At 37.3% G+C, this 115,343-nt stretch carries 75 protein-coding genes (2 of these 75 running past the window's edge); 40 read left to right on the top strand and 35 right to left on the bottom strand.

Annotation, left to right across the window (positions count from 1 at the left end):
* The 7 genes from Q0093_RS01050 to Q0093_RS01020 all read left to right on the top strand — a co-directional run.
* On the top strand, nucleotides 1-1,469 hold the 3' portion of the coding sequence (locus Q0093_RS01050) for a family 20 glycosylhydrolase (protein WP_297928138.1). It extends 787 nt beyond the left edge of the window; 1,469 of the gene's 2,256 nt are visible here — the last part of the coding sequence; the start codon falls outside the window, past its left edge; the stop codon is at nucleotides 1,467-1,469.
* A 349-nt stretch (nucleotides 1,470-1,818) separates the two neighbouring features.
* The gene (locus Q0093_RS01045; protein WP_297928137.1) at nucleotides 1,819-2,061 is read left to right on the top strand and encodes a hypothetical protein; all 243 of its coding nucleotides are present in this window, start codon (nucleotides 1,819-1,821) and stop codon (nucleotides 2,059-2,061) included.
* An 88-nt stretch (nucleotides 2,062-2,149) separates the two neighbouring features.
* Nucleotides 2,150-6,073 carry a LamG-like jellyroll fold domain-containing protein gene (locus tag Q0093_RS01040; RefSeq protein WP_297928136.1) on the top strand — a complete coding sequence of 1,308 codons (3,924 nt, stop codon included), beginning with the start codon at nucleotides 2,150-2,152 and terminating at the stop codon, nucleotides 6,071-6,073.
* A gap of 386 nt (nucleotides 6,074-6,459) precedes the next feature.
* A complete protein-coding gene (locus tag Q0093_RS01035; protein ID WP_297928135.1) occupies nucleotides 6,460-11,070 on the top strand; it encodes a beta-N-acetylglucosaminidase domain-containing protein in 4,611 nt (1,536 codons plus the stop codon).
* Between the two features lie 178 nt (nucleotides 11,071-11,248).
* Nucleotides 11,249-13,078: a T9SS type A sorting domain-containing protein gene (locus Q0093_RS01030; RefSeq protein WP_297928134.1), complete on the top strand. Its 1,830-nt coding sequence runs from the start codon at nucleotides 11,249-11,251 to the stop codon at nucleotides 13,076-13,078.
* 93 nt (nucleotides 13,079-13,171) lie between these two features.
* A complete protein-coding gene (locus tag Q0093_RS01025) occupies nucleotides 13,172-14,719 on the top strand; it encodes a GEVED domain-containing protein (protein WP_297928133.1) in 1,548 nt (515 codons plus the stop codon).
* Nucleotides 14,720-14,751: 32 nt separating this feature from the next.
* Nucleotides 14,752-16,155 carry an arylsulfatase gene (locus Q0093_RS01020; RefSeq protein ID WP_297928132.1) on the top strand — a complete coding sequence of 468 codons (1,404 nt, stop codon included), beginning with the start codon at nucleotides 14,752-14,754 and terminating at the stop codon, nucleotides 16,153-16,155.
* Between the two features lie 359 nt (nucleotides 16,156-16,514).
* Here the strand turns inward: Q0093_RS01020 and Q0093_RS01015 are convergent, their stop codons facing one another.
* Nucleotides 16,515-17,330 carry an alpha/beta hydrolase family protein gene (locus tag Q0093_RS01015; protein WP_297928131.1) on the bottom strand — a complete coding sequence of 272 codons (816 nt, stop codon included), beginning with the start codon at nucleotides 17,328-17,330 and terminating at the stop codon, nucleotides 16,515-16,517.
* Between the two features lie 32 nt (nucleotides 17,331-17,362).
* Nucleotides 17,363-18,700: a DUF3843 family protein gene (locus Q0093_RS01010; protein ID WP_297928130.1), complete on the bottom strand. Its 1,338-nt coding sequence runs from the start codon at nucleotides 18,698-18,700 to the stop codon at nucleotides 17,363-17,365.
* 136 nt (nucleotides 18,701-18,836) lie between these two features.
* On the opposite strand from Q0093_RS01010, the gene mutY reads away from it, so the two are divergent.
* Nucleotides 18,837-19,895 (top strand): A/G-specific adenine glycosylase, encoded by a 1,059-nt coding sequence (mutY, locus tag Q0093_RS01005; protein WP_297928129.1) that lies wholly within the window; start codon nucleotides 18,837-18,839, stop codon nucleotides 19,893-19,895.
* Nucleotides 19,896-19,905: 10 nt separating this feature from the next.
* On the opposite strand, the gene Q0093_RS01000 is transcribed toward mutY, so the two are convergent.
* Both Q0093_RS01000 and Q0093_RS00995 read right to left on the bottom strand, forming a co-directional pair.
* Nucleotides 19,906-20,457, bottom strand: coding sequence for an RsmD family RNA methyltransferase (locus Q0093_RS01000; protein ID WP_294176803.1), 552 nt, complete (start codon nucleotides 20,455-20,457; stop codon nucleotides 19,906-19,908).
* On the bottom strand, nucleotides 20,445-21,278 hold the full coding sequence (locus Q0093_RS00995) for a DUF3822 family protein (RefSeq protein ID WP_297928128.1): 834 nt from the start codon (nucleotides 21,276-21,278) through the stop codon (nucleotides 20,445-20,447). Before Q0093_RS00995 ends, Q0093_RS01000 begins: the two co-directional genes overlap by 13 nt.
* Nucleotides 21,279-21,571: 293 nt before the next feature.
* Here Q0093_RS00995 and Q0093_RS00990 point away from each other — a divergent pair, with 293 nt between their 5' ends.
* The gene (locus Q0093_RS00990) at nucleotides 21,572-22,999 is read left to right on the top strand and encodes an AAA family ATPase (protein ID WP_297928127.1); all 1,428 of its coding nucleotides are present in this window, start codon (nucleotides 21,572-21,574) and stop codon (nucleotides 22,997-22,999) included.
* Here the strand turns inward: Q0093_RS00990 and cls are convergent.
* Nucleotides 22,994-24,439 (bottom strand): cardiolipin synthase, encoded by a 1,446-nt coding sequence (gene cls, locus Q0093_RS00985; RefSeq protein WP_294176806.1) that lies wholly within the window; start codon nucleotides 24,437-24,439, stop codon nucleotides 22,994-22,996. The two genes, Q0093_RS00990 and cls, sit on opposite strands and share 6 nt — an antisense overlap.
* Before the next feature lie 368 nt (nucleotides 24,440-24,807).
* On the opposite strand from cls, the gene Q0093_RS00980 reads away from it, so the two are divergent.
* From Q0093_RS00980 to Q0093_RS00955, 6 genes are all read left to right on the top strand, one after another.
* Nucleotides 24,808-26,181, top strand: coding sequence for a hypothetical protein (locus Q0093_RS00980; RefSeq protein ID WP_297928126.1), 1,374 nt, complete (start codon nucleotides 24,808-24,810; stop codon nucleotides 26,179-26,181).
* Nucleotides 26,178-27,443 carry a GDSL-type esterase/lipase family protein gene (locus Q0093_RS00975; protein ID WP_297928125.1) on the top strand — a complete coding sequence of 422 codons (1,266 nt, stop codon included), beginning with the start codon at nucleotides 26,178-26,180 and terminating at the stop codon, nucleotides 27,441-27,443. Before Q0093_RS00980 ends, Q0093_RS00975 begins: the two co-directional genes overlap by 4 nt.
* Nucleotides 27,430-28,953, top strand: coding sequence for an MBOAT family protein (locus Q0093_RS00970; RefSeq protein WP_297928124.1), 1,524 nt, complete (start codon nucleotides 27,430-27,432; stop codon nucleotides 28,951-28,953). The genes Q0093_RS00975 and Q0093_RS00970 overlap by 14 nt, the downstream gene beginning before the upstream one ends.
* 1,544 nt (nucleotides 28,954-30,497) lie before the next feature.
* Nucleotides 30,498-30,902: a thioredoxin gene (gene trxA, locus Q0093_RS00965; protein WP_294176810.1), complete on the top strand. Its 405-nt coding sequence runs from the start codon at nucleotides 30,498-30,500 to the stop codon at nucleotides 30,900-30,902.
* A 93-nt stretch (nucleotides 30,903-30,995) separates the two neighbouring features.
* A complete protein-coding gene (locus Q0093_RS00960) occupies nucleotides 30,996-32,159 on the top strand; it encodes a DUF6359 domain-containing protein (protein ID WP_297928123.1) in 1,164 nt (387 codons plus the stop codon).
* 18 nt (nucleotides 32,160-32,177) lie between these two features.
* Nucleotides 32,178-33,050 carry an urea transporter gene (locus Q0093_RS00955; RefSeq protein ID WP_297928121.1) on the top strand — a complete coding sequence of 291 codons (873 nt, stop codon included), beginning with the start codon at nucleotides 32,178-32,180 and terminating at the stop codon, nucleotides 33,048-33,050.
* 44 nt (nucleotides 33,051-33,094) lie between these two features.
* Here the strand turns inward: Q0093_RS00955 and Q0093_RS00950 are convergent, their stop codons facing one another.
* A complete protein-coding gene (locus Q0093_RS00950; RefSeq protein ID WP_294176813.1) occupies nucleotides 33,095-34,033 on the bottom strand; it encodes a DMT family transporter in 939 nt (312 codons plus the stop codon).
* Between the two features lie 179 nt (nucleotides 34,034-34,212).
* Between Q0093_RS00950 and Q0093_RS00945 the strand changes: the two genes are divergently transcribed.
* The 4 genes from Q0093_RS00945 (at nucleotide 34,213) to Q0093_RS00930 (ending at nucleotide 37,433) form a co-directional block, all read left to right on the top strand.
* Entirely contained in the window at nucleotides 34,213-34,953 is a 741-nt protein-coding gene (locus Q0093_RS00945) for a (Fe-S)-binding protein (RefSeq protein ID WP_294176900.1), read from the top strand.
* Nucleotides 34,950-36,317, top strand: coding sequence for a lactate utilization protein B (locus Q0093_RS00940; protein WP_297928119.1), 1,368 nt, complete (start codon nucleotides 34,950-34,952; stop codon nucleotides 36,315-36,317). Before Q0093_RS00945 ends, Q0093_RS00940 begins: the two co-directional genes overlap by 4 nt.
* A 2-nt stretch (nucleotides 36,318-36,319) precedes the next feature.
* Nucleotides 36,320-36,907, top strand: coding sequence for an LUD domain-containing protein (locus tag Q0093_RS00935; protein ID WP_297928229.1), 588 nt, complete (start codon nucleotides 36,320-36,322; stop codon nucleotides 36,905-36,907).
* Between the two features lie 298 nt (nucleotides 36,908-37,205).
* A complete protein-coding gene (locus Q0093_RS00930; RefSeq protein WP_297302802.1) occupies nucleotides 37,206-37,433 on the top strand; it encodes a winged helix-turn-helix domain-containing protein in 228 nt (75 codons plus the stop codon).
* A 260-nt stretch (nucleotides 37,434-37,693) separates the two neighbouring features.
* Here Q0093_RS00930 and Q0093_RS00925 read toward each other — a convergent pair whose 3' ends face one another.
* Together Q0093_RS00925 and Q0093_RS00920 are read right to left on the bottom strand one after the other, a co-directional pair.
* Nucleotides 37,694-39,934, bottom strand: a complete 2,241-nt coding sequence (locus Q0093_RS00925) for an inorganic phosphate transporter (RefSeq protein WP_294176816.1) — start codon at nucleotides 39,932-39,934, stop codon at nucleotides 37,694-37,696.
* Between the two features lie 305 nt (nucleotides 39,935-40,239).
* Complete coding sequence (locus Q0093_RS00920) at nucleotides 40,240-40,611, bottom strand: arsenate reductase family protein (RefSeq protein ID WP_297928117.1); 372 nt, start codon at nucleotides 40,609-40,611, stop codon at nucleotides 40,240-40,242.
* Between the two features lie 250 nt (nucleotides 40,612-40,861).
* Here Q0093_RS00920 and Q0093_RS00915 point away from each other — a divergent pair, with 250 nt between their 5' ends.
* The gene (locus Q0093_RS00915; RefSeq protein WP_297928115.1) at nucleotides 40,862-44,080 is read left to right on the top strand and encodes an ATP-binding protein; all 3,219 of its coding nucleotides are present in this window, start codon (nucleotides 40,862-40,864) and stop codon (nucleotides 44,078-44,080) included.
* 222 nt (nucleotides 44,081-44,302) lie between these two features.
* Here Q0093_RS00915 and Q0093_RS00910 read toward each other — a convergent pair whose 3' ends face one another.
* Nucleotides 44,303-44,545 (bottom strand): DUF6582 domain-containing protein, encoded by a 243-nt coding sequence (locus Q0093_RS00910; protein ID WP_294176819.1) that lies wholly within the window; start codon nucleotides 44,543-44,545, stop codon nucleotides 44,303-44,305.
* A complete protein-coding gene (locus Q0093_RS00905; RefSeq protein ID WP_294176820.1) occupies nucleotides 44,532-44,915 on the bottom strand; it encodes a hypothetical protein in 384 nt (127 codons plus the stop codon). Before Q0093_RS00905 ends, Q0093_RS00910 begins: the two co-directional genes overlap by 14 nt.
* A gap of 148 nt (nucleotides 44,916-45,063) precedes the next feature.
* On the opposite strand from Q0093_RS00905, the gene Q0093_RS00900 reads away from it, so the two are divergent.
* From Q0093_RS00900 to Q0093_RS00880, 5 genes are all read left to right on the top strand, one after another.
* Nucleotides 45,064-46,269: a glycosyltransferase family 87 protein gene (locus tag Q0093_RS00900; RefSeq protein ID WP_297928112.1), complete on the top strand. Its 1,206-nt coding sequence runs from the start codon at nucleotides 45,064-45,066 to the stop codon at nucleotides 46,267-46,269.
* A gap of 58 nt (nucleotides 46,270-46,327) precedes the next feature.
* Nucleotides 46,328-47,512 carry a DUF418 domain-containing protein gene (locus tag Q0093_RS00895; protein ID WP_297928110.1) on the top strand — a complete coding sequence of 395 codons (1,185 nt, stop codon included), beginning with the start codon at nucleotides 46,328-46,330 and terminating at the stop codon, nucleotides 47,510-47,512.
* 476 nt (nucleotides 47,513-47,988) lie between these two features.
* Nucleotides 47,989-49,068, top strand: a complete 1,080-nt coding sequence (locus Q0093_RS00890) for a nitronate monooxygenase (RefSeq protein WP_294176823.1) — start codon at nucleotides 47,989-47,991, stop codon at nucleotides 49,066-49,068.
* A gap of 345 nt (nucleotides 49,069-49,413) precedes the next feature.
* Nucleotides 49,414-50,862, top strand: a complete 1,449-nt coding sequence (locus tag Q0093_RS00885) for a glycosyl hydrolase family 28 protein (protein WP_297928108.1) — start codon at nucleotides 49,414-49,416, stop codon at nucleotides 50,860-50,862.
* A gap of 205 nt (nucleotides 50,863-51,067) precedes the next feature.
* The gene (locus tag Q0093_RS00880; RefSeq protein ID WP_297928107.1) at nucleotides 51,068-51,205 is read left to right on the top strand and encodes a hypothetical protein; all 138 of its coding nucleotides are present in this window, start codon (nucleotides 51,068-51,070) and stop codon (nucleotides 51,203-51,205) included.
* Nucleotides 51,206-51,248: 43 nt separating this feature from the next.
* Here Q0093_RS00880 and Q0093_RS00875 read toward each other — a convergent pair whose 3' ends face one another.
* On the bottom strand, nucleotides 51,249-53,777 hold the full coding sequence (locus Q0093_RS00875; RefSeq protein WP_297928105.1) for a hypothetical protein: 2,529 nt from the start codon (nucleotides 53,775-53,777) through the stop codon (nucleotides 51,249-51,251).
* A gap of 806 nt (nucleotides 53,778-54,583) precedes the next feature.
* On the opposite strand from Q0093_RS00875, the gene Q0093_RS00870 reads away from it, so the two are divergent.
* Entirely contained in the window at nucleotides 54,584-56,842 is a 2,259-nt protein-coding gene (locus tag Q0093_RS00870) for a GH92 family glycosyl hydrolase (protein WP_297928103.1), read from the top strand.
* Nucleotides 56,843-57,055: 213 nt separating this feature from the next.
* Here the strand turns inward: Q0093_RS00870 and Q0093_RS00865 are convergent, their stop codons facing one another.
* Nucleotides 57,056-59,032, bottom strand: a complete 1,977-nt coding sequence (locus Q0093_RS00865) for a sialate O-acetylesterase (RefSeq protein WP_297928101.1) — start codon at nucleotides 59,030-59,032, stop codon at nucleotides 57,056-57,058.
* Nucleotides 59,033-59,403: 371 nt separating this feature from the next.
* Here Q0093_RS00865 and Q0093_RS00860 point away from each other — a divergent pair, with 371 nt between their 5' ends.
* The 7 genes from Q0093_RS00860 (at nucleotide 59,404) to Q0093_RS00830 (ending at nucleotide 76,600) form a co-directional block, all read left to right on the top strand.
* A complete protein-coding gene (locus Q0093_RS00860; protein WP_294176829.1) occupies nucleotides 59,404-60,390 on the top strand; it encodes an alpha/beta hydrolase in 987 nt (328 codons plus the stop codon).
* A 57-nt stretch (nucleotides 60,391-60,447) separates the two neighbouring features.
* A complete protein-coding gene (locus tag Q0093_RS00855; RefSeq protein WP_297928099.1) occupies nucleotides 60,448-63,348 on the top strand; it encodes a DUF5010 domain-containing protein in 2,901 nt (966 codons plus the stop codon).
* Between the two features lie 185 nt (nucleotides 63,349-63,533).
* Nucleotides 63,534-67,067, top strand: coding sequence for a PA14 domain-containing protein (locus tag Q0093_RS00850; protein ID WP_297928097.1), 3,534 nt, complete (start codon nucleotides 63,534-63,536; stop codon nucleotides 67,065-67,067).
* 109 nt (nucleotides 67,068-67,176) lie between these two features.
* Complete coding sequence (locus tag Q0093_RS00845) at nucleotides 67,177-68,907, top strand: family 43 glycosylhydrolase (protein ID WP_297928095.1); 1,731 nt, start codon at nucleotides 67,177-67,179, stop codon at nucleotides 68,905-68,907.
* A 211-nt stretch (nucleotides 68,908-69,118) separates the two neighbouring features.
* A complete protein-coding gene (locus Q0093_RS00840; RefSeq protein ID WP_297928093.1) occupies nucleotides 69,119-70,153 on the top strand; it encodes a polysaccharide deacetylase family protein in 1,035 nt (344 codons plus the stop codon).
* A 31-nt stretch (nucleotides 70,154-70,184) separates the two neighbouring features.
* On the top strand, nucleotides 70,185-73,088 hold the full coding sequence (locus Q0093_RS00835) for a glycoside hydrolase family 31 protein (RefSeq protein ID WP_297928091.1): 2,904 nt from the start codon (nucleotides 70,185-70,187) through the stop codon (nucleotides 73,086-73,088).
* 23 nt (nucleotides 73,089-73,111) lie between these two features.
* Nucleotides 73,112-76,600 carry a discoidin domain-containing protein gene (locus Q0093_RS00830; protein WP_297928089.1) on the top strand — a complete coding sequence of 1,163 codons (3,489 nt, stop codon included), beginning with the start codon at nucleotides 73,112-73,114 and terminating at the stop codon, nucleotides 76,598-76,600.
* A gap of 39 nt (nucleotides 76,601-76,639) precedes the next feature.
* Here the strand turns inward: Q0093_RS00830 and Q0093_RS00825 are convergent, their stop codons facing one another.
* The 6 genes from Q0093_RS00825 to pyrB all read right to left on the bottom strand — a co-directional run bounded on the left by Q0093_RS00825 (nucleotide 76,640) and on the right by pyrB (nucleotide 83,147).
* Nucleotides 76,640-78,760: a KamA family protein gene (locus Q0093_RS00825; protein ID WP_297928087.1), complete on the bottom strand. Its 2,121-nt coding sequence runs from the start codon at nucleotides 78,758-78,760 to the stop codon at nucleotides 76,640-76,642.
* Nucleotides 78,761-79,091: 331 nt separating this feature from the next.
* On the bottom strand, nucleotides 79,092-80,372 hold the full coding sequence (gene glyA / locus Q0093_RS00820) for a serine hydroxymethyltransferase (RefSeq protein ID WP_294176837.1): 1,281 nt from the start codon (nucleotides 80,370-80,372) through the stop codon (nucleotides 79,092-79,094).
* A 65-nt stretch (nucleotides 80,373-80,437) separates the two neighbouring features.
* A complete protein-coding gene (locus Q0093_RS00815) occupies nucleotides 80,438-81,163 on the bottom strand; it encodes a porin family protein (protein WP_297928085.1) in 726 nt (241 codons plus the stop codon).
* Complete coding sequence (locus Q0093_RS00810) at nucleotides 81,160-81,747, bottom strand: flavin reductase family protein (protein WP_294176840.1); 588 nt, start codon at nucleotides 81,745-81,747, stop codon at nucleotides 81,160-81,162. Before Q0093_RS00810 ends, Q0093_RS00815 begins: the two co-directional genes overlap by 4 nt.
* Nucleotides 81,747-82,211, bottom strand: coding sequence for an aspartate carbamoyltransferase regulatory subunit (gene pyrI, locus Q0093_RS00805; protein WP_294176903.1), 465 nt, complete (start codon nucleotides 82,209-82,211; stop codon nucleotides 81,747-81,749). The genes Q0093_RS00810 and pyrI overlap by 1 nt, the downstream gene beginning before the upstream one ends.
* A gap of 21 nt (nucleotides 82,212-82,232) precedes the next feature.
* Complete coding sequence (pyrB, locus tag Q0093_RS00800) at nucleotides 82,233-83,147, bottom strand: aspartate carbamoyltransferase (protein WP_294176842.1); 915 nt, start codon at nucleotides 83,145-83,147, stop codon at nucleotides 82,233-82,235.
* 368 nt (nucleotides 83,148-83,515) lie between these two features.
* On the opposite strand from pyrB, the gene Q0093_RS00795 reads away from it, so the two are divergent.
* Nucleotides 83,516-85,885 (top strand): transglycosylase domain-containing protein, encoded by a 2,370-nt coding sequence (locus Q0093_RS00795; RefSeq protein WP_294176844.1) that lies wholly within the window; start codon nucleotides 83,516-83,518, stop codon nucleotides 85,883-85,885.
* 552 nt (nucleotides 85,886-86,437) lie between these two features.
* Here the strand turns inward: Q0093_RS00795 and Q0093_RS00790 are convergent.
* The 5 genes from Q0093_RS00790 to Q0093_RS00770 all read right to left on the bottom strand — a co-directional run bounded on the left by Q0093_RS00790 (nucleotide 86,438) and on the right by Q0093_RS00770 (nucleotide 90,740).
* A complete protein-coding gene (locus Q0093_RS00790; protein WP_297928083.1) occupies nucleotides 86,438-87,334 on the bottom strand; it encodes a hypothetical protein in 897 nt (298 codons plus the stop codon).
* A 223-nt stretch (nucleotides 87,335-87,557) separates the two neighbouring features.
* Nucleotides 87,558-88,733 carry an OmpA family protein gene (locus Q0093_RS00785; protein ID WP_297928081.1) on the bottom strand — a complete coding sequence of 392 codons (1,176 nt, stop codon included), beginning with the start codon at nucleotides 88,731-88,733 and terminating at the stop codon, nucleotides 87,558-87,560.
* A gap of 377 nt (nucleotides 88,734-89,110) precedes the next feature.
* Nucleotides 89,111-89,713 carry a lysine exporter LysO family protein gene (locus tag Q0093_RS00780; protein ID WP_297928079.1) on the bottom strand — a complete coding sequence of 201 codons (603 nt, stop codon included), beginning with the start codon at nucleotides 89,711-89,713 and terminating at the stop codon, nucleotides 89,111-89,113.
* Nucleotides 89,710-89,991: a LysO family transporter gene (locus Q0093_RS00775; protein WP_294176850.1), complete on the bottom strand. Its 282-nt coding sequence runs from the start codon at nucleotides 89,989-89,991 to the stop codon at nucleotides 89,710-89,712. The genes Q0093_RS00780 and Q0093_RS00775 overlap by 4 nt, the downstream gene beginning before the upstream one ends.
* Nucleotides 89,992-90,005: 14 nt before the next feature.
* Complete coding sequence (locus Q0093_RS00770) at nucleotides 90,006-90,740, bottom strand: CpsB/CapC family capsule biosynthesis tyrosine phosphatase (protein WP_297928075.1); 735 nt, start codon at nucleotides 90,738-90,740, stop codon at nucleotides 90,006-90,008.
* A gap of 307 nt (nucleotides 90,741-91,047) precedes the next feature.
* Between Q0093_RS00770 and Q0093_RS00765 the strand changes: the two genes are divergently transcribed.
* Nucleotides 91,048-91,311, top strand: coding sequence for a type B 50S ribosomal protein L31 (locus tag Q0093_RS00765; RefSeq protein ID WP_294176852.1), 264 nt, complete (start codon nucleotides 91,048-91,050; stop codon nucleotides 91,309-91,311).
* Between the two features lie 58 nt (nucleotides 91,312-91,369).
* Here Q0093_RS00765 and Q0093_RS00760 read toward each other — a convergent pair whose 3' ends face one another.
* Nucleotides 91,370-92,059, bottom strand: a complete 690-nt coding sequence (locus tag Q0093_RS00760) for a superoxide dismutase (protein ID WP_297928073.1) — start codon at nucleotides 92,057-92,059, stop codon at nucleotides 91,370-91,372.
* Nucleotides 92,060-92,361: 302 nt separating this feature from the next.
* Here Q0093_RS00760 and Q0093_RS00755 point away from each other — a divergent pair, with 302 nt between their 5' ends.
* A complete protein-coding gene (locus Q0093_RS00755; RefSeq protein ID WP_367175049.1) occupies nucleotides 92,362-93,069 on the top strand; it encodes an OmpA family protein in 708 nt (235 codons plus the stop codon).
* 295 nt (nucleotides 93,070-93,364) lie between these two features.
* Nucleotides 93,365-94,210, top strand: a complete 846-nt coding sequence (locus Q0093_RS00750) for a hypothetical protein (RefSeq protein WP_297928071.1) — start codon at nucleotides 93,365-93,367, stop codon at nucleotides 94,208-94,210.
* 226 nt (nucleotides 94,211-94,436) lie between these two features.
* On the opposite strand, the gene Q0093_RS00745 is transcribed toward Q0093_RS00750, so the two are convergent.
* From Q0093_RS00745 to Q0093_RS00720, 6 genes are all read right to left on the bottom strand, one after another.
* Nucleotides 94,437-95,906: a capsule assembly Wzi family protein gene (locus Q0093_RS00745; protein WP_297928069.1), complete on the bottom strand. Its 1,470-nt coding sequence runs from the start codon at nucleotides 95,904-95,906 to the stop codon at nucleotides 94,437-94,439.
* A 5-nt stretch (nucleotides 95,907-95,911) separates the two neighbouring features.
* Entirely contained in the window at nucleotides 95,912-96,325 is a 414-nt protein-coding gene (locus tag Q0093_RS00740; protein ID WP_294176857.1) for a lipocalin-like domain-containing protein, read from the bottom strand.
* A gap of 11 nt (nucleotides 96,326-96,336) precedes the next feature.
* Entirely contained in the window at nucleotides 96,337-97,452 is a 1,116-nt protein-coding gene (locus tag Q0093_RS00735) for a glycosyltransferase family 4 protein (RefSeq protein WP_297928067.1), read from the bottom strand.
* 85 nt (nucleotides 97,453-97,537) lie between these two features.
* Complete coding sequence (locus Q0093_RS00730) at nucleotides 97,538-98,602, bottom strand: radical SAM protein (protein ID WP_294176859.1); 1,065 nt, start codon at nucleotides 98,600-98,602, stop codon at nucleotides 97,538-97,540.
* A gap of 78 nt (nucleotides 98,603-98,680) precedes the next feature.
* A complete protein-coding gene (locus Q0093_RS00725; protein ID WP_297928065.1) occupies nucleotides 98,681-99,379 on the bottom strand; it encodes a DapH/DapD/GlmU-related protein in 699 nt (232 codons plus the stop codon).
* 200 nt (nucleotides 99,380-99,579) lie between these two features.
* The gene (locus Q0093_RS00720) at nucleotides 99,580-100,791 is read right to left on the bottom strand and encodes a glycosyltransferase (protein WP_297928063.1); all 1,212 of its coding nucleotides are present in this window, start codon (nucleotides 100,789-100,791) and stop codon (nucleotides 99,580-99,582) included.
* 505 nt (nucleotides 100,792-101,296) lie between these two features.
* On the opposite strand from Q0093_RS00720, the gene Q0093_RS00715 reads away from it, so the two are divergent.
* The gene (locus Q0093_RS00715; RefSeq protein WP_297928061.1) at nucleotides 101,297-102,412 is read left to right on the top strand and encodes a glycosyltransferase; all 1,116 of its coding nucleotides are present in this window, start codon (nucleotides 101,297-101,299) and stop codon (nucleotides 102,410-102,412) included.
* 277 nt (nucleotides 102,413-102,689) lie between these two features.
* Here the strand turns inward: Q0093_RS00715 and Q0093_RS00710 are convergent, their stop codons facing one another.
* The 4 genes from Q0093_RS00710 to Q0093_RS00695 are packed head-to-tail and all read right to left on the bottom strand — an operon-like array spanning nucleotide 102,690 to nucleotide 108,376.
* Nucleotides 102,690-104,003: a lipopolysaccharide biosynthesis protein gene (locus Q0093_RS00710; protein ID WP_297928059.1), complete on the bottom strand. Its 1,314-nt coding sequence runs from the start codon at nucleotides 104,001-104,003 to the stop codon at nucleotides 102,690-102,692.
* Nucleotides 104,000-105,214 (bottom strand): O-antigen ligase family protein, encoded by a 1,215-nt coding sequence (locus Q0093_RS00705; RefSeq protein WP_297928057.1) that lies wholly within the window; start codon nucleotides 105,212-105,214, stop codon nucleotides 104,000-104,002. The genes Q0093_RS00710 and Q0093_RS00705 overlap by 4 nt, the downstream gene beginning before the upstream one ends.
* Nucleotides 105,211-107,541 (bottom strand): tyrosine-protein kinase family protein, encoded by a 2,331-nt coding sequence (locus Q0093_RS00700; RefSeq protein WP_297928055.1) that lies wholly within the window; start codon nucleotides 107,539-107,541, stop codon nucleotides 105,211-105,213. The genes Q0093_RS00705 and Q0093_RS00700 overlap by 4 nt, the downstream gene beginning before the upstream one ends.
* Nucleotides 107,542-107,572: 31 nt before the next feature.
* Nucleotides 107,573-108,376 carry a polysaccharide biosynthesis/export family protein gene (locus Q0093_RS00695; protein WP_294176865.1) on the bottom strand — a complete coding sequence of 268 codons (804 nt, stop codon included), beginning with the start codon at nucleotides 108,374-108,376 and terminating at the stop codon, nucleotides 107,573-107,575.
* A 303-nt stretch (nucleotides 108,377-108,679) separates the two neighbouring features.
* Between Q0093_RS00695 and Q0093_RS00690 the strand changes: the two genes are divergently transcribed.
* A complete protein-coding gene (locus Q0093_RS00690) occupies nucleotides 108,680-109,855 on the top strand; it encodes a glycosyltransferase (protein ID WP_294176867.1) in 1,176 nt (391 codons plus the stop codon).
* A 127-nt stretch (nucleotides 109,856-109,982) separates the two neighbouring features.
* Here Q0093_RS00690 and Q0093_RS00685 read toward each other — a convergent pair whose 3' ends face one another.
* Entirely contained in the window at nucleotides 109,983-114,503 is a 4,521-nt protein-coding gene (locus Q0093_RS00685) for a translocation/assembly module TamB (protein WP_297928053.1), read from the bottom strand.
* Nucleotides 114,504-114,723: 220 nt separating this feature from the next.
* On the opposite strand from Q0093_RS00685, the gene Q0093_RS00680 reads away from it, so the two are divergent.
* Nucleotides 114,724-115,343 carry the 5' portion of a T9SS type A sorting domain-containing protein gene (locus Q0093_RS00680; protein ID WP_297928051.1) on the top strand. Its footprint extends 331 nt past the window's final position, so the window shows 620 of its 951 coding nt (coding positions 1-620); it begins with the start codon at nucleotides 114,724-114,726; the stop codon falls past the right edge of the window.

Here is a 115,343-nt window from a genome sequence, read left to right as displayed (position 1 = left end):
CCGAGATAGAAATGCCGGGACATAGTGAAGAGGTTTTGGCTGTTTATCCCGATTTATCTTGTTCGGGAGAACCATATAAAAACGGAGAGTTTTGTATCGGCAATGAAAATACGTTTAAATTTCTTGAAACCGTATTGAATGAAGTTATCGCGCTTTTCCCTTCGAAGTATATTCATATAGGAGGTGATGAGGCCAATAAGGAAGCATGGAAAAAATGTCCTAAATGTCAGCAAAGAATGAAAGATGAGGGGTTGAAGTCTGTGGACGAATTGCAGAGTTATCTGGTGCATCGTATAGAAAAGTATCTTAATAGCAAAGGACGGGAACTGTTGGGATGGGATGAGATTTTGGACGGCGGACTTTCGCCGAATGCTACGGTTATGTCGTGGCGGGGTGAAAAAGGCGGAATACAGGCCGTAAGAATGGGACATGATGCGATCATGACTCCTGGAGAATATTGTTATTTCGATACATATCAGGATAATCCGTCGGGAGAACCGGAAGCTATCGGCGGATATTTGCCGTTGAAGAAAGTATATTCTTATAACCCTGTACCTGATTCTTTGACTTTAGAGGAGAGTAAACGCATATTGGGTGCGCAAGCCAATCTTTGGGTAGAATATATCCCGACGCAAAAGCATGTCGAATATATGATTTATCCTCGTTTGCTTGCACTTTCTGAGGTAGTATGGAGTAATCTCGAAAATAAATCGTGGCCGCGTTTCCGTTTGGCGGTTAATAAACATGTTTCATGGTTATGGGATAAAGGGATAAATGCGCATCCTGTTGCCAATGGAGTAGTCATGTCTCAGGTTGTAGATACTTTGAAGCGTGAAATTCGGGTTTCTTTCGAATGCGATCGTATCCCGTCCGAAATTCGTTATACGCTCGACGGATCGGAGCCGACATTACAATCGGCGTTATATGCTGTTCCTGTTTCTGTTAAAGACTCGGCAGAGATAACCGTCGCACTTTTTGGGGAGGGGAAACAGTTGACCCGTTCACAAAAATATAAAGTTTATTATCATAAAGGAATCGGAGCGAAAGTCGTTTATAAATTGCCTTATAGCGATCATTATAAAGCCGCTTGCGAATCGTCTTTGACCGATGGTTATACGGGAGGAAACAGTTATGGAGATGGCAGATGGCAAGGCTTCTCCGGAGATATGGATTGCATTATAGATATGGGTAAAGTTACCGATATACATACTGTAGAGGCTAATTTCATGCAGCAGCCCGGTCCTTGGATTTGGTTTCCCGAATGGACGGAAATCTGGATATCCGATGATGGAAAAGAGTATTCGCGTCTGAATCGTATCGATAATCCGGTAGGTCGTGATACGGAGGGGATGATGATCCGGAACTTCGGGTATAATGGATATGTGAAGACTCGTTATATCCGTTATAAAGCTCATCAAGTGCCTAAAGAGGGTGCTTATATGTTTATCGATGAAATAAATATACGTTGATCATTAAGGATACTACGATCAATCTTTTCTATGAAAAAACATTTTATGATGTAGTATGTGTAGTGTTGGAACTCCCGGGGCTTGTGAGAATAATTCCCGGGAGTAATTTTTATTCCTGTTTTCGAAAATGTATTTACGATTTCCGCAAAAATTTTGAGAAACTGTTTCCGAGAAAGAGACACAAAAAGTCGGATATATGTTTTTTTGTTGGAAAATTAAGATAGACTCTATATAAAAATTTCAGGTTTTGGTAAAAAAAATAAAAAAAGGTGACGTTTTTATGTCTGTTTGTTTGTCTATATATACAAAATAGAAAAATATTTTTCCATTAACCTTGAAGATTTTGACCATGATAGAAGATTTTTTGGAATATTGTATTTTTTCGTTCCTTATATCGTCTGCCTATGCCTTGGCAGTATGTTTTCGGGTATCGATAAACTTTACCAATCTCTATTTTGCTAAATCTTTTGATATTGATGAACTATACGATTCTATTGCTTATAGGGTAATAGAAGTAAAAGAATATTCTTTTTCTTATAATATGTTCTTTTTAAGTAGGGGCATTGAAATGAGAGAGAATAAAGACGTTTGAAAATATTGTAAAGTCGAAGTTTACTTAAAATTTAGGACTATTTGATTAATAAATCAATATATCAATGTCTAACTTAAATTTGTTTGAAATGAAAAAACTAAACTTTTTTTTCTTTCTTAGCCTTTTTGCGTTGACGGGGTATTTTGTTCCGGGAATTGCCCAGAATAAGGCTATCGATATTCCGTCTTTTACACGCTTGGAGATTCTGGATGAGGAGCTTTTGGGGACTCATTCGGAACAGGAGAACTATGATAACAGGAGGGGAAAGTCTTTTACCTATTCGGCGTGGATAAAGATATCTTCGGTGACGAATGCTCCGGCTATCATGGGACAAGCTGCCCAAGCCCATTATTTGCATAACGGCAGTTTGGTGCTTTCTGTGACAACCTCCAATACTTTGTCGTTAAAGGTTCAATCTTATGTAGACACCGACTTATGGACACATTCAGCTACAGACGTGGCGATCGAAACGAACGTATCGTTGAATGAGTGGACATTTTTTACTATCGCGTATAATGCAGATGAAAAACTTATATCCGTTTACGTGAATGGTGAGAATGTGAAAGACGTAACGGTTGCTGGTAGCGGGCTTTCGTTTTTCCAAGACGATCCCGGTATCTTTTTTGTAGGGAATGCTACTTTTGCAGGGGCTTGCGATGAAGTGCAGTTCTATAATAAGGCATTGACCGCAAGCGAAGTGAAAGCTTCCATGAACTTGACTTCTGCTACTGACGCTCTTATCGCGTGGTATGATTTTAATACGGAACCCGCTACGACAGGAACGTTTGCCAATAAAGTGACAGATGGCGAATATGCAGCGGTAAACGCTGTCTTTAAACAGATTTCCGGAGGAAGTGATTGGGGAGGCGGAGATCACGCTTCTGTAAACGCTACAGTTTCTTCTCCTACGTTGGTGGATGGACGGGAAATCGTTCAGCAGTTTACTTATACTTACACGACAGTCGATGGAGGGTCTGTTACGGCGAAGATAGGAGATAACACTATCGATACCGGAGAAAAATTCGAAACGGGATCGGATATTGTTTTGACAGTATCTGCTAATGCAGACTATGAATTATCTTCTTTGTTGGTAAATGATGTAGAAAAGAAAAATGAAGTACTTGATGGGACATTGACAATTGCTGACGTAACATCTGATTTGGTTGTAAAAGCATTGTTCGTTAAAAAAGCAGCATCTTATTGTACTCCTGTTGGAACCACTAATACGGATGTCTATTTAGCTGCTATTACTTCATCGGGAGCAAAAGACGGTATTGAAATTAATTATACAGCAAATTCGGATTTGCCGTCCGGTCAGCCGTATGTAAAATTAGATCAGGTTTTAACGGTGCAGAGAGGTTCTACATTTACCATAAACTATGTGGGAGCTAATAGTGAAGAGGAAAAACCGCAGATTACTTGTTGCCATGCAGAGATTTTCGTCGATTGGAACGGCGACGGAGTTTTTGAAGGTGAAGACGAGGTATTACCGATGATTGGAGCAGATGCAGGAATGGCAACAGGAATTCCTACAGAATCGGGGCGTAATTTGGATGTAAAAAATATATCGCAATCATTTACCGTTCCGGAAGATGCTGTTATCGGTCAGGCTTGTATAAGAATCAGATATGTGGATGCTTGGCATATACGAGGGAATGAAGGTGCTGATACCGAGCATGGAGCTTGTGCGGGCATCAATAAGGGGTGTGCGTATGATATTATACTGAATATTACAGAAGGAGAAGCTCCGGAAGGAAATCTTTATACATATAATACCGTCGCAGGCGGAAGTGTGACAGCTGCTATAGAAAATTCTCCGCTTCTTCCGAATACTCGTTTTGATGACGGATCGGTAATCGTATTGACCGTAGTTCCTGAAGAAAATTATGAACTGACTTCTTTATTGGTAAATAATGAAGAAAAAGTAAGTGAGGTTGTTGGTAATACTTTGACATTGCCTGCTTTGTCTGAAGACTTGACAGTAGTTGCTACATTCACTAAACAAAGCACTCCGGTAGCGGTCAGCTCTGCAATTCATATTCCTGAGAAATCTGGCAGTAACCATTATATGTTCCGCTTTGATGATCAGTTATTAGGAAACCATACAAACGGCAGCACAGATAACGATCAGCGTATTCGCACTTTCACTATGTCTGCATGGGTGAAAACTGCAGGTACAACCGGAGACATTTTAGGGTTGGTACAGTCTAAATTTTATGTAGAAAGCGGATCTTTCGGCGTACGTTTGAGAAATGGAAATCTTGAATTGTTCTCTCGTTGTGTAACATTACCCAGTAATTTTGGCGATGATATAAATGTGAATACAGGAGTTGCATTGCCAGTAGGAGAATGGGCGTTTATTACTGCGGTTATTGATGATGACAACAAGACAATCGCGTTATATAAAGATGGTGAGTTGGTTACTCAACAAAATTTTAATCGGGACGGTTTCGGAATGTTACCGGATAAATCTTGCTTCTTTGTCGGAAATATGGATTTTACAGGTGATATCGAAGACATTCAATTATGGAAAGGTGCTTTAACACCTGAACAGATTAAGGCTTCTCAGGCAGGATATACTCAAGCACCGGAAGATTTATTATATTATTATAAATTTAATGCAGCAGATGTTGATATGACCCAATTCCCGAATAAGGGTACTGGTGGTGAATGCGTTGCTGAATTGGCTTATGGTAAGGTTGAATCGGCCTTAGATCCAGATTTGGGGTATTATGTAGAAATGTATGTTTATACACCTCAAGTACCGGAATATGTTCAGGGTCATGTCAAAGCACAACATGTAGTTACTTATACCGGTGTTTCGAACGGTGGGACATTCACGGTTAAGAACGGAGATACCATAGTAAAAAGCGGTAGCAGTGTAGATGAAGGAACTTGGTTGACGGTAGAAGCCGTGCCGGAAGAGGACTATTTGGTTAAGTCGATCAAAGTGAACGGCGTAGCGATAGAAGGCTCGGGATTCAACCTGTCTGAAGCGAGCGAAATCACGGTCGAATTTACCAATAAGCTGGTTTACAGGTATTCGTCGGTTGAAGGCGGAACTGTGTCGGCAAGTATAGGGGAGGTACCGTTGGACAATGAAGGTGAATTCGATAGAGGTAGCGATGTCGTACTGACGGTATTACCGGAAGATCATTACGAGTTATCATCTCTGTTGGTCAACGGAGACGAAAAGAAAGAGTCTTTAGAATCCGGAAAGCTGACGCTAAGCAATGTTCAGGAAAATATAACGGTATCAGCAGTCTTTGCGAAGAAAAAATATACCGTTACGTTCACGAGCACGGGAGACGGACAATTGGAGTTGAAGAACGGCAGCAGCAGTCTCTCGAGCGGAGCCTTGGTTGAATACGGAACAGAGTTGACTGGTAGTTTGGTTTACAGTGACCCGACTCGATTATCAGCGCTGACCAATAACGGAGAAAGCATATTGGAGAGTGTAGTCAACAAGACGTTTACGATTACGGTATCAGGTCCGGTAGAACTTGTAGCGGAATTCAAGGGAGCTACTTATACGGTAACGTATCCGACCGAATTGACTGGCGGGAAGCTGATCGTGACGAAAGATTCCGACGGAAGTGACATTCCTTCAGGAACAGAATTACAGAAAAACACTGCTATTACGATAATTCCGGAAGCCGAATCGGGTTATGAAGTAGGGAGCTTTACGGTCAACGGCATAGACCGATTGTCGGAGTTGCAAGAGAATGGCGGAGAATACTGGATCACGATAGCAGAGGATGTTGAACTGACTGTGACTTTTACACCGTTGACAGGTATCTCCGGAACAGAATTGACGGGAGTTTACTTCGACCGCACGACATCTGTATTGCATGCACCGGAAGGGTCAATGTTGCGAGTATATAATATAACAGGGTCTGCAGTATTCGAAGGTCAAGGAACACAGAACTTGCAGAAACTGTCTGTCGGGACTTACATAGCTAAAGTGAAAACGGATAATGGTGTCCGTACGATCAAGTTTATCAAAAAATAAGTTTTAGAGTTTTTGTTTTATCAGGGGGAGTGATATCGGATTTCCCGGTTGTCTTCCCCCCTTTTTTTATTTTTACTCTTAGAGCCTGCTTGAATTTTGATCGGCTCGGATTGGGAGTTTCTTTTGGGGATGTTTTTCTGTTTTTTGCAAGGATGATCGCAGACTATCCGGTGAGTGAAAACAGAAAAAAACGGAAGAAAACGTAAATGATTTGGTAATATTTTCTTATTGGAAGGTTTAGCATAGTTCTTAAATATTTCTTTAGACCTGTTTGATTTTTATGAAAAGAATTTTTTGCCATTCTTTTTTATTTCATCTCGGATAAAATTTAAAACAGGTTTTTAATCTGTCGATATTTTGTTGTTTTATTGAATAACCTCTTTATTATGAAAAAAACAAAACATCTTATTTTATTTATTTTCTTGTTGTTTGTTCCTCGGTCGTATAGCCAGTCTTATACTGTTTATCCCGTACCGCAGAAGATGACTATGGGAAATCAAACCGTAGAATTATCTTCCGTTTTTAATGTAATTATTGAAGACGGTATACATACGACGACGATAGACCGGTTGAGAGAAGTCGTTGAGAATGCCGGTTTTACCATGTCGGTCAATGAAGCGGAGACAGCTTCTACTGTCCAAACCAATATTTGGCTTGGAGTAAATGGTTCGGGAAAGGCTGCGGATCGGGCTTCATCTGTTTCTCGTTCGGTATTTGCCGACGGAAGTAATAAATTCGATCCTTATATATTGGAGGTCAATAAAAACCATCCTTTTGGAGATATCGTTATTTTGGGCAACGATAAAGAATCTGCCTATTACGGTATGGCGACATTGGAGCAGATGTTTGAACAGATGGAGGAAAATAAATTGACTACCGTTGTTTTCGAAGATTATGCTTATATGGAGTACAGAGGCATTGTAGAGGGTTTTTACGGTTATCCGTACTCTGTGGAAAATCGTTTGAGTTTGTTGGAATATTGTAAACGCTATAAAATGAACCTTTTCGTTTACGGACCTAAGGCCGATCCTTATCATTTGGGATATTGGCGTAGAGATTATCCTACATCGCTTACTCAGGCCGAACAAGAACAAGGAATGATTACTCAAGACGATTTGAGAACGATAGCTGCTAAAGCACGGTCATGTAACGTTAATTTTGTTTGGGCAGCTCATCCGGCGATGCAAGACGGAATAAGTTTTTCCAGTGAATCGGCAATGGATCCCGGAATAGAGGCGATCATGAATAAATTCGATCATCTCTACGGGTTGGGAGTTCGAGGTTTCGGTGTTTTTATCGACGATATTACTTATACGCCGAGCGGGAGCATGCAGGCATATTTGGCAGATCAGGTACAAAAGAAATTGAAAGAAAAATATAATACCGTTTCGGCGACAAAAGATGAGACGGTTTGTCCTTTGTTTTTCGTCCCGACAGCTTATGCGCTCAACTATGGCGGCTCTTATTCGTTGAATTCTTTGAAAAGCGTCGATTCGGATGCGGTAATTGCCTTTACAGGATATGATTGTTTTTCGAATATTCGAGGCAGTTCGTGTGCCGATATGGCGGGACGTGTTGGCAGAAACCCGGTAATGTGGTGGAATAATCCGGTGAATGACGATCATGATGAACGAATTTATATGCGTGGAGTGACAGCCCATTGGACTATTGAAGATTCTGAGCCGATACCCTCTTTAAGAGGTTTGATGCTTAATCCGATGGGACAAGCTCAAGCTTCGAAAGTCGCTCTTTTCGGAGGCGCTGATTATGCATGGAATCCGGCTCGTTTTGAAAAAGTTTCTAATTGGGAAGCTTCTATAGGGAGTTTGGTCAGAGATGATGAAGCTCTGAAAGAAGCTATGCGGACTTTTGCCATTCATTCTGAATCGGGCATAGAATTGAAAGAAACGGATGAGCTTAAGCCATTATTCGATACGTTTAAATCATCTTATTCTGCAAGCGGGGAATTACCTTCTGTTACAGGTCAATTGGTTGCTGAAATGCAAAAAATTTATGATGCGTGCGTTCTTTTGCGAACAATGGAGCATAGTAGTGATTCTGATCATGTGTTGTTTTATAAAGAAACGAAATATTGGATAGCTAAATTACAGTCGATGAGTAATATAATATTAAAATCACTCACGTTGCTTCAATCGGGGGAGAATAGTCAGTGGACTGATTTTTTAGTGGCAAAAGAAGAATATGCCAAGATACATACCGATCCGGATTTTTTTGTTCCTGCGTTGGAAGGTTCGGGCACATCGACAGAAAAAAAATCGTATGAGGTAACTCCATCCGATGTCAATATGATGCCTTTTGCAGACTGGATTATCGGTAAAATTGCAGATAAAGCTCCGGTTTTGCCTGAACGGTCGCGAGATATAGTTATCATTACTAATGTGAAGGATCTTAGCGGGCCGCAGATAAGCTTAGGAGAATCAAGTGTCGTTTTAGGAAATTTATCCGGAGTTTCTTTAAAGGATGGGGAATATGTAGGAATTTATTTCAATGCGATAAAAAGCGTATCGGTGAACACGCTTCCTGTTTCTATGGCGGAGAAGTTTGCAGTCGAATATTCTATTAACGGTAAGGAATGGACTGTGTTTACACCGGACGGTTCTGTTATGGATATGGCATATATTCGGATTCATAATAATAGCGGGAAAGTGCAGGAAATTCCGGAGAATGAATTTACGATGTCCGTGTCCGGGACAACTCCGGGAACTGTAACAGCGACGACCAACATGAGTGTCTATAGCACATATTCTGTAACGAACGTGATCGACGGTGATGTCGATACTTATTTTTGGAAAGACGGTGCTCAAGCTGTCGGTGATTATATTACACTCGATTACGGAGGAACAGTTCCGTTTTTCGATATAACATTGACATTTACTTCGAATGATCGTCCGACAGGCAGCGGTGTGGTAGAAATATCCGGTGATGGGCAGAACTGGACGGAGGTGTCGACTTTTACTGCATCGGAAATAGAAGCTAATAATTCGGTGTTCTCTTGTAATGCCGGTGGAAAGTACGGACGTTATGTCAGGATGCGGTTGACTTCTGTTTCTTTGAATAATTGGTTGCAGGTTGCTGAGTTTTCTGCTTCTGTTTCAGGAACTACGCCGGTTGCAAGTGATCAAGATGGGAATCCGATATCCGTATTGGATGATCGTTCGCTGATGAACGGATATAAATCGGATAAAGCAGGACACTTGATTTATCGTTTTACTGAGAATATATTGATTCAAAAGGTAAAAATTTACCATTATACTCAATTTACAACCGCAGCGGATAAGCCGTCGATTCAAGTCCTGGCAGATGGTGAATGGGTGGATAAAGGATTTTTGGATGATTATTGTACGGAGGTAGATGTAAGCGATTTGGATAATATATCTCAGCTTAAAATTAGTTGGAACGAATCGAATATACCGACTTTATATGAAGTATTGCCGGAAGGACTTCCTTATGATGAAGGAGGTGAAGTTGTTACCCATTTTGTCGTTTCTTTTGAACAACCTGCACATGGAAAAATTTCGGTAATGGCAGGTGATATGCCAATAGATTCGGGAAGCAGTGTAGAACACGGCACGGAAATAACTATTTCGGTAAGTGCTGATGAAAACTATGAATTAACTGTATTTACGGTTAATGGAGAAAATCGGATGGGAAGTCTTCACGAAGAAGTTTATACGATGACAGTGACGGAAGCTGTAACGATTGCGGCTGAGTGTAGCGAAAGAATGCCGGTTATTGCCGGTTGCGCGATTCGTATTCCTCAGACAGACGGAAATAATCATTATCGCTTCCAGTTTGACGATAAACTATGTGGAAACCATACGGTAGATTCTCAAGTCGGAGATGAGCGCATACGCACTTTTACGATGTCCGTATGGGTAAATCCGTCGGTAAACAGCGGAGATATAATGGGAGCTGTACAGTCGGCATATTATGTCAACTCAGGCTCTTTTGCCGTGCGTTTGACTAATGGTAAATTGGGCTTTTTTACACGTTGTTACGGTAATGGCGGTTACGGCGATGATGTAACGGTTACGACAGATGTAGCACTGCCGGTCGGAGAATGGGCATTTGTAAGTTTAGTAATAGACAGCGAGAATAAGACCATAACCTTGTATAAAAATGGAGAAGAAGTCGCGTCCGAGATATTGAATCGAGAAGGATTCCGTCTGTTACCCGATGAGACTGTATTCTTTGTCGGATGCATGGATTTTGCCGGAGATATCGAGGATGTTCAACTATGGAATGTTGCTTTAACACCTGAGCAGATCAAGTCTTCTCAAGCAGGATATGCCCGAATTCCCGAAAACTTGTTGTATTATTATAAATTCAGTTCTTCGGATGTCGGTTTAACGGAATTTCAAAACAAAGGTGCGGGAGGCGATTGTGCTGCTTATTTGATGAAAGGGACGATTCAGGAATTGAGTTGGGTAACTTATTATCAGAATACGACTTCTCAAGTGCCGGAATATGTTCAGGGTCATAATCAAAATTTGTATAAAGTAACTTATCCGGAAAGTTTAACCGGAGGGTATCTTGATGTCAGAAACGAAGGAGATGATTGTAGTGTCATTTCCGGAACGGAATTATCGGAGAATACGGTTATAACAATCGAACCGATAGCTGACCCGGGATATGAAGTAGGCTCATTTACCGTTAATGATGAAGATTGCCTTTCTGATCTATTAAATAACGGGGGCAAATATCAGATTACAGTTACTGAAGATGTAAACATAGCGATAACCTTTACATATTTAGACGGAGTTCGGGATGAAAAGACCCCGATATCTTACTTTAACCGTTCTACTTCGGTTTTGCATGTTCCGTTGGAGGCAAAAGTAAAAGTTTATGATATTACCGGCTCGTTGGTGTTTGAAGGAATGGGAACACAAAATCTGGTAGAGCTTTTAGCCGGTAGTTATATCGCAAAAATAGAAACTGATAAAGGTTTTTGTACGATCAAATTTATTAAAAAGTAAAATTTTATTTGAACAGTCAGAGTATTAGTGATTTGTAATAATAAGTATAAAATAAGAGATTTATTATATAGTTGTCGTTTTTAAATTTGATAAATTGTCTATACTATAGTTTCATTAATTGTATTTATCGAATTGATGTACGAGTTAATCTATTGTTTAATTAAATAAATCTAAGCTTATGAATAGACGATTATTACTTGGCTTATTGGTATTGTTCGGTTTCTTTATGGGATCTTTCTCTGTTAAAGCCGCAGTGGTTCCGGTAGCGGGATGTGTAGACCCTCAAATAAGTACGGCAGAAGCACCCGTATGGTACACGATAATGTCGTCCCATATAACCGATGCAGATCGTCAGAACCGTTTTTTGGTTTGGGATGGTACAAGATTAAGGACAGAAAAATTTGATCAGGGTATTCCTACTTCTCAACTTGAGAATAAATATTTGTGGCGTCTCGAGAAAGGAAGTGCCGATAATAAGGTTTATATTGTTAATCGTTCGGGAATGCGAGTGTTTGCTGAGGAGGGTATAAGCCCGAATACGGGAGCTAATACTCCTCTTACCGTTACAGAAGCGGGCGTGGAGTGGGTAATGGCATTAAGCAGCTCTACCGGACAGTCTGATTGTGCAGATAAGCAATACTGTTTTAACTACTTGGGGGCAAGTGCTCAGCCGGCATATATGAATGCGATGCAAAGTAGCGATTTAGCGACTTCTTATGGTATAACCGTATATGAGATGGGAGTGCATCAAGCTTCGGGCTGGTTTTTTTATCAGGCTAATTTACCGACTTATTCCGTAACTTATGACGGCACTTCGGTAACTGGTGGGACGTTTACGGTCAAGAACGGAGAAGCGACGGTAGAAAGCGGTAGCAGTATAGAAGGCGGGACTTGGTTGACGGTAGAAGCCGATCCTAATGATGGTTACCAAGTTAAAGCGATCAAAGTGAACGGCGTGGCGATAGAAGGTTCGGGCTTCAACCTGTCTGAAGCGAGCGAAATCACGGTAGAATTTACGGATAAGCTGGTTTATCGCTATTCATCGGTCGAAGGCGGTACGGTATCGGCAAGCATAGAGGAGACCGAGCTGAACGATGAAGGCGAGTTCGATCGAGGCAGCGATGTCGTACTGACGGTATTACCGGAAGAACATTACGAGTTATCATCTCTGTTGGTCAACGGAGACGAAAAGAAAGAGTCTTTAGAATCCGGAAAGCTGACGCTAAGCAATGTTCAGGAAAATATAACGGTATCAGCAGTCTTTGCGAAGAAAAAATATACCGTTACGTTCACGAGCACGGGAGACGGACAATTGGAGTTGAAGAACGGCAGCAGCAGTCTCTCGAGCGGAGCCTTGGTTGAATACGGAACAGAGTTGACTGGTAGTTTGGTTTACAGTGACCCGACTCGATTATCAGCGCTGACCAATAACGGAGAAAGCATATTGGAGAGTGTAGTCAACAAGACGTTTACGATTACGGTATCAGGTCCGGTAGAACTTGTAGCGGAATTCAAGGGAGCTACTTATACGGTAACGTATCCGACCGAATTGACTGGCGGGAAGCTGATCGTGACGAAAGATTCCGACGGAAGTGACATTCCTTCAGGAACAGAATTACAGAAAAACACTGCTATTACGATAATTCCGGAAGCCGAATCGGGTTATGAAGTAGGGAGCTTTACGGTCAACGGCATAGACCGATTGTCGGAGTTGCAAGAGAATGGCGGAGAATACTGGATCACGATAGCAGAGGATGTTGAACTGACTGTGACTTTTACACCGTTGACAGGTATCTCCGGAACAGAATTGACGGGAGTTTACTTCGACCGCACGACATCTGTATTGCATGCACCGGAAGGGTCAATGTTGCGAGTATATAATATAACAGGGTCTGCAGTATTCGAAGGTCAAGGAACACAGAACTTGCAGAAACTGTCTGTCGGGACTTACATAGCTAAAGTGAAAACGGATAATGGTGTCCGCACGATCAAGTTTATCAAAAAGTAAAGAGGTTTGAGGTTTGGTTTTTTCATTTAGAAAGATACCCCTTATAGAGAAAAGAGTTTTTATAAGGGGTATTTTTCAATAAAAAGTAAGAAAATGAGAAAAAGCTTATTGAATATTTTTTTGTTATTTTTGAGTGTCCTGTTTACAGGGCTGAAAGCCCAAGAGTATATAGCCGATGATCCTTTTGAAACAATGATTAGGCTTGGTTCTATGAATGTTAAGAACCCGATTTATCAAATGCCGTCCGGTCAGGCAGGAAATGCATATATCATTTCTGCTATTACGTCCGGAGATGCAGTTCGTTATCCTTTAGGTTATACCGTAGCTTCTGTACCTGATAGACATTTTATAATTGTTTCTAAAGCTACGACTTTGATAGAAAGGGGACGTTGGTTCGATTTAATTATCGAGGAGAATGTGTCTGTTTCCGGGCAGTTCGTTACAATTTTTACGGATTGGGATCGTAACGGTGTCTTTGATAAAGAGGATCAGGCCTCTGTAAGTATGAGAGATAAGGGGTTTACTACTTCTTTTCAAGTTCCTGCCGATGCAGAATTGGGGAAAACCCGGATACGAGTCAGATTGGAGTCGTCTCAGCCTTCAGGATCGGATGTTGCAGTTTCAGGAGGACGTGTGTATGATTTTGTCGTTTATGTTATGGATAAGACCGACCGAGAAGATTGTTATATAAGTGTTTCTTCTAATAATGAAAAATTAGGTACGGCGGTTATTGAGACAGTTGCCAATGTAGATGGCAGGTATGATAAAGGCTCTTCAGTCACGGTGAAAGCCGAACTCTCTTCTTCTTCTGCGAATTTTGACGGTTGGAAAGTTGGACAAGATATTGTAAGTAGAGATCAGTCATACACATTTACGGTAAATGAGAGTATGCATATTATTGCCGTTTTTTCTACCGTAGAGCCCGAATTATCAGCTCCTCAAACGAGTACCGAAGCAAATCCGATATGGTATCAGATTAAAAATGCTCATACGGCTACGGAGCGGGCAAACCGTTATATAGCTTATGATGAAAATCCTACGGGTGAATATACCTCTAATTTACGTGCCGAACGTCCGGCTGATATGAGCGATAAATTTTTATGGAGATTAGAAACTGTTTCAGGAAATAAGGTTAAGATTATCAATAAAACCAGTATGAAGCAGATTTACGGTTCTGGAGTTTTGGAAACACAGGAGTTGACTGCTGAGGTAAACGGAAGCGAGTTCGTCGTAGAACCCAGTGGCAATGATAACGGAAGTTATTCTATAAAATATAATGGTAATGACGGTTTATTGTTGAATGCACAGGACGGTTCTTGGAAAATTGTTTTATATAATGCAGGGATAGGTACAGGATCAGGTTGGTATTTCTATCGTGTTCCTTTTACACCTACTGGGGTAGAGAATATTCAGGATATTCGAGTAAAGGCTTTTTTGTCAAATGGTATAGTTGCTCTAAGTGGTCTTCCGGAAAAGTGCTCTGTGAAGGTGATTAATCTCTCCGGGCAGATTATCGGTGAGTTTATACCGTCTGACGTAAATTGCGAGTATAGACTCAAATATCCTGAGGAGTTTGTTATCCTTATGGTCGAGCCGGATAGGCAGAGACCTTTTTCATTGAAGCTTTATAATAAATCTTGATTTTTTTAATTTCATAAAACGAAATAGTACCGATGAATTCAAAATATTTTTTATACCTGTCCGGCAGTTTATTATTTCCGTCTTCTTTATGCAAAGCACAGGTAAAAGATGCTGTTGCAACTGTCGATCGTCCTAATGTAATTTATTTATTATGTGACGATATGGGTTATAGCGATATAGAAGCTTACGGGCAACAAATGATCTCGACTCCGAATCTGACAAAACTCGTGCAACAAGGAATGAGTTTCACTCAATTCTATGCAAGTACGGCAGTGAGTGCTCCTTCTCGGGCTTCTTTGATGACAGGACAGCATACGGGACATACCAAAATACGTGGAAATATGGAGATACAGCCTGAAGGTCAAGAGCCTTTAGATCCGAATGTGAAAACATTGGGAAATCTTTTTCAAGAAAACGGATATGTCACAGGCTGTTTCGGTAAGTGGGGAATGGGATATCCCGGATCGGGAGGAGAAGCGAATGATATGGGATTTGATGTTTTTTACGGATATAACTGTCAGCGCAAAGCCCATAAATATTATCCTGATTATTTGTGGAATAATAAAACGAAGGAGTATCAAAACGGACGTTATTCGCAGGATGCGATTCACGAACATGCGCTTAAGTTTATCAGAGATAATAAGGACAAGGCGTTTTTCGGATATTTTACTTATACGATACCTCATGCTGAATTAACACAACCTCAAGATAGTATTGTGGAAATGTATAAAGATAAATTTTATGAGCCCAATCCTTTTTATACGAACGGTGATTACGGTACGGCTTTGAATCCTCGTACGCAATTTGCTGCGATGATTACCCGTTTGGATACTTATGTAGGGCAGATAATCGAAGAACTTGAACGGCAAGGTATTGCCGATAAAACTTTATTTATTTTCACCAGTGATAACGGTCCTCATCAGGAGGGTGGCGCTGATCCTTATTTCTTCAATACGGAAGCACGTTTGAAAGGTCTTAAAAGAGCTCTTTACGAGGGAGGTATGCGAGTACCTTATATTGCTTATTGGCCTGGAAAAATTCAACCCGGTAGTATAAGCCATATTCAGGCTGCCGGATGGGATATGATGCCTACTTTTACAGATTTATTAGGTGTCGATTCGAATTGGAGAGAAGAAGCGATGGATGGAATTTCTATCTTGCCTACTTTATTAAATAAAGGGGAGCAGCCGTTACACGAATTTCTGTATTGGGAATTCCACGAGGAAGGCGGGCGTCAAGCCGTACGTGCCGGAGATTGGAAACTTATTCGTCAACAGATCAGTTCGGGAAATCCGACACATGAGTTATATAATATAGCTGAAGATCCTCATGAAGATAATAATATCGCTGCTCAATATCCTGAAAAAGTGGAAGAGTTGAAAGTAATTATGGATAGGGAACATGAACCTTCCTCATTATTTAATTTCGGTAAATAGATGCGGATATATAATTTTTTATCGGAAAATTTAGACAGACTTTGAGTCGATGACATGATTCGCAAAGTTTTGGTAGTGACAGCCAATAGAGGGTAAAATGTATCGACAGTATAGATATTAAAGAAAACTCCTGATAAGTAAACTTATCAGGAGTTTTTGATTTACGATTAAAATAAAAAAATGGTTGTCTCACGACAACCAATCTTTGTAAACCTTAAATCTAATACTATGAAAAAACATATTGCAAATATAGTTATAGAAAATGTATCTTACAAATGTTGTTATAATAAAAAATTGTATATTAACAAAATTTATACATGTATCCTTGCTATTGGTGAGTACAAGAGTCGTTTTTGAATTTATTTTGGTAATCTTTTTTGAAAATACTTTTTAAAAAATAATATTTGATAGTCAATGGAATTCCCCCAGTATTGAGAATTATGTTCACCGGGACGGACAATATAGTCATGTGCGATACCCTGTTTTAATAGAGTGTTATGAAGATTATTATTTACGTCGAAAAAAAAATCTTTGAATCCGCAATCAAAAATGATGGCAAGTTTTCCGTTCTGTAATTTATTTATTTGATTGATGACCGTGTGATTATCCCATATCTCTTTATTGTTCTTATATTCGCCCAACTGTTTTTTCATATCCCAATTGTCGGGAAAAGGACGAATATCTACGCCTCCGCTGGTGCTTCCGGCAGCTCCGAATATATCTTGATGACGAATAGCCAACCATAAAGCTCCGTGTCCTCCCATACTTAAGCCGGTGATCGCCCTGCCTGTTCTATCGTCGCGAGTAGAAAAATTTTTATCGACATAAGAGACTAATTCTTTTGATATGAATGTTTCGAATTGCGACTCTTTATTAAACGGGCTATCCCAGTACCAACTGTTTTCTCCGTTAGGACAGACAAAAATTATGCTGTCTTGCGTAGCTGTTTGCGAAAGATCTTTCTTTATATCCGGCCATGTGTTTTGATTTCCTCCATATCCGTGCAATAGGTAAATAACAGGATAGGTTGCAGAAGGAGTATAGTCTTCGGGAGTGATAATCACGCAAGGGATGTCTTTGTTCATGGCATCGCTTTTTACCTTTGTTTTGATTATTTCTGCCTGTAATGAGAATACGCAAAAAATAAAAAGCAAGAAACTTAAAGTCTTTTTCATAATCATATCGGAAAAATAAATTAGAAACGTTATTAACGTTTAATATAACGAAGTATAAAATCTAAGTTATCATGTAATAGTTCGTAGCCTTTTTCTCCGTTGAATCTTAATTCGGGGACTTTACCTTTTTGCACGGCATTTTCCATAAAGGAGACCCCTAATTCATCGCTCAATACGGCTATCCATGCGGTTTCCTCAGGAGTTAACGGCATTTCACCCTCTCCGAGATCGGTATCTTCCAGTATATCTTTTAAAATAATTTCTTGTTCATTCTCGGGCAAGTCGGTTTTTTCTTCGAAAATGTGAGATTCTTCTTCCGTCCGTTTATCGATTTCTTCCGTGAGATCTTCCGATTTGGGATAAGTATTTACCAATCCTATGATCCACCATTCATTTTGCCAACGTACAAATCCTGCATACAGACTTGTTTTGTCGCTTTTCATGTCTTCGGGAAATCCTTTTAAAGATTTTTGTGTGACTTCGATAATTTCGCCGGTAATGATATGCCGGAAACGGGCATTATATTTGTCTTCATCGACAAAATCGAAATAACCTGAATATTTACGGGATAAATTTTTTAAAGCTTCATGTGCCGGGTGTTCTTCTCCTAAAAGTATGGCAAGCCATTGTGCAGGCGTGTGTTGCATGAATTCGGTAGTCAAATTGTATGCAAAGTCGTTACATAGTACGTTTACCATATCCGGAAGATATTCTTCTGTCCCGTTTTCTTTTGCTGTTGTTACCATGTCGTCTATTTCTTCCTGCATCTGTCTGCCGTTGAATTGGAAAAGATAGGATTCGGTCGCTAACCATGCGAAACGTGCTTGTAAAGAATATAAATTGGTACACTCTTTGGGAGATAGGTCAAAAAATCCTTTTAATTTTTCATTTGCTGGAGCTGACTCGTATTCTTCATCCAGAATCTCCATGACTTTTTCTGCTATCCGGGAAAAAAGAGGAGTTTCGGGAGAGTAGGGGATTTCACCTCTGTTTAATTGCATGAAATAATGCCATGTCAGAAATTGTATATCCTCTGTGTTGATCTCTTCATTTGCATAATCGTTGCATGGAAAAAACGGGAGGGGAGAATTGTATTTCCGGTAATGTTCTTTAGTAAATGCCCTGAAAATACCGGCTTCTGAAATAATATCTTCGAAATATGAGGTAAGGGTACAAGCCAGTTGCTTTTTTTCTTCTTCTTCCAGATAAAAAAGATTTTCATCTGATATTTCGTTTTCCAGTAGATTATCGAGTACGGTATAGATTCTATTTGCAATTGTCGTATAATAAAAATCTGTACGGGCTGATCCTTGATAAGGATGTAAGGATGCCCAGTCTTTACTGTATATTGTTTGTTTTTTCTTTGCCATGAAGTTTGTTTTTGGTTTACAAACTTACGGATTAATAGTTAATTCGGCAATGATTCGGGGTATGTTCTATCTGTTTTCATCGCATTTTCTTTACTTTTGTCGTCGGTTTTAAAAGTTTTTGAAAAATATGTCCGGTATGGAAAATATGGAATTTACCGTTCCGTTAGAAAAATGGTATTTAGAGAATAAAAGAGATTTGCCTTGGCGGGATACTACCGATCCGTATGTTATTTGGATATCGGAGGTAATTCTTCAGCAAACCCGAGTTATACAAGGTCTTGACTATTTTAACCGCTTTATGACTCGTTTCCCGGATGTAGCCTCTTTGGCGGAAGCTGAAGAGGATGAGGTTTTGAAATATTGGCAGGGACTCGGGTATTATAGTCGTGCTCGTAATTTACATACTGCCGCTCGGCAAATTATGAACGATTTTGGAGGCCGTTTCCCGAAAAGTTATAAAGATGTACTTTCTTTAAAAGGAATCGGAGAATATACGGCAGCGGCAATCTGTTCGTTTGCATATCGTCAACCTTATGCCGTTGTCGATGGAAATGTATATCGAGTTCTGGCTCGTCTTTTCGATATAGATGTCCCTATCGATTCGACTCAGGGGAAAAAACTTTTTGCAAAACTGGCTTCAGAACTTTTGGATAAGAAACATCCCGATGTATATAATCAGGCGATTATGGAGTTGGGGGCATTGCAATGTGTACCTCGTTCACCTCGTTGTGAGTTGTGTCCTTTATCGGACAAATGTCTTTCTCTTATTTCGGGACGTATAGAAAAACTTCCGGTAAAACAAGGTAAAACGGTTGTGAAGCCGCGTTTTTTTAATTATCTCTGTATTTCCTATCAGGGGGATACATGGATACGGCAACGCAAAGGAAAAGATATATGGGAGAATTTGTATGAATTTGTGTTGATCGAAACAGATAAAGAGTGTTCATTTGAAGAGTTGCAACATACCGAAGAGTACCGTCGGATATTCAACGGCTTAGGAAAAGTAAAAGTGACGGCTTTACCTTTGCAGAAACGTCATATTTTGTCGCATCGTATCATAAATACCTATTTCTATTCTATTGAAATAGAGTCTGTTCCGGAAGGTCTTTCTGAATATATCCGCATTCCTTATGCTGAATTGGAGAATTATGCCGTTTCCCGGTTGACGCATATTTATTTGGAACAGCGCAAGTAAATAAGTTGAGCTATTTTACCGTTTTATGAATGTTTCTGAAGAAGCTGAAATTTACACTTCCGTATGTCCGTTTTTGATCAAATCCGGGTAGTGTCGAAAAGTCGTATGATTTCGAATGCTCTATTATGAAAATTCCTTCAGGTTTTAACAATTTCGAATTGAGTACGAGCTCCGGAATTGTGCCGAATTCGGGTAAATCATAGGGTGGATCGGCAAATATAAGATCGAAGTTTTCTTTACACGCTGAAATAAATTTAAACACGTCTCCTTTTATCGGGACTAAATTATCTGCGTGTAGTTGTTGCATGACTTTGCGGATAAAATTATATTGTACCGGATAATTTTCTACACATACGACTTTTGCACATTCTCGTGATAGTAATTCAAAGCTGATAGCCCCGGTGCCTGCAAAAAGATCAAGAGCAGTAAGACCGCTGAAATCGATCAGATTGTTTAATACGTTGAACAGGTTCTCCCGGGCAAAATCTGTTGTAGGACGGGCTTTTATATTAGACGGCACGTCAAATCTTCTTTTTCCGTATTTTCCGCTTATAATTCGCATAGAGGTATAACACTTAAATCGAAAGGAGCTTCGAGGGTCTCTTTTCCTAATTTAAAAAGTTGGGGAGGAAAAATCGACGGCATTACCTGACGGATGTATTCCTGAGTTATGCGGGTTATGATTTGTCGAGGCTCTTTGTCTCCGGTAAGCTGAAGTTCGTCTTTTTCCTGATCAAATCCCTGTTGCTCCCAAACATTGAGTATATAATAAGCCGCATCATGAATGTCTCCATATTCAAAAGAATTGGCGAATAGTAGTCCTTTTTTGTTAAAACACGCTATATCTATCCATTTTTTTTGCAGATGAACGTACATTTTAGAATTATTCCCGATTTTACTTCGCCTGTAAAAGTACTCGCATAAAGGAGTCAGTTGATGCAAAAACAGAGGGTTATCGAAAGTCCTTTTTAAAAAAGCGTAAATATCGTTGTTTACGCCGAACAGATTATATAATTGATTTTTGAGACATTCATTGCAGAGAATCTTGTCTGTATGATCTGGAAAACAAAAATCGTAATATATATTCAGTTTTTCGGCTTTCGGTTCAATAGATTTAGGGATAAGCGTAAATCGTGGGGATTGTATTATTATATAAGTTCTACGAAAAGTTCTCAGTAAAACGGGTTGATTATATACAGCGTCTTCGATAGATTGAAGAAGAGTATTTCCGGTCGGCGGAAATACGATATTTTGTCCTTTATAGGAATTGTTGGTTGTCGGATCGAAAATGGCAAAATAACATCCGTCGTTTCTCAAACGAATCGATAAAATATAATTCTCCGTTTTTTCAGGAGGTGTTATTTTGTATATTTGCTCTCCCATAATTCTTTTTCTGGATATTGCCGGTTTAGACAGGCTCTTAAAGCCTGTACAAATTTTCCGACAAAAAATATTATCAGGTCATTTTTGTGTTTTCTTCCGGTCTTTTTTCCCGTTTTCCCTCGTCAGATAGCCCGCTATCATCCTCGTAAAAACGACAAAACATCCTCGAAAGAAAATCTCAAACCTGACCCGAGTAAAATTTAGACAGGCTCTTAGAGCCAGATTCTTATTGCAAAAATAGCAAAAGAAAACCGTATGACCTATTTTTGTATTCTACTTTATTTTTTAATAAGATGATAAACGAATTTTTTATTCGAAAATTTGCAGAGAATTTGCCATATAAACCTACGGAGGAGCAGGCCGAACTGATTGCGCGACTCGCTATGTTTCTTTTCGATCGGGATTCCCGGTCTTTGTTTTTAATTAACGGGTATGCAGGTACGGGTAAAACTTCTTTGATCGGAGCATTGGTACGGACTTTGTCCGGATTTCAACGGAAGACTGTTCTATTAGCGCCTACGGGCAGAGCTGCAAAAGTTTTTTCAGGGTATGCTACTCATCCGGCTTATACGATTCATAAAAAGATATATCGGCAAAAAGTTTTTTCGGCAGATTATGAGGGTTTTCAGATAACCGATAATCTGCATAAAGATACCCTGTTTATTGTCGATGAGGCATCCATGATTGCCAATGGCGGCGGTGAGCAGATGATATATGGCTCAGGCCGATTATTGGATGACTTGGTAGAATATGTTTATGCGGGAGAGGGCTGTCGTTTGATTTTATTAGGCGATTCGGCTCAGTTGCCTCCGGTAGGACAGACCCGAAGTCCGGCACTTGAGAAAAGTAATTTAATGAAATACGGGTTGTCTGTTATTGACTTTGAATTGCGTCAAGTTGCTCGTCAGTCAGATGATTCAGGAATTCTTTTTAATGCTACCCGCCTACGTATGTTGATGGGAGAGAATCCGTTACCGCTTCCGAAAATACGTTTGCAAGGTTACGCTGATGTGCAGCGAGTCGGTGGGGAGGATCTGATCGAAACCTTATCTTCAGCATATAGTCGAGACGGAATGGATGACACAATTGTAATAACACGCTCCAATAAACGTGCAGGGGTTTTTAATCAAGGAATTCGAAATCAGATACTTTATCGGGAAGAAGAGCTTACTTCGGGCGATTTACTTTTGGTTGCAAAGAATAACTATTTCTGGAGTCGGGAGTATAAAGAACTCGATTTTATAGCTAATGGAGATGTTGCCCGTGTCGTGAAGGTGAGAAATACTCGTGAAATGTATGGGTTTCGTTTTGCCGATGTTGCTCTGTATTTTCCTGATTATGATGTGGAAATAGAATCTAAAATTATTTTGGATACATTGATGTCCGACGCACCTTCCTTAACTATGGAAATGAATAATCGTCTTTTTATGAATGTTCTTGAGGATTATTATGATATTCCTAACAAACGAGAGAAGATGAAAAAAATTAAAGTTGATCCTTGGTTTAATGCCTTACAGGTAAAATATGCATATGCGGTTACTTGTCATAAAGCTCAGGGGGGACAATGGAAGAATGTATTTGTAGATATGGGATATATACGAGCCGAAGGGCTTGAACTGGATTTTTTTCGGTGGCTTTATACTGCATTTACTCGGGCTACGGAGCATCTTTATTTAATCAATTTGGAACAAAACCTTGCAGAAAATAAATTAGAGTTATAATACAGGACTTAATAGTCGTACTACCGATTCGCATATCTTGTTCCAAAGAGGTCTTTTCTTCCATAAATTCAGAGTGATGCGCCTGCATTTTTTTTGATCGTCCAAAAAGATATTTTTCATTTGTGCGGTGAGCTCCTTACTATACATGAATGCATTTATTTCAAAATTGTGGTCGAAACTTCTGAAATCCAGATTTGTTGATCCTATTGTTGAAAACTCATTGTCGATCGTGATGCTTTTGGCATGGAGAAAACCGTTCTGATAAAAATATATTTTAATGCCGGCTTTTAGCATAGAGGTCAGATACGAGTGTGAAGCTAATTGCAAGATAGGAGAATCTGACTTTTCGGGTAACATTAATCTTACATCGACTTTAGAAAGCGCAGCGACCTGTAAAGCTTTCATCAGACTTTCGGTAGGCAGAAAATACGGAGTCTGTATGTATATATGCTGTTTGGCGTTTGAAATGGCTTTCAGAAATGAAAGCGAAATACCTTTCCATTCACCTATCGGGCCGCTGGTGAGAATTTGGATGTTTATGTTTCCGGTACGTGGTACGGGCGGAAAATAGAGGTTGTCGGACAGCAACTCTCTTGTCGTAAAACTCCAGTCGATAGAAAATGCAGTTTGTAATCCGTACACGGCAGAACCGGTAATACGTATGTGCGTATCTCTCCATATTCCCCATGCCACACCATCTTGATATCTGTCGGCAATATTCATTCCTCCGACATACCCTATTTTCCCGTCTATAATGACTATTTTCCGGTGGTTTCGGTAATTCAGTTTATTGGCTAATTGAGGAAAAGTGACTTTTAGAAATGGGCGCACATCGACACCCGCTGCCTCCATTTCGTCAAAAAAATGCTGTTTCACTTTCCAGCAACCCACATCATCGTAAATAACTCGTACAATTACTCCTTCTTTGACTTTATCGATTAAGAGTTGTTTAATCGTATTTCCGAGTCGGTCGTTGGCAAAAATATAATATTGCAGGTGAATGAATGTTTGGGCATTTTTAATATCTTCTATCAAAGAGGCGAATTTATCTTTTCCGTTGGTAAAAACCGTTACTTCATTACCGGGATGCAGTCCGGATTTTCCGAGTGTGTATGCCAGTCGTATCTGTTGTTTACTCTCTTCAGATAAAGGCATTTCTTGAAGATCTACATCGGGGTCTTCTGTAAGTTGTTGAAGTTTTCTTTTCCCTTTTCGTGAAATCATGTGTTGCCTTCTATATTCCTGACCGAAAAAGAAGTAAAAGACGATACCGACAATAGGCAGGAAGAGAAGAACGACTATCCATGCAATACTTTTTACCGGATTACGATTTTCCGATATAATAACCAAGATCGTACCTATAATAGTAATCAAATATATTACGTACAGGCTGTTATATACCCATTGGTCGATGTTTTGAATTATATTCAGATAAAGCATGGAATCGGTTATTTAGGATATTTTTGGAAAGCTAAATTAAGGATAAAAAATGAATTTATCAATATTTATGTCGATAAGAACCTGCCTAAATTTTGCATGGGTCGGTTTTGAGAATTTCTTTAGAGGCAGTTTTTGGTTTTTTATAAGGATGATGGTAAGCTATCCGGCGAATGAAAACAGGGAAACGGACTGACAGAAAACATAAAGATAACCGGATGTAATTTCCTTATCGGAAAATTTAAACAGGTTCTGAAGAAAATATATGTGATAATGAATTAAAAAATAATACTTTTGCACTCGTTTTAATATAATAGGCAATATTCTATTGTTATCTTGATAAATTTCAGGTAGAGATATTTTTGAGGAGAATGAAGAAAGATTATTTGAATGATGTGTTTAAAACACTCTTGTGGACATTGTTGTTCCTCGTGTTGTTTTCATTCGTTCCCGAGATAAAAGTAGGTTCGTTTACTTCCCGTAAAGTAGATATGCTTTCCGATATTCGTCTGGTGAAGCCGCAATTGCATGCTGAAAAGCCGGATCGGCCTGTTGTTGCCGATTCCGATACGCTTGTTGTAAAGAGGGATACGGTCGTTCGGCAAAAAAAGCCTGTACACAAGCCTAATGGAGTCGTTTTATTTGAAGATTATTCTGAAGACGGATCGGGATTGAATCGCTTTTGTCATGCGCTGGATGAAGTGAAAGAACGTCCGGTGAGAATAGCTTTTCTGGGAGATTCTTTTATAGAAGCCGATATTTTGACTCAGAATATTCGAGAAGAATTGCAAGAACGTTTTGGCGGGAGAGGAGTCGGGTATGTTCCTATGGCTTCGATGACGGCGGGTTTTCGACGGACGGTCAGACATCAATTCGATCATTGGTCGACCGTTTCGGTCGTGAATCATACGAAGTCGGATAAAAATGATATTTTTATAGCCGGCCAATATTTTATACCAGAAGACGGAGCTTCTGCGACATTTAAAGGTATTTCGTCATTGAAAGGGCTGAGTGCTTTTGGTTCAGCGAAATTTTTGTTTGTAAATCGGGAGAGTACGGAGGTCCGTTTAGCGATCAATAAGGAGGAAGCACGTGTGTATAACCCGCTTTCGGCGGATAGTTTGCAATGTATCGAAATAGACGGTGAAATTTCTTCGTTGGATATTAAGTTATCCCATCCGTCGGGATTTACGGCTTTTGGAGTGTATTTGAATGACAAAACCGGGATATGTGTCGATAACTACTCTTTGAGAGGTACTTCCGGAACGAACTTGTCTCAGGTAAGTTTTTCGCTTAGCCGTGAAATGTCCCGATATGTAGATTATGATTTGATCGTATTGGAATACGGGCAAAATGTCGTTTCTAAAGATGTTTATGATTATCGTGCATATACCGACCGAATGACAAAAGTCGTTCGGCATTTAAAGGAGTGTTATCCCGATTCGGATATTCTTATTATGGGAGTCGGTGACCGGAGCAGACGGGGAACAAACGGGTTTGAAACGATGCCCGAAATATATGAAATGATTGCAGCTCAGCGAAAAATCGCACGGGATACGAAATCGGTTTTCTGGGATACTTTTATGGCGATGGGAGGAGAGAACAGTATGATTTCTTATGTGGAACATAAACCGGTTTGGGCAAATAAAGATTATACGCATATTACACATGCCGGAGGGCGTCCGATAGCAAAAAAATTTGTTGAAGCATTGATGTATCGTTATAATCAGGAGTCGGGATTATGAGATATTTTGTCGTTATTTCCATACTTGTATTTTCTTTGTGCTTTTTTCGTGTAACGAATGCGCAAGAGAATGTATCCGTTACTGTCAAAGATAGTTTGACGGAGTATCCTTTTATTCATGTGAAAGAAAATATTTTGTCCGATTCTTTAAATACGATGGTCTCTCTTTATGAAAAATTGAAGATTTTAAAGTCAGATACAGATACGGTTCGGAAAGTAGTTAATGTTCTTCATCTTGGGGATTCTCATATTCAGGGAGGTTTTTTTAGCGGACAAGTGATGCGTCGTTTTCAGTCCGATTTTGGAAATGCGGGTAGGGGACTAATCGTCCCTTTGAAATTGATCAAGAGTAATGAGCCTCGTGACTATGCAATCCGTTCGACAGCATCGTGGTTCGGGAGTCGGTGTGTCGATCGCAAGAATTACCCGTGTCCGGGACTCGGGGGGATGGCTGTCGCAACTCGGGATACATCTTTCTTTTTTGATATTGCAACTTTGAGTAAGACCGATTCTTGCAATGCTTTTTGTTCGGTAACGGTTTTTCATCATCCGAGGACATCGCCTTTATCTGTCGTTTCGCAAAAAAAAGGAGTGAATTATTATCCTACTCGGTGGCCGTTTGCTTCTCGTATCGAATTAGATACATTAGTATGTAACCTGCATTTGAAGGGGCAATCTATGCTCGGCGATACGAGTATTTATTACTCTATGAGTCTTGAAAACCGAAATTCGGGTATATTATATCATTCATCGGGCATTAACGGGAGTTGCTATTCTCATTATGCCGAGGCCGGACAAGTTTTGAATCAGACTGCGGCGTTGACTCCGGATCTTATCATTTTATCATTAGGAACGAATGAAGCTTTCGGGAAATGTGACCAAAAAGATATTTATGACCAGATAGATCGGGTAGTGTCTATGTTGCGGGATATTCATCCCGGAGCAGTATTTTTGTTGACTACACCTCCGGAATGTCATCGGCGTATCCGGAGAAAAGGGAAAAAGAAATATTATTATACCTATGTTCCTAATACAAAAGTCGAGAAGGTTGCTGAAACAATTCGTAGGTATGCCGTTGATAAAGGCCTTGCCTGTTGGGATCTTTTCTCGATATCCGGAGGTCGGGGATCAGCTAAATCATGGATGAAATATCAGCTTTCGGCGCGAGATAGGATACATTTTAATGTAAAGGGATATGAATTGCAGGGAAACCTGCTGTATGATGCGATTATAAAAGGTTATAACGATTATGTTGGAAAATAGCAGATGGTTGGGTGAGTTATTTGAAAAGCTTGGATTGGACATTCATAAATTGGGTGCTCAGTTCCTATATGATCCGAATAACCCGATGTTGTTCAATAGCGGTTTTTTCTTTTTCTTATTTCTGGCATTTTTGTTTTTATACCGCTATTGCCGCAAAAATGAACTGTTGCGGAATCTATATGTAATGTTGTTTTCATTCTATTTCTATTATAAATCGAGCGGTATTTATTTATTGGTGCTTATATTTGTCTGTACATTCGATTTTTTTATAGGCCGACTTTTGTATCGTACAGAACGAAAAGTATCACGCAAATGGTTAGTTACATTAAGCCTTATCGTTAATATTTGTATGTTAGGGTATTTTAAATATACCAATTTTATTTTCGATCTGTTTTATAGTGCTGTCAACAGACAATTCGAGCCATTCGATATCGTTTTACCCGTAGGAATTTCATTTTTTACCTTTCAGTCGATGAGTTATATCATCGATATTTACCGCAAACAGATAGAACCTTTGCAAAGATGGCGGGATTATGCTTTTTATGTTTCCTTTTTCCCCCAATTAGTTGCCGGGCCTATTGTCAGAGCACGAGATTTTATTCCACAGATGAAACAGCCGATTTTTGTTTCCGGAGAAATGTTCGGTCGGGGTATGTTTCTTATCATGGCAGGTCTGTTTAAGAAAGTCGTTATATCCGATTATATCAGTCTTAATTTCGTAGATCGCATTTTTGATAATCCGACATTATATACCGGTTTTGAAAATTTGATGGGAGTATATGCCTACGCTTTACAAATATACTGTGATTTTTCAGGTTATTCCGATATGGCGATAGGGATAGCGTTGTTGTTAGGCTTTCGTTTTAACATCAATTTTGATTCTCCATATAAATCGACATCGATCACCGAGTTTTGGAGACGGTGGCATATTTCTTTGTCTTCATGGTTAAGAGATTATCTGTATATATCTATGGGGGGTAATCGTAAAGGTAAAGTTCGCACCTATATCAATCTGATGCTGACCATGTTGATCGGCGGATTTTGGCATGGAGCTTCTTTGCTGTTCGTTTTGTGGGGTGCTTGGCATGGACTATTATTGGTACTACATAAATGGTTCAGGAGCATGTTCCCTGCATCTAAGGAGATTCGCAGTCGTTGGTATTGGACTAATGTTTTAAGCATAATCCTCACATTTAATTTGGTCTGTATCGGTTGGGTATTTTTCAGGTCTCCTTCTATGGAAGTGGCAAAGTCTGTATTTTCCCGTATTTTTACCGAGTTTCATCCGGAGATTGTTTGGGATTTTATATCGGGATATGCCAATGTTTTGTTTTTTATCTGTTTAGGATTTTTGTTGCATTTTCTTCCTCATCGTTATTCTGAGGGAGTGGCAAGGAAAATAGAAATGTCTCCGGTTACCGTTAAGGCATTTGCGTTTGCATTGTTGATTGTGTTGGTAATACAGATAAAATCGAGCGAGTTGCAGCCGTTCATTTATTTTCAGTTTTAGAGCTTACTGCCTAAATTTTGCTTGAAATTTGATTGAGAGTTGTTTTTATTATGTCGGATGGTGTGAGACTATTGCTATTCTGCATGGTTTGTCGAAGCCTTGAAAAAGGTAATGATAAATAGATTTTTACGCCTATTTTGTATTTGGGGAAATGAAAAAAAGAATAAATATTTATGATAAATTGTTATAGAAAGTGATAGAATAATGTAAAAAAACGTATATTTGCAAAAAGAGGTTCTTTTTCGGAAGAAAAAAGAATTTGGTTGTAATAACAAAATGCGTTTGTCCAAGTGAGATGTAGGAAATTTTACAAAAGTAAACAAACGCGGAGTAGGCGCAGCAATTCCCTTTGGTGTAATTATACGGAACTTTTAAACGTATTCTTTACAGTATTGGGGGTATGCCTGCTGACTTTACTGCCTTTTGGGCTTCCTACAGCCTCACTTGGGTAAAGTTCAGTGGTGTATATCCCCCTTTTTTATATTTTATAATATAAAAAATGACAAAGTACCCTCTGAAAACAATTAACATCCGACCTCTTTCCTTGTAGATTTTATTTAGTAAAATTAGTCATTCACACGAAAATATAGAATATGGATAGTGATCGGCCAACTTAAAAACGTATATTTGCAGTAAACAGATTTCTTTTCGGATGAAAAGAGATTGCGATTGCGACGATAAAATGCACTTGTTCAAGTGAAATGTAGGAAATTTTGCAGGGCGACGAGTGCAGAGTAGGCGAAGCAATCCCCCACGATGTAATTATACGTTGTCATGCTTTCTTAGAAGTATGGTATTTGTTCGTATATAAAAATCGGGGGGATATGCCCGCTGACTTTACCGCTTTAAGGCCTCCTACAGCCTCACTTGAGTAATGTTCAGCGTGGTGTATCCCCTTTTCTTTGTGTCCCCGCTAACACAAAAAAACAGGAAAAACACATATACCTGACCACTTATCGTACCTCAATCGCACACATTCGTAAATTCAGATTATTTGCGTCTAAGACCCGACAATAGAAAAATCTGTCGACATTGCGATGATGAGTAATAATGACCCTTTTATCCGTACAAAAGTTATTATTACCTGTAAAAATTTTCAACGAAAATAAAATTGAAAAGGCACACAAATACAACTCCATGAGTGCTTGGAATGGAAATCCAGTCCAATGTCCCTCTTCCTCCGGGAAGAGGGATTTCAAACAAGAACTATGTAAAAACCAATTTCCCCTATGTATGAAAGATTCTGTATCTTATAATTTGATAATGGTATAGACCAACGAAGCTATGCAGACTATATTCTCGTCGTATATTCGGACAGCGATAAAATACATACTGGAGTTATACGGGGAGGAAACTGATAGATATTTATAATGAAGTGTATGCCAATAATAACAGTACACCTTAGAGATTGTTTGAATTTTATACAGATCTTTTTGATAGATTTTTAAATCGTTTTTTATAGCAGCTTTGTTAATAATTCATTTTAAAAAGGATTTATTTAAGAAAAGGATTATCTTTGTATAATAACTTGAAAGATGATTATTATGAAAAAGTATTTAAGTCAGATTATATTATTGATGATGTTCGTACCTGTTTTTGCTCAGGAAAAAAGTAATTCAGGCAGTGGCGAAGTAAAAGTGTTGAACGCTTCGAATTTTACTGCCGAAACGGCAAAAGGTGTTGTTTTGGTAGATTTTTGGGCAACATGGTGTCCTCCATGTCGGCAGATGTCTCCGATTGTCGATGAAATAGCCGGAGAGCTGAAAGGAAAAGCTAAATTCGGAAAGGTCGATGTTGATTCGAATAAAGATTTGGCTACAAGATATCAAATAAGATCGATTCCGACATTTATTCTTTTTAAAAACGGGAAAAAGGTAGATCAGATTGTCGGAGCTGTGGAGAAAAAAGATCTGAAAGATTTTGTATTGAAGCATGTCGATAAGAAGTAAAAAGGTCGAATAATATTTAGCCGGAATCTGTCCGAATTGATAAGTTCGGACAGATTTTGTTTTATGGAGTAGTTTTATTTTATATTATTTGTAATGCGAGGTTTATTTATTGCGTTTGTAGCTTTTTTGCATTCGGTTTCATTGTATGCCGGTGACGGTTCTGTTTCTTCCCCTTTTACGGTAGAAGAAGCATTGTCGAAGAAAAACAACAATATGTTGTGTTATGTAAGTGGTTATATTGTAGGAGAGTATGTTAATTATAGCAATAATAAGCATTTTTATAATATGGCTCCTCCGTTTGAAGGAACATCTACTTATCTGATTGCGGATATGCCTTTTGAATATAGGCTCGAAAAATGTGTGACTGTGCAGTTGGGGGCAACTAATACGGATATTTGTAATTTGGATGAGTATCCTATGTATTGGAACAAAAAATTGCTTTTGCAAGGTAATTTGTCATTATTTCAGACATTATCGGGAATTAAGAATCTCAAAGATTTTGTTTTGCCCGAACAGCCATTGGAGGACGAAACTGTATATTGGAATATTTTTGAAGATTTTGAAGCGAAGGATGGTTATAAGCCTATTTCCGGAAATATGTATGGAGGAGGGGTTTTTTATGGAGAGGATAATGCGATTCCTTGGGTGTTTGAAGGTGCTGCCTTAGGTGAAACGGGAAAAGATGCCAAATGGGGTGGAGCTTCAGCTCATTTGCGATTGACGGAGAGTACGTCAGGTAGTCCCGGATCTATTTGTATGAAGGAGGATAAGTCGAATGGGATCGGTTACATTCGTTTTTGGGCGGCGTTTTATGATACCGATAAAAAAGGACGGATTGCGGTTTATATTTCAGGCGATCAGGGTAAATCTTGGGAGTGTGTGGCTTCCGGACTTACTCCTGAAAAGACACTGAAAGAGTTTCAGGTATTGGTGAATCGTCCCGGAAACTATCGGGTGAAAATTGCTAAATCCGAAAATTCTTCTGATGGTGTTAATATTGATAATATTCGTATTAGCGATTATTTGCGACCGGCCTCTATTATACGCTCTGAGAAAGATGATACTTTTTGCGTGTCGGTAAATGACGGAATATTGTCTTTGAGTTTTACAGATAAAGCCGAAGCTCTCGATATATATACGATAAACGGTTCTTTAGTCTTTTCGATAAAAGACTGTGTAAAAAATATTTCTATACCTCTGCTACCGGGAGCGTATATTATACGAAGCGGGTCATGTATTCGGAAAATTATATTATGATTTTGTAAACCGAATCTTATGAATAGCGTATTGTTTACATTGGGTAGAGGAATCGGGCAAGTAATGTTCCAAAACAATGCTTTGTCCGGAATAATAATGCTATTGGGAATATTTCTCAATTCATGGCAGATGGGATTATTGGCTTTAGCCGGTAATGGCATAGGTACATTGACGGCATATTTATCGGGATATAAACAGGAAGATATAAGAGCTGGATTGTATGGCTTTAACGGTACGTTAGTGGGAATAGCAATAGGAGTATTTATGCAAATTTCGTTGTCATCTGTATTATTGATGGTTATCGCATCTGCTTTTTCTACATGGGTTACCCGGTTGTTCGGTAAACAGAGGTGGTTGCCGGGATTTACAGCTCCGTTTATTATAACAGTGTGGTTGTTATTGGGGATATGTTCACTCTTTCTCCCTTCATTATTGTTGTCGTCGTCTTCTTTTGTTATGGAATATAATCCGGACTTATTCCGTGCGTTCAGCTTGAATATCGGTCAGGTCATGTTTCAGGGAGAGACAATCGTCTCCGGATTGTTTTTTTTAGCAGCGATTTTTATAAATTCTCGTTTAAATGCTTTTTATGTGGTACTGGCGTCTTTATTATCTGTTGTTGTCTCTTTGTTTGCGGGAGTCGAATACTCGGTATTGAATATGGGACTGATGGGATATAACGGTGTGTTGTGCGCAATTGCTCTGGGTGATAAAACATGGAAAGGAGCATTTTATGCAGTATTATCTGTCTTGATATCGATGTTATTACAATTTGTTGGGATGAAATTAGGAATTGTTACGCTAACTGCACCGTTTGTCTTGTCTGTATGGTGTACAATGGGAATCAACAAATTGGCATCCGGAAAAAAGAAGATGAACGTTCTTATTTGATGATGTAAGATTTTTAACTGACGGAAAATTTATGCAGGCTCTTTTTAATGAATAGTCTTCTTTTTAATCGGGAGTTTGGGAAACATTTTTCTGAAACGAACCATATAAGTAGTTATATTTCCTCCTGCGATAATAAGGGTTACCGCCAAAATGATCATTAGTATTCCGCAGCACAATCTTGGAGTCAGAACTTCTCCGAAAACAGTTACTCCGAAAAAAACGGCAGTCAAAGGTTCTAATGCTCCGAGAATAGCAGTCGGAGTAGATCCTATATATTGAACAGCTTGAGTAGTACAGAGGAAGGATATGGCTGTCGGGAAAATAGCCAAAGCTATTAAATTCCCCCAAAGATACCATGTATCGACGGTGAGTAAGCTTTTCCCGAAATCGACACGTACCAGGAACAGAGTCATTCCGAATAATAAAATGTAAAAAGTAAGTTTGAGTGTTGCGACATCTTTTAATACCGACCTGTTGACACCGACGATGTAAGTTGCATAAGAGAGTGCGGAAACCATTACCAAAATTATTCCGGTCGTACTAAGCGTCGATCCGTCACCGGTTTTATAGAGTAATCCGATACCTACTAATGCCAACAAAATGCAAGAAACAGTTAGTAGAGTCAACTTTTCCTTAAATGCGAAAGCCATGATCAGAGCTACCATAATCGGGTAAACAAACAATAATGTCGATGCAATACCGGCTTCCATATAATTGTAGCTTAAAAATAGAGCCAACGAGGAAAGGGCTACTAATAGTCCCATGATGACTAATGGCAATACTTCTTTACGTTTTAGTTTAAAATTGCGTCCTCTTGCCTTGATCATAATCCCTAATACCGGGATGGCGAACAGATATCTGAAAAAAAGAACAGAATCCGGGTTCATCCCTGCTTTGTATAAAGGGAGAGCAAACAAAGGATTCATTCCGTAAGCTGCAGCTGCGATAATACCTAAGATATAACCTTTAGTCTTTGTGTTCATATTTTTATAATTGACTGATCGATCAATCGTTTGCTTTCTTTTTTTTCGTTAATTGTAAATCGTCGGAAAAACGTCTGCAAAGATACGTTATTGTTTTTGGAAAATATTCTTGTTCGCTATACATCTTTCTTTTAATTTTGTATTTAACATAGTAGAATTGAATTATTCGTTGGAAGATGATGAAAGTAGCTCTATTTATCCCTTGCTATATCAATGCAGTATATCCTCAGGTAGGCGTTGCTTCATATAAGTTGCTGAAAAGTTTGGGTATAGATGTAGATTATCCGATAGACCAGACTTGTTGCGGTCAACCGATGGCGAATGCCGGGTTTGAAAATGAAGCAGTCGATTTAGCCCGTCGTTTTGATGAATGTTTTAAAGATTACGATTATATAGTAGGACCTTCGGCAAGTTGTGTCGTATTTGTCCGGGATAATTATGGGCGGCTGTTGCAAAAAGATAAGCATCGTTGCGCCAGTGAAGGTAAGATATATGATATCTGTGAATTTATTCATGATGTGATTAAGCCGACATCTCTGAAAGCGAGGTTTCCTCATAAGGTAAGTATCCAGAACAGCTGTCATGGGGTTCGTTTGATGAATTTGTCGTCTCCGAGTGAATTGAATATCCCATATTTCAGTAAATTGCGGGATTTGTTGTCTTTGGTGGAAGGAGTAGAAATCGTAGAACCGGAACGAAAAGACGAATGTTGTGGTTTTGGCGGGATGTTTGCCATAGAAGAAGATGCCGTATCTGTGCAAATGGGACATGATAAAATAATGCGACATATAGCTACCGGGGCAGAATATATTGTCGGAGCAGACAGTTCGTGTTTAATGCATCAGAACGGTATTATTCTCCGGGAGAAACTACCGATAAAGACATTGCATATCGTTGAAGTTTTAGCAGCAGGATTATGAGTACGAAACATTCTAAGGCGGCAGCAGAGTTTTTGAAAAATAAAAAACAAGCTGCATGGCATGATGAAACTCTTTGGTTGGTAAGAGAAAAACGGGATAAATTGAGTAAGGAAATCCCTGAATGGGAAGAACTGCGTGATATGGCTTGTGCTACCAAGTTGTATAGTAACAGCCATTTGGATGAGCTTTTAGTGGAGTTTGAGGCAAATGCGCAGGCAAATGGCGCTCATGTACATTGGGCGAAGGATGGTGAGGAGTATTGTAACATCGTTTATCGCATCTTGGAACAGCATGGTGTCAGGCATTTTATTAAGAGCAAGTCGATGTTGGCGGAGGAGTGTGAATTGAATCCTTTTCTTGAAAGTAAAGGGATTGAGGTAGTGGAGAGTGACTTGGGTGAGCGTATTTTGCAATTGATGCATCTTAAACCCAGCCATATTGTTCTTCCTGCTATTCATATAAAGAGAGAACAGGTCGGGAAATTATTCGAAAAAGAAATGGGTACGGAAAAAGGAAATTTTGACCCTACTTATTTAACTCATGCTGCCCGGAAGAATCTTCGCCAAAAATTTATTCACGCTGAAGCCGCAATGACCGGATGCAACTTTGCTGTGGCATCTACGGGCGAAGTTGTCGTGTGTACCAATGAGGGAAACGCCGATATGGGAGTTTCTCAGCCTAAATTGCAGATTGCGGCTTTCGGAATAGAGAAAATTGTTCCGGATCGTAAATCTTTAAGTATATTTACCCGGTTATTGGCGCGTTCGGCAACAGGACAACCTATAACGACATATACCTCTCATTATCGTAAGCCGAGAGCAGGAGGGGAGTTTCATATTATATTGGTCGATAATGGCCGTAGTAAGATTCTTGCCGATCAAAATCATATAAAAGCGTTGAATTGTATACGTTGTGGAGCTTGTATGAATACGTGTCCCGTATATCGTAGAAGCGGAGGTTATTCATATACCTATTTTATTCCCGGACCTATCGGCATCAATTTGGGGATGTTGAAAGCCCCATTACGTTATTCAGATAACGTTTCTGCTTGTTCGTTGTGCTATTCGTGTTCGAATGTTTGTCCGGCTAAGGTGGATTTGGCAGAACAAATTTATTTGTGGAGACAAGGTTTGGATAAACTTAATAAGGCTGATCGAATGAAAAAAATAATGTCAGGAGGTATGAAGTTTATAATGAAACGTCCTCTGGTTTTTAATACAGCATTGAGATTGGCCCCGTTATCTAATCGCATGCCCCGTTTTCTTATTTATAATAAATTGAATGCTTGGGGAAATGGTCGTGAGATGCCGGAATTCTCAGAAAAGAGTTTTAATGAAATGTGGAAAAATGGAGATGTGAAGTGATTATGAGCAGTAGAGAAAATGTATTGCAGAATATCCGGAATGCTGTGCATAAAAAATATGAAAAACCGGAATTAGGAGCTTTGAAAAAGCATGCTTTAGTTTATCCGGACGTGATAATGCAATTTCAAAGTATAATAAAACAAGTCGGTGGAGAATCGCACCTGCTGAATAAGGGTGAGGATATTAATGATATAATCATAAAAGCATATCCCGAAGCAAAGCGTATAGCTTCTAATATCAGTGGAATTTCTTGTGCGACATTTAATCCGGATGATGTCGCTGATCCGGCGGATTTGGATGGGACGGATCTTGCAATTGTTTCAGGTAAGATCGGTGTGGCCGAAAATGGAGCTGTCTGGATAGAACAGGATGTAAAGTTGCGAGCTATTTATTTTATTGCGGAAAAGCTCGTTATTTTATTAGATAAGGAGAATATCGTAAATAATATGCACGAGGCATACGAGGAAATCGATACGGGAGAATACGGTTTTGGCGTGTTTATTTCCGGACCGTCTAAAACTGCTGATATAGAGCAAGCATTGGTTATGGGGGCTCATGGTGCACGGGATGTGATGATAATATTGAAATGATACCGTTAATTTAATTTTTTGTAAGTAAAAAATCTTTGATCCTTATTGTTATATGAGTTAGAGCTTGTCGTATATTTATACGTTAGTTAATAGCTATTATAATACATACCTTTGAATAGACGTGGAGCAAGACCGAATGGCTTGTGGTTCAAGAAGCTGTTTCAGACGTTCCGTCTCCTTGCCTTTACATCTGAAATCCAGATAGTTCGTTGGGAGTATACTCATTTTTTATGTAAAAATTTGTTTTTCTGAATAAATTGAGTTATCTTGAGACATGAACTTTAAAAATAAAATTACTATGGAAATGATACCTATCGGAAAAAATGCAGGAATGCTATGGAATCTTTTGGAGAGCGGTTCTGAGTTTTCTGTCAGCCAGCTTATTTCTAAATTAGATATGACACGAGACGATCTTTTTTCTGCTATCGGCTGGTTAGCTCGTGAAGGGAAAATATATTGTCGGAAACAGGATAATGAACTTTTTTTCAGTAACAAATGCATTCAAGGTTATTTTCATTTTGGATAGTCTTAGAGTCTGTCTAAATTTTCCGACAAGAGACATTATCAGGTTATCTTTGTGTTTTTTCTCGATCTGTTTTTAGTTTTTATTTGTGGTAGTCTGCTTCCTTTTTATAGAAACGACAAAACATCCTTGAAAGAATTTTTCAAAACTGACCCAAATGAAATTGAACAGGCTTTCTATATTTAGTATAGTATTTTGTTATCTTAAAATAAAAAGAGTCCAGTCATTAAATGAGTGGACTCTTTTTATAAATCATTTAAAAATTATTCTTCTACTTGAAATTTTCGGCTGACTTTCAGTAAATTGCTGGTGTAAGCTACTACATTTTGAGCTTCTTGTATCATTGTAAGGTATACCATGCTTACTTTCAGACTTCCGGTTTGTCCTTGTATCCGTTTCAGCTCGGCACGTTTTAATTGAGCAAGACTGTTGATCAGATGATTTGCAGTAGATATGGCCTCTTCAAAATTTGTGTAATCATTTTGCAGAATAATATTTCGTGCTTGTTCCAGAAAATCGGTAATACCTTCGGAAATATGTTTAAATTCTTCTTTTTGAGCTTCTTGTAAAGGATTGAAATTGTTGTCGGTATGTTCCAAACAAGGTTCGCATATACGTCCTATGCTATATATGACTTCACTGATGAAATCATTTCCTTGATAATAATACAACCCTTTTTCGATCGCGGTATTATTGTCGAGATGAGCGACTCCTAATGTACCTATTCGCTTTACTTTTTTGATATGGTCTTTTTCATCGTCGATAAGATTCATTGCCTTGCGTAGTCCTCTGTAACTTTCGGACATAAATGAGTTGACTGTTTTGTCAAAAGTTTGTGAGGCAACTTCCAGTATAGCTCCAAGCTCATCTCTGGTATGTTTCCGGAGTAAAGATAAAGCCTCTTGTGTATCATGGCTACTCATCAATTTTTGTACGGTCGGATCTCCTTTTTGTTTTGTAAGCGCTTTTTTATAGACTAATTGGCTGCGAATAAGACTGAATATGGCTAAACCGATAAAAGCTATGATAGCGATTGTTCCGCCAAAGTGTATAATAGTAGTAACAAAGAAGCAGATAAAAAATGCTGCTCCGGCAGTGATAAACCAACCGCCTATTACAGATAGTACTCCGGTAATACGATATACGGCACTTTCACGACTCCAAGCTCTGTCTGCGAGAGAACTACCCATAGCTACCATAAATGCCACATAGGTAGTGGAGAGTGGTAATTTGAGAGCTGTTCCCATTGCTATCAAGAACCCGGCCAATACTAAGTTTACAGAGGCTCTTATTAAGTCGAATGCTGCCCCTTCTGCTAAAATCGCATCGTCTGTATTGAATCGTGCATCTATCCATCGTTTTGTTTTATCTGGAATAATATTGGATAGACTTGAACTGATAGAACTTGACAACCGCACGATAACTCGAGCGACGGGTGAAGTTCCGAAAGCTTCTTCTCCTTCTTCCTGACGTGAGAGATCTACTGATGTTTTTACTACATTGTGAGCTTTTTTTGAAGTAAATAATGCTATAACCATTACAAGTCCGGCAGATACGAGAAAGTACCATGGCGTGTGTGCCGATCCCATAAGAGAAGTCATTAAATATGTGTCGGGATCAGCCCCTGATTGAGAACTGAGATCGATAAATGATGAATATCCGGCGAGGGGAACTCCGATAAAGTTTACCAAATCGTTTCCGGCAAATGCTAAGGCTAATGCAAATGTTCCCACCAGAACAATGACTTTAAATACATTGATATGTATCCATTGGAATATTTGCATGAGTACGGTAGATCCGATAAAACAATAGAGAATTAGAGAGCCGGTATTTTCTTTTATCCATAGTTTGTTTTCGGGAGTCATGAATGATGATTCTTTTAATCCGCTGATCAGTACGAAATAGATGATTGTCGTTATTGCTATTCCACCGAAGATCGCAGCGAAATATTTCATCTGTTTTTTATAATTGAATGTGAATATGAGTCGAGCGATATATTGTACCACAGTCCCGAAAAAGAAAGCAATAGCTACGGAAACGAAAATTGCCAGAATCACGGATAAAGCCTTATCGGTATTCAGCAATTGTCCGAATTCTAAAGAGTGATCACCGGCGATTTTTATGATAGATAATGCAAAAGTTCCACCTAAAAGTTCAAATACCAAAGAAACTGTAGTCGATGTCGGCATTCCCAATGAATTGAACATATCGAGAAGCACGACATCCGTAAGCATGACGGCAATGAGAATACACATGATTTCGGTAAAATAGAAATGTTCCGGTTGGTAGATTCCGTGACGTGCTATATCCATCATTCCGTTGGAGAGGGATGCTCCGACAAAAATCCCGATTGCGGCGATACACATGATTGCTTTGAACGGTGCGGCTTTTGCCCCGATTGCCGAATTTAGGAAATTGACGGCGTCGTTACTTACTCCGACTACTAAGTCGAATATGGCTAATATAAAAAGAAAAATAACGATTCCTAAGTAGAATGTTTCCATATAAGTTCCTTTTTGTACTTTTAACGGACGCAAAGGAATGAAAAAGATGTTACAATAAAGTTACAAAATGAGAAATGTTGACTTTTTGAGGAATTATCTTTGTTTAGGACCTATCTGAATTTTCCAATTTAAGAGCCTGTCGTAAATTTTCCGACAAAAAAATATTATCAGGTTATTTTTGTGTTTTCTTCCGTTCTTTTTTCCCGTTTTCATTCGTCAGATAGTTCGCTATCCTCCTCGTAAAATCAGAAAAACATTCTCGAAAGAAACTCTCAAAACTGACCCGAGTAAGATTTAAACAGGCTCTAAGCTTTTTCTGGTTTTAGAAGTGCTTTAGACCATTCTTCTTCATTAAAACCGGTAAGAACTGTATTTCCGGATATTAGTACCGGACGTTTGACTAACATCCCTTCAGAGGCAAGTATTCGCAAAAGTTCTTCTTGTTGTGTATTTTTAATTTTTTCTTTAAGATTCAGTTCTTTATAGCGTAGGCCGCTTGTATTGAAAAATTTTTGTATTGGTTTTCCGCTTTTTTCTATCCATATCGATAATTCTTGTTGTGTCGGATTATCCGAAACAATATCACGAGTTATTACATCTATATTGTTGCTTTTCAGCCATTGAGCAGCTTTCCTGCATGTCCCGCATTTAGGATATTGTATAAAAAGGGGTTTCATAATTCTTTATAATTAAAAATTGGTATGCTCTTAGAGTCTGTTGAAAATTTTGAATGAGATTCAACCAGTCTTTTCTGGAGCAAATTTACAGAAATATTTTAGGTGAATATGGCAATAAGAAATGTTTTTTCTATTTAGAGAAGTCTGTAAATAAAGTTTTGGTCAGATTTGTTTTTATCATGAAAGCTTGTGTTTTTCGACAATTAATATTTACATTCGCAAGAATGAGCAATTGTAAAAAGTTAATTCCGTGAATACACATATAGAAAGAGAGAATAACCGATATAGAAAGTTGCTGTCTTTGGCACGTATGGGATGGTGGGAAGCTGATTTTAAGAATAGGTCGTATCGTTGTTCTGATTTTTTGATAGATTTATTGGATCTTCAATCTGATATAATCGGTTTTGAAGATTTCGAACTTTTAATAAGAGAAGATTTTCGGGAACGTATTAAAAATGAGTTTTCTTCTATTTTGTTACAAGATGTATATGAGCAGTCCTTCCCGGTTTATTCTAAGTATGGAGTTGTTTGGGTACATTCAAAATTAGGAGAAAAGAGTCTGAATGAGGACGGACATTTATGTGCTTTTGGCTTTTTACAATGTATTGATAATCCTGAGGATATAAAAGAGCGAGGATTATCATTGGAACACGTGAATAATTTGCTATACCAACAAAACTCGATTTCTCGTTTGTTGTTGCAATTTTTTAAATCTGACGATGTAACGGGTGCTATTGATAAAATTTTGGAAGATATTTTGTATCAATTTAAGGGAGGACATGCGTATATAGCCTCATATGATTGGGAAAATAGGGAGTTAAATATTCTTTCGGAATCGGTGAGGGGAAGTTTGGAGGAGAAAAATCGAAATATACGCAAACTTTCTGTCGATAGTATGCCTTGGTGGACACGACAAATTATGAATATGAAGCCCATCGTTTTGTTTAATTTAGATGAACTTCCCGAAGAGGCTGTTTTGGAAAAAAAGAGACTTGGGGCTCGAAATATAAAGTCGTTGATGGCTGTCCCGATGGTTACTGACGATGGTGTGTGGGGATTTATGGGAATCGATATGATCGATGTTTATCGGGATTGGAGTAATGAAGATTATCAGTGGTTTACCTCGATTGCAAATATTGTCAGTTTGTGTCTGGCGTTTCGGATATCAGAAAAGAAGGCGGATATGGAACGACTTTATTTGAAAAACTTGTATAAGCACATGCCAATAGGTTATGTCAGAATGGAGTTGATCAGTGACGATCGGAAAAATGTTATAGATTATAGGATTGTTGATGCGAATGAAGCGGCACTCGAAATTTCCGGGTTAAAAAAAGAAGAGATCGGAATGTTAGCTTCGGAACTCGATGTTACTCCGGTTTCGCGTTTAATAAAGATATTGTCGAGTTTTGACAATATGAATGAACATACGGAGATCGATGTAACGTTTCCGCGAACAGAGAAAATAGGGCATAATATTTTATATTCTCCAGAACCGGGTGTTGCTGTAGTTTTGTTTAGCGATATTACAGAAAGCGTAAAGGCACATGAAGCTCTTGATCGGAGTGCAAAAATTTTACACAATATTTATACGAATATTCCTGTAGGGATAGAGTTGTATGATGAGAACGGTTATTTAGTCGATATGAATAACAAGGATATCGATATTTTCGGGTTGAAAAGTAAAAGGTCGGCATTGGGAATTAATATTTTTGAGAATCCGAATATTTCTGATGCGATTAAAGATAAGCTGAAACGTCAGGAAGCGGTATCTTTTCGCTTTAATTATCCGTTTAAAGCAGTTGAGAATTATTATCCGACAGATAAGAAGGGATATATCGATCTTTATACGAAAGTGAGTATTTTATATGATAATCGGGGAAAGTTTTCTAATTACTTATTTATTAATATCGATAATACCGAGATAAATAAGGCTTATAGCCGTATTGCAGAATTTGAATCGTCGTTTTCATTAATTAGTAGGTTTGGGAAAATAGGATACTGCAAATTTGACGTGATTTCCTGTACAGGTTATGGGATTACTCAATGGTTTAATAATTTAGGAGAAAATGAGTCTACACCTTTGAATCAGATAATTGGCGTTTATCGACATGTGCATGAAGAAGATCGTCGGGCATTGTTTGATTATACTGTACAATTGAAGAATAATGAAATAGATAGTTTTAGTAAAGAACTCCGTGTTCGCAATGGAGATGGATGGAAATGGACACGGGTAAACGTTATGCGTGACGTAATGAATAATACTCCCGGTAAATTGGAACTTATCTGCGTTAATTATGATATTACGGAACTTAAAGAAACCGAACGCAAATTAATAAAGGCCCGGGATAAGGCAGAAGAAAGCGGTCGCCTGAAATCTGCTTTTTTAGCGAATATGAGTCACGAGATACGAACTCCACTGAATGCGATAGTCGGTTTTTCTGAGTTGTTGATGAATGCCAATTCTTCGGAAGAAAAGTGGGAATTTATGAATATCGTAAAAGAGAATAATGAATTGTTACTGCAATTAATCTCTGATATTCTTGATATATCGAAGATTGAGGCCGGTACATTCGATTTTGTCGTAGGACAGGTAAATGTCAATCTTTTATGCGAGGAAATTGTTCGTTCATTGCAAATGAAAGTTTCTCCTGATGTGCGTCTTCTTTTTGAAAAACCATCTGTCGATCCTATAATTCCCGGAGATAAAAATCGTATCAATCAGATTATTACTAACTTTGTGAATAATGCGATCAAATTTACCAAAAAAGGATTTATACGTGTAGGTTATAAGGTGCATGATAAAGAATTGGAATTTTATGTCAGTGATACGGGAGTTGGAATCGAGCCTGATAAACTTGGTACTATTTTTGACCGTTTTATAAAACTTAATAATTTTGTTCATGGGACAGGACTCGGTCTTTCTATCTGTAAAAGTTTGGTCGAGCAAATGGGCGGAAGAATAGGGGTAGAGTCGAAACCGGGAATCGGTTCTCGATTTTGGTTTACTTATCCGTTGAATGAAAATTTTGTTTGTGATAATATGCGTGAAGAATCGAAACCGGTTCTGTCGGAGGAAGAAGTGTCGCAGAAAGGGAATAGAAAACCATTGATTCTGGTTGCGGAAGATACGGATAGTAATTTTCTGCTGATTTCTATCATTTTGAAAAAGGAATATGAGATTATTAGGGCTATAAATGGTTTTGAGGTAATGAGGCTCGAAGAAATACATAGACCTGACATAATCCTCATGGACATACGTATGCCCGAGATGGATGGTATAGAAGCTACATATAAATTGCGGGATAAGGGTGTGGACACTCCGATAATTGCTGTTACGGCTTTTGCTTTTGATCAGGATCGAAACCGTATCCTCGAAGCCGGATGTGATGATTATATCAGTAAGCCGATTTTTTCAGCAATATTAAAAGAACGAATACGATATTGGTTAAATGAAAGAGGAAAATTGTAAAGGAAAAAAAGTATTCCAAAAGGTTATCGTTAGCTTTCGGAATACTTGTTTAAGAGAGTGTTGAGAGTTTCTTTCGAGGACGTTTTTCTATTTTTATCAGGCTATTTGAGGAGTGAAAATTGGAAAACAAGCCGGAAGAAAACATAAAGATGACCTGATAATGTTTTCTTATCGGAGAATTTAGATAGCCCCTTAGACTGTTCAGTTTTTTTCTTGGAATTTTTATTTTTTTGCCCATTCTAAGATTATCGGGCTGTTAACCTTTACGCCGAATTTTTCAGCCTTAAGTAAAATATTCCGGGCAAGTTCCGCCTTTTCCGTGTCGGGAGCATATCTGAAATAAGCTTCAGCTGCTCTTACGTGAGCTGCGTCGGGCATAGGGAAGGCACGTTGTTGAGGAAGTCCGAATTCTGAATTGTCGAGTTCTCTCCGTTCGGTAGTATCGAGTTTGTCAGATGCAGTCATTTTTTATTATTTGTTTTGTTTTACCTTCAATTAAAAACTCTGTTTTTTCTTTAGCTTCTTCCGGAGTCAAGAATCCCGGGATAAAGAGTGGTTTCCCGGTTAGGGGTATGAACATGGTCGTCGGAGATGTTTGAATATCGTATATTTGTGCTACTTGAGGGTCTCGGTCGATCAATACTTGGTAGAAATTAACTTGAGGAAATAGTTTTTTCAAGGGATCGTAAACGTCCCGTAGTCCTTTTTCATATAAATGAACCGAGTCGTGAAAAACGATAACGGCCGGATTTATGCCTCTGTATATCCATTCTGAGCCGTGAGTAAAATCAGCTATTTCTTTTATAAAACGAGCTTTCGATAAATGTTCTAACATATTTATTGAGTTTTAAGTTTATAGGAGTAGAACACTTGTCGCATCTTGAAAGATTTTTATTTCTCTTTTTTTTAACGTATCATTCAGAAATATGTGTATATATATTTATATTTGTGGCAAATTCTATATCCCAATTCCCGAATTTATTATGCAAAATTTGATCAGAAAGTTCAGTATATTTATTCGTAAACCTTTTTTTAGTGATTACCGGACAGTTTTCGGATTGTGGATGCTGTTGGCGGTGATAGCATGGGTGATGAAATATTTTCATCATTCGTACAATAATTTTATGATTTTCCGGCAAACTTTTTGGCATGCTCTTTCACGTTTGTCTTTGTATGCAGAATATCCTGCTGAGTATTTCGACCACAATCATTATGGTCCTTTTTTTACATTATTTGTCGCTCCGTTCGCATTTACACCGGTATGGTTAGGTTTACTCAGTTGGCTGTTGTTTTTGTCGTTTTCGTTATACGTTGCGACTCGTACTTTACCGCTTGAAAAGAAAAAATTGATATTTATATATTGGTTTTGTGCTCATGAGCTGTTGACGGCATTGTTTATGTCTCAGTTTAATATCGGCATTGCCGCTATTATTATATTGTCATTCGCTTTGATAGAAAAAGAAAAAGATATTTGGGCGACTTTGCTTATCGTTATCGGATTATTCATAAAGCTGTACGGAGTTGTCGGATTGGCGTTTTTCTTTTTCTCCCGTCATAAGTTCAAGTTTATCATCTCATTTATCGGTTGGTCTGTTTTTCTTCTGGTGTTGCCGATGTGGGTATGGGGTACTGATTATGTATTGAATCAATATGTAGAATGGTTTGTCAGATTATCTGCTAAAAATCAAGATAATCAGTTCGCTTTGATGCAGAATATATCATTGTTGGGAATGATCCGAAAAATATCCGGTATAGCAACGTATTCCGATTTATATCCGATATGCGTCGGTTTGTTGTTGTTCGGATTACCTTATTTGCGGATAAAACAATACCAAAATCCGGCTTTTCGATTGACTTTATTGGCATCTGTCCTGATGTTTGTTGTTCTTTTTAGCACGGGTAGTGAGTCCAGTACTTATATTATAGCATTTATGGGGGTCGCTATTTGGTATGTAGCAGCACCTTGGAAGAGAAGTCGAACAGATGTTGCCTTGATGGTTTTTGCATTTATTCTGACCAGTATGTCTCCTTCGGATCTTTTTCCGGCTTATTTGCGCAGACACTATATTACTCCTTATGCATTAAAAGCTTTACCGTGTGTTATAATTTGGTTCAAACTGGTGTATGAAATGTGTTTTAGAGATTATGCTTTGCCTAAGTATGATACGAAGAGTATGCTCCAAAAGTAAAAGCTATATTATTATATAATGCCAATTGTTCGAATGTTTTTAATCATTAAAATTAACCATGAATACGCATATTCTTAAACCGTCTGAGCGACTTAAGGTAGTAGATTCTTTGCGAGGATTTGCATTGTTGGCAATTGTATTATTACATAATCTGGAACATTATAATTTGTATTGTATTCCTGATTTTTATCCCGAATGGTTACAAGCCGTAGATAAGTTTTTCTGGGATGCGATGTTTTTCTTATTTGCGGGGAAAGCGTATGCGACATTTTCATTATTGTTCGGGTTTAGTTTCTATATTCAGTTTAATAATGCCCGGAAAAAAGGAATCGATTTTCGGGGGCGTTTTGCATGGAGAATGTTCCTTTTATTCTTGTTTTCACAATTTCATGCGTTGTTTTATAATGGCGATATTCTTTTGTTATATGCAGTAGTCGGTCTTGTTTTGATACCTGTATGTAAATTAGGTGATAGAATTGTTTTAGCTATTGCTCTATTTCTCCTTTTGCAGCCCTATGAGTGGGGACGTATGATGTACGCCGCATTTAATCCTGATTATGCAATTACGAATAGATATGTTCCTTATGCTATATTATCGGGACAAGTTACAAGTCAGGGAACTTTCTGGGAAGTACTTTGTTCGAATGTCTGGACAGGACAACTGTACAGTAATATCTGGCAGGTGGAAGCCGGGCGATTATTCCAGACTGCAGGATTATTCATGCTCGGAATGCTGTTAGGGCGCAGACGATATTTCGAGAAAAGCGATGCTTCTTGTCGTGTATGGCATCGGATTTTGAAGTTGGGAATTATTGTATTTATTCCGTTATATGTTTTGAGAATCTTTGTTCCGGATTATATAGAAAATTCGTCAGTAAGGATTCCTTACTCTATTATAATTCAGTCATTGTCTAATTTTGTTTTTATGGCAGTTCTCATATCGGCATTTACATTGCTTTGGTTTAAAAAAGAATCGGGCTGTAAATGGCAAAACTTTATAATACCCTATGGTCGAATGAGCCTGACAAATTATATTACGCAGTCTATTATCGGGGTAACGATTTATTATGGTTATGGTTTATGCCTATATAAAAGTACAGGAGCTATTGTGACATTATTGATTGGTCTCGCAATTTTTATAATTCAGTTGTTATTTAGTCGTTGGTGGTTGAGTAGGCATAAACAAGGTCCGTTTGAATATATATGGCGTAAGGCGACTTGGATGGGATATAAACATTATTGATATTGTTAATGATAAACGTAAGAGAAATATATTTAGAACTTATCTAAGTTTTCCAGTAATAAAAAAATACGATCCAGGTCATCTTTGCGTTTTCTTCCGTTCTTTTTCCCCATTTTCCCTCGTCGGATAGCCTGCTGTCATCCTCGTGAAAACGATAAAATATCCCCGAAAGAAACTCTCAAAACTGACCCGAGTAAAATTTAGATAGTCTCTCAGGCATCACTTCTTTGGATATTTTATGTTAAAGAATAAGTAGATAGTATAAATAGTTGTTTTTATCAACTATTTATAGTAAGAATATAGTTCTTTTTTCAGAATAAATGTCGTTCTTTGACAAATCAACAAAATAAGTTTATTTTAATCTTCATTTTCTGAGTGAGTTCTCATTATACTACGTATTGAGTTTTTTTGGCAAACGCAGGCTATATAAACTTTTCTTGTTTTAAACACAGTATTATTAAAAGAAAGAATTTATTATGAAATCTTTTTATATAGGAAATCTAAAGATAGATTTACCTATAATTCAAGGGGGGATGGGAGTCGGAATTTCCTTATCCGGTTTAGCCTCGGCAGTAGCCAATGAAGGAGGGGTTGGTGTCATCTCATGTGCGGGACTCGGTTTATTATATCCTAAGTTATCGTCCGACTATTTGAGAAACAGTATTTGGGGATTAAAAGAAGAGCTTCGTAAGGCTAAAGAAAAGACCAATGGGGTAATAGGTGTCAATATTATGGTGGCATTAAGTAACTTTTCGGATATGGTAAAGACCGCTATTTCTGAAAAGGTCGACATCATATTTTCTGGTGCTGGTTTGCCGTTAGATTTACCCTCTTATTTAAGAAAAGGTAGTAAAACGAAATTAGTACCTATCGTCTCCTCGTCACGAGCTGCAAAACTGATTTGTGAGAAGTGGAAAAATAATTACGATTATCTTCCGGATGCAATTGTTGTAGAAGGCCCTAAAGCCGGAGGACATCTGGGATACAAAGACGATCAAATTGAAAATGAGCATTTTTCATTGGAACATATTATCCCGGAAGTTATCGAGGTAATAAAAGCCTATGAAAAATCTGGGCACTGTAAAATTCCGGTTATTGCTGCCGGAGGGCTTTACACGGGAGGAGATATTTATCGTCTTATGCAGTTGGGAGCTACTGGAGTCCAGTTGGGGAGTAAATTTGTGACGACAGAAGAGTGCGATGCTTCTCCAGTTTTCAAACAAACATATATTGATGCCGAACAGAGTGATATTGAAATCATTGCCAGCCCGGTAGGAATGCCGGGACGTGCAATATCGGGAGAGTTTACTCGGAAAATAAAATCAGGAAGTGAAAAGCCTCGACGTTGTGCGTTTCATTGTATCAAAACATGTGACTATACCAAAAGTCCTTATTGTATAATAAAAGCGCTTTATAATGCAGCAAAGGGAAATATGCAAAAAGGATATGCTTTTGCTGGGGCAAACGCATTTCTGTCGCAGAAGATTGTGAGTGTACGAGAAACTATCGAGACCCTTAAAAAAGAGTTTATCCAGGCGGAGGAATCTGTTAAATAAGGGAGTTTTCTGACATGTAAAATTTTTGTGACCGTTCAGGGTAATATTGATATATTATTTTTGAACGGTTTTTTTGTAAAATGAGGTAGATGATTGTACGGGAAAATCCTAATAAAATGTTAAACGGATTCTAAATTTTTATTCAGATATTTATTAAAGAACATATCCTTTCTCGAAAAATTATTATCTTTGGAAATATTAAAAGGTGTCATGTAAATAAAAATTTCCGGTAAATGAGAAACACAGCATTTAAAATAGCATAAAGTCAAAAGAGGAACTTTACAGAAAATGAAGTTATTATAATATTTTGATCGAACACTTCTCACAATAAAACACACGATGTCTATGAAAACAAAGAATTGGGGTAAGGTTTACCTGATAATACTACTTGCATGGATTCCGTTTTTCGGGAGTGCAAAGAGGAATGTTACCATTTATCCGATGCCGAGAGGAGAAAAAATCAGTACAGAATATGCTGTTTCTGTTGCTGGTCGGGATGTCCCGGTTTATATTGCTAAAGTCGCACCTTTGGATAAACAAAAACGATGGGATGCAATGGATAAGCGTCAATGCGGAGAGGGATATTATGATATTGCTTCTTTTGCTTATTTTGATTTGAATAAAGGAAAGGTTAAAGTAACTGTTACAGTTCCGGAACAGATAGATTCGGTGAGGATATTACCTTCTTCTTACGGTATAAAACCGGATATTAAAGGAAATAAGTTCTCTTTTACGGTATCCTCGCCGCAAAATCTGACGATAGAAGTAAATGGAGAATGGATTCGTTCTTTGCATTTATTTGTAAACGGACCAGAACAGAATATTCCTGATCCGAACGATCCGAATGTTATTTTTTATGGACCGGGAATTCATGAAATTACTCATGTCGAGGTAGGAGATAATAAGACGGTATATGTTGCCGGAGGGGCAATCGTTCGCTTGACGATAGGGGAGGATGAGCCTTTTCATGTTTCAAAGTTCGGATTAAGGGGATATTCGAAGGCTTTTTGGTTGAAAGGAAATAATATAACTTTTCGGGGGCGTGGTATTTTAGATGCAAGTGCGTGTACGGTACATTCCCGTCACATGATCGGGGTACGTGGAGAAAATATCCGCCTTGAGGGAGTTATTCTCCGAGATGCACCTTTGTGGACAGTTCCGGTCGATTATTCTAAAAATGTGGTGATAGATAATATTAAGTTATTGGGGCGGCGGGCAAATTCAGATGGTATAGATATTTGTAGCAGTGAAAATGTCTTAATTAAAAATTGCTTTATCCGTACTTTGGATGATTTGATTGTTTTGAAAACACCGAGAGGCATGAAAGATATGAAACATATAAGAGTTGAAAAATGTGTGTTATGGAATCAAATGGCTCATTCTCTAAGTATCGGGGCTGAAATTACACAGCCGATAGATGATGTTTTGTTTACCGATTGCGATATAATTCATGATATCGGAAGGGAGTGGGCTTTGCGAGTTTACCATACAGATAAGGCTTTGGTTACGAATGTACGTTTTGAGAATATTCGTATTGAAGAATGCAATAGGTTGATGTCTGTTTGGATAGGAAAAGATGTGTGGACGACAGATCCTGAACCGGGTAGAATCGAAGGTGTTACATTTCGTAATATAACAGCATTTGGTAAAACTCCGAATGTGGAGGTTGTCGGTTTTGATGAGGCACATAAGGTAAAGAATATTCTTTTTGAGAATATCCGTGTGAATGGTCGGTCGTTGATTAAGAATAATGTGTCGGTCAATAAATATTCTGATAATGTCATGGTTAAATAAGGCATGAAATCTGATAGGTGAAAAACGGGAAAAGTGGCCGGTCGGAAGGTAGCGCAAAAATGATCTCTTACTTTTTTATTGGGATTCATATTGTCCGTTCATTTTTTATCTTGTGATAGAGTTTTCAGGAATTTTATTTTTCTAATGATAATTTGATACATTTGCAAAATATTTGAGGTAAATATGTTTATAAAGGTGTAATATAATGGAAGAAAAGAACAAAGGGACTAAGAAACCGAAAAGGAATGGCACTCGACCGGCCAAAAACAGTGGTAAAAGAATCGGGAAATCCCGTCCGGAAAAAGCGGATAATGCGCGTAACCGAATATTAAAACAGGCTTGAATTTTCAAGCCTGTTTTAATATTCGGTCGATGTTGAGTCATTGTTATTCATTCGCATGAATGATTTGAGAGAAAGGAATATTGTATTCTACTCCTAATAATGAATGATATTCTTTGCAGAAATTATCGTATGTGTTTTTTGCTATTCCTTTTTTCCCACTGTTATATAGTAGAGTACATTTAACTTGTAATGCTTCTTCGTTTAGTATATCGTGAGAAAATATGGTCTCTGCAATTTGTAGCCTGAATTTATCATTGTGCAGGAACTCTTCTTTCTTTAGAAGTTCATTTAATAAATCGATAGTTGCACAAGAATAATCGCTTTTAAAATTATCTAACCAGTCAAATTGTGTATTAGGAAGTAGTGGCCCGTAAAATAGTAATTCGAGTAAATCGTAGAAAAAAGATTCTTCTTTGTGCTGACTGTTAGTAGCTTCTTGAATGTATTGAAGAGCCATTTGATAATCACAGTATGCAGGATTATCGCTTTCTATTTTCCAGAAATTATTATCTTGCACGATACGTACATTTCCGATTCTTTCTAATAATGACCTTAATTTACTTAGTGAGACGTTTCGGTTGTTTTGTGCAGATTTTTCGCTTTTGTCCCCCCATAAAGTCTCGTCTATTTTTTTGTTGGTAATACCTCGTTCGTCTTTTTGGCTATGCAATAAAATTAATAGCAATAGAGATTTTAGGATGGGAGTGAAACTTCCTGATATATCATTACCTTCTTTATCTTTAACTTGGAATTTTCCTAATAAACGAATGCAGGAATGGGCTGAATCGAAGATGGGCTTGCGTTTAATTTCTTCTTGATCGGTAGAAACAGAAGGTAAAGAGGTTTCCGGTTTGATAATCGGGGCTTTTGTTTCTGAAGAATTATTTTTTCTTTTGAAGAAAATAAATGCAATACTTATCAAGACGATTACGATCCCGAGAAGCGTGTACAATATCTTCGGTTCAGATTTTTCTTGTAAAGTATCGACATAAGATAATGTCGGATAGTGGATGGAATAAATATCGAATAGAGATGTCGAGTCTTTATATTGCTTGCAGAATAATGCATATATTTTTTGTTGTTCAGGGAATTGATACAGAGTGTAATTGGTTCGTTCGTCAGCCTTTAAATCTACATTGATATCATCTGAAACCCGTTCCAATCCGGGTTTGTCTATTCTTATTTTTACAAGATAAGGTTTAGGATTGATAATAAGAACATAGAAACTATTATCAGACGGGCTGTAAATCATATTTCTTCCCGGGAAAATATTTACGGTGTCGGGCATTTCGATATCCCATAGTTTCTCTGTTTTAAAAGTTTGTAAATTTATTTTATACAGGTCATAATAGTTGTGCGGAGACATTTCTTGACGACCCGATTTGCATCCTCTTCCTCCGAATATATATAGGTTATTATTGACTACGGCCGATGTTGTAAAAAATCGGGGATCGATGTCTTCGATTTTAATTTTTTCCCATTCTCCAGTATATGGCTTTATTTTGAATAAATCGTTTTTATATATATAATGTCCATATCCTCCGAAGGTAATTATAGAAGTATCCGTCGGATTATAAGTTTGAGTATGATCATAATATTGCATATCTACTTCGGGGACGGATTTGTTTTCCCATTCGTTGGTTGCCGGCAGATATCGGGATAATGTTTTGTTATTGAGATCGAAAGATATAAGTTCTTGGGTATCGGGAATATAAAATAATCCGTCATTCTTGTCTCCGGCAGGGTATCCCGATATATCTTTTATAATTCTTTCTGTTCTTGTAACTACATTATAAGTATAAAGGGTCTGTAAATTTTGATTAGATAAAAAATAAAATATTCCGTGAATTGGATCAAAATCGAATTGTGGCTCGTCTTTCTGCTTGATACTGAATACTTTTTCCCATTTACTATGCGTGTTAATGAGCCAAATAGGATTATCGGCATGAGCAGGTATATGTCTTATTGAATCTAAACAAAAGCTTTCTTGATGTTTTCCTAATTGCCAATAACGGATTAGTTTATTTCCTTCATATACTCGTATGTTTTTTATATTTATAGGTGCAGCTTCTGGAGATTTATATTTAGGGATTCTACAAGCTCCGAAACTGACTTGAAAATTATGTATGCTAGAGAAAGAGTGTTCAAAACTCTTCTTTTGAGAACCGAAAGTAAGTTCTATTTGCTCATTCTCCGGCAATAGTGAAATTTTTACAGGAATCCATCTGTTATGTTCTATCGTAGCGATATTATATCTTTTTTCATTGATTAATAAAGAGACATACACATGTTCTCCGTTACTGGGGGAAATTAAAAGATCGATATTTTCACCGGTATTGGTGATGATGCGGTCTATGAAACCGAAAAGAATAGGTTCTTTACGAATATAAAGGTCGAAAGATAAAGATGCCCCCTTGGGCGATAGTTGAAATGGCTTTCCGTCATTCAGAATGAGTCCGGTTCGTTGCGCTCCGGTATATTGGTTTGATTTAATATATAGACCCAAATTCAGATCTTCTGCATGGAGCGATACTGCGATAAGAAAAAAGAAGAATATAAATAAACGATTCATTTATTATTTTTTTATGCACTTCAAGTTTTAGACAGACTAACTATCATGCAAAGAAACGAAAAAAAAACGGCATTTTTATTTATTTGATGTAAATAATGCTTTTTTTGTATTTCTACTTGCTTTTTGTCTTAAAATCAGGTATATATAGAATATATAATTGATAGCTTCCTATTAAAAGATAGTTTAGTATTGATTTTAAGGTGAGCAAATTATAGTAAAAACTCAGACAGGCTCTAAGTAGATTATAAAATCTTTTATTCAAGAATATTGAGAATATTTTGATTATGCTTTAAAGTTTTTTATAGTTTGTATGAAAAGGGGGCATTTTGTCGAGAAAGTGTATATTAATGAACAATTAATATTTTATTTGGATGATCGAAAATAAAAATGAACGTGTTGTCTTTTTGTATGTTTTTAGACAATCATAAAAAAATGAAAAAACAAAAAATTCTTTCGTTTAATTTGAATTTTAGGTTCAAATTAATCTGTTATTACTCAAATTTTAAGACAGATATTTTATTTTTGTCTTGAATTTAGAATTTGTTTGAATCTTTGTTCAGAATTATTTTGAAAATATTTTTCTGATTTTATGAGATAATAGGCTGTAAAGACGGTGTAGGGTTGAGAAAAACAGCCCCAAAAGAGGTTCGAAAAATCTGAATATATAATTTTATTATCAGAAAATTTAGATAGATTCTTGAAATCGTTTTATTGTAATTCGGAAAAGACAGTTGGATTTAGATAAGCTTTTAAGATAGCTTTTTAAAGAAGTACTTTAAATATATACAAACACAAAAAAATAATTTATGAGAAACATCCAGAATTTTTTATTTGGTGCGTTAGCCTTGTTGGTTTCCTGTAGTACACCAGATGTTACAGAAAAAACTCCGGTAGATTATGTAAACCCTTACATGGGAAATATCAGTCATTTGTTGGTTCCGACATTTCCTACTATTCATCTTCCGAATTCTATGTTGAGGGTTTATCCTGAACGACCTGATTACACAGCCGACCAAATTAAAGGGTTGCCTTTGATTGTAACCAGCCATCGTGGAAGTAGTGCGTTTAATCTAAGCCCTTATCAGGGTAGTGAAGAAACTCTACGACCTGTCGTGAATTATACTTATGATAATGAAGTTATAAAGCCTTATTATTATAGAGTATATCTTGATGAGCAAAGTACAGATGTAAAGTATGCTCCGAGTCGTCAGTCGGCTCAATATGAGATTTCGTATGAAAAAGACGCTCCGGTTTATTTGATTTTGAATAGCAAAAATGGAGCGATGCAAGTAAACGATAACACGGTAAGCGGGTATCAACAACTCGAGAATAATACTCGGGTCTATCTTTATCTCGAAACAGAAAATAAACCCGAAAAGACCGGTGTGTTGCAAGATAACAAGTTAAATACCGAATTGGACACGATTAGCGGGAATAATGCATGTGTAGCATTATATTTCGGAGATAAAGCCCAAGTTCAGAAAATACGTTACGGTATTTCTTTTATCAGCGAAGAACAAGCTAAAAGCAATATGGAACGTGAGCAAAAATCCTATGATGTAAATGCTTTGGCAGAAGTCGGTAAGAAAGTCTGGAATGAAGCTTTGGGTAAAATAGAAGTTCAGAGTCCTGATGAAGATGAAAAGACTATATTCTATACCTCTTTATATCGGTGTTATGAGCGTCCTGTCAATATCAGTGAAGATGGAAGATATTTCAGTGCATTCGATGGTAAGATACATGAAGATGGAGGAAATGCATTTTATACGGACGATTGGATTTGGGATACATACCGGGCGACACATCCTTTGCGTGTATTGATAGACACGTTGACCGAGACGAATGTGATTCGGTCTTATATATTAATGGCAGAGCAGATGGGAGATATGTGGATGCCTACTTTCCCTGAAATCACTGGCGATTCTCGTCGGATGAACTCGAATCATGCCGTTGCGACAGTTGCGGATGCATACGCTAAAGGATTGAGGGGTTTTGATTTGGAAAAAGCTTATTTGGTATGTAAAAAAGGAATAGAAGAAAAAACTTTAGCTCCGTGGAGCGGAAAACCTGCAGGTTGGCTAGATGATTTTTATAAAAAGAACGGTTACATTCCGGCTTTAGCACCGGGAGAAAAGGAAACAGTTCCTGAAGTTCATCATTTTGAGAAGCGGCAGCCTATAGCGGTTACTTTAGGTACGAGTTATGATCAGTGGTGTCTTTCTCAGATTGCCGAAGATTTAGGTAAGAAAGATGATGCAGAACATTATTTAAAGTGCTCGTATAATTATCGAAATGTGTATAACCCTGAGACTCAATTCTTTCATCCGAAAGATAAGAATGGTAAATTTATAGAACCGTTTGATTATCGTTTTTCAGGAGGACAAGGTGCTCGCGAATATTATGGTGAAAATAATGCTTGGGTATATCGTTGGGATGTACCTCATAATGTCGGAGATCTGATCGCTATAATGGGAGGAGCTGATCGTTTTATAGAAAATTTGAACCAAACTTTCCGTGAACCATTGGGACGGGGAAAATATTCTTTCTATGCACAGTTACCGGATCATACGGGTAATGTAGGACAATTTTCTATGGCGAATGAACCCAGTCTCCATATTCCGTATCTATATAATTATGCGGGACAACCTTGGATGACGCAGAAACGTATCCGTACGTTATTGAAAGAGTGGTTTCGTAACGATCTTATGGGAGTTCCGGGAGATGAAGACGGGGGCGGTATGTCTGCTTTTGTAGCATTCAGTTCGATGGGTTTTTATCCGGTAACTCCGGGTAGTCCGACTTATAATATCGGTAGTCCGATATTTCCGTACGTGAAGATGACTTTAAGCAATGGGAAAACATTCGAAGTTATTGCTGAAAATTGTAGCGATGAAAATAAATATATTCAGAGTGCGACTTTAAACGGAAAAGAATTGAATCAGCCTTGGTTTAATCACAGTGATATTGCGAATGGAGGAAAACTGGTGTTGAAAATGGGTGATAAAGCGAATAAAGCATGGGGGAGTGATTTGAAAAATGTTCCTCCATCGGCTAAACCTCTTTAAACATTTGTTTGATATATACAATTTAGAAAGCCTCAGAGAAAATTTTTTCTGGGGCTTTCTTGTTGTTTTTCGGGTGATGAATGTACTAATGATAAAGAGCGATTGTTGTCTGTCGAATTCAACAATCGCTCTTTATCGTTTTTTTAATCTATTTAAAATTCTGCCCGACTGGATAGTAGATATTCTATAAACAGGTTCTTATGCTCAGAATGATTATTTCCGGTATTTTATTTTAGTCTTTCCATCCCAATGATCTGTGCGGAACGGAGAAGCCGGTAATCCTTCTGAATTATATAGGTTGCAACCTTCCGGATTATCAGACCATGCATATCGTACGGCGATGGGTGTTTTTACAGAAGGACTGGATACAATTACTGTATTCCCGTTTATTACGGCATCGGCCCATACGAATTTTTTATCAGCTCCGGCAATGGCAAATTGTTTAAGTTTTCCGTTTCGGGCGGTTAATCCGTTCCCTATATTTTCAAAAAAAAGTATGATTTTATCGTCTTTGATCTTCATATTTTTATAAGTCGGTCCTGAGGCAACTATTCCCTTTTCTCCGTATGCTGTTTTTCTTGCGGCTAAGGCTAAACGTTTTCCCACATCTTCTTTATTTACCGGATGTATGTCATCTGCTTCTCCGAGATCTATGATTACCGACATCGCAGTTTTAGGTAGTTGTAGAGTCATAGATTGAGCTTCCCGTAGTTCTGCCCAATCAGATTCTTGAGGTTGGGCATCTGCTTTTTTAAAATTAGCCAATTGAACAAATAAGAATGGAAATTCTCTGCCCCATTGCTTTCTCCAGTCTTTGATCATTGCCGGGAATAACTCTCTGTATTCATAAGCTTGATCTGTATTGCTTTCCCCTTGATACCAAATGACTCCTTTAAAAGCGTAAGGTTTTAATGGCGAGATCATACCGTTGTAGAGAGCAGTAGGCATATTGTAAGGATTATATTCACCCGGTCGTCCTCCGATTTTTACGCTTCGTTTGAATTTCCATGCACCGTCAATGTCTATGCTATTTTTATTTCCGTTCCAATTATATTTTCGGGGTTGATCGAGAAGTCCGCCTCTTCCTCGATTATTTATGATACGGACGGCGATAATATTTTTTCCGGCTTTTACTAATGATGCAGGAACTTTATATCGTCTGATTCCTATTTTTTGTTGTCCTATTAACTGTCCGTTAAAATAAGTATAGTCAATGTCGTCTACACCGCCCAAATCGAGAATTCCGTCCTTACCGGCGGCATCTTGTGGTAATAGTATTTCTTTTCTATACCAGAAAGCGCCTTGGTTATTCGGAGATGCATATCCGTGGTTGTCCCATAAGTCGGCCTGAGGCATTGTTTCCCAATTGCTGTCATCAAAATCATAGGCAGCCCATATAGCATGTCCGTTTTGATATCCTTTATCTTCTCGTTCTACTTGTAAATCCCATTTCTCTCCGTTTTGTCTGGCTTGTTCAAATTTTTTTTCAAGTTCTTCCGGAGTTTTGAGAATAAAAATATCATTATTATAACGGGACATGTTTTTCAATCCTTCTTCACTTGTCCATGCTTCGGCTTTAGTTCCACCCCAGTTCGAGCTGATCAATCCTATGGGAATTTGATATTTTTTATACAGTTCTTTGGCAAAAAAGTATGCAACGGAACTGAAATTAATAGTATTTTGAGGATGTACGGATTTCCATCCGTATGTTTTGCAGTCATCTTGTTCTGACACGGCATATTTTTTTTCGATCATTATTTGGCGTATTCGGTCATTTTGAGCATTTGCAATTTCATCTGCATATTTGATTTTGGCTCGTGGATTCGTGAATTGGTACGCCATATTGGACTGACCGGAACATATCCACACATCACCGATCAATATATCTTTAATATAGATATTGCTCCCATCACCTTTAATATTCATATCGTATGGACCTCCGGCTTTGAGCGGCTTTAATCGTATAATCCATTTACCATCGTTTCCTGTTTTGGTTTTGTAAATTTTATTGTTGAATTTCAACTCTATTTCCGAATTTTTTGTAGCCCATCCCCATACGGGTATTTTTGTATCGCGTTGCAATATCATGTGGTCTCCTATTAATCCGGGTAATTTTATTGCTGCATTTGCATTTTTGTATCCTGCAAGCAGACATAAGAGTAAAAATACGCTGATAAATTTTTTGTTCATGGCAATGTAATGTTTAGTTGATTTTGTAAAATTCGATAATGCAAATAAAAAATCAGGCTCTTAATAAAAATGTGAATATGGACTTAATAAGTGAAATTTTTGAAAATATCATTATTTAAGCAACTTTTGAGCAGCAGAAAAAAATGTAGATATAAAAATATTTAGGTATAGTGTTCGTTAGTAACATACAGGAGTCTTGGAATTATTTTTATGATTCCTGATCTGTGAACATTTTCTGAAAGGGCGTCTGCCGAGAAGATATATAAAAGAGAATACTTCCTATTTAATTGAAATTAATGTCTTGGGTTAATTCTGAATTAAGAAGTTTTTTAAGGTATCCCATTTATTTTTGTATCATAATTCAACACAACATGAAAAACAGAGTATTGATAGCATCCGTATTGTTCTTATCTGTTATCGGGATAAACAGAGCATTGGCACAAAAATATGAAAATAACCGTTATGGATTGGCTTTGGAAAAAAAGGAAGGCGGTTATGTTTTGAAAGATGCCAAAACGATAAAACGTTTAGAAGTATTCGATATCGATAAAGCTCCGGCCGATATGTTCATACCTTATAAACATAAAATGCGGAAACTTAAATCTGAGGATTTTAATCAGTGTACGACTCTCCATTATGTATTTAAAGAATATCCTAATCACAAATTGGTAATAGAAGTCGATTTACCAAAGAATAATAAGGATAAGAAAATACCGTATATGGTATGGATTCATGGAGGAGGATGGCATGGTGGAGATTGTATGGGACATAAAGGAATTTCTACTTATCTGGCATCTCACGGTATTGCAGGCATTCGGGTTTCATATTCTTTCCCGTCTGACGGCTCAGATTTTAATGCTTCTTATCAGGATTTGAAAGATGCGTTGAAGTTTATCCATAAACATGCTAAGGAGTGGAATCTCGATGAGAAGAACTTCGGTTTCGGGGGACATTCTGCAGGTGGACATCTTTCTTCTTATATGGCCATGACGACTAAAGGAACGAAATTTCTGGTTGCATTTAATGGAATATACGATATAGAACATGTCAAACAGGGATTTGTACCGGGAAAAGATTTTACCTATTTCGGAACAACAGATGCACAACGAGCAGAAGCTTCTCCGGTTAATAAAGTGCCGAAGAAACCACCGTATGTGATACTTACATATAGCGGAGGCGATTATTTGGTAGATCAGGACCAGATGCTTCGTTTTGAAAAAGCGTTAAAGGCGCGTAATGCTCGAGTAGAAACTCATTATAAAAATTATTATTCACATGCAGGATTTATAGGAGGATCTGATATTTATGAAGATATGATGATTCATGTGCTGAAAAAAGCGCAGGAGATTTTACAATAGGAGAAAAAGAGAGAATAAAAATGGAACATGGAATAACATATAAAAGAGAGAAACATTATGAACAAACGATTATCTTCTTATTTTGCTGCCGGGTTGATGGCCTGTTTGGTAGGCTTTTCGGTGAATAAAGCAGAGGCGCAAGAAGTATTTTCCAATAACTGGTATGTCGGAAATACCGAAGCCGGTGAATGGATACGTTACAAACAAGTCTATTTGGCTGAAGGAGACTACCGTTTCACAACCAGGGTTGCTGCGCGTAGGGATAACTGTAAGTTACACCTTGAGTTGAATAACGAAACTTTGGTAAGTGACGTTGAAGTACCTTCTACTCAAAACGGGGAGTTTACTTTGGTGCATTTGGGTCATAAACATTTGAAGAAAGGTTATTATGACATAAAGCTTGTTTTTGATACGGATGATATCAATTGTGATATGATTTTTATTCGTAAAAGCTCTGCAACATCAAATAATGTATTAGATGATGATATTCAATATAGTTTGAATTGGGATGATCCGATGCCTATTTTTGCAATTACTGCTACTAATTTTACCAGTGCGGCTTTGGCAAAGTGTGGGGATAAAGGCGATAACGGGAGCTGGACGGATAAAAATAATAACTATTTTACCGCCGAGCAGATGCTGAGGTGGTATAAGCAGCAATTGTATACTTATACGCCGGAAAATACTGAGGAAGCAATGGACCAATTGGTTTCGGAGCTGGTTGAAGCGAAAGTGGAAGTAGCTTATATGCATGGACGAGGAGATCATGATCAAGTGCATAATGTCGATGACCGTCTTTATACAGGAGGTCCTGGAGCTTTCGGCCCGCGTCTGATCAAACGTTTTGTGGATGCCGTAAAGCGTTCGCCTTATGCCAAAGATCATTTAAAAATGGCTTATTTTGTAGATAACGCTGTATTTCCTCGTGCTTACGATGATCCGAAGTATGGTAATACGACCGGGAAGACAATGGAATGGGGTGATCCTGATTTTCAGGAATACATCTGGAACTATATGTTTAAGCCTTGGTATGATGTTGTACCAAAAGAAATGTTGTATATACGCCCTTCTTCCGGAGCTGTACCCATTCAATTGTGGACGGCTAATTTCTCGGAATACGACTACAATAAAAAGGATAATAAAATATTAGAGTTTTTAGAATATATCGAAGGTAAAATGGATGAAACTTTCGGATTGAAGGTCGATTGGATTTTACCGGATAATTTCTGGAAAAGAGATCCGCGTACTGAAGAGAAAGCCGCAGGTATTCAGGGATGGTTTACTTGGGGAGCTAATATAACACCGACACCATGGGAGTTTAAGGGAAAGTATTATAGTTTTGCTTTTAATGGAGGACGTTTGCCCCTGAATAATGTATGGTATAACGATTGGGTATATGATAAAGACCCGATTCTTGAGACCGGAACTCCTGTTTTGGATAACAGTGGAAAGCCCAAGGATGATGCTCATTTTTCTTCATTGGCAAAAGATGGAAAAACTCCGGTTATTCGTGAAATTTTCGAGAATGGCAAAAAAGTCAAATCTGAGTGGATCGTATTGGAATCTTGGGTAGACTGGGCAGAGGGTTCAACGTGGTATCGGAGCGATCATCCGGAATATTTATATCCTAATCAGTATATATCTTTGGTTCGTGAATTTGCCGATGAAGAATCTCAATGTGTACTCCTTGAGGCGGAAGGTTGTGACGATTATTATGATAAAACTCCGGGAAACTCGGGCGGCGCTTATCGGTATGAATGGCATCATGGTAAAGAATCCGATTTGGATATCTATCGTCCTCTGCATAATATCTTAGATTTGTGCAAACAAGGAACTGCTTCTTGGCCGTCAACTGCGTACGTAACGAATTTTACAGCAGGATTTAATGATGTATGGCAGAGTACATCGGTAGGAAATATTGTTTGTAAACCGATTCATGGAGCAGATCCGTCCTCATCTTTTCTTCCTATTGATAAAAAGCCGAGTGGATCTTTGAAAAAATTAGCATTGGGAAAATATTATGCTTGGGCTATAACGGATGTAAGCGGAAATAATAAAGTTTATCGTACGGAATTGCAACCGGGGGCAGCTTGCAATCAGGCTTATGGCTGGGTAGATGTGACGAATGGTCAGCCGATGGTGGATCTTGATCTGAATATGCGTGAGGTTTGGGGTATCGATGCCGAAGGTGCTGTATATTATCGTAATTTGCATGGGGAAGTTCGTCTTGACGGAGGTACGAAGCAACAGACAAATTGGACGAAAGCGGGAGATGATAATATCCGGTTAAAGTCGATTACGGCTGATGATAAATTCGTATGGGGATTTACTACTGACGGGAAATTAGTTCGGATGTCTACTGAAAGTAAAAAAGGTTTTCTTGAAGTCGGAAATCCATATAATCTGACTAAAATCGATGCCGGTGGCGGTGAAGTATGGGGTGTTAATGAAGACAAAGAAATTTATCGGATTAATTCTTCTGGAGCAGGAGAATGGGAACGAGTTTTGACAAATGGTGTTATTCCGGACGATAAGGCAGAAAATGTCAGTGTCGGATATGAATATGTTTGGATACAAGGAGTACCTGTTACTACCGGGCGATCGAAATCTTCTACATATTATCGGGCGATTTTAGACGGATTCCAAGGCAAAAGCGTTTATGCTTTGGCTGGTAGTTCGACAGGAACAGGTGTCGATATTACAAATGCAGAAACTAAAGTATCGGTTTTCCCGAATCCATTTACAGATTTTGTTCGGGTAGATGTTTCTGCATTTATAGCAGAGCCTGCACAAGTTGCATTATACGATATGAAAGGTAATTTGGTTATGTCCAGCATAGAACAGTTGCAAGAAGGACAAAATCGCATTACATTAAATACTTCGAATCTGAATAATGGTGTCTATATTCTGAAAGTGATTTCAGAACACAGCAAAGCAATAGTAAAGCTGGTAAAATGAAAGATTGTTTTAGGTTGATTTAGTTTGGTAAAAAAGAGAGAAGAAGACGAATGTTTTCAGACATTCGTCTTCTTCTCTCTTTTGATTAATATCTATTTTTAGTTGTCATTTAACTGTAAAGTAAGTCTTTGGTTAATTTGCCCGAACTATTTTTGAAATTAGAAAACTTTTATTTTGTAATACACATGAAAACAAAAACACTTTTTTTAGGAATGTGCCTGTTGATGACATCGGGAGTGACAGCACAGCAACGTAGTTCGTCTCAGATTGGAGAGAGCGGTTGGGCATTATGGCTTGATCGAGATGCTTCATGGAAGAATGATTCGTTGTATTTGCCTCCGACGGATATTTCAAAAATAACTGTTGCAGGACCGACTTGTGGATGGGATAATCTTTTTTCGTCGCTTCGCCCTGAATCGGAAGCAAAAGAAGTTGTTAAAAATAAGACTTTGTCTTTAAAAGTCAAAGTTCCCGGAACAGTAGAAGAATACTATTGGGATGCTCTTTCGAATAATAAAGGTTTAGGAAATACTGGGGATTATAAAGGTGTCAGTTGGTGGGGAACTGATTTTACAGTTTCTCGGGAGATGAAAGGAAAACGTATAAAGATATTTTTCTCAGAAGGTATTCGTCAAAGAGCAGAGGTATTTGTGAATCGTAAGCTGGTTGGTTATGAATTGGTACACCAGACTCCTTTCGAGATCGATGTGACTGATGTCGTAAATTACGGAGGTAGTAATGAATTGGCAGTTCGGATAACCGATCCTTCCGGCAATTTCAGTTGGGGGGATTATACCGGAGACAAATGGGGTGATTATCTGTTCCCTCAATCTCATGGTTTCGGCGGAATTTTAGGGATTGTAGAACTTCGTTCTATGTCACCTTTACATGTATCGGATGTGTTTGTTAAAAATAAACCGTCATTGAAGGATATCGATGTAGAAGTCGAAATTATCAATGAGGCGGTCAGGACATTGAAAGGAAATGTAGATATCGCTATTGTAGAAGCATGGAAAGGTAATGCTCCGGTAGCTGATCCGAATATTTTGTTTACAAAGAATTTGGGCAAAGTGAATGTAAAGACCGGAGAAACGACAAAGCTTACTTTTTCAGCCTCAGTACCCGAAGCTCGTTTGTGGGAGTTGAAAAATTCGAATTTGTATAATGTCGTAACAACGATTAAGGATAGTAAAGGTACGGTTATAGATCAGCATAAACAGCGTTTTGGGTTTCGGTTTTTGAGTGTGGAAGGGTACGGCAAGGATGCTACACTTTATTTTAATGGTAAACGTACTTTACTTATTTCTTCTATTAGTTGGGGATATTGGCCTACTAACGGGATGTATCCGACTCGGGAGCTGGCTCGTAAACATATAGAGTCGGCATTTATATTGGGACAGAATATGTTGAACTTTCACCGTTGTCAGGGAAATACGCAGGTACTTGACTTGGCCGATGAAATGGGGATGTTGTATTACGAAGAACCCGGAGGATATAGTAGTTCGAGAGTAAAAGAAGGAAGTGAGCAGAGTAAAATGAAAAATCGATTGCTTGCTAATCAATTAAACTCGCAACGTTTTTTAAGAATGGTGAAAAGAGATCGCAATCATCCTTCCTTAATCATGTATAATATGATTAACGAGCCGGGATGGATTCCCGATGAAAGAGCTAAGAAAGATATGGCGGATGCTCATTTGTTGGATCCGACTCGTTTGGTTACATACGGTTCTGGATTTATGAATGTCGGGAATGATGAGCCTCGAAAATTGCACATGATCCCGTATGACCAGACTCAACGCACTGTCGGATATTGTGATGTGCATAATGCCGGGAATTCGGCTGGAGTTTATGTTGATGCTATTTATAGTTCTCCTGAGAGTTTCCTGCGGAATGAACGGGCTGAATCTGAAATTTTTGTTTGGGGAGAGGAGGCCGCGTTAGCATCTCCTCCGCAGTTAGAGAAAGTTGTTGCAGCAATAGAGAAAAATGGAAATCGTAATGGATGGGATGGTGCTGATTATAAAGATTGGTTGAATTCTTATAGAAGTTATATTAAAAATAAAGGACTTGAGAAATATTATCCCTCGATAACAAAACTCATTACTTCTCTGGGCGATATAATGTACTATGAACACGGACGTTTTCTTGAAAATGTGCGAATCGCCGATGGTGCGGATATTTATGTTTTCAATGGGTATGAAGATATGAAAAATGATAATTTTTCGGGTGCTGTTGATGTTTTTCGTAATATAAAGGGTACTCCTGAATTGATTAATCATTATGCTCAGCCTGCGTTTGTTGCTGTGAAAGTCCGGGAAAAAATCGGACATGTAGGAGATACTAATCTGTTCGATATGTTTGTTGTTAATGAGCATGCTGTTCCAGAGGGAGATTATAATATAAAAGCTTGGGTTGTCACTCCGAAAGGGGATACAGACATATTGTATGACGGTACTGTAAAAGTCTCTGGCGGTGATATGTTCAGCGATTTGGCTGCAGCGAAAATTCCTGTGAAATTAAGTAAAGGTATAGGTTATTATAAAATAAATGCAGAATTATCAGATATGTCGGGTAAAAAAGTCGCATTCGGTTATGATAATATTTTTGCAGTAGACTGGAAATCTGATAAGATAAACGGTTATGGTGCTGTGATAGGCGGTGGAATGGAACTTACTAATTTTTTGAAAGATCAGAAAAAAGCGAATGTGATCGCTTATGACGAGTCTCTTGGAAAGTTAGATTATATTTTGGTGGGTTCTATCGATCAAGGTACGGCGTTTAATACTATATCGTCATTTTGTTTCAAGGCGAAAGACGGAAAAACAATGGGACTGAATCTGGATTATTTTCGAGGTAAAAATTTTGATATGCAAGTTGACCGTCGTATTTCTGCCGCACCGATAGATTTTAATGTCGGCAGTAAACTCATTCCCGGATATGATATATTGGGCGATACAAAATTTTCGCTTCGTTGGGAAGGTTATATTGTAGCACCATATAGCGGAGAAACGGAATTTGAACTTTCGTATGATGATGGAGCGAATCTTTGGTTCGACGGAGAACAGGTTGTCGACAATTTTAGGAACGGGCCTAAAAGAGTTGTGACGTTTAAACGTAATTTGGTAGCCGGAAAATCATATCCTTTAAAGATCGAGGCTTATCAAGACGGAGGAACTTGGGAGTTTGCTTTGAAATGGAAATTACCGGTAAAGATTCAAGAACCGGACATGTCGGTATTGTTGAAGAGAGTACGGGATGATGGAACTAAATTGATATTGGTCGATAATGCTGAATCGTGGATGGCTAAATTGAAAGCTGTCGGAGCAGTTCCCGGTTATAAAGTATTTCATCCTTCGAAAGCTTGGGTGGGTAGCAGTTTTATGGTAAGAGAACATCCTTTTTTCAATGAATTGCCTGTAAACAGAGGTATGAATTGGGAATATCAGCGTTTAGTAATTTATGATGGACCGAAACATTTCGGGTTATATGAAATGCAAGGAGAAGAACCCGTCGTATCTTTGGTCGGATCACCCTTTCATCAGATAACGACATCTGTCGGGGTATTGCCTTATGGAAAAGGAAAGATTGTTTTCTCTTCTTTAGATTTGTTACCGAATTTGAGTTTAGATAGTAAACCGGCGAATGTCCCGAAAAAGATTTTATGTAATTATTTGAAATGGGCTACAGATACACCGATGAATGAGACCTATTTTAAGTAGCTTATAACTTTGGCGAAAAAGATATTTTTGTTGAAAAATTAAGAGATAAAAGTCTCTTAAATTAATCAAGAGACTTTTCTTTTGTAGTATAATTTAAAACTTAAGAGAGATGAAAAACATAAAAAGCAGATTGTTGATAAGTATTTGTTCGGTATTGTTTTTGTTTCCTTTTGATTCAATGGCGAAACACCTTGATCGAGATCGTATTGTTGCGAATCCTATAGATCTGAATTATCGGTTTCGTCCGGAGAAACCGAGTCGAAGAGAAGCTGCCGATCCGGTTATTGTCTTATATAAAGACAAGTATTATATGTTTGCCTCCAAGTCTGAAGGATATTGGAGTTCGGCCGATCTGGTGAAGTGGAATTATATCCCTTGTAAATCTATTCCGATTATAGAAGATTATGCTCCTATGGTTATAGAATTGGGCGGTGAGTTATATTATACGGCCGGATGTACCCGTTTCTTTAAAACATCCGATCCGGAGAAAGATGATTGGAAAGAGATAAAAGTCAATAATAAAAATCGACATGACGATATTACTATTTTTCAGGATGATGATGGCAAAGTTTACTTTTATTGGGGATGTCATGATAAAAAACCGATACAGGGGGTACAGGTAGATCCGGAAAACGGTTTCAAAGAGATTGGTGAGGTAAAAGACTTGATTTTGCATAATTCAGTAAAATATGGAATCGAATCGAACGGAGACCGGAATGAAATGAATAAGGACGGCTATAATGAGGGTGCTACCATGACCAAATATAAAGGGTTGTATTATTTGCAGTATTCTACTCCGGGAACACAATTCATAACGTATGCCGATGCGGTATATGTATCGGAAAATCCGTTAGGACCTTTTACTTATATGGAGGATAATCCTTATTCGATCAAACCCGGAGGGTTTATTTCCGGAGCAGGTCATGGACATACATTTCAGGATAAGTACGGTAATTATTGGCATGTTTCTACGATGGTAATAGCAGTGAAAAATTGGTTTGAACGTCGTTTAGGATTGTTTCCGGTTTATTTCGGAGACAAAGGTCACATGTACTGTCATACGGTATTCTCCGATTATCCGATGCAGATACCCGGTAAAAGGATGAATTTCAAGAAAGATGATTTATCCGTAGGGTGGAATTTGCTATCTTATAAGAAAAAAGTCTCGGCATCATCGTTCCAACCGGGACATGAAGCGGTAAATGCCGTGGATGAAAACATCAAGACATGGTGGGCGTCTCAGAGCGGGAAATCGGGCGAATGGTTTCAGATCGATTTGGGACGGACGATGCAGGTCGAAGCCGTTCAGGTAAATATCAGCGATCAGGATTTCGAGACATTGCGGAAAGATGCAGCACCCGTATACCGTTATATTTTGGAATCTTCTTGTGACGGAAAGAATTGGCAGACGATAGGCGACCGGAGGAACAATGAGCGGGATGCCGTACATGAGTTGCTTGTTTTGGAGCGTTCGGTATCAGCCCGTTATATTCGAATAAAGAATGCTGCGGATCTCGATGGCGGTGTTTTTTCACTATCCGGACTACGAGTTTTCGGGACAGGTAAGGGAAAAGTCCCGTCTGCAGTTACCGGATTCAAGGCCGTCCGCAATGCAAAAGACCGTCGTCGAGCCAGTTTTAGTTGGGACGGACAAGGGGATACGACCGGTTATGTGATCCGTTGGGGAACGTCTCCGAAGATACAGAACAATGCCGTCATGGTTTATGGGAATGAGGCTGAATACGGTTTCTTTAATCGGGATTCTCGATATTATTTTACGATACAGCCGTTCAATGAAAATGGAAAAGGCAAGATAAGTAAAGTTATTTCTGTAGAGTGAGTAGTAGCCTTTATTGAGGAACATTTGATATAAGTGAAAATTTTCTAAGAGCTTGTCTAAATTTTTTTGAAAAATTTATGCAGGCTCTTTATAAATTATGTATATAAAAATTTTAATAAGAAATTAATTCAAATACGGTTGAATATTTAATAGAACAAGGTTTTCTTTGTTAAATATTTGATCACAATACACACATATATTATTTAAAGCCATGAAGAATTTAAATTTTTCTCTTCTTCTGTCTTTATTTTTCTTGACAATATTGTTGCCGGAATCGGTTGATGCAAAACGGATTGATAAAAAGGTTGACGGGCAGGGTGTAGATGATATTCCGAAAGTTCGTATTGCTGCTTTTAAAGGTGATAAGGCATGCGCTATCAGCTATACTTTTGACGATGCGTTAAGGGATCAGAGTATATTGGCTGCTCCTATGCTTGAAAAATACGGTTTTCGAGGGACTTTTTGGGTTATTCCTTCGACAGTTCCCGAAACAGAAAAGGAAGTACTCGAGAGTCCGAAAAAAAAATGGGGAGGTATTACTTGGAAGAGATTGAAAGAGATGTCGGATAACGGACATGAGATCTCGAATCACGGTTGGTCTCATAAGAATCTTGTACATCTGAAATCGGAACAGGAGATTCGTGCGGAGATAGAGAAAGCCGATAGCCTTATCCTGTTGAAAATAGGGAAGAAGCCCCGAACATTCTGTTATCCTTATAATGCATTCAATGATCAAGTCCTTACGATTGCGATGGAAAATCGTGTAGATACTCGTACTCGTTGTTCGGGTTGGGGATATAGAACGACGACTCAGTGGATGAATAACTGGGCCGACGGACTAATTAAAAAAGGAGAGTGGGGCATACCGATGATACATGCCATTATTGACGGGTTTGATGCGTTTCCATCGGCAGGCGTTTTGGATAATCACATGGCTTATGTAAAATCTAAAGAAGACCAAATATGGGTCGGTACGTTTCTCGAAGTTGCCAGCTATGTAAAAGAATCTGAAAATGTTCGTTTATCTGTGATCCCCCGAAAGAACGGTTTGATTTGTAAGACGGAGATGACTTTGGATAAAAAGCTTTTTACCGAACCTCTTACGTTAGTTATAGAAATGACAGGTGTGGTATCTGTTAAAGCTACACAGAAAGGAAAGAAACTGCCTGTAACAATTGCTTCGGATAAAATTTGCATCGATTTTATGCCCGGAGGCTCTCCGGTTAAAATACATTGGAAAAAGTAATTGATTAACGATAAGCATTTTTTATATTATTATGAAGACCGGAAAGAATAGTAAGTTTATAATTCAGTATTTAAAGTTTTTCTGTTTATTATTTTGTCTCGTATCATCTTCTTTGGGGTATGGACAAAAGGAGCAGGGCTGGAAATCGGATTGGATAGGAAATCGTTCTGAGGTGAAAGTTATAGAACCCGGTTTAGATGTAACAGGTGTCGCTATTTCTAAAAACAGGCTGTTTTTGGATGCGAAAAACGATAATATAGAGCTTTCTCGTGAATTGTCTGATGAATATCGAAGTTGTAAAACCTTATGGATAAGTTTTTCGGTTCGTAAAATTGCCGGAAACGGACGTTTCGGATTATCTTTATTGGGAAACTCTCAAGAGAAGTTATTTATAGGGGCTGTCGGTCAGGATAAAACGATTTGTTTCGGTTCGGAAAAATGCCGTGAAAAAATGGGAAATGCCGTACAACTTATTTTAAGAGTTGAAAAGAACAAGGCTTATTTATTCATAAATCCTCCGTTGGCGTCAGTCCCGGATGTTGAAGGGGCTTCCATGACTTTATCCGGAGATTTTTCTTTTGACCGAGTTACATTTTTGTGCGAAAAAGGTAATGTCGGAGAGTTTAGTCGAGTCGTTGCAGGAGAGCAGTTTGCCGATGTCGTTTTTCCTCGTAAATCGAATGATGATTTGAGAAGTATGGGAAAGCAACCGGTTATTTCGTGGAAGAAAGAAAAAGGGGCTTTATGGATAAATACGAAGTCCGGAATATTACGGTTGAAACCTTATGAGTTCGGGGCTCTTGCAGTTCATTCAGGATCGTTGAGAGCAATCGAGTCGGAGAAAAATTATGCAGTTTCTCAAGAACCTGCTGGAGCGAAATTTTCGGTAGAGGAAGATGCTGACCGGATTTTATTGAAAACAGATCGTTTTTCTGTTACTGTTGAAAAACTTACCGGGCAAATTCGTTTATATGATCGTTTAGGAAAATTATTGATTCAGGAATATCCGAATGGTGGCCGATCTGAAACCGGTCATGAAGAGAAAGTGGCTTGCCGTTTCAGTCTATCTCCGGATGAGGCTCTTTACGGGTTAGGGCAGTTTAGAGATAATTCGTTGAATCTGAGAGGTAAAAGAAGAGAATTAGTACAATTCAATACGCAAGCGGCTGTCCCTGTTATTTATTCGACAAAAGGTTGGGGAATATTATGGAATAATCCGTCTCGAACTATTTTTCAAGATAGTGAAGCGGGGATGAGTTTTCAATCTGACATAGGAAATATTATCAGCTATTATTATTTCGTAGGAGATAAGTTAGATGATTTGATTGCTTCTTATCGTTCGTTGACAGGCAAGGCTCCTATGGTTCCTTATTGGTCTTTGGGATATCATCAAAGTCGGAATAAGTATGCGACGCAAAAAGAAGTCATGGATATTGCAGAACGGATGCATAAAGAAAATATCCCGATGAGCACGATTTTTATCGATTATTTTTATTGGCAGAAATATGGTACGGGTTCTCATCGATTTGACGAGAATCTTTTTCCGGATGTTCCGGGAATGTTAAATTCTTTGCATAAAGATTATAATACTCGTGCCGTAATTACGATATGGCCGACATTTCGTCCCGGAATTCCTAATTATGAAGAGTTTAATAGAGACGGTTTATTACTTGACGGAGCAAAAGCTCTGGATGGCATTATTTATGACGCATTTAGCCCTAAAGCTGCCGAAATTTATTGGAAACAGGTAATGCCGTTAGTCGATTTGGGAATTGACGGTTGGTTCTTAGATGGTTGCGAACCGGACCAGGTAAACTCTTTTTTACCGACTGTAACTCACGACGGGCCGGCATTGAAAGTTCGTAACCTTTATCCGTTAGTACATGCTACGACGTTTTATAACGGGTTACTAAAAGCTCGTCCGAATCAACGGCCTTATATATTGACACGTTGCGCATGGGCTTCCCAGCAAAAAGTCGGTACGGCTGTTTGGTCGGGAGATATACCCACTACTTTTGATGAGTTGCGTAAACAAGTAACGGCGGGGTTAAATTTTGTAGCGTGCGGGATTCCTTATTGGACTACCGATATTGGCGGTTACTCGGGTGGTGACCCTGCTGATGAAAACTATCGGGAGGTGTTTACCCGTTGGTTTCAATACGGTACTTTCTGTCCTGTATTTCGGGCACATGGAAGACGTTATCCGGGTAATACGAAAGTTCCGAATGAATTGTGGGCGTATGGAGCTGAAGCACAGAAAATTTGTACGGAATTTATCAATTTGCGTTATGCTTTGTTCCCTTATATTTATACCTTGTCTGGTCAGACAACTCGCAATCATTATACACCGATGCGGTTGTTGGCTTTCGACTTTCCGGAAGATAAAAAAGTTCTCGATTGCAAAGATCAGTTTATGTATGGTCCTTCCCTTTTAATTTGTCCGGTTTTGAATGCAGGAGATCGTAAACGTGAAGTATATCTTCCTTCAGGAAAAAATTGGATCGATTTTTGGTCGGGAGAGGGCTACGAAGGAGGGCAAACAATAGTAGCAGATGCCCCGATAGAACGTATTCCTATATATGTTCCGGCCGGATCGATTATTCCTATGAACGTGTCATTATTGATGGATATCGATTCGAGTGCTCCGGTTGAAATACGTGTATATCGAGGTGCGAATGGTCGGTTCGAATTGTATGAAGATGATGGGAAAACATTTGATTGCGAGCGAGGAGAATATAGTTTGATTCCTTTTGTATGGAATGAAAAAGAGAGAACGTTGACCATTGAAAAACGTCGGGGTGCGTATAAAGGCATGTCGAAGGAAAGAGAGTTTCGTATTGTTTTGGTTTCGTCCGGAAAAGGAGGTGGTGTAGAAAAAGTTTCTCCAGATAAAGTCATTAAATATACAGGAAAGAAAATCGATATTAAATTGTGAAATAGTTACATGCGATTCGAAAAATGAAAAATTCATGTTTCACTGGACTTTTGAAATATCTGGGTATATTGTTCTTCTGTATAGAAGGAACAATACAGAGCCAGAATATAGTTTCTCCTATATCATTCGTTCCGGACCAATCTTTGCAGATTCGTAATTTAGCACTGAATAGAGCTGCCTATCATTCGTCTTGTTCGAATTTTGATTATACAGCTCATTTAATTACTGATGGAAATACGGATGTTCAGGGAAATCCGAAAATTACTGTACAATATTCTGATTTTCCATCCGGAGAATCTCCTGAAAATCTGTTTGACGGATCGTCGGATTCAAAATATTTGACGTTCCATTCGGCAAGTTGGATTCAGTATGAGTTTGCAAATGGGGCATCTTATGTAATTGATCGTTATGTATTGACATCTGCGAATGATGATGAGAATAGAGATCCGAAAAATTGGACGTTCTTGGGATCAAATGACGGTAAGAACTGGATTTTATTGGATACACGTTCCGATATTCGTTTTAGCAGGCGGAAAGAGTCCCTCTCTTTTACAGTAAAAAATACGAATACATATAAAATGTATCGGTTCGATATAACGGATAATAGGGGAGATAACCGTACGCAATTGTCCGAGATAGACTTGTTCGAGAAAAATGTCAGTCGGATCGATCGGCCTGTTTTTTCGAGTAAATGGGAGAGTGCAGGAAAGGGAGATCAGTGGGTTTATATCGATTTAGGGACGATTTGTCGGATCAATAAAGTAAAGTTGTTTTGGGGAGAAGAATTTGCACGGTCATATCAAATCCAATTTTCTGCTGATAAAAGCAATTGGCGTCCGCTGTATTCAACGAATGAGGGAAAAGGAGGAATAGAAGAAATAAACCTGACTACGGCAACTGCGAAATATGTACGATTATATATGACGGACGGTATTTCGGAGCGTTATTCTTTGGCAGAGATGGAAGTTTACGGAACAGGAGGAGTAACCCCGAAACAAATGGCTGTTCCATATATGGGAAAAGAAGGGGCTTATTATTTGACTGGAGGAAATTGGAAAGTGCAGCGTGCAAGTTTGGTGAAATCCGATGGTCTTAAGGTTTCTGATCCGGTATTTGATGATCGGAATTGGATCATCGCTACAGTTCCCGGAACGGTGTTGACCAGTTATTTGAATATAGGGGCTATTCCCGATCCTAATTTTGGGGATCAGCAACTACAAATATCGGATGCTTTTTTTACTGCAGATTTTTGGTATCGTACAATCTTTATTGTTCCTGATAAGTATAAAGGGAAAAGAGTTTGGCTTAATTTTAACGGAATCAATTGGAAAGCTGATGTATTTGTAAACGGATATCGTATCGGAGATATAGAAGGTGCTTTTATTCGTGGAAAGTTCGATATAACTCCTTATGTCGTTCCCGGTGAAAAAGCGTGTGTCGCGGTATATATTCATAAGAACGATACTCCGGGACAGATAACTGTACAAAGTTTGAATAGTGCCGGAAAAAATGGAGGGGTATTAGGAGCTGATAATCCGACGATTCATGCCAGTGTGGGCTGGGATTGGTTGCCGACGATGCGGGGTAGAAATATAGGAATACAGGATGACGTATTTATTTCGGCTACCGACGATGTCTCTTTGATCGATCCTTTTATTATACCGGATTTGCCTTTGCCGGATTTGTCCTCTGCCGATTTGACTTTGAAAGTCGAATTACAAAATCATTCGGACAAGCCTTGTAAGGGAAAATTGACGGGAATAATCAATCCGGGAAATATTCGTTTTAGCCGGAGCGTGTCATTGAATGCTTTTGAACATAAAGATTTGGTCTTGGATAAAAATACCTTGCCCCAGTTATGTATCGAAAATCCCGATTTGTGGTGGCCTAACGGTTATGGTGAACAGAATATGTACTCGCTCGAATTATCTTTTGTGGCGAACGGAGGTGTATCCGATAAGAAAACTATACCTTTCGGAATACGGGAAATGAGTTATGATGATAGTGATGGTGTCTTGAAAACGTATGTAAACGGTACTCGTATATTTTTCAGAGGGGGCAATTGGGGACTCAGCGAGTCTATGCTTCGATTGGATAAAGAAGGATACGATGTCCGGGTGCGTTTACATAAGGAAGAAAATTTCAATATGATTCGTAATTGGGTGGGGATGACCGGAGATGAAGATTTTTATCGGGCTTGCGATAAGTACGGAGTTATGATTTGGGATGATTTCTGGTTAGCTAATCCGGGAGACGGACCTAATCCGAACGATGAAAAGATGTTTATGAAAAATGCTGTCGATAAAATAAAACATTTTAGAAATCATCCTTCAATAGCTTTGTATTGTGGACGAAACGAGGGTAATCCTCCGGAAACATTAAATAAGGCGTTGCGAGAACAGACTTCTTTATTAGATGGAACACGTTTGTATATACCTCATTCTGCAGCCGGTACGGTTTCCGGATTTGGACCTTACAGCGTTCAGAATCCGAAACATTATTTTAAAATAAGAACGCATAGGAAACTTCACTCAGAGATGGGAATGCCCAATGTCCCCTCAATAGAAAGCATGAAGAAGATGTTACCGGAAGATAAATATTGGCCGGTGAATGATGTTTGGGGACTCCATGATTTTTGTATTCATTCGGCGCAAGGTGCATCCGGTTTTATGAATGCGGTGAACCGTTATGGCAAGGCCTCTGATTTGCAAGATTTTTGTAAGAAGGCTCAGATGGTCAATATGGAGAATCATAAAGCTATGTTCGAATCTTTTGCCGGTGCTCAGAGTAACGGTATATTGATGTGGATGAGCCAGTCTGCATGGCCGAGTACGGTATGGCAGACTTACGATTATTATCTTGAGCAGACTGCCGGTTATTATGGCTGTAAAAAAGCTTTAGAACCGTTGCATATTCTATGGGATAGTCAGCTTGATAAAATCAAAGTTGCGAATAATACTCGTCAAGGATATAAGAATTTGGTTGCGGAAGTGCGTATTTATAATATGGACGGCACTTTGATATCCCGGGACTCTGTACGACTGGATTCCGGTCCTGATACTGTTACGGATTGCATGTCTATCGTTTACTCGAAAGAACTTTCTCCGGTACATTTTATAAAATTGGAACTGAAAGACGGAAATAAAATTATTGCCGATAATTTCTACTGGCGGGGAAATGAGTATCAAGAGTATTCCGATTTGTCGAATATGCTTCCGGCTGACCTGCAATGTAGTCTCTATCGGGAAAAAAGTGGAGGAAAGATATTTTTGACGGCCGATATTAAAAATGCAGGAAAGAATATTGCATTGATGACTCGTTTGAAAGTTTTACGTGGCAGATCGAAAGAACGAGTGCTGCCGGTTTATTATAGTGACAATTATTTTTCTTTATTACCGGGAGAGACCAAGCAAGTGATTCTTGAATTTAAAGCAAAAGATTTACAAGGAGAGAGTCCTGTCTTAGGTATAGAAGGTTGGAATATCAATTACATGGAAATTGTAGAATTTTAGGTGTTAAGGGTTGAATTGGTTATTCTGAATAATACAATATTATGTATTATTCAGAATAATTTTTTGCTCCGTAATTTGGTTTATAGCCAAATTACTGATTTGCTTTGTTACTTGAAATGGAAGTTCCGGATATTCATAAAGTTTGAAACGGGGTTCTGTTTCTCCTTGATAATATTTCCATATTGTTACATAATCCTCCGCATCTTCACCCATTTTTGTAAGTTGGCGTAAGTACTCTGCAATGGATTTATTTTCTTTGATATAGACATATTCCATATTGCCGATAATCGGACTGTGTTTACGAGTATGGTCGTGATCGAAACGTAATATTCGTTTCCCTTTTTCAGTAATTCCGATCGTTTGGAATGTCATGCTTTTACCTATTCCCGGAAGGTTTAGCACATTCCTGTCTGTGGCAGCGAATGGTAAATGATATTTATTCAGGAAGGAACGGAGGCGATTCGCCGTGTTTTCTCCGGATTCAAGGAGAGAACACAATTCTTTTGCTTGCCCGGCAGAGATATTACCATAAATTTTTTCTTCGTATTGTTCTTGTAAAGAACGGCTGTTAGGAGCAAATACCGCATAATTTTCATTGAAACCTTTTACCGAAAAGGTATAGTAACTGACTATTCCTAAATGATTTAAAATTTGGCGGAGGCGGGTTGTGTGTCCACGCCGAGATGCTGCCACTGTATATACGAGCTGGTTAGTAATCAGCCATCCGGCAGATAGTATTTTTCGGATAGCATCTTTAGCTTCGGGAGTGACTTCAAGCGGTGTTTGAAAATGTGTTTGTATAATAAATTGCTTGACACCGATTGCGGAAGCTTTTTCTTTGAACTCTTTAAGTATGTCGATCAATTCTTGGTCGATGCGCATCGGCAAATAAGCCAGAAGACGTGATCCTAACCGGATGCGTTGCAGTTCTGCATATTTTTCTCCTTCAGGACGATTTTTGTTTGCTTTACGTTTACGGACAGCCATTCGGTAAACCGCTTCTAATATATTGCGTAAAGTTTTATTCTGACTCATTAAAGCATCGCCTCCGGTAATGAGTATATCGCGTAATTGAGTATCTGTTTCGAAATAATCCATTAGTCGTTTGAGTTTTTTCTCCCAGCTTTCTTTTGGACGTAAATTTTCGAATTCGAAGTTTAATCGTTCACTTTGAAAATCATACATTCTTTGACAAGACGCACATAAACCTCCGCAGGCTCGTCCCATTGTATCAGGTATGAGAATTGCCACTTCCGGATAACGTCTGTGAATGTTATGACCTTCAGGGAGCAACCACCCGGCAGCATTTGGTTTGCCGTCTTTTACAGTATCTTCTTTTTCCCAAGCTTTTATATGGCCGTATGTCTCGACTAATTCGGGAGAGTATAGAATATAGCTGCGTATAGAGGCGTCATTATAGCCTTCTTCATTTATATTTAGTAGTGAAAGGTAATACGGGGTGACAAAGAATGGCATTCCTATTTTCTTTGCCCGTTGTAATAGATACATGGTTTCGTCGGAGAGAGAATTCCCTAAAAATCTGTTTAGTTCTTTGGGATTTTTTACGGCTGTCGAAAGATGAAATCTAAAATCATTCCACCATTCTTTGACAAGTTCGTATTTCTCATTATAGCTTAGGCCAGATTCGAAATAATAACGAGATGCCGTTTTCCTATTTTCGATTTTTTGTATCAGAATATGTAAAATTCGTTCCTTATTTTGTTCCCTGATTTCTATTACTTTCTTATCCAGACCGCTTTCCCACCTACGTGTACGATTTTTGATTTGTTGTAAAGATGGGGCGATATAATTGTTTTCTGATCCTTTAAATAGAAAGTATAAGTCGATGAATAGATCTGTTGGTATTTCTTCGTTATCTAAACTTTCTCTGAGAAATCGATATAAAAGAGATATTGTTTTTATTTGTATGTTTTGTCCCGTAGAGAGTTCGAAGATAGATTTTCCATCGTAGTCTATCAACATTTTGATCGTTTCTTGAGTATTGTTTGTCGGTATAGTATCTATAAATACATTTAATTGTGTTTTGAATTTTTCTTCATTAGGGCTATTTAGTGCGATTGATATAAGTGTAGGAAGTTCTTGTTTATATAGTTGCTTTAGTTGCGAGAGTGTGAGGGTCAGTATTTTTTTCTGTTTCATAGGCTGTTTATTTATATGGTCGTTAAGAATATTTTACCGGCTGATTATAAGATAATAACAAACAAAGTATTTTATTGGTTGTTTGTCTTTTATGATTAAAATACGCTGAAAAATTATTGAATTTATATGTGCGTATAATTAGTGACCGGAACAATCCGTTTTGAATGTTTACATCTTAGGCAAGATAAACTCCGATATTTCAAATATAATAAAAAAATCGGATATTGATTTGAAGATATTTTTCTTTAACGTTGTTTATCTTCAGTATAAAAATGCAAAAGAGGAGAATAATTAATTATTCTCCTCTTTTGCATTTTTATTAATTAAGGAATTAATAAGCAAAGATAGGATATGATTTCATTGTTTGGTTCACTTTTTCACGGACGGCTTTAATAACGTTTCCGTCTTCAGGATGAGCCAGAACAGTATCTATCATTTCTACGATTTCGAGCATGAGATCTTCTTTTGCTCCTCGTGTCGTGATTGCCGGAGTTCCTACACGGATACCGGATGTCTGGAACGGTGAGCGACTGTCGAAAGGAACCATATTTTTGTTTACGGTGATATCCGCTTCGACCAGAACTTTTTCAGCTACTTTACCAGTAAGTTCAGGGAATTTCGTACGGAGGTCGATCAACATGCAATGATTATCCGTTCCGTTTGAAATAATCTTGTATCCTTTATCCATGAAAGCTTGTGCCATGACTGCGGCATTTTTCTTGACTTGTGTCTGATAAGCTTTATATTCAGGTTGCAATGCTTCTCCGAATGAAACGGCTTTAGCTGCTATAACGTGTTCCAACGGACCTCCTTGCACTCCGGGGAATACTGCAGAGTCGAGAAGAGCCGACATTTTTTTGATTTCTCCTTTAGGTGTTGTCTTTCCCCAAGGGTTGTCAAAATCTTTTCCTAATAAAATAATACCGCCACGAGGTCCACGCAAGGTTTTATGAGTCGTAGAGGTTACTATGTGTGCATATTTCAACGGATTATCCAATAATCCGGCGGCAATAAGTCCTGCAGGATGAGCCATGTCGATCATGAAAATAGCCCCTATTTCATCTGCGATTTTACGCATGCGGGCATAATCCCATTCGCGAGAATAAGCCGAAGCCCCACCGATAATTAATTTCGGACGTTCGCGAAGGGCGACTTCCTCCATCATATCGTAATCTACATATCCGGTATCTTCTTTTACGCCATATTCCAGTGGCTGGAACATCAGTCCTGAGAAATTGACAGGTGAACCATGAGATAAATGTCCTCCGTGAGATAAATTTAGCCCGAGGAATTTATCTCCGGGATTCAGCACTGCCATGAAAACAGCCATATTGGCCTGTGCTCCGGAATGTGGTTGCACATTAGCCCATTCTGCTCCGAAAATTTCTTTGATTCTGTCTATTGCAATTTGTTCGCTTTGATCTATCACCTCGCATCCGCCGTAGTATCTCTTTCCGGGATATCCTTCTGCATATTTGTTGGTTAGGCAAGATCCCATAGCTTGCATTACTTGATCACTTACAAAGTTTTCTGAAGCGATGAGTTCTATTCCCTTCAGTTGTCTTTGATGTTCTTGTTCGATAATGTCGAAAATAGCATTGTCTCTTTTCATTGTTGTGCTTTATATAAGATGGTGTTTATGTTTTCGTTGTGCAAAGATACCTTTTTTCGTTGTTCTTATAAAATAATACCGATCGAAAAACTGAGAAGATTAATACCTCTTTTTAAATAAATGTTCCCTTCTGATATGTTTATTCCGTCTTTGTAGAGGATGTATGTCGTAGGATGTGTGAGATTTGTAATCCCGAATTCATAACGGAAATCGATAAAAAAACGAGAAATGGATGTTCCTAGTCCCAAAACGAAATTTGCAGTTAACGGACGTATGTGTTCGTCCATGACAAACTCATACGTTTCCGGTGCGGAAAGTTCACTCTTTTTCTTGTATAAATATTTAAGTTTTGGGCCGGCAAAAAAAGACAATTCATACGGACCTTGTTTGATAAAGTTATATCCGTATAATAAAGGTATGTCTAAAGAATAAATTTTATTACCGACCGTTATTCCTTCCATGTATCCGATAGATCCGTCGGTGATGACAGATTCAGGTCTCGGACTCATCCGGTAACGCATATAATGTGTTTCTGTTTCGAGTTGAAGATAATGTCTGTTGAAGTTGGTTCGGGCAAACAAAGATATGAGAATCCCCATTTTTGAGTTTGTTGACGGCTCTTCTATTTTTATACCGTTGATCTGACTTTTTCGCATATCGACGAAAGGAGCATTTACTCCGATGCGAATTCCCCAATTGAATAAATTCTTTTTGGATATATCGGACTGTGCCGATATCGTACCTGCAAAAAGTAAATATATACAGAATAAAAATAGAATGTACAGTCTCATTTCTTCTTTTTCTTTTTTTGTACCGACCAACCGAACTTACCTATTTCTTTGCCGATCCCGTAATAATGGCCATGCGAATAAACCAGCAATTGGGCTTTTTCGAGATCGAAAGCTCCGTTTTCGGGATTAATAAATTGCTCGTCGGCAATAACGTTGACCACTTCTGATATAAACATATCATGAGAACCTAAGTTCACGATTTCCTTAACTTTACATTCTATGCATAGAGGGGATTCCTCAACATAGGGAGCAGCTATTTTTTCTGAAGGAACAGGAGTCAGCTTGCTTTCCGTAAATTTATTATAATCTTTTCCGGAACGAACACCACACCAGTCGGTTGCTCTTGCCATATTTTCTGTTGTCAGATTAATGACAAATTCCCTGTTCTCCTTTAAAATGGAGTATGAATGTCGTTCGGGACGTACGGATATATAACACATCGGAGGATTAGTACAGATGGTTCCTACCCAGCTTACCGTAAATAAATTATATTGTTCCGGACGGTTTCCGCAACTAACCAATACTGCGGGCAACGGATAAATCATCGTACCCGGTTTCCAGTTCTGCTTTTTTCTGTTTGTCATTAACGAATTTCTATATCTTTTTGAGAAATAGCCCGTTCGCAATATTTACATTTTACTTCTACGGTTTCTTTATTGATTACACGAAAGACTGTATTCATCGGTTCGTTGTTAGTGATACATTTCGGGTTATTGCAACGGATAATGCCGGTCAATTCATCGGGTAGGGTAACGACTCTCTTTTCGGTTACCTGATAATCTCTGATGATGTTGATCTTTGCATTCGGTGCTATTAATGCGATTTTATTGATCTCTTCTTCTTTGAAGAATGTATCGGCGATTTTGATGATACCTTTATGTCCTATTTTTTTACTTATCAGATTATTTCCGATAGTGATGCTTTTATTGATATATTCCAATCCAAGAAGTGAGACGACTTTAAATAGTTGGTTTGAAGGAATATGATCGATAACTGTTCCGTTTTCTAATGCAGCTACTTCGAGCTCTTTTTTATGTATAGCCATGATTCTATTTTCTTTTCTTAAATGTTAAATTTCGATACCTAATACTTTGCATATAATAGCTTGACGGGCATATAATCCGTTTTTAGCCTGTTCAAAATAATAAGCTTTCGGGTTGTCGTCTACATCGTATGCGATTTCGTTTACGCGAGGAAGCGGGTGCAGTATCCGTAAGTTCGGTTTACTGTTTTCCAACATTTGATTATGAAGAGTATATACGTTTTTTACTTTTTCATATTCCATGAGGTCGGTAAAACGTTCTCGTTGAACGCGGGTCATATATAGTATATCCGCCTGATTGATGACTTCTTCTGTGAAATCTTGGTGTTCTTGATAGGGAATTCCTAATTTATCGCAATAAATTTTATATTCTTCCGGCATTTTCAATTCTTCAGGGGCTACGAAGTGAAACGTAGGTTTGAAGTGTGACATTGCCATAAGTAAAGAGTGTACGGTTCTTCCGTATTTTAGATCTCCCACCATCGTAATGTTTAGATTCTCTAATGTTCCTTGTGTCTTATATATAGAGTAAAGGTCGAGCATTGTTTGCGACGGGTGCTGATTAGCTCCGTCTCCTGCATTTATAATAGGAATTGAAGAAACCTCAGAGGCATATCGTGCAGCTCCGTCTAAATAATGACGCATAATGATGAGATCTACATAGTTACTGACCATCATTATCGTGTCTTTAAGGGTTTCGCCTTTGGTCGAACTCGTAGTAGATGCATCGGAAAAACCGATAATTCTCCCTCCCAATCGGTTTACTGCCGTTTCGAAACTGAGTCGGGTACGCGTAGATGGTTCAAAAAATAAGGTTGCAATCACTTTACCTTCCAATACTTTTCTGTTCGGGTTTTCTTCAAATTTTCTTGCTTGCTCCAGCAGATACAGAATTTCTTCCTTAGAGTAGTCGGTGATAGATACTAAACTCTCTTTTCTCATATTGCGGTATGTTTTAAGAATATAGATTTATATAACAAATAGACCGGTTTGGCATGAAGAGTCAAATCGGTCTATTTACAATTTCTGATCGAGTGTTTATATTCCCTACACTTCTGTAAGTGTATGAAATCGAAATGTTTATATTTCTTTGTGTTTTGTTTCATCTACACTACAAAAATAGTAAAAAAAGTCTATATCAAAGCTTTTCTGCTTAAATTTTCTTGTTCTGTATTTCAATCAATTTATAAATAAAATATTTATATTACCTTTGACGGAAAATATGAGAATTCATAATTTGTATATCCGGAAACCGTACGGATATAATTTGAGATATTGCTAAACGAATATGTTTCAAAACAAAATTTGAAATGCCAGAACTGCCTAAGAAGAAATCCGGATCTGTTTCCAGAATTATAATTAAATGTCTTTGGATATTTTTTTGTATAGGAATCGTTTCGATAACCCTTTTATTCTTTTTTATAGCAAAGGGTTTTATCGGTTATATGCCTCCGATCGAAGAGTTGCAAAATCCGAAAGATAAATTCGCCTCCGAGATATATTCGTCCGACATGGAAGTGATCGGGCGATACTATCAGAGTAAGGGAAACCGGGTGTATGTGGGGTATAATGAAATCTCTCCTTATCTGGTTAATGCTCTTATTGCGACCGAAGATGCCCGTTTTAAGGATCACTCGGGAATCGATGTGAAAGCTTTGGCAAGGGCGATAATCAAAAGAGGTCTGTTTTTTCAAAAGAGTGCGGGAGGGGGAAGTACGATCTCACAGCAGTTGGCCAAGCAGTTATTTTCTCCGAATGCCGAAAATATAATGGAAAGGCTTTTTCAAAAGCCGATAGAATGGGTAATAGCCGTTCAGCTGGAGCGTTTCTATACGAAAGAGGAAATTGTGAATATGTATCTGAATAAGTTCGATTTTCTTTATAATGCCGTAGGAATACAGTCGGCAGCACAAATTTATTTTAATACGACTCCAGATAAACTGTCGATAGAACAAGCGGCTACATTGATCGGAATGTGCAAAAATCCATCGTACTTCAATCCTGTTCGTCAACCCGAAAGAACGAGAGGTCGTCGTAATACGGTTTTAGAACAAATGTATAAATCGGATTATATTACTCGGGAGGAGAGAGATTCATTGCAAGCTCTTCCGTTGAAACTCTACTTTAACCGTGTAGATCATAAAGAAGGGTTAGCTCCTTATTTTAGGGAACATTTGCGTTTGATGATGACTGCCAAGAAACCGGATCGAAGAGATTACAGAGGATGGCAGGGACAAAAATTTGTCGATGATTCTATCGCTTGGGAAACAAATCCTCTTTTCGGATGGTGTGAAAAAAATCGGAAAGCAGATGGCTCTAAATATAATATCTATACAGATGGGTTAAAAATATATACATCATTAGATTCTCGGATGCAAAAGTATGCGGAAGAGGCTGTTGAAGAACATATCGGCGGTTTTCTGCAACCTAAATTCTTCAGTGAGAAGAAAGGACGCAGTTATGCTCCGTTTGCGAGGAATTTATCTAAATCGGATATTGAAGCTATTCTTAATAAGGCAATGAAACAGAGTGATCGGTATAGATATATGTCGGAAGCGGGAGCGTCTGAAAAGGAAATCAGGAAAGCTTTCGATACACCTGTGGATATGCAAGTTTTTTCTTGGAGTGGAATGATTGATACAGTCATGACTCCTATGGATTCTATTCGATACAATAAATCGTTTCTCCGTACAGGATTTATGGTAATGGATTCTAAAACAGGGCATGTGAAAGCGTACGTCGGAGGAATTGATTTTCGTAATTTCCAGTATGATATGGTTTCAGATGGCAGGCGTCAAGTAGGTTCTACCATAAAACCGTTTTTATATACGTTGGCTATGGAAGAAGGTTTCAGTCCATGTGACGAAGCTCCGAATGTACAACCTCATATTCTTGATCCGGCTACAGGAAAGGTTTGGTCTCCGAGAAACTCTTCTAAAGCCCGAATTGGGGAGAATGTGACTTTACGTTGGGGCTTAGCTAATTCTAATAACTGGATTTCAGCTTATCTAATGGAACGGTTATCTCCGAGTTCTTTAGTACGTTTAATGCATTCGTTCGGTATTCGCAATTATATCGATCCGGTTATTTCTCTTTGTTTAGGACCTGCAGAAGTCTCTGTTGAAGAGATGGTGACAGCTTATACTGCCTTTTCGAATAAAGGTATTCGAGTTGATCCGTTATATGTTACCCGAATAGAGGATAATTTTGGGAATGTAATCGCCGAGTTTACTCCGAAAGTAACTGAAGTATTCAGTGAGGCTGCGTATTATAAAATACTTCCGATGCTTAGAGATGTTATAGATCATGGTACAGGCGGGCGCATCCGGTATCGTCATAAGATAACAGCTCCGATGGGAGGAAAGACCGGAACTACCAATAATAACTCGGATGGTTGGTTTATGGGATTTACACCGAGTTTGGCTGCCGGTGTATGGGTTGGAGGCGAGGAGCGTTCTATCCATTTTGATGGTATGGCAAACGGTCAGGGAGCAACGATGGCATTGCCTATTTATGGAATCTTTATGAAAAAAGTTTATGGTGATAAATCTTTGGGATATTCTGAAACGGAAGATTTCATAATACCTGAACAATATAAAGATCCGTGTACAACCGGACCATATTCTGAAGAGGAATTTTCATCGGAGCCAACTGAAGCTATAGAAGGTATTTTTGATTAATCGATTATCTATGAAAAATAGGTGTATCAGACTCCGATACACCTATACACACCCATGCTCCAATTCATCTTTTTTTGATGAAATTTTATAACAACACCTATGCTTTGAATATATGAATTATAAGTTTGTCTAATTAAATGTTCGTTTGATTGGACAAATCCATAGGAGTTTTTTATAATGGAATATGCTGAGATCATATATTATAAAGAATTGTTTTATAATATATTTAAATAATAGTTTTGTTTGATGTGAATAAATAGTATATTTGTCCGATCAAACGAAGGTTTTTTTGGAGGTGTTTATACAATTATTCCTGAATTTTTAGTTACTATTTTTTACTTTTGGCTTTGTGATAGATTTTCTATTTTTTTGTTTTCAGCAGATATGGAAAGCTATTTATAATGAGAATACAGGCTGATATGTTATTGGGTGGAAATGGATTGGGTTGTATCGGAGTTGTGAAATTAAAATTATAAAACGGGCAGTTTTTCTTTTATCAAGTTAAAACTGCCCGTGTCTATTGTTTCCAATTTACTGAATGAACATAAAAGTTTATAGTCCGGGTTTATTACTGGTGATATAGCTGTCTTTGCTACCTTCAATAAAAACTTGTTTTGTGTACCATTGGGGAGCATAATGGTAGTTTGAAGTATATGTTCGTACGTAAAAATTGTAATATCCTCCGGTACGAGGCCATTGTTTTATAACATTTGTTCCGTTACTATTAAAAAACGATGCGTCACTATCAGAGTATTTTACTCCATCGATAGGATTTTCTGGATTATTTATCACGACTACAATCCCGGCGGCATCTGGGTCATCGCAAGCCCAAGAATAAGTTACTTGTGAAAACGTACGTACAAGTAGTCTCCATTTATTGTTTCCCATGTAAGTAGAATTGAGCAATTGTTGTATCGGTTGTACTGATACATTAAAATAACTTACATTATCCGGTGCTGAAGTTGAAGGAGTATTACCGCCTCCTTCTCCGCTTGCGCCACTATCATTATCGCTTGGCGGGGTTATTTCCCAACTCATACCGTCATAAGTCCATACTTTCCCATATACTCTGCCAATAGTCGGCCCCGTAACATAAGGCCGGAAGTATTGCTTTTTCATGTGGGAAACAGTTAATTTAAGATCTGCACAATTATTTTCATCCAAGTCTTTTTCTGAACGTGCCCAATCACTGAAATCTTGAACGAAACTACATTCATATCCTCCTTTGAGAATTGTCAGATTGTCAGGATTATTGACTTTTACAGTCATTTGGATAGCATTGTCTTTATGTTCGAATTTAGAGAATATTACCCAGAACTTTGTCGGGTCATTTCCGTCTGTTTTCTTTTTACCACCGCCACCGCCAGAAAAATCATCATCTCCACAGGCTGTTAAAACTATAAGAGGAATTGTTAATAGTAAGGATAGAGCGTGTTTTAAGAGTTTCATAATCATGATTATTTTAAACTTATAAACTATTCTAATATGCAAAGGAAAAGCTAATTTTTGTAATTGAGTATCCTTGTTATATATTTAACATAAGAAAAACTGAACGTTGGCTAAATAATTGTTGGAGTAGAATAATGAAAAGAGCGATATCAACTGATACCGCTCTTTTTGAAAGATAAAAATTTAAGTAATTAATAATTTTTTGATATTGAAATTATTGATCTTAGATTTTTGTAATAGTAACAGCTCTGTCAAGAGCATATGCTCCGAATTGATTTAAAGTTTGGTCACTTGTTTTCTTAACCAATTGATCTTTATCAACTCCTAAACGTATTAAAGTATTAATAACATTATTTGCGCGTTTTTCTCTTAATGCAGAATTATATTCAGTAGTTCCGGTTTTACTATCTGTATATCCGCATATTTCATATTTGCTGTCAGGATTTTTCTTCATTTCTTTAGCAAGAGCTTTTAATAAGACCATATCTTTGTCTTTGATCGAATATGAATCTGCAGTATAGTAAATAATAAGTTGCGGTTTTACAGGTTCTTTTACGACTTCTTTAACTGGAGTTGTAGTATTCTTGGCATTTTTCAAAGCTTCTTTTAAATCGTTATTTTCTGCTTGTAGACGACCGGCTTTATTATTGGCAGCATCATATTTTGCTTTCCATTCGTTGGCGGCTTTAGTGTCTTTGATATATTTAGGTTGATAAGGTACGAATTTGCGGGTTTTAAACCGGTAAGTCGCGCTTAAACCGACAGAGAATAATCCGTCACCTCTTGATCCGCCTTCTGCATCAAAGTCATTTCCGATCCAAGCTCCTTTTATGTCTAAGTTGATATCCCAAGCTTTACTTACTCTGAATTTATTGATAAATGCAAATTGTACGGCTTGGCTGTAATTACCGCCTTTAGAATCTGCTATGAATCCCGCACCTCCCGTAATAATAGGGTTATATACTCGGTTTTCTTTATATTTCCCGAATAAATTCGCCATGTTTACCATTAAATCCGCATGGGGCATAAATGAGAACCATTTTTGTTTGTAATAGCCGTTAGAAAGTAGTTCATCATTTTTTACGTATGTCATTCCAGCAGCAGGGGCTGCACCTTTTAATTGCATTCCGTCTAACCCCAATTGTACACCCAACCATGGTGTTATCCACTTTCCTGCAGAAATTGTAAATCCGGGAGCTATACGTTTCCCAAAGTCCAATTTACTGTCGTTTTGCCCTAAATAGACATTTGCGTTAGCTCCGAAATTGAGAAACCAATTACTTTTAAAACGAGTAACAACGAAACTGTTTTTGGTTGTAATTGAATCTTTTGAAGCATCTTGAGCATTGATATCGAATGATAATAATGCTAAAAGAGAGAAAAATACAATCTTTTTCATAAATTACGTTTGTTATACGGGCTGTTTTAAATTCAGCCTTAATTTTCACCTAAATACTGTTCAAAGGTACTATAAAATCAAAAAGCATCAATATTTTTCAGTAATAAATTGTTTAGAAAGTGTTAAAATGTTTGTATTTTAATAAGAAAAGTATCTTTATGAATATCTTTTTTCGGAGATAAAGTGAAATTGACAGAGTAGAATTGAAAGGCAAGTAGGAGGGTTATAATAAAAGAAAAGTGTGTTTGGGATCATTTTAAACGATGGAATTACTGGTAAATTTAAAATAGATGTGAATAACTCGATAATCGATCTTATTAAAACCGGAATAAACTATTGGAAAATATTCCCGAAAAATTCAGAGCGGGTTATTATGTTTAATAATAATATAATAGACTTATAATGACAGGAACGGAAATATCGACAAGGATTCCATGAAATATGGAAATGACGATAAATTGCTCTCCGCAACTTTTTGCGATAATGGGTAATGTTGTGTCGATAGATGTAGCTCCTGCTGCAGAGATAGGAGCTAATTTCCCGCAATAACGAGCTAAAATAGGAATAAAAAGAAGAGCTGTTATCTCACGGGTCATATTGCTGATAAGAGCCATCATTCCTATTTCATATCCGGCTAATTTATTTAAGAATATAGCAGATAAACTGTAATAACCAAAACCTGACCCGATGGCAATAGTTTCTTTTGTTGTAATATCGAATAGCGGTGAGATAAGTGCTGTAATGATAATTGAGCCGAAAATAGTTGCCAAAGGGATTAGTATGATTTTTATTTTATATTTTTTGATAGGGACATATAAGCTTTTAATGTCGCCACCGATCCCTATACCAACAAAAAACATCATGATCGGTAATATGTAGTTGCTGTAGTCATGTGTCAGGAATATGTCCGGTACACATCGATAATATGCTAATAAGATACCGGTAATAAAACAGCATAAAATGATGAAACTGCTTTTCATTTATCAGATTGTCTTTTAAATAGAAATTTATAAAGAGGTATAGATAACAATACACTTCCGGCTGTGGCAGCAAATCCTATTATTATTGCTGTTATGCCAAAATGATCGAGACTTTGTATGATGCTTTTGTTGTTACCTATGGAAAGCCCCATACTGAATAAAAGAAGGAAGATAATCCACATATTCAGTTTTCCGATAATTTTGAATAGCTTTTTTTGCTGCTTTAGAAAATAGCCGATAAAAATACCGGCTAACATGAATCCCATTACGCTGAACATTATGCAAGAGTATTTTATTTAAGCATATCGTTTTTGATATTGATTTTACTTATCAATTTGGTATAGTCTTTTGTCGTCAGAAAATTACTGATTGCCTGAACATGGCTCATATTATGTAAATCAGTTCCTAAAAAGTCGATATAACCTTGCTCTGCGAGCCAAAAAGCTGCTTCTTTTACACCTTTTCCGTAATATCCGGAAAAAGATAAAAGGTTTACTTGAAATGCACAACCGTTGTTATGCATTGTCGTATATATGTTTTTTTGATTATGATAGTAGGCATATCTTTCGGGATGTGCAAGAATAGGTTTGAATCCTTTCAATTGCAGTTGAAAAAGCAGTTCATCTAAATTCCAGAAAGCTTGTATAAAAGAATTTTCAACTAATAGATAGTTATCGGGAAGAGGGATTAGCTGATTCGATTCAAACATTCGTATGAAACCGTCGTCGATACGATATTCGGCAGAATAACAAATTTCTTGTTCGATCCCTTCAGTCTTGAGTGCGGTCTTCAATAAATCCCATGCATTTTTTATAGTTTCTGGAGTATTTTCGAAAGTTTCTTCTGCAATATGAGGAGTTGCAATAATTTTTCTAATTCCCCAGTTTTGCATTTCGAGAATTAGGCGAATCGATTTTTCTGTATTTGGTGATCCATCGTCGATTCCCGGAAGAATGTGGGAATGGAGATCTACTTCGTAGCAAAGTTTATGTGTTTGGCTATTTTTTTTCTTGAAAAAACTGAACATTTTGTATGAATATATCTTAATTAATTAGTTACAAAAATACAAGATTAAATTTTAAAAAAGCAGGAGTCCTTTATATTTTATAATTTCTCTATTCATGATAAGAGATATTAAGAGCCTGTTTAAAATTTACTCAAAAATAGTTTTATGTAAAAACTTAGATGGATTTCTATTATCCCTTGTTTTTGCAAAAAGAATTGGAAAAATTTTCGTGTATAAGAATTTCTTTATACATTTGCAAGCCATTACAAAAAAGTCACGCATACCAACGTGGATTTATATTATTTGAAATAATTAAAAAGATATAATAATGAAAAAAGGTCTTCATCCTGAGAACTATCGTCCGGTAGTATTTAAAGATATGTCTAATGATGACATATTTATTACTCGTTCTACTGTAGCTGCTAAAGAAACTATTGAGGTAGATGGGGTAACATATCCGTTGGTAAAACTTGAAATTACAAATACTTCACACCCGTTCTTTACTGGAAAACAGAAATTGGTGGATACTGCAGGACGTGTTGATAAGTTTATGAGCCGTTATTCCAAACATATGCAGAATAAGCAGAAATAATTTATATTATAGATTTCAAAAAGGAGTGATAACATCACTCCTTTTTTATTATATTCGTTTATTCATTATATCTTCTATCGACAATACTCCAGTCTATGATATTCCAAAGTCCGTCGATGTGTTCTGCCCTTCGGTTTTGGTAATCTAAATAATAAGCATGTTCCCAAATATCGACGCCTAATAGAGGTTTTCCGTTTCCTTTTAAAACATTACCTGCGTTACTTTCTCCAATAATATCCAGTGTTCCGTTTTTATTTTTGATTAACCATACCCATCCTGAGCCAAATAGATTATTTGCCGTATTGGTGAATGCTGTTTTAAAATTTTCGAAATTTCCCCACTGTTTATTTATTTGTTTTTCTAAGTTTCCGGATGGCAAATGTTGTGCATGCGGTGAAAAAGCGTCAAAATAAAAAATATGATTCCATGCTTGGGCAGCATTATTATAGAGAGGGCCTTCCGATTGTTTGACAATTGTTTCCAAGTCTTTTCCTTCCAGATTAGATATTTCTTTTACTAAACGATTTACATTATCAATATAGCCTTTTAGGTGTTTACCGTAATGAAGCATTACTGTCTGTGCACTGATGTACGGTTCTAATTCGTTTTCAGCATAAGGAAGAGGAGGGAGAACAATTTCGCTATTTTCGGATTTTGTTTTTACTATATTATTTTGGGCGTATGGATTTTCTGTGAAAATAAATCCTGATAAAACCAGTACTATTGTTATCTGCTTTACTTTTTTCATTTGATAATTTATTTTTATAGGAACATTTTATTATAATAACCATAGAAAACAAGAATGGTTCTTTTATAGAACCAGTTTAAATTTTCCGATGCAGAAAAACTATTAGATCATTTTTGTATTTTCATTCATCAGGTAACCAGCTATTATCTCAGTAAAGACAAGAAAAACATTCTCAAAGTTAATTTGATCAAGATTTAAACAGACTCGTATAGATTTTATTGGGGAAAATTGCAGATATTTTAGTAATCAAGATAGAACTTTCTATAAACTTTTACTGTTTTATTGAAAACAAAAGTTTGAAAATGATGGATAGATATGGTAAACAGTTTCGTTATGGAATAATTATAATGCTGTGTATCAGTTTATTGACAGGAACGGGATGTTCTGCATGGCAAGGTATGTCTAAAACCGGTCAAGGTGCTACTATCGGTGCTGGTTCTGGTGCTGCAGCAGGTGCAGGGATCGGGGCATTGGTAGGAGGTGGCAAAGGTGCATGGATAGGTTCTTTGATCGGTGCTGCTGTAGGCTCTGGTACAGGAGCTTTGATCGGTCGGAAAATGGACAAACAGCAGCAGGAACTTGAAGCACAGCTGAAAAATGCACAGATCGAGAAAGTAAAAGACAGTAATAATTTGCAGGCGATAAAGGTTACTTTTGAAAATGGAATTTTATTCGCAATTAACTCTTCTCAATTAAATGCTTCTTCTAAAGCCGATTTAAATAAACTTGCTCAAAATTTGATACAGAATCCTGAGACGAATGTCCAAGTTTTTGGTTATACGGATAATACCGGAAGCCAACAACTTAATGAACGTTTATCTCTGCAGCGTGCAGAGTCGGTTGTCAATTATTTGATTAGTGACGGAGTCCGTTCGAGTCGTGTTTCAGCAAAAGGATTCGGTTGGAATGATCCGGTGGCATCGAATGCGACGCCAGAAGGGCGTGCGCAAAATAGGAGAGTGGAAATATACATCACGGCAGCTCCGGAAATGATTCAGAATGCTCAATAAATAGATTTTTTTGATGTGTGTGTTGGTGAAAAGGTGTAGAAAAGCAATATTGCTTTCTGCACCTTTTTGGTTTTTCAAATGAAATATGTTTCTTTTGTAAGAGCTGTTTAAATTTAGCACAGACGTTTTTTGAGAAATGTTTTCGAGGAAGTTTTTCAGTTCCGATAAGGAGTGTAGTGGGGCTGTGTGTGACGTGTGGGAGCGGGAAAACAGACTGAAAAACTCAAAAAGTTCGGAGATATAATTTTATCGGGAAGAGTAAACCGGTTTTAGAAGTCAAAATGGTTATAAAAAAATGAGTTATGTAATAGAAGAATCCTTTGTAGAGGGAAAATCTTTGACCGAGTTATGTGAAGATGGATGGGTTTCAACATCGGATTATGTTGTGGTGATTGATGGAGCGACTTCCAAGTCTGATTTTAGGATAGATGGCGTTACGACCGGAAGGAAGGCAATGGAAATTATTTCGGATGAGGTTCGGAGGCTTCCTTCGGGAATTTCGGCATCAGAGTTTGTGGATATTATAAATAAACGAATTATTCGGTATTATAAAACAAATCATATTTTAGACCTAACAGAGCGATTTCCGGAAACAAGATTGACTGCGAGTGTTGCTGTTTATTGTCATTCACGAAATGAAGTTTGGCTTATCGGAGACTGTCAGTGTAAGGTAGGGGAATATTGTTTTAAGAATAGTAAAAAGATAGATTCTATACTTTCTGAGTTGAGATCTTTCATTTTGTTTTCGGCTTTACGAGACGGATTTTCAATAAAGGAGTTACAGAAACGGGATATAGGCCGGGAGTTTATATATCCTATGTTGAAAAGGCAGTATTTGTGGCAAAATAATTTAGGTGATAATTCTGAATATCGTTATATCGCATTGGACGGTTTTCCGGTCGATTATGCTTTAATCCGGATTATTCCGGTTGGTAATCGTTCTGTCGTTTTGGCAACCGACGGCTATTTTGATCTGTATGGAACATTACAGGAAACGGAACAGGTTCTTTGTCATCAAATAGAAACAGATCCTTTGTGTATAGGGATAGGCTGTAATAAAAATAACAAAAGTACGAAGGGAGTTCTTTCCGGAAATTGTTCTTTCGATGATCGGACTTATGTTCGTATTTCTTGTTTTTAAGAACTGTTTAAAACTTAAAGCCTATCTGAATCTTCCAATAAAAAAGTACTATCAGCTCATTTTTGCGTTCTCTTCCGGTTTGTTTCCCCGTTTTCGCTCGTCGGATAGCTCGCTATCCTCCTTGTAAAAACAATAAAATATCCCCGAAAGAAACTCTCAAACCTGATCTGAGTAAAATTTGGACACGCTCTTAAACCGTTATGAAGAAATAAACCTTTCTGTGGTTTTATTTTTTTGTGCTGAACAAGAGGCCTTCTTTTCGTATGCCTATCTGTATTCCCCAATTGTCTCCGAACAGAGTACCTTTATCAAATGCTCCCGACAACCGAAATGTCCAACCTTTAATTTTTTCAGGTCGGTAATTTATTTCTGCTAAAGCTGAAAATTCGTGTGTGATATGGGTAAAAGGTAGATATCCAGTACCCCAGCCTTGTTGATGCCCTACTAAGATTTTGTATGAGAGCTCTGAAAATATGTATCCGTCTATCCCGGCGTGGAAAGCCAGACTTCTGGAACTTTTAAATCCGAGAAATCCGTCGGTATTATAACCGGGCGAAGCGATAAATGGTGTTCCCATCGTATGTCCTCTATGTGTCCACCCGTTGTATGCCATGTGCCCGTAATAAAAATCAGCTCCACTTGTTTTCAGCGGCAATTCTTCTATTTTATCGAATAAGAACGGACCACTTTGATCTTTTGAATTCATTATTTCGAATACAGCACCGGTTATTGGTTTTTTCTTGATTGTCCGATATTCTATTCCCCATAATCCGTCCCATTTGTTTTTAAAGATCATGCCTGAATGATCATCGAAATAACGTTCATGATATAATTTTGCATGCCAGTTTTTTTTACGATAACCTATTTCTAAAAAATAACTCCCCAAGTGATTGCCTGTAACGTTTACCTGATCTATTAGCGGGGAATCATTACCTCCGGATAATGGTACGAATACTTTGAAAAAGCTTTTGATTCCTGATGGAAATTTGGTTACGGAAGTTTTGAAATTGGGATTATCATATATTGTACCTCCAAATTGTGCTGCCATGTCTATTCCGATCGAACCATAAAAAGGTTTTTCTTTTTCAAATTTTAATATTAGATATTTACGGTGATATAAAACATGTTTGCTGTAGGGTTTTCCTTCTCCCTTATGCTCTTTTTGATAAGCATCATCAACAAATATACCGTAAGAAATTTCTCCTTTTATTTGCATCCATCCGTTTGTTCCCGGGAAATTGACAAAATGAGGTATTCCTACCGATACTTGTGGTATAGGGCGGCTGTTCCCAGACCAAACCATACTTCCGCTACTCAGCTCTCTGTCACGCATTAGGGAGTACTGTTCTTTACTACCTATCATGAGTCCGAGACAACGATATTTTATTTCACCGTATAATTGTTGTAAATAGATCGTTGCATCGTTGTTGTATGATCCGATAAGATCAATACCGAATCCGTATGAAAAACGTTTGTCGTTGTCGATTTTTTTACTCACTCCTGCTCTTAGATAACCGTTATTCGGAGTGAATGAAATTACTCCTCCGCGATTATTCATTAAATAAAATGGGGTAAATTCTCCGTTTCCTGCAATTATATTCGTCTCTGCATTGTACTGAAGGGGAAATTGTGCATAAATGCTGTTTATAGAGCAGGAAAAGACAAGGAAAAGTAATTGAATTATTTTTTTTAGCATAAAGATCAGAATTTACGAAATGTATATATGGTATCATTACAGGATAATATTAATGCCGAATGATTCAACTTCAGAATAGCAAAATCTTTTTCGGCTGTATGCCATCCGTAATAAGGACTTTTTAAAGCTGTACCCATAAAAGACGGTGTAATTGTCATAAAAATAGAATCTGTTTTTATGCTATAGATACCGTTTGCTTTTTCAGCACTAAAGTCATTTCCCCGTACTAATGTCGCCAATTCGAATATATTCAACTGAAAACTGTAAAATACCGAATCTGTCGATATTTGGCTATTGTTCGGCATATCGATGTGTCTTAATTGCCATTTTCCTCTGATGAGATCTTCGTTATCCTTATTGCAGCCGGAAAATAGTAATATTAGAATAATGGTCGATAATGGCAGAAATTTTTTTATCATTATATTTATAATTATTTTTTGTTTAGAATAAGCTGGTATACCGAATCGACTTGTTCGGCGATATTATCCCAGTTATAAGAAGACAAATCGTACTTTCGGCCGAGCTGTATGTTTTCGATTTTATATTGTAACTTATTTTTTAAATCGGGAATCGAGCCGGTTTTGAAATAATCATCAAGAGTTAGTTCCGGTAATTGATTTGCTGGAATATCACTGACAAGCACGTCTAAATCATAACTCATCGCCTCGAGAAGAGATATAGGCAAGCCCTCATGGAAAGAAGGAAGTATAAATAATGCGGCATTAGACATTATCTCATTCAGTTTCTCTCCTTTTATAAAGCCTGTTAATATAACATGTTCTTTCAGAGCTTGTCGTTTCAGATTTTCTGAATACGCTGAAGGATGGTCGGCATCTCCGGCGATTACCAGCTTATATTTATTTTGTTTCAATGCAGAAAATGCTCTTATTAGTAAATCAAACCCCTTTTCTTCGACGAATCTTCCCATTGCTAATATATATTTATGGGTAGTCAATCCTAACTGATTGACGTAACAGATTGATTTGGATTTTTTAGGGAGAGTTACGCCGTTGAAAATTAAGTGAGCATCATCCCTACCGTATTTCTCGCGAAGAATATTATCGATTACATTGGAAATAACGATAATTTCATTTGCATATTTTGCACTCATCCTCTCTCCGGTTCGAAGCATCCATTTGGCTAAATGTCCCCATTTTTGGCGGTCGTAATCAGGTCCATGGTGAGTCATGACTACCTTTAACCCTAATATCCGGGCAAACGGTATCAGTAAAGAAGGGCCTATTGCATGAATGTGTAAAATATCGGCATGAGATTTTTTTGCATATAGAATAGCCAGAAAGGTGTGAACGATGGCTTCCAGACTTTTTTTACGAGGAGCGTAAATATCTTTTAAATAGATTCCTTTATAATTATTTATTCGAATATTGTCGGTAATATAGCAACTACGTCGTACGATAGTGACGATGTATTTGTTTTTAGCAAGACGAGGATATAATTCTTCACAATGCGTCTCTACTCCGCCCAAAATATCGGGAATACCTCTTGTTCCGGTAACGATGATTTTTATTTTTTTTTCAGATTTCATGGAAATACGCAGATAGACACACTAATATATAACGGAGAAAAGAATTGTTTTCGTATATGATTTTGTCGAATTTAAGAAAGACTGATTATTCGCTTTTCTCCTTTAAATTTCCCTGTTCGGGATCTTGTCCTACATCGTACCATTTTTTATCGATACATACGGGTTTCCCGGTCATTGATCTCCATTTGTTTTTTAATACCCAGCGTAAAGGATGCTGAATGTATTTTTTCATTACAGGAGATGCCGTTCCTACCATCCAGCAATTTTTGGGACATTTGCGGACCAATTCTCTTACCCGTGCAGCCTGTTCGCTTTCCCAAATTTCTTTGAAGTCGGTTACGTTCCGAATGTTTCCCATACTTTCTTGCCAATATTTATCTTCAAGACCATTACAGGGATATATTTCGCCGTAAGGATCAACAAAAAAGTTTACTAATCCGGCTTCGCAAGGTAACATGCGGCGGTTTCCTTCAATGTAATTGATAAGCCCCATATTGAAAAATGCTCTAAACCATGATTTGGGGTGGGGTTCTTTCATTTGCATTTCAATTAAACGGGTGAAGTTGTCGATGACCTCGTTTGTATTGGTTATTACATTATCGTGTTTGTGGAAGTAATAAGAATTATGAAATGCTGCAGTGGCGAATTCCATTCCTAAATTTTTTGAAAGGCGGTATAGAGAGAGCATGTCTTCGGAATTATTATTGGAAACGGTAATGCCGAACCCAATATCTTTTACTCCCATTTCTTTGAGGAGCATAAGCGTCCGTAATCCTTTATCGAAACCTCCAGCTCTTCCTCTTAATTCGTCATTTTTACATGATAATCCTTCTATACTGATTCTGATTCCGATATTTGGAAATTTTTCAGCCAGTTTTATGACTCGATCTTCAAACCATCCGGATGTGGAAATCACTACACGTGGAGATTTTCGAAACATCACTTCGACGATTTCTTCAAGATCTTCCCGTACAAATGGTTCTCCTCCGGTGAGATTCACAAAGTTTACTTTAGGGAGTTTTTCAAGCTCCTTTACTTGTATTTCTTTGCTTTTTTCTGTCGGATTCTGCCATATACTGCACATCTTACACTGCATCGGACACCTGTAAGTAGTGATGATGCACATATCTGTAGGGGATGAAATTGCCATATCGTCTGATTGTAAATCGTAATAAGGCACAAAAATAATAAAATAAGCGTTCTTTACAGAATGATTTGTGATGTTATTTTATTCCTTGCGGTTTTTGATAAGTTTTGCAGGAATGCCTCCGACAATGCCATATGCCGGAACATCTTTTGTCACGACACTACCGGCAGCAACGATCGCATGTTTTCCGATAGTAACACCATCTAAAATCGTGCACTTTGCTCCTAACCATACTCCGTCTTCAATAGTCACACCCTTTCGGGTAGCACCTTGGTTCATAATATATTCGTCAGTATTGTCTGCATTATGATTTTCTGAAAATATAGATACTCCGGGACCCATAATAACATAAGAGCCTATTTTTACATTCCCTCGTACTTGAATAAAACATGATTGAGAAATACCGACATTGTCACCTATCTCTATACCTTCTCCCAGTTCTCTGATTACTCCGGTACATTCGATAATGGAATTTTTTAGGATAGTGACATTATTTCCTATTTTTACCCCGTTTTTTGATAGTGCGTTAATCTCGACATTATCACCTAAAATCAGGGTTTTTCCAATAGTAATCAGATATTTATGCCGGAGTTTGCAATGGCGTCCGGCAAATAATATTCCGGAAGATTTTTTTAGTCCGACTTTTTTTATCGATCCTCGAATAATGCAAGGTATTTTAGAAAGAGCTTCGATTATTAACCCTTTGTTGGTAAGGCTTGCATCCAGTTTATAATCTGTTTTTCCAAGTTTATGGATTATATTTTCTATAAAGTGTTTCATTTATCCTATATATCTAAATGCCAAGATAAAGGTATTCGTTATTTCTTCCAAAACTGCCATTCAAAATTTTTAGAAAAGAAATTATTTATCTAAAAATTTGAAAAATGTAATTTTTAATATAACGGTGTGAATAGAGATTTATTTCATAAAAGTCTGTCTTTGGTATAATTTTATATCGAGATTATATATAAAGATGTTCTTTAAATAATCTGCCGGTATATATTACAAAGATGAGTATAATAATTCTCTTCTGAAAATTGGTTTATAGCTGTTTGAGATATTTGTATATAGTCAAATTTTTTATTTTCAAATAGTTCGATAATACTACCTTTTAATTCATCTTTGTCAAAAGGTTCGAATAGTATGCCGTTATTTTCTGTAATGAGTTCGGGAATTCCTCCGATTCGCGAGCCTATGACGGGAGTTCCCATACATAATGATTCTATAATGCTTAGAGGATTGTTATCATAGCATTCAGACGGAATTATTGAGGCTCTGGCTTTTCCTAAAAGATCTGCTACTTCCTGGGTAGATAAGTGCCCTGTAAATATTATTTTTTTTGAAGCATATTTTCTTTTTAATGTTTCTAATAATGGACCATTACCTGCAATTATAAGTTTATAAGGAAGATCATTTGCTATTTTTAGTAGAGTTTTGATTCCTTTTTCTTGTGAAATTCTCCCGATAAAACAGTAATAATCATTTCTTTTATTAGAAAAGTTGTGTTTTATGAAATCAATTTTCTCTTTTTCGATAAAATTGCATCGTATTTTTATTTTGTTCGGAGAATAACCCCCTTTTATCATCATATCGGCCATAAACTGGCTAGGGCAGATAAATGCTTCTGTCCATTGTTCTAATTTTTCTTTTGACCAATGTATAGATTCGATATACCCGAGTAAACTGGCTATTAAACTGTTTTTTAAACATTTATTTATAAATACTTGTTTTTTGTCGGATAAACATTGTTGGCATATTTGGTTTTTATTTAGACATGCAGAAGCTGGACATAGTAGTTTATAGTCATGCATAGTCCAAAATACTTTACAACCGTATGCCTTTGCTTGTTCGGCAACTATGGGAGACAGGTAAGAATGAATATTATGCAAATGAACAATGTCAGGTCGAAAATCGGATAATAGTTGATCGAATTTTGTTTTTATAGTATCTATACCAAATATTCTTTTTGCTGCATTTATTTTGTTTTTGATACTGCCTGAAAAGGATATTTCTTTAGGAAAATAGGGAGTATATTGAGACTCTATATTTTGTGAATGTTGCATACTGAATATTGCAACATCATGTCCTTTGCTCTTTAGTAATTTTTCAAGATTTAGAGTAACCATACAGTCTCCACCACGAGGATAATAGAATTTATTAACTAAAAGTATGCGCTCTTTTTCTTTTATCATATATCGGAAAACTATATTAAATGGTTTTAATTCTATCAATAACGAAGATAGCATTTTTTTGTGATGTATATAATATGTTGGTAAGATTTTTTCTATATAAAGATTAAAAATCTTTTTAAGAATAATAGGTCGCCTGAATTTTTCGAGTAGGAAAGAAGATTCGACTTTGCTTCAGTATGTTTGTCTATTTTTATTTTTTAGAGCCTGACCTGATAGTATTTTTGTCGGAAAATTTATACAGGCTCTTAAATAGTTCGTTATTTCCCTTGATTAAGAAGTGTAACGGACTGTTGGTGTGCAGGAATGGTGAAACAGATTAAAAAGAGACTCGAAAAGTTTGAATATATTTTTTATCGGACAATTTGGATCGTCACTTAACAAGCTTACGAATTTTTCTATCTTCATTGATTGAAAAGTCTGTATATAAATTGTGTATCTTAAATAAAAAAGCTATTTTTGTTTATACTTATAGCGAGTTCGGACGATTTTAAGCAGCTTATTGTACATGAAAGTTCTTATATTAAATTCAATTTTGTTTACGGCTGAAAATAATATTATTCCTAAAGTCAAGAGCATTAAAGATACCATGATTTATAATCTGTGTATCGGATTCAAAAATTTAGGTCATGAGGTAACTCTTGCAGCAGCAGCAGATTACAAACCATCCGTTTTGGAGGAATATGAGTTTGATATATTGTTTTTTGAATCTGTGTTGAAACAGATATTTTTACCAAGTGTATTGCCTTTTTCTCCTTCTCTGTATAAGTTCTTAAAGAGTAATGCTAAAAATTTTGATTTTATTATTTCGAGTGAAATATTTGCTTTTCCTTCATTCTTTGCATGTATGGTTTGCCCTTCAAAAGTTTTTGTTTGGCAAGAACTTGGAGTACATAATCGGAAAATGAAAAAAATTCCCTCTAAGGTTTGGTATAATGTGATTGGGCGGTTTTTTATGAGCAGATGTTTTGTCGTGCCTCGCTCTCATGCGGCTCGTTCTTTTATTTTAAATTATCATCGCAATACGTCAAATGAAATAATTGTGCATGGTATGAATTTTGATAATTTGAAATATAGTACGGATAAAGCTGACTATTTTATAACAGTAGGACAATTAATTTATAGAAAAAATATTGAGAGCATAATTCAAAAATTTGATCTCTTTTTAAAAAAATATAATCTTTTGCATTATCGCTTATATATAGCGGGGACAGGCATATTGCATGAGGATCTTCGAGTTTTAGTAAAACAGTTGAATTTAGAAAATAATGTAATTTTTTTAGGTCATTTGTCACATATAGAGCTGAATGAATATCTTTCTCATGCGAAGGCAATATTATTAAATTCGAGAATGGAGTTAAATATGATAAGCCTGTCCGAATCGATAGCTGTTGCAACACCTGTTATTACTAATTTAGTGCCTTATAGCAGCTATGATGTGATTCAGAATAAATTAGGTATAGCAAAGGATAATTGGAATGAACATGACATGATGGAGATCATTCGAAACAATAAGTACTATGTAGATAATTGTTTGATTTATAGAGAGCAGTTATCGGTAGAAGCCGTAGCTGGTAAATTTATCGCTCTTTTCAATGAAAAAAACTCTGACAGAAGTAATTAATTGTCGATAGATTTTTATGTTATTAATGCGTTTTTAGGAGATTCTTCTATAAATGCATTTTTTATTATTGAAGCTAATATTATCATGGCACATAATATGCTTTCTCTTTGTAGAAATACAGATATGGCTACTGATTCAATTATGAAACGGTGTGATCAGTAATCCTGTTTTTAAAGGCTACAAAGAATCGTTCTTTCTATATACTTGATAAAGTTTTTATAATAAGAGAAGAAATAGTCTTGGTAGAATCTTTTATATCGGAAAATCTTGATAAATTCTAAATATCGTGTAAAATCATAATAATCCAGCCTATGCTTGTTATAGTTATTAGAGTGATGCCGAATAAACCTTTTTTATTTAATCGGATGTGGAAATATTTTTTTGTATCTATAATGCGGTATAAAAACATTATTGAATATGCTATTAAATTAGAAATCATGCAGCCTATAAGTCCCCAATGAGGAATAAGATAAAAATTAAGAGAAAGAGAGACCCCTACGGCAATTAAAGATGAATAGAGAACTCTGTTTACTTGATAGGTGCATTCATATCCTAAATTTAAGAAAAAACTGAGGGCTAAAAATACTATACCGATGAGTTGTGGGTAAATATATTTGAAACTGCTGTAATATTGCGGGTCTATGACGTATGGATAAATAAAATAAAGCCCGATTATAAAAATGCTTGCCCCTATGGATAATAGTAAGAGGTAAGTGTTGAAAAAATTTGAAAAGTACTGATTTTTATTATTTGATTTGTATTCCCGAAGTGCGGTTTCTTGCCATGCCTGTTGGTAGATAACGGTAAAAATATAGAAAATCGAACAAAATTTTAAGGTAATGGCGTATATTCCGTTATAATATTCTCCTAAATAGTGAATGATGTAAATCTTTGCCCAGTTATCTATTCCTGAAGTTGCCAGATTGGCAGGTAAAAGTAATAAGGAATAAGTTATCAGATATTTTGTCAATCGATTATTGGTGTACCTTTTGCCGTGCGCAGAGATTAGTAAAGGATAATATTTTTCTATAATTAAAAATGCTATGAGTTTGGCGACGGTATAGGCAATGAGGAGGCTGACGGCTTTTAATGAAGTGTATCGCAGTAAAATGATAGAGATGACTGCTGTCAAGATAGAAGCTGTCAGGTTGGCTATCACGTATAAATAAGTTTTTCCTGTGGCTCTGATAATTTGTTGATATACTTCAAAGAAATTAAAGGTGATAAAAAATAGAAACAATAGAAAGGGATTGAATGCCAGTTGTATATTGAATATTGAAAATATGCAGGCTGAGAAAAGCAGTATGATGATATTGCAAGACAGTACATGTATGAAAGTTTGCAGAATAATTTTGTTTTTGAAAACATCGCCTTTTATCAAAAAACGGAATAAACCGTCTTTGAGATTTAATGTTGAGATTTGTCCTAAAATTATTATAATCGTAAAATAAAAATCGAAAGTTCCCAACTCTTCGGGCGTGAGGTAGAACGTAAGGATGGGAAATAATAGGAACATGATGAGTTTAGAACCTATATTCCCGATCGCATATATAGAGTATTTTTTTAAAAACTGGGTATTGGAGGTTGTCATGATTTTATAATGTTGTTATTTGCCGATTTATAAAATGTGTTCTTTATAATCATAGCTAATAGCATCATAGCACAGATACCACCTCCCTGTAAAAATACAGATCCTGCAATTGATTCGATTATGATAAACGATGTGATCAGTAACCCTGTTTTTAAAGACTGCAAAGAATCGTTCTTTCTATATGTTTGATATAGTTTTTTTATAATAAATCTCCAAAAAAGAATGTATAGTATAATTCCGATAATTCCGAATTGTACTAATTCGGGGTAAAATGTGTCAGATATGAATTGGCAGTCTCCTTCAACAAGCCCATGAACGTTATCGAGTTCATATTTACTATATATTTCAGAATACCCGATTTCTCCTGAGGCATGAGTTGCATAAGATCCTAAACCTGTCCCTAAAAAAGGGTAATCTGATAATATGGATGGTGCTGTGGCATATAAAGCTGCTCTTGCTGCAGTCTCAATAATTTCATCCGGTTGTTCAATATTTACCCCTACAAAGTAATAATTGATTTTTCTCCAAGAAACGAATATAATTCCGATGAGTATGATTATACTTATCAAGATATATTTTAGACGAATTTTTTTTAGCATTTCCGGTTTAAACCAGAATAAAATAAAAATGGCTAAAACAAAAAGTCCGTAGAATTTTGAACGAGTACCAAATAATCCTATCGACAATAATAATATCGTAAAGATTCTGTTTTTGGATGTGTCTTTACCGCATAAATAAAAAAGAGAAGCTATGATAGTCATGTTGATACCTGCATATGAGACATGAAAGAATACGGTTTTAAGTTGTCCGAGAAGACAGACTGTTAACATGACAAAACTTAGGAATAGGCAGATGTTTCGTAATATTTTTTTTTGCTTGACGGAGAATTCAGGAGCGATCGCGTATGTACAATAAAACGCAATAAGAGGTTTTAATTGAATTACAAAATCTGTGACTACGGCTTTGGGAGTATTGATTTTTAAGTTGAACAGGCTATGAAATAAATATACAAAAAGAATTCCTAAAACAAGGAATAATCCCCTATAATTAGAAATTTCCTTTGTTGTGAGAATATGTATGCCACTGAAACATAATAATAATAACATTAGTAATTCATCTACAATTTCTATACCGAATGTATTGTAGAAATAAAAACCGAAAAGCAATGTAAATAGAAAAAAAACGTAATATGTCTTTGTAAGCGAAATCATATTTTCTGTGATTTCTGTGTCTGTCCGTAACCGTAGCCATAACCTTGTTTTGCCGGAGTTCCATTAATTATTAATGCGACATTTTTCAGCTTATGTTCTGTTACGAGGTTATTTACATATTTGATATTGTCTTTATGTGTGTAATTTGCTCTGCAAATGTATATTGTTGCATCTGCTATCCGGGTAAGACTGAATGTGTCGGATACCATTCCTACCGGAGCTGAATCGACAACGATATAGTCATATTCTTTTTTTAATTCGGAAAATAGTTCTTCAACCCGGTTGCCTAATAATAATTCTGCCGGATTGGGCGGAATCGGTCCGGCGAGAATTACGTCCATATTTTTTTGAATGGCGTTTGGTATAATAATTTCCTGTAAAGGAAGATCGTTTGAGGCTAAATAATTAGTTATACCCTTTTTGTCGGTTTGCTGTATATTTAAGTATTCTTTTAATTTCGGGCTACGTATATCCATTCCGATTAAGATTACTTTTTTCCCCAATAATGCTAATGATGCTGCAAAGTTACTGCATATAAATGATTTACCTTCACCGCTCACACTTGATGTGACTAAAATGACTTTTTCGTTTTGGTTGGTTAGTAAAAATTGTATATTGGTACGTATTAATCTGAATAATTCTGCTCCGGAACTGTATTGACCTTCCTTGACTATAATATGATCTTTAGACGTATTGGTACACATTTCTCCGAGTATCGGCAGATTGGTCAGTTTCTGGAGTTCTTCTTTTGTCGAGAATTTGGTTCGGGTTATGTCTTTGAGATAGAGATATATGATAGGTAATATGAGACCGAATGCGAGACCGATCAAAAGCAGCATCGATTTGGATAAACTTACAGGTTTATTTTGATTATACGCATGGTCGATGATTTGTCCTTTGGGAGTCTGGCTCGCCAGAGTCAAAGCGTTTTCTTCTTTTTTTTGTAATAAAAAGAGAAAAAGATTTTCTTTTATTACTTGCTGTCTTTTTATCGATATGAATTCTCTTTCTTGAGTCGGCATATTTTTAATTCTGGCAACAAAAGCGTTTTCTTGTTTTTGCAAGTCTTTCAATGTTATATTTATGCTGGATTTAGTTTCTTTAATCGAGTTTATAACATTATTTCTTGTCGCATCGATAACTTCATTCAGGCTTTGTAAAGCGGGACTATTTTCTTTTACCGAACGAAGTAGTTTTATTCGTTTTAATATCAGTTCATTGTAATCTTCAATAGGTGAAGAATTTTCTGATAACTTCGTATTAAAAGGAATTAATGAATATTTGCTGTCAGGATTGTGCAAAAAAGATTCGATTAATTCTATAATCTGATATTGAGTCTCTGTCTCAATCAATTTCGACCTGAATTCTCCGGATTGTTCGAGAATGATTTTTGCTTCGGACTCGATATCTGTGAGATTATTGGCCTTTTTATAAGTTTCTATTTCTTCTTCAGTGTCGGTCAGTTCTTTTGTAAGAATATTGATTCTTTCGTCAAGAAAATTGGCGGTATTAAGAGCTTCTTGTTTTTTTTCGATAAGCCCTTTGTTGTTATATAGATTTATAATGGTATTGAGTAGGTCTTTCCCTTTTTGAATATTTGTTTCTTTTGTACCTAATCCTATGACATTCGCTTTTTTGTCCGGTAAATATATGTCGATATTCTGTTTTACGTTTTCTGCAGCATCATCGAAAGGATCTAAAACGATTTTCATATTCAGATTTTTCCCTTCTTTAAAATATTGCGTTTTATTAAAAATAAAATTTCCGTATGTGGTAGATAGGGTAACCGGAAATTTGTCTGTTTTTTTGTATCCTATTTCTTTTCTGTTTCTTTTAGCAGTTACCGTTATAACTCCGTTTTTAGAGGCTTTGATTTTGAAAGTCAGGCTTTTGCTTAGAGTGTCTTCTAATGAGGGCGGTGCGTAAATATCTACGGGTTGATTCTGGTATGCGTCTACAGATCTTATAAAATCCCGATGGATTGTGTAAGTTTTATTCAATCCGAGTTTTTTTACAGCATCATATAGCATCGAATGGGAAGATACGATAAATATTTCATCCTCGACGATTCCTCCTCCGAGACTGCCTCCGAAAGAAAAGCTTTTTAGAAGTGCAGCTTGAGGATTTGATCCTTTTTCATTGTCTTGACTGACCAAAAAGTTTGCATTTATCTGATATACGGGTTTATTGAGCTTGTAATATAAAAATGCACCACCGGTACATACTACTATGCATATAACGAAAATGTACCAATGTTTTATATAATTCTTAAAAAGAGAAACAACATCTATCTGATCATTGTTATTTGAAGAATTTATATTTTCCATAATATATAATAAAGCCTTTCAGGTTGATAACTTATTTAAATATAGCGATAAATAAAGCTGCGATTGTAGATACGGCACTGATGATAGTTGACGTGATTGTTATATTAAACTGTTTGTCAGATCCGTATTTTGCAGTAGCTTTTTTAGCCTTGTTGGGTTCTACGTATACGACATCATTTTTTTGTAGATAATAATATGGGGACGAAAAGATTGCAGGATCAGTCAGGTCAAACCGGTAAAATTCTTTTTTTCCGTTTTTTTCTCTGACTAATAATACATTTTTTCTTTCTCCGTATATGGTTAAATCTTCGGCCATACCGATTGCATCCAAAATGGATACACGTTCACTTTCTATTTTTAATACTCCGGGTTTATTTACCTCTCCTAAGACAACGATTTTAGAGTTAAGTGTGTTTACTGTTACCAAAGGACTTTTGACGTATGCCTCTATCTCTTTTTTTATTGTTGCTTCGAGTTGTCTCGTTGTTAATCCGGCAACCTGAATTTTACCGAGTTGCGGATAATTGATATATCCGTCTTTATCGACAAGATATGTTTGAAGTTTCGGTGTTCCGCTGATTTCGGTATCACCGGCCTGCAAATAGCTGATAGCAGGAAGATTGAACATTGCCACCGCATTGGGATCTTCTGCCGATACATAGATAGATAGTATGTCGTCAGGAATAATTTTAGATTCGTAATTTAATAAAGTATCGATAGCTATACCTTGATCGTATTTATTTTCTAAGTTTTGAAAATAAGCGATATCCGATTGTGTTTTACAAGAGAAAAAAGTAACAGAAATAAGGAATAAGTAAAGTATATTTGTTTTCATTAAAAATAATTTTTGCAGATAAACATAATTCGATGGGGCAAATATAGCCTTTTTATCGTATGCTCCCAATAAAATTTGATCACTAATTATGTAACGGCTCTTCCGTTTTTTTATTGTCGTTTTAGAATAAAAATTTTCGTAAAATGTAGCGGGATTTATATCTGTTTTATTATCAAATATTTATCTTGACGCATAATTATTTCGATAATTTATCGACATTTGTTCTATTGTATTTTTTATTTCAAAAATAGGTTTTGTTTCATAAAAAAAGATTGTGTACGTTTGCATAAAATATTATGAGATATGCAGGTCAGTTTTGATTTTAATGGTATAGAAATCATTCTTTTTATTATAATGTTCGTTCTTTTTTCGATTCAGGTATTCTATTATCTATATTTTTATCGAAAACCTTTGAAATATCTGGAATCGGAAGAAAAAGGGGATGTTCTATATACCGATAAACGGCCGGGAGTATCTGTCATTGTATATGCTAAAAATGACGCTGAGCATTTAGAGGTTTTTCTACCTTCAATTTTGTCGCAAAACTATCCCGATTTTGATGTGATTGTTGTAAATGATGGTTCTACAGACGAGACTCGTGATGTGGTGACTCGTTTAGAATCTGAATATGATAATTTATATCAGACTTATATTCCGGATGAAGCCCGAAGTCTTAGCCGGAAAAAATTGGCCTTAACGGTTGGAATTAAGGCGGCAAAGCATGATATTGTAATGTTGACAAATGCCAATTGTGCGCCTGAAGGAAGTGATTGGCTTACTTATATGATGCGGAATTTTGTTGAAGGAGTAGATATCGTAGCAGGATACGCATATATAGATGGGGAGGGGCAGCGAAAAAGAAGATACGTTGCCTATGATCGGTTGATGTTTACTCTGCGTTATGTTTCTTATATTCTGTTACATAAAACTTATATGGCTGAGGGATATAATCTTGCCTATCGGAAAGATCTGTTTTTCAGAAATAAAGGTTTTTCTAAACATTTAAATCTCCATTATGGAGATGATGATTTATTTATTAATGAAGTTGCGACGGCAGATAATACCCGTATCGAACTTTCTCCGAAAAGTAGGATGATAATTCATTATGAAAATAATTTTAAGGCTTGGCGAGAATTGAAGTTAAGGTATGATTTTACTGCTGCCTATTTAAAGACCGATTCGAAGTTTGTATTTGGTTTTGAGCGAATGACCGTGTATTTATTTTATGTTTCGATTGTTTTGTTTTTTGTTTACGGACTTTGTTATAATCTCTTATTTTCGGCTTTAGCATTTTTGTTTTGGTTGTTACGGTTTATTGTACAAGTAACCATATATCGTAAATCTGCAAAAAGATTATCATCCAATAAATTATTCTTTTTACTTCCTGTTTTTGATCTTTTACAGTCTGTAATTAATCTATATTATAAGATTATCGGGATTTGTAGTAAAAGTAAAAATTTTACATGGCAGAATTTGTAAGAATCCGTTTAATTTTGCTCGAGTCGGTTTTGTGAATTTCTTTATTGGAAAATTTGAACAGGCTCTTAGAATAGATTGAATAGATTTTTGGAAGTGTTTTTTAAGTCTTTCGATTTTATATAAAGAGTTATTTTTCTTGTTCTGTGATAGTTTGTATATTTTCTTCGGTTTCCGTTTTTCCCTTTTTCTTGAAAAGACGGTGTATAGATTTTCCTATGCGCTGGAAAAGTTCTTGAAATTTTGTAAAATCACGTTTATACATGATTCCTACACCTTGAGTTGTCAGAGCTGATTTTATATAGTAATTCTTATCGTTGTAGTGATTGTATGCTTTTAAGCGTAAATTCCCGCTTTTGCTGAGTAAATATTCTAAGTCGAAATCACCGATAAATGTATTGCTGTTTACGGCATCATCTCTATATCCGAAATTTCCGTTGAATATTAATCGGTTATTGAGTAGTTGGCTCGATAAAGCAAGTTCGAATTCTACGTCGGAGAAATCACCTTTATCGCTCCGGATATTTGTTCCGATATTCCACTTGTCGCTAATCTGCCCGAGCATATTGCTTAATTGAGAAGATAATGTAGATGAGGCTACCGAAACAAGTTCGTTATTTCGGGCTTGTCCCACGTTCATATAATCCGGAGTATAGAACTTGTTTAGTGCCAGCAAATATATGATTTGTCGATTCATCATTTCATCGGTGCTGACGATACTGCGTATTCGTCGGTCAACGTCCTGACTTAAAGTCGGGAAATTCAAATCGAATTTAAAATCGGGACGTTGTAAATCTCCGGTAAGACGTAAAACCGTTTGAACAGGAACATTCGTTCTTGCCAGCTCTTTATCATCGGCAAAACTTTCATCCAGATCTTGCAGATTTGCAGTCAGTGCATAATAAGCCTCGATGTTGAGCTCGGCATTCAGCGGTGTACCTCTGAACGAGATGCTACTTCCTGAACGTATGGCAAAATCCCGTGTAATAAGATCTTGCAGATTGAAATTGTAACTACCTTTTTCCAATGTATATGTACCATACATTTTCATGTCGGATAACGTGTTATATTCTATACGCATTGCCCCGTTTCCGTTTGCTTTGATTATGTCCCCTGTGGCCGGATCCATGACCAGTTGCATCGTTATATCGGGAGTAGCGTCGATTTGAAGATTTATATTTAATAAATGATTCTTTTTTTCGATAACAGGAGCAGAAATCGGGGTGCTGATACTGTCCTGTTGTAATTTCTGCTTTTCGAAATTCAATGCACGTTTATTTACGAAAGTGATGAAAGGGTAATCGTTTGCCGTTTCATTTCCTGTAAGAACATAGGTAAATTTAGAGTTCGGTCCGGTACTCATATTAATATCTATATTTGTTTTTACAAGATCCCCATTGATAGTTGCCGCTCCGCTTCCATATATTGTGCCGTAATAAATGGGACTGAGTTTTTCTGTCATATTATATACCAGAAAATTCTGTAATCCCGAAATACCGATATCGTAGCTGAGATTCTTGAAATTTTTATGATGCAATATGCCTTTGGCCTTAGCATGCTTCCCATTTCGATCGCGCAACGAGACATCATTAAAATATATAGAAGTCGGAGTCATGTGTACGGTATCAGTAATAGAAAATGATGTATTCAAATACCCGATGTCGAAAGTGAAATTATCGACAAAAGCATTTCCTGTTACGTTTAAAGCTTTGAATTTCCCGTAAAAATCCAGTTTTCCGGTAGCCCGTCCTGTTGCATTGCTTAAAATATTATCCATAAACGGACGGAGAAATTCAAGATTCAGCCGATTTGCATCGAATGACAGATGTAGCGAATCTCTGGTCGGAAATATATATCCCTCGATCCGGGTATCATCAGTGTTCGGTTGAGATATTTTACCTTGCAGTAAAATACCTTTTGTTTCACGTTCCCATTGGCTGAATAGATGAAGATTTCCCAATAAAGAATGATTATATGCAAAATTAATTACATCGAATTGTTTTGTACTCAGGCGGATTTCTTTGTTCAATAATCCGGCGATGCTGAATATACCCGTGGCTTGACCTCCGAAAACGACGTGTTTGATATTCAATGATCCGAAAATATAATCGAGATTAATGTCATTCAATTGCAAGGTCAATTCATCTTCAGGAAGTTTTGATATATTACCGTCGAGATGTAAAAATTGAGAATCATGTCTTACTTCGAAATGGTTGATTTGTATTTTACCGTCATTAATGTTGATTTGAGACGGGGAGACTTGCCATATTGTATCGTTCAATATTAATTGAGTCGGATTAATGTGTATGTCTGCATCAGTAGATTTTTCAGTTTTGATAAATTTACTTTGAGATGACAATTCTCCGCAAAAAGTTGCCGTACCGGAGTTGCTCCAATTGATTTTTGTGTCGAGATAATCGTCATGAGCTTTTGCCGCCAAATTCCAATGAATCTGTTTGTCCTGTTTATTAAGCAGCATAGCCCCAAGCTGGAATGAGATATTTTCTTTTTGTTTTTCTGCGTAGATTCCGGCCGAAGCAAAGCGCATGTTTTTTATTTGAAATTCGGGTAAATTCCCTTCTATCCTGAAATTGTGGTTTTCATCACTGAAAAATCCGGATATTTTTGCCGGATTTTTTAAAATAAAAGGTATCTCGAAAACATTCGATAAATAATTGGTATTCTGAATCTCGAAATTAAAAATGAAATTGTTTTGTGCCACTTGTTTAGATGTAGGTGGTAGCTGGATAAGAGAAGGTAATGCAGATGCTAACATCCGAGTGAAAGAATCTTTTAGTGTATTAAAAGAATATCGACCGGATATTCTTCCTGATATTAAGTCCGACTCGATATTTACTGACTGTGGAATTTGTTCATTGTGTGCTTCGATATGAAAATTTCGAGTTGAGAATATTTTTCCATTATTGTTAAAAGAAAGGGTGTCTATTGATAAAATTCCTTCTGCATTGTCCAGATTATTCCCTTCGAAATTGGCACTGAGAATAAACCCTAAAGTCGAATTGGAATATCGGGGAGCTAATTGTAGCTCCTGTAAACGTATATTTTCTCCTCGTGCCACTAATTGAAATATCGGACGTTCATCTAACAGGTCGATGATTCCATTCATTTGCAAGTTTCCATTCGGGTCGTCTATATTCAGAGTGCCATCATATTTCGAACCTTTGTAGTTCCCGTTCAGGCTGATATTCTCGTAAGTGTATCCTTTAAAACCGATGTGACCTATATCTCCTATAACTTTGCCTTCGGGTATTCCGTTGTGCGGGTGGTGACCATCGAGATCAAATTTAAAACTGATTTCTCCCAAAGGATTCCCTTTAGGTAATAATTCACCGATTTGAAGTCCTGAAGTTTCTATAGTACCTCTATATGCCAGACTTTCTTTTGTATTCCGGGAGATCATGATATCCGCCCGTAATTTCCCGATATTGCTGTTAAATTCTCCGAAAGTAATCAACTGGGTTATAAATCCCGATATTTCACCGTGAAAGTTAACTGTTCCTAAATGAGAAAGAATCGGGTTCGCATCTTTGTGGATCGAAGAAAAATCGTTGATTAAAGATTGTATTCCTTTGGAGGATGCGTTCAATTCTTGTATTTCACCGAATATGAACGCATTTTGGGGAGATGTAATGCCGTCAAGACTGCCTTTGCTTTTCAAAAGGATACTTTTCTCGCCATAAGATAAATTCATGTGTTCGAGTCGTAAGTTGTTTATAGTTCCGCCGATATTACATGTCAAATTTATCGGAGTAGAAAAGTTCCGTAAGATCGGAGCAAATGGAGCAATGTCTTTTAATACGACATGTGCTTCATTGATATTGAAATTCAAATCCGTACTGTCGCAGAATTGTTTCAGTGAATTTGTTTTTGACAAGTCTATATCTGTATTCCGGATACTCAAGTATGAATTTGCAAGGTTAAGACGAAAATTAGACAATATCGCTTTATCTTCGTTCCCTTGTAACTTAAACGCCAATTTTGATAATGAGAAGCCTGATCTTTCTTCAAAACTGATACGTCTGACATTGATGTTTATAGAATCTTTTCGTAGAGCTTTTAAAGATATGGTAGATACGATGTTATCCAGGAAGATATGATTTTTGTCAAAAGTTCCCCGATCTTTGTACGGTTCGGATAAAATATCATAACGAATACTTCCCCGGCGAATCAGGATAGTATTAAGCTGTATATCGAACGGTTTATAACGATTCTTTTTTCGGGGAGTAAAAGCATCTATTAAAAATTGGAGATTGGTTTGTGAATTTGAAGAATCTCGTTGCACTTCGATTTTGAAATCGAAAAGTTGGGCAGTTGTAAATACCAATTGATGTTCCAATAAAGCAAAAGGAGAAAATCCGGCAGTTAGTTTTTGAGCATAAAGCAATGTATCGTTTTTCTGATCATACAAGCAAAGCCCTTCCAATACCGCTTTATTGAACGGGAAAACTTGTACCTGTTTTAAGGTTAATTTCGTTTCTAATAATTGGGATAGCTCACGTTCGCTTATATTCTTGATTTCCTGTTGAACAGCGGGTATGCTCAACAATAAATAAAGTCCGGCATATACGATGATTAAAATCGTTAATATGCTGATTGTTATATATTTGAAAATCTTGAATATCTGTTTCATGACAATGTGGTACAAATTTATCATTTTTCGGAGAATAAATCTTTGGCGTTGTCGAATTTTTCGATCATGCAACATTTATTCTCGATTTGGTAATTGAAATCGTAAAAGTGGTTATAAGGGTCAATCCTGAAAAATAGGACAGCCTTTGTTTGGATATTAAAAAAATAGTATTTAATTTTATGAGGTTGAGTTAAACCGAAATATAAAAGGAGGAAATTCTATGAGAAAACTGTACGCTGTTCTTATTATATGCCTTTCAGGTATTTTGTTCCCTTTCTGCGGTTCTGCGCAGGACGAGGTTTTTCCGACGAAAGATGCGATTTGGAATATTTACATTCCGAAATACGGAGCAATGGTAACGTCTCATTATTACGGTTTTGTAGGAGATACGGTTTTCGATGGATTAAGCTATCGCAAATTGTATCTGCTGAAAGATTCTGTATTGAGAGAGAATCCGGAGAATGTTTATGTCGGCGGAGTCCGGGTATCGGGGAAGAAAGTATATATGCGCCCGACAGATACGGCAACAGGAAAGTTGCTGGAAGAATTCCTGATGTATGATTTTTCCGTGAGAGCGGGGGACGAAATTCATTTTGGGAAATGGCCTAGATTTATTTTGGATTACCAGGATATAACATTTGCAAATGTGAGTCCTTATTTAGATGATATGACAGGATATGTGGAAAATATAGAAGAGACTGATCGGGGACGGGAATTTGAAATTGCTTCAGTAGGATATGACACATGGATCGAAGGAGTAGGAAGTTTGCTTGGGTTGTTTTTTACGCCAGGTCCTATTCCTACCGGTAAACAAAAATGGATTGATATGGCCTATGGTCA

This window comes from uncultured Coprobacter sp., assembly GCF_947855755.1.
GTDB lineage: Bacteria > Bacteroidota > Bacteroidia > Bacteroidales > Coprobacteraceae > Coprobacter.
The sequence above is the reverse complement of the archived record's forward strand: the minus strand, read 5'-3'. Positions and strand labels throughout refer to the sequence as shown.

Bases quoted from the DNA above. Each gene is read 5' to 3' on its own strand.
- Q0093_RS00690 (WP_294176867.1), top strand. From the start codon at position 108,680: ATGCAGGTCAGTTTTGATTTTAATGGTATAGAAATCATTCTTTTTATT.
- mutY (WP_297928129.1), top strand. From the start codon at position 18,837: ATGGAAAATATGGAATTTACCGTTCCGTTAGAAAAATGGTATTTAGAG.
- Q0093_RS00860 (WP_294176829.1), top strand. From the start codon at position 59,404: ATGAAAAACAGAGTATTGATAGCATCCGTATTGTTCTTATCTGTTATC.
- Q0093_RS00900 (WP_297928112.1), top strand. From the start codon at position 45,064: ATGCAAAATTTGATCAGAAAGTTCAGTATATTTATTCGTAAACCTTTT.
- Q0093_RS00825 (WP_297928087.1), bottom strand. From the start codon at position 78,760: ATGAAACAGAAAAAAATACTGACCCTCACACTCTCGCAACTAAAGCAA.
- Q0093_RS01020 (WP_297928132.1), top strand. From the start codon at position 14,752: ATGAATTCAAAATATTTTTTATACCTGTCCGGCAGTTTATTATTTCCG.
- Q0093_RS00865 (WP_297928101.1), bottom strand. From the start codon at position 59,032: ATGAACAAAAAATTTATCAGCGTATTTTTACTCTTATGTCTGCTTGCA.
- Q0093_RS00925 (WP_294176816.1), bottom strand. From the start codon at position 39,934: ATGGAAACATTCTACTTAGGAATCGTTATTTTTCTTTTTATATTAGCC.
- Q0093_RS00705 (WP_297928057.1), bottom strand. From the start codon at position 105,214: ATGATTTCGCTTACAAAGACATATTACGTTTTTTTTCTATTTACATTG.
- glyA (WP_294176837.1), bottom strand. From the start codon at position 80,372: ATGAAAAGAGACAATGCTATTTTCGACATTATCGAACAAGAACATCAA.
- Q0093_RS00730 (WP_294176859.1), bottom strand. From the start codon at position 98,602: ATGGCAATTTCATCCCCTACAGATATGTGCATCATCACTACTTACAGG.
- Q0093_RS00775 (WP_294176850.1), bottom strand. From the start codon at position 89,991: ATGTTCAGCGTAATGGGATTCATGTTAGCCGGTATTTTTATCGGCTAT.
- Q0093_RS00945 (WP_294176900.1), top strand. From the start codon at position 34,213: ATGAAAGTAGCTCTATTTATCCCTTGCTATATCAATGCAGTATATCCT.
- Q0093_RS01025 (WP_297928133.1), top strand. From the start codon at position 13,172: ATGAGAAAAAGCTTATTGAATATTTTTTTGTTATTTTTGAGTGTCCTG.
- Q0093_RS00895 (WP_297928110.1), top strand. From the start codon at position 46,328: ATGAATACGCATATTCTTAAACCGTCTGAGCGACTTAAGGTAGTAGAT.
- Q0093_RS00905 (WP_294176820.1), bottom strand. From the start codon at position 44,915: ATGTTAGAACATTTATCGAAAGCTCGTTTTATAAAAGAAATAGCTGAT.
- Q0093_RS00870 (WP_297928103.1), top strand. From the start codon at position 54,584: ATGAGAAACATCCAGAATTTTTTATTTGGTGCGTTAGCCTTGTTGGTT.
- Q0093_RS00745 (WP_297928069.1), bottom strand. From the start codon at position 95,906: ATGCTAAAAAAAATAATTCAATTACTTTTCCTTGTCTTTTCCTGCTCT.
- Q0093_RS00885 (WP_297928108.1), top strand. From the start codon at position 49,414: ATGAAAACAAAGAATTGGGGTAAGGTTTACCTGATAATACTACTTGCA.
- Q0093_RS00830 (WP_297928089.1), top strand. From the start codon at position 73,112: ATGAAAAATTCATGTTTCACTGGACTTTTGAAATATCTGGGTATATTG.
- Q0093_RS00990 (WP_297928127.1), top strand. From the start codon at position 21,572: ATGATAAACGAATTTTTTATTCGAAAATTTGCAGAGAATTTGCCATAT.
- Q0093_RS01000 (WP_294176803.1), bottom strand. From the start codon at position 20,457: ATGCGAATTATAAGCGGAAAATACGGAAAAAGAAGATTTGACGTGCCG.
- Q0093_RS00955 (WP_297928121.1), top strand. From the start codon at position 32,178: ATGAATAGCGTATTGTTTACATTGGGTAGAGGAATCGGGCAAGTAATG.
- Q0093_RS00785 (WP_297928081.1), bottom strand. From the start codon at position 88,733: ATGAAAAAGATTGTATTTTTCTCTCTTTTAGCATTATTATCATTCGAT.
- Q0093_RS00840 (WP_297928093.1), top strand. From the start codon at position 69,119: ATGAAGAATTTAAATTTTTCTCTTCTTCTGTCTTTATTTTTCTTGACA.
- Q0093_RS00810 (WP_294176840.1), bottom strand. From the start codon at position 81,747: ATGACAAACAGAAAAAAGCAGAACTGGAAACCGGGTACGATGATTTAT.
- Q0093_RS00995 (WP_297928128.1), bottom strand. From the start codon at position 21,278: ATGGGAGAGCAAATATACAAAATAACACCTCCTGAAAAAACGGAGAAT.
- Q0093_RS01030 (WP_297928134.1), top strand. From the start codon at position 11,249: ATGAATAGACGATTATTACTTGGCTTATTGGTATTGTTCGGTTTCTTT.
- Q0093_RS00720 (WP_297928063.1), bottom strand. From the start codon at position 100,791: ATGATAAAAGAAAAAGAGCGCATACTTTTAGTTAATAAATTCTATTAT.
- Q0093_RS00880 (WP_297928107.1), top strand. From the start codon at position 51,068: ATGGAAGAAAAGAACAAAGGGACTAAGAAACCGAAAAGGAATGGCACT.
- Q0093_RS00960 (WP_297928123.1), top strand. From the start codon at position 30,996: ATGCGAGGTTTATTTATTGCGTTTGTAGCTTTTTTGCATTCGGTTTCA.
- Q0093_RS00920 (WP_297928117.1), bottom strand. From the start codon at position 40,611: ATGAAACCCCTTTTTATACAATATCCTAAATGCGGGACATGCAGGAAA.
- Q0093_RS00815 (WP_297928085.1), bottom strand. From the start codon at position 81,163: ATGAGACTGTACATTCTATTTTTATTCTGTATATATTTACTTTTTGCA.
- Q0093_RS00890 (WP_294176823.1), top strand. From the start codon at position 47,989: ATGAAATCTTTTTATATAGGAAATCTAAAGATAGATTTACCTATAATT.
- Q0093_RS00935 (WP_297928229.1), top strand. From the start codon at position 36,320: ATGAGCAGTAGAGAAAATGTATTGCAGAATATCCGGAATGCTGTGCAT.
- Q0093_RS00795 (WP_294176844.1), top strand. From the start codon at position 83,516: ATGCCAGAACTGCCTAAGAAGAAATCCGGATCTGTTTCCAGAATTATA.
- Q0093_RS00685 (WP_297928053.1), bottom strand. From the start codon at position 114,503: ATGAAACAGATATTCAAGATTTTCAAATATATAACAATCAGCATATTA.
- Q0093_RS00910 (WP_294176819.1), bottom strand. From the start codon at position 44,545: ATGACTGCATCTGACAAACTCGATACTACCGAACGGAGAGAACTCGAC.
- Q0093_RS00875 (WP_297928105.1), bottom strand. From the start codon at position 53,777: ATGAATCGTTTATTTATATTCTTCTTTTTTCTTATCGCAGTATCGCTC.
- Q0093_RS00950 (WP_294176813.1), bottom strand. From the start codon at position 34,033: ATGAACACAAAGACTAAAGGTTATATCTTAGGTATTATCGCAGCTGCA.
- Q0093_RS00735 (WP_297928067.1), bottom strand. From the start codon at position 97,452: ATGAAATCTGAAAAAAAAATAAAAATCATCGTTACCGGAACAAGAGGT.
- Q0093_RS01045 (WP_297928137.1), top strand. From the start codon at position 1,819: ATGATAGAAGATTTTTTGGAATATTGTATTTTTTCGTTCCTTATATCG.
- Q0093_RS00760 (WP_297928073.1), bottom strand. From the start codon at position 92,059: ATGAAAAAAGTAAAGCAGATAACAATAGTACTGGTTTTATCAGGATTT.
- Q0093_RS00975 (WP_297928125.1), top strand. From the start codon at position 26,178: ATGAGATATTTTGTCGTTATTTCCATACTTGTATTTTCTTTGTGCTTT.
- Q0093_RS00750 (WP_297928071.1), top strand. From the start codon at position 93,365: ATGAGTTATGTAATAGAAGAATCCTTTGTAGAGGGAAAATCTTTGACC.
- Q0093_RS00780 (WP_297928079.1), bottom strand. From the start codon at position 89,713: ATGAAAAGCAGTTTCATCATTTTATGCTGTTTTATTACCGGTATCTTA.
- Q0093_RS01040 (WP_297928136.1), top strand. From the start codon at position 2,150: ATGAAAAAACTAAACTTTTTTTTCTTTCTTAGCCTTTTTGCGTTGACG.
- Q0093_RS00835 (WP_297928091.1), top strand. From the start codon at position 70,185: ATGAAGACCGGAAAGAATAGTAAGTTTATAATTCAGTATTTAAAGTTT.
- Q0093_RS00770 (WP_297928075.1), bottom strand. From the start codon at position 90,740: ATGTTCAGTTTTTTCAAGAAAAAAAATAGCCAAACACATAAACTTTGC.
- Q0093_RS00850 (WP_297928097.1), top strand. From the start codon at position 63,534: ATGAAAACAAAAACACTTTTTTTAGGAATGTGCCTGTTGATGACATCG.
- Q0093_RS00930 (WP_297302802.1), top strand. From the start codon at position 37,206: ATGGAAATGATACCTATCGGAAAAAATGCAGGAATGCTATGGAATCTT.
- trxA (WP_294176810.1), top strand. From the start codon at position 30,498: ATGAAAAAGTATTTAAGTCAGATTATATTATTGATGATGTTCGTACCT.
- Q0093_RS01015 (WP_297928131.1), bottom strand. From the start codon at position 17,330: ATGAAAAAGACTTTAAGTTTCTTGCTTTTTATTTTTTGCGTATTCTCA.
- Q0093_RS00755 (WP_367175049.1), top strand. From the start codon at position 92,362: ATGATGGATAGATATGGTAAACAGTTTCGTTATGGAATAATTATAATG.
- Q0093_RS00695 (WP_294176865.1), bottom strand. From the start codon at position 108,376: ATGAAAACAAATATACTTTACTTATTCCTTATTTCTGTTACTTTTTTC.
- Q0093_RS00940 (WP_297928119.1), top strand. From the start codon at position 34,950: ATGAGTACGAAACATTCTAAGGCGGCAGCAGAGTTTTTGAAAAATAAA.
- Q0093_RS00790 (WP_297928083.1), bottom strand. From the start codon at position 87,334: ATGAAACTCTTAAAACACGCTCTATCCTTACTATTAACAATTCCTCTT.
- Q0093_RS00725 (WP_297928065.1), bottom strand. From the start codon at position 99,379: ATGAAACACTTTATAGAAAATATAATCCATAAACTTGGAAAAACAGAT.
- Q0093_RS00715 (WP_297928061.1), top strand. From the start codon at position 101,297: ATGAAAGTTCTTATATTAAATTCAATTTTGTTTACGGCTGAAAATAAT.
- Q0093_RS01035 (WP_297928135.1), top strand. From the start codon at position 6,460: ATGAAAAAAACAAAACATCTTATTTTATTTATTTTCTTGTTGTTTGTT.
- Q0093_RS01010 (WP_297928130.1), bottom strand. From the start codon at position 18,700: ATGGCAAAGAAAAAACAAACAATATACAGTAAAGACTGGGCATCCTTA.
- pyrB (WP_294176842.1), bottom strand. From the start codon at position 83,147: ATGAGAAAAGAGAGTTTAGTATCTATCACCGACTACTCTAAGGAAGAA.
- Q0093_RS00970 (WP_297928124.1), top strand. From the start codon at position 27,430: ATGTTGGAAAATAGCAGATGGTTGGGTGAGTTATTTGAAAAGCTTGGA.
- Q0093_RS00845 (WP_297928095.1), top strand. From the start codon at position 67,177: ATGAAAAACATAAAAAGCAGATTGTTGATAAGTATTTGTTCGGTATTG.
- Q0093_RS00855 (WP_297928099.1), top strand. From the start codon at position 60,448: ATGAACAAACGATTATCTTCTTATTTTGCTGCCGGGTTGATGGCCTGT.
- Q0093_RS00980 (WP_297928126.1), top strand. From the start codon at position 24,808: ATGAAGAAAGATTATTTGAATGATGTGTTTAAAACACTCTTGTGGACA.
- cls (WP_294176806.1), bottom strand. From the start codon at position 24,439: ATGCTTTATCTGAATATAATTCAAAACATCGACCAATGGGTATATAAC.
- Q0093_RS00700 (WP_297928055.1), bottom strand. From the start codon at position 107,541: ATGGAAAATATAAATTCTTCAAATAACAATGATCAGATAGATGTTGTT.
- Q0093_RS00740 (WP_294176857.1), bottom strand. From the start codon at position 96,325: ATGATAAAAAAATTTCTGCCATTATCGACCATTATTCTAATATTACTA.
- Q0093_RS00765 (WP_294176852.1), top strand. From the start codon at position 91,048: ATGAAAAAAGGTCTTCATCCTGAGAACTATCGTCCGGTAGTATTTAAA.
- Q0093_RS00710 (WP_297928059.1), bottom strand. From the start codon at position 104,003: ATGACAACCTCCAATACCCAGTTTTTAAAAAAATACTCTATATATGCG.